Source organism: Methylacidimicrobium sp. B4 (assembly GCF_017310545.1).
Taxonomy (GTDB): domain Bacteria; phylum Verrucomicrobiota; class Verrucomicrobiia; order Methylacidiphilales; family Methylacidiphilaceae; genus Methylacidimicrobium.
Window position 1 is genome coordinate 337772 of the sequence record NZ_CP066203.1, and the last position, 112401, is coordinate 450172.

The 112401-nt window shown below is 62.2% G+C and carries 111 protein-coding genes, 1 tRNA gene, 1 other RNA gene and 1 pseudogene (2 of these 114 only partly in view); 63 read left to right on the forward strand and 51 right to left on the reverse strand.

The features are described from left to right. From MacB4_RS01630 to MacB4_RS01645, 4 genes are all read right to left on the reverse strand, one after another. On the reverse strand, positions 1–550 hold the 5' portion of the coding sequence (locus MacB4_RS01630; protein WP_206864149.1) for a hypothetical protein. The gene continues 17 nt to the left of window position 1, outside the view; 550 of the gene's 567 nt are visible here — the first part of the coding sequence; its start codon is at positions 548–550; its stop codon lies beyond the left edge, outside the window. A 90-nt stretch (positions 551–640) separates the two neighbouring features. Next, positions 641–1210, reverse strand: coding sequence for a hypothetical protein (locus tag MacB4_RS01635; protein ID WP_206864150.1), 570 nt, complete (start codon positions 1208–1210; stop codon positions 641–643). Further along, entirely contained in the window at positions 1207–2205 is a 999-nt protein-coding gene (locus MacB4_RS01640; RefSeq protein WP_206864151.1) for a hypothetical protein, read from the reverse strand. The genes MacB4_RS01635 and MacB4_RS01640 overlap by 4 nt, the downstream gene beginning before the upstream one ends. Positions 2206–2213: 8 nt before the next feature. Then, positions 2214–2633: a hypothetical protein gene (locus MacB4_RS01645; RefSeq protein WP_206864152.1), complete on the reverse strand. Its 420-nt coding sequence runs from the start codon at positions 2631–2633 to the stop codon at positions 2214–2216. A gap of 140 nt (positions 2634–2773) precedes the next feature. Here MacB4_RS01645 and MacB4_RS01650 point away from each other — a divergent pair, with 140 nt between their 5' ends. Further along, positions 2774–3130, forward strand: coding sequence for a hypothetical protein (locus MacB4_RS01650; RefSeq protein ID WP_206864153.1), 357 nt, complete (start codon positions 2774–2776; stop codon positions 3128–3130). A 41-nt stretch (positions 3131–3171) separates the two neighbouring features. Here the strand turns inward: MacB4_RS01650 and MacB4_RS01655 are convergent, their stop codons facing one another. After that, the gene (locus MacB4_RS01655; RefSeq protein ID WP_206864154.1) at positions 3172–4056 is read right to left on the reverse strand and encodes a hypothetical protein; all 885 of its coding nucleotides are present in this window, start codon (positions 4054–4056) and stop codon (positions 3172–3174) included. Between the two features lie 171 nt (positions 4057–4227). On the opposite strand from MacB4_RS01655, the gene MacB4_RS01660 reads away from it, so the two are divergent. Beyond that, positions 4228–4407 (forward strand): hypothetical protein, encoded by a 180-nt coding sequence (locus MacB4_RS01660; RefSeq protein WP_024807294.1) that lies wholly within the window; start codon positions 4228–4230, stop codon positions 4405–4407. A gap of 9 nt (positions 4408–4416) precedes the next feature. On the opposite strand, the gene MacB4_RS01665 is transcribed toward MacB4_RS01660, so the two are convergent. Then, entirely contained in the window at positions 4417–5466 is a 1050-nt protein-coding gene (locus tag MacB4_RS01665; protein ID WP_206864155.1) for a sigma factor, read from the reverse strand. Between the two features lie 38 nt (positions 5467–5504). Next, complete coding sequence (locus tag MacB4_RS01670) at positions 5505–6698, reverse strand: hypothetical protein (RefSeq protein WP_206864156.1); 1194 nt, start codon at positions 6696–6698, stop codon at positions 5505–5507. Positions 6699–6965: 267 nt separating this feature from the next. On the opposite strand from MacB4_RS01670, the gene MacB4_RS01675 reads away from it, so the two are divergent. Both MacB4_RS01675 and MacB4_RS01680 read left to right on the forward strand, forming a co-directional pair. Further along, positions 6966–8012, forward strand: a complete 1047-nt coding sequence (locus tag MacB4_RS01675; RefSeq protein ID WP_206864157.1) for a MoxR family ATPase — start codon at positions 6966–6968, stop codon at positions 8010–8012. Positions 8013–8295: 283 nt separating this feature from the next. After that, the gene (locus MacB4_RS01680; RefSeq protein WP_206864158.1) at positions 8296–9147 is read left to right on the forward strand and encodes a hypothetical protein; all 852 of its coding nucleotides are present in this window, start codon (positions 8296–8298) and stop codon (positions 9145–9147) included. 176 nt (positions 9148–9323) lie between these two features. On the opposite strand, the gene MacB4_RS01685 is transcribed toward MacB4_RS01680, so the two are convergent. Further along, entirely contained in the window at positions 9324–9743 is a 420-nt protein-coding gene (locus MacB4_RS01685) for a putative toxin-antitoxin system toxin component, PIN family (protein ID WP_206864159.1), read from the reverse strand. Continuing rightward, positions 9734–9982, reverse strand: coding sequence for a ribbon-helix-helix domain-containing protein (locus MacB4_RS01690; protein WP_206864160.1), 249 nt, complete (start codon positions 9980–9982; stop codon positions 9734–9736). The genes MacB4_RS01685 and MacB4_RS01690 overlap by 10 nt, the downstream gene beginning before the upstream one ends. A 625-nt stretch (positions 9983–10607) precedes the next feature. On the opposite strand from MacB4_RS01690, the gene MacB4_RS01695 reads away from it, so the two are divergent. Together MacB4_RS01695 and MacB4_RS01700 are read left to right on the forward strand one after the other, a co-directional pair. After that, positions 10608–10865, forward strand: coding sequence for a hypothetical protein (locus MacB4_RS01695; protein WP_206864161.1), 258 nt, complete (start codon positions 10608–10610; stop codon positions 10863–10865). A 481-nt stretch (positions 10866–11346) separates the two neighbouring features. Continuing rightward, a pseudogene (locus MacB4_RS01700) lies at positions 11347–12240 on the forward strand (ISL3 family transposase). A 41-nt stretch (positions 12241–12281) separates the two neighbouring features. Here the strand turns inward: MacB4_RS01700 and MacB4_RS01705 are convergent. Further along, positions 12282–13322 carry an IS200/IS605 family accessory protein TnpB-related protein gene (locus MacB4_RS01705; protein ID WP_206864162.1) on the reverse strand — a complete coding sequence of 347 codons (1041 nt, stop codon included), beginning with the start codon at positions 13320–13322 and terminating at the stop codon, positions 12282–12284. Positions 13323–13494: 172 nt separating this feature from the next. Here MacB4_RS01705 and MacB4_RS01710 point away from each other — a divergent pair, with 172 nt between their 5' ends. Then, entirely contained in the window at positions 13495–14784 is a 1290-nt protein-coding gene (locus tag MacB4_RS01710) for a transposase (protein ID WP_242529280.1), read from the forward strand. A 416-nt stretch (positions 14785–15200) separates the two neighbouring features. Here MacB4_RS01710 and MacB4_RS01715 read toward each other — a convergent pair whose 3' ends face one another. The 9 genes from MacB4_RS01715 to MacB4_RS01755 all read right to left on the reverse strand — a co-directional run bounded on the left by MacB4_RS01715 (position 15201) and on the right by MacB4_RS01755 (position 26511). Continuing rightward, positions 15201–16610: an ATP-binding protein gene (locus tag MacB4_RS01715; RefSeq protein ID WP_206864163.1), complete on the reverse strand. Its 1410-nt coding sequence runs from the start codon at positions 16608–16610 to the stop codon at positions 15201–15203. Then, complete coding sequence (locus MacB4_RS01720; protein WP_206864164.1) at positions 16610–17356, reverse strand: restriction endonuclease subunit S; 747 nt, start codon at positions 17354–17356, stop codon at positions 16610–16612. Before MacB4_RS01720 ends, MacB4_RS01715 begins: the two co-directional genes overlap by 1 nt. Positions 17357–17392: 36 nt before the next feature. Beyond that, the gene (locus MacB4_RS01725) at positions 17393–18430 is read right to left on the reverse strand and encodes an ISL3 family transposase (protein ID WP_242529368.1); all 1038 of its coding nucleotides are present in this window, start codon (positions 18428–18430) and stop codon (positions 17393–17395) included. Positions 18431–19639: 1209 nt separating this feature from the next. Next, complete coding sequence (locus MacB4_RS11155) at positions 19640–21226, reverse strand: hypothetical protein (protein WP_242529281.1); 1587 nt, start codon at positions 21224–21226, stop codon at positions 19640–19642. An 8-nt stretch (positions 21227–21234) separates the two neighbouring features. Next, the gene (locus tag MacB4_RS01735) at positions 21235–22905 is read right to left on the reverse strand and encodes a hypothetical protein (protein ID WP_206864165.1); all 1671 of its coding nucleotides are present in this window, start codon (positions 22903–22905) and stop codon (positions 21235–21237) included. Between the two features lie 40 nt (positions 22906–22945). Further along, positions 22946–23560 carry a hypothetical protein gene (locus MacB4_RS01740; protein ID WP_206864166.1) on the reverse strand — a complete coding sequence of 205 codons (615 nt, stop codon included), beginning with the start codon at positions 23558–23560 and terminating at the stop codon, positions 22946–22948. A 15-nt stretch (positions 23561–23575) separates the two neighbouring features. Then, a complete protein-coding gene (locus MacB4_RS01745; protein WP_206864167.1) occupies positions 23576–23869 on the reverse strand; it encodes a hypothetical protein in 294 nt (97 codons plus the stop codon). Positions 23870–23903: 34 nt separating this feature from the next. Further along, complete coding sequence (locus MacB4_RS01750) at positions 23904–24296, reverse strand: hypothetical protein (RefSeq protein ID WP_206864168.1); 393 nt, start codon at positions 24294–24296, stop codon at positions 23904–23906. 58 nt (positions 24297–24354) lie between these two features. Beyond that, complete coding sequence (locus MacB4_RS01755; protein WP_206864169.1) at positions 24355–26511, reverse strand: TraM recognition domain-containing protein; 2157 nt, start codon at positions 26509–26511, stop codon at positions 24355–24357. Between the two features lie 40 nt (positions 26512–26551). Here MacB4_RS01755 and MacB4_RS01760 point away from each other — a divergent pair, with 40 nt between their 5' ends. Continuing rightward, positions 26552–27250 carry a hypothetical protein gene (locus tag MacB4_RS01760; RefSeq protein WP_206864170.1) on the forward strand — a complete coding sequence of 233 codons (699 nt, stop codon included), beginning with the start codon at positions 26552–26554 and terminating at the stop codon, positions 27248–27250. A gap of 140 nt (positions 27251–27390) precedes the next feature. Here the strand turns inward: MacB4_RS01760 and MacB4_RS01765 are convergent, their stop codons facing one another. Next, a complete protein-coding gene (locus MacB4_RS01765; protein WP_206864171.1) occupies positions 27391–28038 on the reverse strand; it encodes a hypothetical protein in 648 nt (215 codons plus the stop codon). Positions 28039–28055: 17 nt separating this feature from the next. On the opposite strand from MacB4_RS01765, the gene MacB4_RS01770 reads away from it, so the two are divergent. Next, positions 28056–28757: a hypothetical protein gene (locus MacB4_RS01770; protein WP_206864172.1), complete on the forward strand. Its 702-nt coding sequence runs from the start codon at positions 28056–28058 to the stop codon at positions 28755–28757. 237 nt (positions 28758–28994) lie between these two features. Here MacB4_RS01770 and MacB4_RS01775 read toward each other — a convergent pair whose 3' ends face one another. After that, on the reverse strand, positions 28995–29654 hold the full coding sequence (locus MacB4_RS01775) for a hypothetical protein (protein WP_206864173.1): 660 nt from the start codon (positions 29652–29654) through the stop codon (positions 28995–28997). Positions 29655–30152: 498 nt separating this feature from the next. On the opposite strand from MacB4_RS01775, the gene MacB4_RS01780 reads away from it, so the two are divergent. Next, positions 30153–30377: a hypothetical protein gene (locus MacB4_RS01780; protein ID WP_206864174.1), complete on the forward strand. Its 225-nt coding sequence runs from the start codon at positions 30153–30155 to the stop codon at positions 30375–30377. 102 nt (positions 30378–30479) lie between these two features. On the opposite strand, the gene MacB4_RS01785 is transcribed toward MacB4_RS01780, so the two are convergent. Continuing rightward, a complete protein-coding gene (locus tag MacB4_RS01785; protein WP_206864175.1) occupies positions 30480–31427 on the reverse strand; it encodes a hypothetical protein in 948 nt (315 codons plus the stop codon). 84 nt (positions 31428–31511) lie between these two features. After that, positions 31512–33530 (reverse strand): GspE/PulE family protein, encoded by a 2019-nt coding sequence (locus MacB4_RS01790; protein ID WP_242529282.1) that lies wholly within the window; start codon positions 33528–33530, stop codon positions 31512–31514. Between the two features lie 240 nt (positions 33531–33770). Between MacB4_RS01790 and MacB4_RS01795 the strand changes: the two genes are divergently transcribed. The 4 genes from MacB4_RS01795 to MacB4_RS01810 are packed head-to-tail and all read left to right on the forward strand — an operon-like array spanning position 33771 to position 37769. Further along, positions 33771–34547 (forward strand): hypothetical protein, encoded by a 777-nt coding sequence (locus MacB4_RS01795; protein ID WP_206864177.1) that lies wholly within the window; start codon positions 33771–33773, stop codon positions 34545–34547. Continuing rightward, a complete protein-coding gene (locus tag MacB4_RS01800) occupies positions 34544–35539 on the forward strand; it encodes a hypothetical protein (protein ID WP_206864178.1) in 996 nt (331 codons plus the stop codon). Before MacB4_RS01795 ends, MacB4_RS01800 begins: the two co-directional genes overlap by 4 nt. A gap of 33 nt (positions 35540–35572) precedes the next feature. Beyond that, complete coding sequence (locus tag MacB4_RS01805; RefSeq protein WP_206864179.1) at positions 35573–36865, forward strand: TrbI/VirB10 family protein; 1293 nt, start codon at positions 35573–35575, stop codon at positions 36863–36865. Between the two features lie 28 nt (positions 36866–36893). Beyond that, positions 36894–37769, forward strand: a complete 876-nt coding sequence (locus MacB4_RS01810; protein WP_206864180.1) for a hypothetical protein — start codon at positions 36894–36896, stop codon at positions 37767–37769. Positions 37770–37794: 25 nt separating this feature from the next. Here the strand turns inward: MacB4_RS01810 and MacB4_RS01815 are convergent, their stop codons facing one another. Both MacB4_RS01815 and MacB4_RS01820 read right to left on the reverse strand, forming a co-directional pair. Further along, positions 37795–39375 (reverse strand): ParB/RepB/Spo0J family partition protein, encoded by a 1581-nt coding sequence (locus tag MacB4_RS01815; protein ID WP_206864181.1) that lies wholly within the window; start codon positions 39373–39375, stop codon positions 37795–37797. Then, positions 39372–40292, reverse strand: a complete 921-nt coding sequence (locus MacB4_RS01820) for a sigma factor-like helix-turn-helix DNA-binding protein (RefSeq protein WP_206864182.1) — start codon at positions 40290–40292, stop codon at positions 39372–39374. Before MacB4_RS01820 ends, MacB4_RS01815 begins: the two co-directional genes overlap by 4 nt. Before the next feature lie 431 nt (positions 40293–40723). Between MacB4_RS01820 and MacB4_RS01825 the strand changes: the two genes are divergently transcribed. The 10 genes from MacB4_RS01825 (at position 40724) to MacB4_RS01870 (ending at position 51181) form a co-directional block, all read left to right on the forward strand. Beyond that, a complete protein-coding gene (locus tag MacB4_RS01825; RefSeq protein WP_206864183.1) occupies positions 40724–42166 on the forward strand; it encodes a hypothetical protein in 1443 nt (480 codons plus the stop codon). A 131-nt stretch (positions 42167–42297) separates the two neighbouring features. Next, entirely contained in the window at positions 42298–43023 is a 726-nt protein-coding gene (locus tag MacB4_RS01830) for a hypothetical protein (protein WP_206864184.1), read from the forward strand. Between the two features lies 1 nt (position 43024). Then, the gene (locus MacB4_RS01835) at positions 43025–43777 is read left to right on the forward strand and encodes a hypothetical protein (protein ID WP_206864185.1); all 753 of its coding nucleotides are present in this window, start codon (positions 43025–43027) and stop codon (positions 43775–43777) included. Positions 43778–43865: 88 nt separating this feature from the next. Continuing rightward, positions 43866–44210 carry a hypothetical protein gene (locus MacB4_RS01840; protein ID WP_206864186.1) on the forward strand — a complete coding sequence of 115 codons (345 nt, stop codon included), beginning with the start codon at positions 43866–43868 and terminating at the stop codon, positions 44208–44210. Positions 44211–44304: 94 nt separating this feature from the next. Further along, complete coding sequence (locus MacB4_RS01845) at positions 44305–44568, forward strand: hypothetical protein (RefSeq protein WP_206864187.1); 264 nt, start codon at positions 44305–44307, stop codon at positions 44566–44568. A gap of 100 nt (positions 44569–44668) precedes the next feature. Beyond that, entirely contained in the window at positions 44669–45061 is a 393-nt protein-coding gene (locus MacB4_RS01850; protein WP_206864188.1) for a hypothetical protein, read from the forward strand. Continuing rightward, entirely contained in the window at positions 45058–47724 is a 2667-nt protein-coding gene (locus tag MacB4_RS01855) for a VirB4 family type IV secretion system protein (RefSeq protein WP_206864189.1), read from the forward strand. The genes MacB4_RS01850 and MacB4_RS01855 overlap by 4 nt, the downstream gene beginning before the upstream one ends. Beyond that, positions 47721–50204: a hypothetical protein gene (locus tag MacB4_RS01860; RefSeq protein ID WP_206864190.1), complete on the forward strand. Its 2484-nt coding sequence runs from the start codon at positions 47721–47723 to the stop codon at positions 50202–50204. The genes MacB4_RS01855 and MacB4_RS01860 overlap by 4 nt, the downstream gene beginning before the upstream one ends. Continuing rightward, positions 50176–50682 carry a hypothetical protein gene (locus MacB4_RS01865; protein ID WP_206864191.1) on the forward strand — a complete coding sequence of 169 codons (507 nt, stop codon included), beginning with the start codon at positions 50176–50178 and terminating at the stop codon, positions 50680–50682. Before MacB4_RS01860 ends, MacB4_RS01865 begins: the two co-directional genes overlap by 29 nt. A gap of 22 nt (positions 50683–50704) precedes the next feature. After that, positions 50705–51181, forward strand: a complete 477-nt coding sequence (locus MacB4_RS01870) for a hypothetical protein (RefSeq protein ID WP_206864192.1) — start codon at positions 50705–50707, stop codon at positions 51179–51181. Positions 51182–51319: 138 nt separating this feature from the next. Here MacB4_RS01870 and MacB4_RS01875 read toward each other — a convergent pair whose 3' ends face one another. The 3 genes from MacB4_RS01875 to MacB4_RS01885 all read right to left on the reverse strand — a co-directional run bounded on the left by MacB4_RS01875 (position 51320) and on the right by MacB4_RS01885 (position 53799). Beyond that, positions 51320–51997, reverse strand: coding sequence for a hypothetical protein (locus MacB4_RS01875; protein ID WP_206864193.1), 678 nt, complete (start codon positions 51995–51997; stop codon positions 51320–51322). A 44-nt stretch (positions 51998–52041) separates the two neighbouring features. Continuing rightward, positions 52042–53208, reverse strand: a complete 1167-nt coding sequence (locus tag MacB4_RS01880) for an IS256 family transposase (RefSeq protein ID WP_206863067.1) — start codon at positions 53206–53208, stop codon at positions 52042–52044. 78 nt (positions 53209–53286) lie between these two features. Beyond that, a complete protein-coding gene (locus MacB4_RS01885; RefSeq protein ID WP_206864194.1) occupies positions 53287–53799 on the reverse strand; it encodes a hypothetical protein in 513 nt (170 codons plus the stop codon). A gap of 333 nt (positions 53800–54132) precedes the next feature. Between MacB4_RS01885 and MacB4_RS01890 the strand changes: the two genes are divergently transcribed. Next, a complete protein-coding gene (locus MacB4_RS01890; protein WP_206864195.1) occupies positions 54133–54939 on the forward strand; it encodes a tetratricopeptide repeat protein in 807 nt (268 codons plus the stop codon). A 291-nt stretch (positions 54940–55230) separates the two neighbouring features. Here the strand turns inward: MacB4_RS01890 and MacB4_RS01895 are convergent, their stop codons facing one another. Then, positions 55231–55959 carry a hypothetical protein gene (locus MacB4_RS01895; RefSeq protein ID WP_206864196.1) on the reverse strand — a complete coding sequence of 243 codons (729 nt, stop codon included), beginning with the start codon at positions 55957–55959 and terminating at the stop codon, positions 55231–55233. A gap of 336 nt (positions 55960–56295) precedes the next feature. Further along, entirely contained in the window at positions 56296–57315 is a 1020-nt protein-coding gene (locus MacB4_RS01900; RefSeq protein ID WP_206864197.1) for a hypothetical protein, read from the reverse strand. Between the two features lie 413 nt (positions 57316–57728). Here MacB4_RS01900 and MacB4_RS01905 point away from each other — a divergent pair, with 413 nt between their 5' ends. The 7 genes from MacB4_RS01905 (at position 57729) to MacB4_RS01935 (ending at position 64385) form a co-directional block, all read left to right on the forward strand. Further along, a complete protein-coding gene (locus tag MacB4_RS01905) occupies positions 57729–58664 on the forward strand; it encodes a hypothetical protein (protein ID WP_206864198.1) in 936 nt (311 codons plus the stop codon). A 91-nt stretch (positions 58665–58755) separates the two neighbouring features. Next, on the forward strand, positions 58756–59706 hold the full coding sequence (locus MacB4_RS01910; RefSeq protein ID WP_206864199.1) for a glycosyltransferase family 2 protein: 951 nt from the start codon (positions 58756–58758) through the stop codon (positions 59704–59706). Then, entirely contained in the window at positions 59703–60491 is a 789-nt protein-coding gene (locus MacB4_RS01915) for a hypothetical protein (RefSeq protein WP_206864200.1), read from the forward strand. Before MacB4_RS01910 ends, MacB4_RS01915 begins: the two co-directional genes overlap by 4 nt. Next, positions 60491–61492: a glycosyltransferase family A protein gene (locus MacB4_RS01920; RefSeq protein WP_206864201.1), complete on the forward strand. Its 1002-nt coding sequence runs from the start codon at positions 60491–60493 to the stop codon at positions 61490–61492. The genes MacB4_RS01915 and MacB4_RS01920 overlap by 1 nt, the downstream gene beginning before the upstream one ends. Positions 61493–61605: 113 nt before the next feature. Then, positions 61606–62385, forward strand: coding sequence for a hypothetical protein (locus MacB4_RS01925; protein ID WP_206864202.1), 780 nt, complete (start codon positions 61606–61608; stop codon positions 62383–62385). A 24-nt stretch (positions 62386–62409) separates the two neighbouring features. Beyond that, the gene (locus MacB4_RS01930) at positions 62410–63615 is read left to right on the forward strand and encodes a cysteine desulfurase family protein (protein WP_206864203.1); all 1206 of its coding nucleotides are present in this window, start codon (positions 62410–62412) and stop codon (positions 63613–63615) included. Further along, complete coding sequence (locus MacB4_RS01935) at positions 63612–64385, forward strand: phosphatase PAP2 family protein (protein WP_206864204.1); 774 nt, start codon at positions 63612–63614, stop codon at positions 64383–64385. The genes MacB4_RS01930 and MacB4_RS01935 overlap by 4 nt, the downstream gene beginning before the upstream one ends. Before the next feature lie 179 nt (positions 64386–64564). Here MacB4_RS01935 and glnA read toward each other — a convergent pair whose 3' ends face one another. From glnA to nrdR, 4 genes are all read right to left on the reverse strand, one after another. Then, positions 64565–65998 (reverse strand): type I glutamate--ammonia ligase, encoded by a 1434-nt coding sequence (glnA, locus tag MacB4_RS01940; RefSeq protein WP_206864205.1) that lies wholly within the window; start codon positions 65996–65998, stop codon positions 64565–64567. 323 nt (positions 65999–66321) lie between these two features. Further along, the gene (locus tag MacB4_RS01945) at positions 66322–66660 is read right to left on the reverse strand and encodes a P-II family nitrogen regulator (RefSeq protein ID WP_206864900.1); all 339 of its coding nucleotides are present in this window, start codon (positions 66658–66660) and stop codon (positions 66322–66324) included. A gap of 418 nt (positions 66661–67078) precedes the next feature. After that, entirely contained in the window at positions 67079–67429 is a 351-nt protein-coding gene (locus tag MacB4_RS01950; protein ID WP_206864206.1) for a histidine triad nucleotide-binding protein, read from the reverse strand. Positions 67430–67451: 22 nt separating this feature from the next. Next, positions 67452–67934 (reverse strand): transcriptional regulator NrdR, encoded by a 483-nt coding sequence (gene nrdR / locus MacB4_RS01955; RefSeq protein ID WP_206864207.1) that lies wholly within the window; start codon positions 67932–67934, stop codon positions 67452–67454. Between the two features lie 287 nt (positions 67935–68221). On the opposite strand from nrdR, the gene MacB4_RS01960 reads away from it, so the two are divergent. The 4 genes from MacB4_RS01960 (at position 68222) to MacB4_RS01975 (ending at position 70981) form a co-directional block, all read left to right on the forward strand. Beyond that, on the forward strand, positions 68222–68683 hold the full coding sequence (locus tag MacB4_RS01960) for a DUF177 domain-containing protein (RefSeq protein ID WP_206864208.1): 462 nt from the start codon (positions 68222–68224) through the stop codon (positions 68681–68683). An 85-nt stretch (positions 68684–68768) separates the two neighbouring features. Beyond that, positions 68769–68954, forward strand: a complete 186-nt coding sequence (rpmF, locus tag MacB4_RS01965) for a 50S ribosomal protein L32 (RefSeq protein ID WP_206864209.1) — start codon at positions 68769–68771, stop codon at positions 68952–68954. Positions 68955–68970: 16 nt separating this feature from the next. Then, on the forward strand, positions 68971–70008 hold the full coding sequence (gene plsX / locus MacB4_RS01970) for a phosphate acyltransferase PlsX (RefSeq protein ID WP_206864210.1): 1038 nt from the start codon (positions 68971–68973) through the stop codon (positions 70006–70008). Continuing rightward, on the forward strand, positions 69986–70981 hold the full coding sequence (locus MacB4_RS01975) for a beta-ketoacyl-ACP synthase III (RefSeq protein WP_206864211.1): 996 nt from the start codon (positions 69986–69988) through the stop codon (positions 70979–70981). Before plsX ends, MacB4_RS01975 begins: the two co-directional genes overlap by 23 nt. A gap of 51 nt (positions 70982–71032) precedes the next feature. On the opposite strand, the gene MacB4_RS01980 is transcribed toward MacB4_RS01975, so the two are convergent. Further along, entirely contained in the window at positions 71033–71743 is a 711-nt protein-coding gene (locus MacB4_RS01980; RefSeq protein WP_206864212.1) for an ArsA-related P-loop ATPase, read from the reverse strand. A gap of 21 nt (positions 71744–71764) precedes the next feature. After that, a complete protein-coding gene (locus MacB4_RS01985; RefSeq protein ID WP_206864213.1) occupies positions 71765–72325 on the reverse strand; it encodes a hypothetical protein in 561 nt (186 codons plus the stop codon). 90 nt (positions 72326–72415) lie between these two features. Between MacB4_RS01985 and purF the strand changes: the two genes are divergently transcribed. After that, positions 72416–73957: an amidophosphoribosyltransferase gene (purF, locus tag MacB4_RS01990; RefSeq protein WP_206864214.1), complete on the forward strand. Its 1542-nt coding sequence runs from the start codon at positions 72416–72418 to the stop codon at positions 73955–73957. 25 nt (positions 73958–73982) lie between these two features. Continuing rightward, a complete protein-coding gene (purM, locus tag MacB4_RS01995) occupies positions 73983–74996 on the forward strand; it encodes a phosphoribosylformylglycinamidine cyclo-ligase (protein ID WP_206864215.1) in 1014 nt (337 codons plus the stop codon). Positions 74997–75030: 34 nt separating this feature from the next. On the opposite strand, the gene ssrA is transcribed toward purM, so the two are convergent. Further along, positions 75031–75416, reverse strand: a transfer-messenger RNA (tmRNA) gene (gene ssrA, locus MacB4_RS02000). Positions 75417–75556: 140 nt separating this feature from the next. On the opposite strand from ssrA, the gene MacB4_RS02005 reads away from it, so the two are divergent. Beyond that, a complete protein-coding gene (locus MacB4_RS02005) occupies positions 75557–75712 on the forward strand; it encodes a hypothetical protein (RefSeq protein ID WP_206864216.1) in 156 nt (51 codons plus the stop codon). Here the strand turns inward: MacB4_RS02005 and smpB are convergent. From smpB to MacB4_RS02030, 5 genes are all read right to left on the reverse strand, one after another. Continuing rightward, the gene (gene smpB / locus MacB4_RS02010) at positions 75709–76173 is read right to left on the reverse strand and encodes an SsrA-binding protein SmpB (RefSeq protein WP_206864217.1); all 465 of its coding nucleotides are present in this window, start codon (positions 76171–76173) and stop codon (positions 75709–75711) included. The genes MacB4_RS02005 and smpB overlap by 4 nt on opposite strands. Positions 76174–76259: 86 nt before the next feature. Continuing rightward, the gene (locus tag MacB4_RS02015) at positions 76260–76514 is read right to left on the reverse strand and encodes a DNA-directed RNA polymerase subunit omega (protein WP_242529283.1); all 255 of its coding nucleotides are present in this window, start codon (positions 76512–76514) and stop codon (positions 76260–76262) included. 133 nt (positions 76515–76647) lie between these two features. Next, positions 76648–77352: a zinc ribbon domain-containing protein gene (locus MacB4_RS02020; protein WP_206864218.1), complete on the reverse strand. Its 705-nt coding sequence runs from the start codon at positions 77350–77352 to the stop codon at positions 76648–76650. A gap of 72 nt (positions 77353–77424) precedes the next feature. Then, positions 77425–78189 carry an SIMPL domain-containing protein gene (locus MacB4_RS02025; RefSeq protein ID WP_206864219.1) on the reverse strand — a complete coding sequence of 255 codons (765 nt, stop codon included), beginning with the start codon at positions 78187–78189 and terminating at the stop codon, positions 77425–77427. A 225-nt stretch (positions 78190–78414) separates the two neighbouring features. After that, positions 78415–78486, reverse strand: a tRNA-Val gene (locus MacB4_RS02030). A 126-nt stretch (positions 78487–78612) separates the two neighbouring features. Between MacB4_RS02030 and MacB4_RS02035 the strand changes: the two genes are divergently transcribed. From MacB4_RS02035 to rnc, 4 genes are all read left to right on the forward strand, one after another. After that, complete coding sequence (locus MacB4_RS02035) at positions 78613–79209, forward strand: non-canonical purine NTP pyrophosphatase (protein ID WP_206864220.1); 597 nt, start codon at positions 78613–78615, stop codon at positions 79207–79209. Between the two features lie 67 nt (positions 79210–79276). Beyond that, positions 79277–79984, forward strand: coding sequence for a sugar phosphate nucleotidyltransferase (locus MacB4_RS02040; protein WP_206864221.1), 708 nt, complete (start codon positions 79277–79279; stop codon positions 79982–79984). 13 nt (positions 79985–79997) lie between these two features. After that, entirely contained in the window at positions 79998–80921 is a 924-nt protein-coding gene (locus MacB4_RS02045) for a tyrosine recombinase (protein WP_206864222.1), read from the forward strand. Between the two features lie 200 nt (positions 80922–81121). Further along, the gene (rnc, locus tag MacB4_RS02050) at positions 81122–81856 is read left to right on the forward strand and encodes a ribonuclease III (protein ID WP_206864223.1); all 735 of its coding nucleotides are present in this window, start codon (positions 81122–81124) and stop codon (positions 81854–81856) included. Here rnc and MacB4_RS02055 read toward each other — a convergent pair. After that, positions 81771–84368 carry a glutamine-synthetase adenylyltransferase gene (locus MacB4_RS02055; protein ID WP_206864224.1) on the reverse strand — a complete coding sequence of 866 codons (2598 nt, stop codon included), beginning with the start codon at positions 84366–84368 and terminating at the stop codon, positions 81771–81773. The genes rnc and MacB4_RS02055 overlap by 86 nt on opposite strands. Before the next feature lie 117 nt (positions 84369–84485). Next, positions 84486–85487, reverse strand: coding sequence for a porphobilinogen synthase (gene hemB / locus MacB4_RS02060; RefSeq protein ID WP_206864225.1), 1002 nt, complete (start codon positions 85485–85487; stop codon positions 84486–84488). A 259-nt stretch (positions 85488–85746) separates the two neighbouring features. Between hemB and upp the strand changes: the two genes are divergently transcribed. The 5 genes from upp to MacB4_RS02085 all read left to right on the forward strand — a co-directional run bounded on the left by upp (position 85747) and on the right by MacB4_RS02085 (position 89649). Continuing rightward, on the forward strand, positions 85747–86406 hold the full coding sequence (upp, locus tag MacB4_RS02065; protein ID WP_206864226.1) for a uracil phosphoribosyltransferase: 660 nt from the start codon (positions 85747–85749) through the stop codon (positions 86404–86406). Positions 86407–86594: 188 nt separating this feature from the next. After that, on the forward strand, positions 86595–87557 hold the full coding sequence (gene bioB / locus MacB4_RS02070; protein WP_206864227.1) for a biotin synthase BioB: 963 nt from the start codon (positions 86595–86597) through the stop codon (positions 87555–87557). A gap of 80 nt (positions 87558–87637) precedes the next feature. After that, positions 87638–88489: a sulfurtransferase gene (locus MacB4_RS02075; protein WP_206864228.1), complete on the forward strand. Its 852-nt coding sequence runs from the start codon at positions 87638–87640 to the stop codon at positions 88487–88489. A gap of 45 nt (positions 88490–88534) precedes the next feature. Next, positions 88535–89020 carry a SufE family protein gene (locus MacB4_RS02080; RefSeq protein ID WP_206864229.1) on the forward strand — a complete coding sequence of 162 codons (486 nt, stop codon included), beginning with the start codon at positions 88535–88537 and terminating at the stop codon, positions 89018–89020. After that, on the forward strand, positions 89017–89649 hold the full coding sequence (locus MacB4_RS02085) for a hypothetical protein (protein WP_206864230.1): 633 nt from the start codon (positions 89017–89019) through the stop codon (positions 89647–89649). The genes MacB4_RS02080 and MacB4_RS02085 overlap by 4 nt, the downstream gene beginning before the upstream one ends. A 32-nt stretch (positions 89650–89681) precedes the next feature. Here MacB4_RS02085 and sucD read toward each other — a convergent pair whose 3' ends face one another. From sucD to MacB4_RS02100, 3 genes are read right to left on the reverse strand one after another with little or no spacing between them, the layout of a single operon-like run. Beyond that, positions 89682–90554, reverse strand: coding sequence for a succinate--CoA ligase subunit alpha (gene sucD, locus MacB4_RS02090; RefSeq protein ID WP_206864231.1), 873 nt, complete (start codon positions 90552–90554; stop codon positions 89682–89684). Continuing rightward, positions 90555–91745: an ADP-forming succinate--CoA ligase subunit beta gene (gene sucC, locus MacB4_RS02095; RefSeq protein ID WP_206864232.1), complete on the reverse strand. Its 1191-nt coding sequence runs from the start codon at positions 91743–91745 to the stop codon at positions 90555–90557. After that, positions 91742–93022 carry a hypothetical protein gene (locus MacB4_RS02100; RefSeq protein WP_206864233.1) on the reverse strand — a complete coding sequence of 427 codons (1281 nt, stop codon included), beginning with the start codon at positions 93020–93022 and terminating at the stop codon, positions 91742–91744. Before MacB4_RS02100 ends, sucC begins: the two co-directional genes overlap by 4 nt. 446 nt (positions 93023–93468) lie before the next feature. On the opposite strand from MacB4_RS02100, the gene trxB reads away from it, so the two are divergent. The 6 genes from trxB to cutA all read left to right on the forward strand — a co-directional run bounded on the left by trxB (position 93469) and on the right by cutA (position 99191). Continuing rightward, positions 93469–94413: a thioredoxin-disulfide reductase gene (gene trxB, locus MacB4_RS02105; RefSeq protein WP_206864234.1), complete on the forward strand. Its 945-nt coding sequence runs from the start codon at positions 93469–93471 to the stop codon at positions 94411–94413. Positions 94414–94462: 49 nt separating this feature from the next. After that, positions 94463–95764 carry a trigger factor gene (gene tig, locus MacB4_RS02110; protein ID WP_206864235.1) on the forward strand — a complete coding sequence of 434 codons (1302 nt, stop codon included), beginning with the start codon at positions 94463–94465 and terminating at the stop codon, positions 95762–95764. Continuing rightward, complete coding sequence (gene clpP / locus MacB4_RS02115; RefSeq protein ID WP_206864236.1) at positions 95761–96399, forward strand: ATP-dependent Clp endopeptidase proteolytic subunit ClpP; 639 nt, start codon at positions 95761–95763, stop codon at positions 96397–96399. Before tig ends, clpP begins: the two co-directional genes overlap by 4 nt. A 7-nt stretch (positions 96400–96406) precedes the next feature. Continuing rightward, positions 96407–97669, forward strand: a complete 1263-nt coding sequence (gene clpX, locus MacB4_RS02120) for an ATP-dependent Clp protease ATP-binding subunit ClpX (protein WP_206864237.1) — start codon at positions 96407–96409, stop codon at positions 97667–97669. An 83-nt stretch (positions 97670–97752) separates the two neighbouring features. Continuing rightward, complete coding sequence (gene mnmA, locus MacB4_RS02125; protein ID WP_206864238.1) at positions 97753–98862, forward strand: tRNA 2-thiouridine(34) synthase MnmA; 1110 nt, start codon at positions 97753–97755, stop codon at positions 98860–98862. Continuing rightward, on the forward strand, positions 98859–99191 hold the full coding sequence (gene cutA, locus MacB4_RS02130; RefSeq protein WP_206864239.1) for a divalent-cation tolerance protein CutA: 333 nt from the start codon (positions 98859–98861) through the stop codon (positions 99189–99191). The genes mnmA and cutA overlap by 4 nt, the downstream gene beginning before the upstream one ends. Here the strand turns inward: cutA and MacB4_RS02135 are convergent. Together MacB4_RS02135 and MacB4_RS02140 are read right to left on the reverse strand one after the other, a co-directional pair. Next, positions 99177–100655 (reverse strand): Ppx/GppA phosphatase family protein, encoded by a 1479-nt coding sequence (locus MacB4_RS02135; RefSeq protein WP_206864240.1) that lies wholly within the window; start codon positions 100653–100655, stop codon positions 99177–99179. The genes cutA and MacB4_RS02135 overlap by 15 nt on opposite strands. A 93-nt stretch (positions 100656–100748) precedes the next feature. After that, positions 100749–101702 (reverse strand): bifunctional methionine sulfoxide reductase B/A protein, encoded by a 954-nt coding sequence (locus MacB4_RS02140; protein WP_242529284.1) that lies wholly within the window; start codon positions 101700–101702, stop codon positions 100749–100751. 310 nt (positions 101703–102012) lie between these two features. Between MacB4_RS02140 and gap the strand changes: the two genes are divergently transcribed. The 9 genes from gap to MacB4_RS02185 all read left to right on the forward strand — a co-directional run bounded on the left by gap (position 102013) and on the right by MacB4_RS02185 (position 111363). Further along, positions 102013–103059 carry a type I glyceraldehyde-3-phosphate dehydrogenase gene (gene gap, locus MacB4_RS02145; RefSeq protein ID WP_206864241.1) on the forward strand — a complete coding sequence of 349 codons (1047 nt, stop codon included), beginning with the start codon at positions 102013–102015 and terminating at the stop codon, positions 103057–103059. 68 nt (positions 103060–103127) lie between these two features. After that, positions 103128–104414 (forward strand): phosphoglycerate kinase, encoded by a 1287-nt coding sequence (pgk, locus tag MacB4_RS02150; protein WP_206864242.1) that lies wholly within the window; start codon positions 103128–103130, stop codon positions 104412–104414. Beyond that, the gene (tpiA, locus tag MacB4_RS02155) at positions 104411–105175 is read left to right on the forward strand and encodes a triose-phosphate isomerase (RefSeq protein ID WP_305063688.1); all 765 of its coding nucleotides are present in this window, start codon (positions 104411–104413) and stop codon (positions 105173–105175) included. Before pgk ends, tpiA begins: the two co-directional genes overlap by 4 nt. A gap of 7 nt (positions 105176–105182) precedes the next feature. Beyond that, the gene (gene secG, locus MacB4_RS02160) at positions 105183–105524 is read left to right on the forward strand and encodes a preprotein translocase subunit SecG (RefSeq protein ID WP_206864244.1); all 342 of its coding nucleotides are present in this window, start codon (positions 105183–105185) and stop codon (positions 105522–105524) included. 71 nt (positions 105525–105595) lie between these two features. Then, positions 105596–106156 (forward strand): IS607 family transposase, encoded by a 561-nt coding sequence (locus tag MacB4_RS02165; RefSeq protein WP_206864245.1) that lies wholly within the window; start codon positions 105596–105598, stop codon positions 106154–106156. Then, a complete protein-coding gene (locus MacB4_RS02170) occupies positions 106149–107777 on the forward strand; it encodes an IS200/IS605 family accessory protein TnpB-related protein (RefSeq protein WP_206864246.1) in 1629 nt (542 codons plus the stop codon). Before MacB4_RS02165 ends, MacB4_RS02170 begins: the two co-directional genes overlap by 8 nt. 4 nt (positions 107778–107781) lie before the next feature. Further along, on the forward strand, positions 107782–109410 hold the full coding sequence (locus MacB4_RS02175; protein WP_206864247.1) for a peptide ABC transporter substrate-binding protein: 1629 nt from the start codon (positions 107782–107784) through the stop codon (positions 109408–109410). A gap of 145 nt (positions 109411–109555) precedes the next feature. After that, positions 109556–110473, forward strand: coding sequence for an ABC transporter permease (locus MacB4_RS02180; RefSeq protein ID WP_206864248.1), 918 nt, complete (start codon positions 109556–109558; stop codon positions 110471–110473). Beyond that, positions 110470–111363, forward strand: a complete 894-nt coding sequence (locus tag MacB4_RS02185; protein ID WP_242529285.1) for an ABC transporter permease — start codon at positions 110470–110472, stop codon at positions 111361–111363. The genes MacB4_RS02180 and MacB4_RS02185 overlap by 4 nt, the downstream gene beginning before the upstream one ends. Positions 111364–111369: 6 nt before the next feature. Here MacB4_RS02185 and MacB4_RS02190 read toward each other — a convergent pair whose 3' ends face one another. Further along, positions 111370–111963, reverse strand: coding sequence for a hypothetical protein (locus tag MacB4_RS02190; protein ID WP_206864250.1), 594 nt, complete (start codon positions 111961–111963; stop codon positions 111370–111372). Further along, a protein-coding gene (locus MacB4_RS02195) for an aconitate hydratase (RefSeq protein ID WP_206864251.1) crosses the window boundary here: on the reverse strand, positions 111960–112401 show its end. The gene runs 2405 nt beyond the window's last position; only the last 442 of its 2847 coding nucleotides appear in the window; the start codon falls outside the window, past its right edge; its stop codon occupies positions 111960–111962. The genes MacB4_RS02190 and MacB4_RS02195 overlap by 4 nt, the downstream gene beginning before the upstream one ends.

Consider the following 112401-nt stretch of genomic DNA (forward strand, 5'->3'; position numbering starts at 1 on the left):
AAGGATCGACAAAGACCTCGTTGGGCGGCATTCCCGATCCGCTGTTCGCGCGGGGCCATGGGACGCGGACCTCCGTCCGTTCCTCGTCTCGAAGCACGAGGCAGTGGCGATCGATCTGCGCGACTTGCGCCTTGCAGAGGCCCGATGGCGTTCGAATGACCAGCTGGTCGCCGGGATGGTAGACTCGGCCTCCCACGATGACCTCTTGGCCCTCCAGGTATCCCCAGATCGGCAAGTAGGGAGCGAGGCTCGCGAGGGAGAGGGCATGGTCTCCGCTCCGCGCCGATCCGGTTTCGAAGGCACCGCTCGCCGGGAGCCCGAACGCGTCGACCCCCCCGGGAGGGGGGAGCGGAACCTGGTTCACCGGCTTTGGCGCAGGGTCCAGAGGGTGGCTTCGCGGGACCGCCGCACGCTCGCCAGGAAGGACGCTCGCCGGCTCCGCTTGCGCTGCCGCATGGGTAACCCTTCCGATTTCCCGGCCGCTTCTTCGACTGGGGAGGAAAAGAAGGAGGAGCAGCACGCCGATGAAGGCCAAGAGAACGAGGGTCATCCGCGAAGGCGGCGCTCTTTTGACGGTGGGCCGATCGACACTGGGCTCGTTCGCTGGAGCGCTCTGGTTCATGGCGGAATGGGGGGTCTCTTAGGGTCTCACACGGAGGTCGGACGGCCGGACGTGGAGCGTCGTGAGCGGAGGAGGCGCTTCCGGAGCGGGGAGAGCCGAGGAGAGGGGGAGTCCTTCCGTTTGCGTCCACGGGCGAAAGGAGATTTCCGCACGCAAGCTTCCCACTCGGGTTCCCGGCGGACATCCAAGGAAGAAGCGAGCCGGCACCAGATCGGGAAGCTCGCGGTCGCAAAAGAGAAGAAATTCGACCGCAGCCTGCGAACGGCACTCCGCCTCCATGAGGATCCCTTCCGGGGCCTGGATCAAGCCGACCAGCCGAAAATCATCCCTCCGCCGTTGGAAGCGGGTTACCGTATCGACGAGGCGGGTTTCGACCGATCCACCGGTGCGCTGCTCCCACTGCGCAAGGCGCCATCGTGCTCCTTCGATCTCCTGGGAGTGAAGGTGAAGAAAGGCTTTGGCCTCTTCGCCCTGCCGAGAGTGGGCCGCGCGCCGAGTCGCCTCTTCCGGGATCCATCGGACCAGCCCGAGAAACAACAGGCTGAGCGCAAGGGAGGAGACAAGAAAGAGGAGTGGGCGGAGGGTCATCGCAGATCCTCCCAGCGCAAGGGCGCGATCAGGGTCGCCCGAATCGGCTCCGCCGCTTGGCTGCCCCCCCCATCCAGTGAATCGGGAATCTTGAGCCCGGTCGGATTGAGCCGGATCTTCCGTCCCGTGCCCCGCTCGAGGGCTAGGCCGACCATGGCGCCGAAGGTCGCCAGCGCCCCCATGCCGTCGGAATCATAGCTGCGGATCCTGATCTGAATGCGGCCGGCCTGCGTTGCCGTTGGGGCGATCACCTCCATCTCATCGACAAGAAGCGCCGGCACGGAGGAAAAGGCGACCGCCGCCACGATCGGCCCAAGCCGGGTCCGCGCCGCCAGCTGGTTGTCGAGAGCGTGGGCCCCTTCGAGAAGCCTTTCGCTCTCTTGGCGCAAACGGATCGCCTGGCTCGCCTCGGCTCCGGCTTGCCACCACGAGGAGGTCGCAAGCGCCGGCAATGCCTTGGCCGCCAGATAGCAGAAGCTCGCCCCGAGCAAGGTCCAGCCGGCCAGCCAACCCAACCGGTCAACCGAAAAGCCCCTCAAATCCACGAGAGGGCGAGCAGGGGCTTCCGCCTTGGCTTGCCCATTTTTCCCGGCCGAAAACCCTCCCAACGTCCCGAAAAGAAGCGGGGGCCTTCTCTTTTCAGTCCGAAGGGAGGGTCCGATCGGCAGAGGGGAGCTGCTCTTCTGGGTGCGAACGAAACAGGAAGCGGGAGGGTCCGGCGCAGACGGGTGCACCGGGGCGCGGGTCTCGTCGGTTTTCGGAGAGCCCTCCCGGGAATCCGGATGATGCGCCGATGCCTCCCCCGAAGGGGGGAGGCTGCTGACCGGAGCTTCTTGCGGAAGGGGAGAGCGTTCGCCCGAGTCCCCACTCGCCCTTTCCGCCGCAAAGGCGGGGGTCAGGCGCCGCGCGCTCCCGGCACCGGGTGTCACTGCATCGGCTTCGGCGGCTGCTGCCGGAAGGGTCCCGTCTTGGCTCATCATTCCGTTATTCTTCATAGGACGCCCTAACGCTTCGGCGCGGGAGCCTCCCGGGGAATGCGCGCGTTGCTCAGCGTTGCCCAATAGACTCCGTCGTCCTCGATCACGTTGCCGGTTGCCGGGACAAAGAGCGCCTTAGGATCGACTCGCAGCCCGTCGACGACGTAGCGGGGAGGAAGCGATTGGACGAAGACCCGCTCGGAATGGAGCTCGGTTCCCGCCGGCAAGACGCAGCGGCCATGCAGGCGAAGCGGTTCGGTGAGGACGAAGCCATAGCGGGAAGGACGGACCCGGACCGGCTGGGAGGAGAGCATCGGATCGCTGGGTCGGCAGGGGAGGTCGACGGGGCAGGCGGGCGCAAAGGCTACCTGGGGGCCAGTACGACATCCGGCCGAGGCGAACGCTGCGCCCGCGACGCAGACGAGAGCGATCGGGATCCTTCTCATACTCCTCTTTGCGCTTGGTCCGTTCACTCCATCCCCTAGGACATCGGGACCGCGAGTCGGCTGCCCTATGAACAAGGAAGATGGCCAAGGGCAAACGAAGCGCTGCCAAGTCACTCCGCCCCGCACTTTGGGAGCGGGGGATGGCGAGCCTATCCGAAGTTATGATCCTGCTGGCCCTTTCCCTCGCGCTTGCCGGACGCGCGGGCGACCTCCTCTTCCTGCTTCTCTATCCGGCCTGGTGCGCCTTTTGGGAGTCGAAGATCCGTTCCCGGCCCATTCACTGGCTCCTGCGGTGGAGGCTTGAGCCCTTCGGCCGATTTACGTTCGTGCGGTCGCTGGCGCGCGGACTTCTCCGCCCGCTTTTCCCTTTCCTTCACCTGGGGTGGCGCCGGGTCACCCTCTTCGACTTCTGCACCCGCTGTCGCTGGGCCGTCTGCGCCGGTTGCGGCCAAGCCTCTCCTCCCGTCGCCGCACCGAATCCGGCAGGGCACCGGTAGCGCGCCAGCGGCGAAAGAAGCCTCTCGCTTGACCGGATCGCCTAGCCCACCGGCTCTGCCTCGGCCACGCCCGCCTTCTGTCGCACCTCGAGGATCTGCTCGATCAAGAAGAGCTCTTGTTTCCGGAGCTCGCGCGCCTGGTTCAACTCCGCCTCGGAGAGACGATAGAATTCGGATTGGCTTCCGAGGCGGCTCTCCGCCCGCATCCGGGCGACATCCTTGACGAGCTGATCGCGTATCCGCTCCAAATCGCCGAGCTTCGTTTCGAGCGCCAGCAGCGCCTCAGCGGCCTGGTTCCTCTCCATGGCGAGAGCGAGCGCCCGTTCCTCGGTCTGCGCAAGCTTATCCTGGACGGCCCGCAACGCGGCCTCGACGGCATCCGCCTCCGGCGGCCATGGCGCCAAGCTCAAGACCCGATCCTTCTCGAGGAGTGCGGCCGCTTCGCCCGGCATCACGTAGAGCTTGGGAGCCAACCGGCGAACCGCCTGCGCCGCATAGCCGGGCAGGCGTACCATGCCCTCATCCTCGCGAAGCGCCACGAGCGCCCGGGGAGCCGGGGGATCCTCCCGCTTCTGGGAGGTAGCCAACTCGGCACTCCGCCGTAGCAGGAACGCCTCCATCCCGAAGCCGGCAAGGAGGCAGAGTCCAGCGGCCAAGCCGCCAAGCTGGTCCAACGAATAGGCGAGGGGGGAGTGGGAAGCAAAGAAGCTCGCCCGGCCGAGCAGAAAGCTTCCCGCAATCCAGCCGCCCGCAACCCATTTTGCCTTCGGCGTTCGATGGAGGAGAGCCCCATGGGGCCACCAGCCTGCGGCGACCAGGCGCCAGAGGAAGGCGGCGAACCGGCCGGAGGGAGGAGGAGGAGGAGGAACCCCGCGCTGCGCAAAAAGCAGTCCGGCGTAGAGAATGAGAAGCAGGCTCGCATCCATCGCTCTTTCCTTGTGGTCTCCTCGCGCTTATGGCAAACCCAGTGCGCTTCTTCGGGTCCGCTCGCGAACCTGGGTGACGAGGGCACCCGCCCAGGAAACCAGCAGCCCGGGCCGAAATGGCGAGCAAACCGGGCTACTCACAGAACGTACTATTGGAGAAGGATATAGCACATGCGCCAAAAGATTGGACACTACATCGTTGACGTCGCCCTTGCGCTGCTGGTGGCGATCGCGCTCGATCGCTTTGCCCCCGATCCGATCCATTCGTGGCTGCTGAACGGCTGGAACATGACGGGAGACGCGATGGTGGCCGTGGTCCAGTGGGTCGGTCGCCTCTTTCATTCGCGGTAAGGAGGGGGGTTACCGCTTGCGTTTCGCGCTCTCCCTCGGGAGGCGGACAACGCCAGAACCCAACCCTTCCCGGAGAGCGGTGCCCGCAATCAGCCTTTCCCGCGCCATGGGCGCAAGGGCCTCGAACGCGTCGTCGCCGCAAACCACGCAAGCGGCCTCGACCTCCCAGGCGGGATAGTAGTAGCGGAGGGCGACGAAGGGACGCAAGGAAATGGGGCAGTCGCGAAGAATCTCGAGCCACTCCCCCACGAGCTCTTTCCCCTCGACGAGCCGAGGTTCGCTCTTGCGGTCGGGCAGCACCTCGTGGAGGGTACCCACCTCTTCCTCCGCACCGGGCGCCAATCCGGAGGCATCCAGGCTGAGCAGATGTGGGCCAGGGCAGGGCGGATCGCCCTCCACGTCGGAGAGGCGAGCCGCATCCCTCCGAACCTTCCGCTGGCTATGGCCGGTGAGGGAGACGACGCGTGCCCGGAGCGCGCCCGCGGCGATCTCGTTGCGCACCCAGTAGGCGGCATATTGGGGGAAGGAGCTGTTGCGGGTCGGATCGAACCGCTCCAGAGCGCGGTAGATCCCGATGATTCCGTCGCTGCGGATCGCCTCTTGGATCTCCGGTCGTTGCTGCTCGGTGACGAAGCGGCGCACGATGCGCAAGCCCGCGATCACGAGAGGCTCCGCCACCGCGGCGACATGCATGCGACACCGCCGCCACTCCACCGCGGCGAAGGAGCCGTCGCCTTCGGCTACCTCACGCAGGTCATTCCACCAAAATGTATTGAGCTTCAACCGATCGAGAAGGGCGAGCACTCCATCGAGCGCAAGGGAGCGATGGGAACGGAGCAGCGAGATCAGCGCGATCACCTCGGCCGCGTTGACCCGACGTTGCCGACTCGGCTCGTGGAGCAGCAGAAGCCGCTCGGCCAAGGACTCCCGAGCGGCGGGAACCGCCAAGAGCGCAAGCTTCTCCTGGCGTAAGGCCTCTTGATATGCACCGACCCCCTTCACCCAGTCGATGGGAGTGCTGCTTTGCTCGTCGCAACCCGGCTCCTCCGCAAGCTTCACGCTTCCTCTTTTAGGACAGGAGCGTTAGGACAGGAGCGCTATCCGCTCCGGTCGCATCCCCGAGTAACGGGCGCTCCATGCGCCATTCTCCGTTCCGCGGAGCTCCACCCGTTTCGCAAGAGAGTCGCCTCGATTTGGCGCTCCTGCGCGCCAGCCTGGCGCTCGGCTCTCCCCAGCGCCTCCTCGACGATCGCCCGCTCCTGCGGCAGAGCGAGCAATGCAGCGGCCTTTCCGGCCGATTCGCGGATGGCGGTGCCGCTCGCCACATCGGGGTAGAGACCGCTCCGACTATCAAAGAAATCCTTCACCGACCAGAAGACGATGGCGAAGGCCCGCGCATAGGGATCGGTTACCTTCTTGCTGGCAAGAAAGTGGAAGAAATGAGACGCCGCGTTCTCTGCCCCGGCACGAAGCTCCCCGCTGACAATGTCGAAAAAGCGGAAGCGCTCCGCAAAGTGATCGGCGTTCTCAGCCTTGCTTCCGCAAGCGAGGGCGACCCGCTTTGCGGCCTTTCGCGCCCAGCGGGTGGGAGCCGCCGGGCTGACATGCTCGAAGAAGATCCGCCCCTGGGCGTCGGCGAGCACCCGCTCGCGTCCATCCCGCATCGGACGATAGTATCCCTTCGCCTCCCATGGCCCAGGTTGCTGCAACGCCTCCTCCGCTCCGGAGAGCAGCCCATTGTCCCGCAGCAGCGCGTCGCTGCGGCTCTGGTAGGCGGAGGCCAGCTTATCGTAGACATCGGCCAAGAGGCGCCGCTGATCGCTCGGCAGAGACCGGTGGACGCTCGAAACGAACTCTTCGAAGGAAGGAATCTGCTCCCCGTCGAGAGCCTTCTCCGCCCGGTCGTCCGGCTCCGAGAGGGATGCGCAGGGTCTTCCCCTCCGATCGGTCACGTGCGCCAGCTCCCGCAGCACGGCTGGATTGCTTTGCCACCGAGGGTCGCGCAGCGCGAGAGCCGTCGCCCGGCACGCGGCACTGTCGCTCCGGGCTTCCTGGGCCCTTTGCGTCTGCTCGAGCCTCTGGGCAAGCAGGGTCCCCAAGTCGGGAGCCTGCGCGAGCGGTTGCACCCGATCGGGAAGAGAGTCGGCTTCCCGGCAGAGGGCGGCCAAGCCAGAGCGGCTGAACGATGGGGCGGCGATCCGGATGACCTTTGCCCCTCCTTCGCCGCTCGGGCCAAGCACCAGAGCGGCCTCCGCCTCGTTGAGGATCGCAAATCCGTTGACCTCGTGCATCGTTCTTCTCGGGGGAGAATCGGGTCGGCTCTGACAGGACGGGGATCAGCCGCTCCGTTCCGGTCTCCGCAGATCCCTCTGCTTGGGGGGGGCGGCTCGCAGGACAACGTTCTCCTTTTGAGCGGGGAGAGAGCCTAAGCCGGGATCCTTCCCCTGTTGGAGCCAGGGCCCGAGGTCCTGTCCGTTCCGGGCCTGGCAGACCCGGCTCTCCTTGGGAAAGGGGACGACAGAAAAATGAATCGGTTCCATATCCTATGGAGTAGGTCGATGGAGCATCCGTCGGCAACCGAAGCGGCAGAGCCCGATCCGGCGAGCTCGGGTTCGGCGCCCCGGCTCGCCTTTCCCCCCGACTACATCTTGACGGATCCTGCAGCGATCTTGGCGGTGGAGTGCGCCGTCCATTCGATGGGGCTCGACGAATCGATTGCGGCGGTCCTCCTCGATGGACCCCCCGGATGCGGCAAGACCTTTCTTGGGAAGTCCCTCGCCCGGGCGTTGGGAGCGAGACGTTATCTCTTTCAGTTCTTCCCGGGCTGCGGAAAGGAAGAGATCCTTCGCGACCGCTCCCTGGACGGGCAGGGGCTCGTCCCGGGCCTCTTCCCTCAAGCGATTGCCTCCTCCCGGGAGCAGAAGACGGTCCTCATCCTCAACGAGCTCGACAAGGCCGACGTATCGGTCGACAGCTTCCTCCTGGACTTTCTCAACGAAGGAGCGATCACCATCCCTCAGCTGGGCGGAGAGCTGCGCGCCGATCCCAACCATCTCTTTGTGACGATCACCAAGAACGATCTCCGGGATGCGACCGAGGCGCTGATCCGCCGCTGCCGCTGCGTCTACATGGGCTGGCCCAGCCTCGAAACCGAAGTCCGGCTGATCCAGAGCGTCTGGCCCTGGGCGACGAAGCCGCTTTGCGAGCCTCTGATCTCCGCCGCCAATCAGCTCCGCCAGCACCCGGGAGTGAAGAAAAAACCCTCTCCGCCCGAAATCACCCGGCTGCTGGGCGACTGCTGGCGCATCCGCCGGCGCAACCTGACCCTCTTGGAGTGGAGCCGCTTTCTGGTGGCCGGCCTGGTCCCTCTCCCGCAGGACCGCAAGTACCTCGAGGAAAACCCGATGGCTCTGGCCGCGCGCGTCCGCTCCCTGATTCTTGCCGCGGACCGGCGGGCGGAAGCGCCAACGGGCGGGCCAGCGACGCGGGCGAACGGAAGCGGCAATGGATCCACGCGCATCCCGCCGTTCAGCGAAGAGATCCACTCCCAGGGGCCATCGGAGCCCGCCCGACCCGAGCCTCACGGTCCGGGCTCGCCGGGATGAGTGCGCAGAGAGCCGATCGCCGTCGCTTCCCTGCCGCTCTGCACGCGAGCTGCGCGGCATTGGCTGCCCGCACGGATCGCAAGCCAAACGCTTCGGAAGTGCCGCCTCGGTGGCTCTCGCACCATTGCCAACGGAACGGATGGCCCCGCTCGGAGCATAGGCACAACGCTCCCGTTGCCGGGAAAGCCCGCGGTGGGCAGGGTGAGTGGAGGAAGAGGACTGCCGTGGCTGCGAGAGGAAGATGCCCCGAGGCGAGGAGTGGCGGTAACCTATCGTTAGATCCATGGCGCATGACTGGAAATCCTCCCCTTCGTTGTCGCAGCAGATCTGGGTCCTGCTTTGGTCCGCTCTTCTCCTCCTCTGGATACCGCTCGACCTCCGCGCATACTGCCGACCATACCATCTTCAGCTCGTCTCCGTACGGCGTTACTACACGCTCTTCCTCTCTTCGGGGCAGGAGGGGGTTGGGGTAGGGCAGCCGCTGCTGCGGGAGACTGGGCTCCACCGGTTCCGCAACTTCGACTCCCGCTGCAGGAACCCCGTCTTCTGGCGGGAGCTCCCCGAGCGGCCCTATCTCGAGTTCCGCGCCTCCGTCGATGAGAGGCCGGTTCTGGTAGAAAAGGATGGCAGCACCTACACCATTCGCGTGACCTATCCCGGCTACGAGGAAATCGAGGTCCGTACCGATACCCTCCAACGGGTCGTTCCTCAAGGTTTCCTAGGGAAGGTCGATTTCTTCGAGGATCGGATCATGTGGGGCGGATGGCGGCCGCCGATCGAGGACTACTGGATCGTTGTCGACCTGGGCAAAATGTATGCCGCCTACCAGCAAAAGCCCCTCGTGGGCTCCCCTCCGCCTGGCCAGGCTCCTGCCTTTGACCAGGCTCCCCCGACCCCGCGCCCGACCCCCGCCTTTGGGTTGAGCAGCGGCTCTCTGCCCAATCTACCTCCCCCCTCTGTCCCAAGGAGCGCTCCTCCGCCCACGTTCCAGCAGTTTCTTACGAGCCAGGTGATCCAGCTCCTTCCCGCCGGGTATCGGATCGAGGGGAACAGGGTCTGGTGGCACTGGAAGCAGATCTACGACTCCGACTGGGATAAGCGGCTCCATGTCGAATGGAGGGCCTGGTATCGGTAGGAAGGTTTCCCGCGAGGAATGCGGGTTCTATGGTTTTAGCGGGAGAGGCCGCCTCAGGGCAAAGAAAGGAGGGGAGCCTATTTTGCAGCTGGCAGCGCCTAGCAGGGAATATCCTCCTTGGTTGCCGCAACGAGCGTGGGCCTTGCTCCGGTCTAGAGGAAGTTGACCGGCGGGCATCAGAGCGCTTGCGAGCAGAAAGTCGCCGGAGTCACAATGCGTGAACGGCCGATGCTTTCTCGTTCCAGCAATCCGGCTCGACGGTCACCAGTCACCAAGTAGTCGGCGTCACCCGCCAGTGCCATCGCCAGGAGGAACTCGTCGTTCGAATCCGTCGCTTCGACGCCTTCTGGCAGAGGCGGTAGCGCGTTCAACACGATGACACGCTGCATGTTGTTGACCATCGTGCCGACACGGTGAGCGGGCAAGATGGCTTTGAGCTTCGGATAACGGCTCGCACGGCGCAGCTCATCGAGCTGCGCTGCCGACGTCACTAGCTTAAACCTGCCCTCCCGCCAAGCGCGGTAGATCCTGTCCGGCGGACCATGCGGAGAGATCAGCGCGCCGAGCAACACATTGGTATCCAGGACTACTCGCATTGACGCTCACGAGCCCATTGCACCGCCTCCACGATGAGGTCATTCAATTCCGTTTCCCGTACGCCAGCCGCAGCGGCCTTGGCTTGAGCGACCGCAGTTTCCAACAGCGATGAGCGCACAGCTTCCTCAACGAAACGGGACAGGTCGCCTTTGCGTCCGCCGCCCTGGGCTGCCAGGAACATGCGTAGAGACTGATCTACGTCTGACGAGACGACGATGTTCCAACGAACAGTATTCATGGAGCTCCCTCCAAGTAAGCGTTTGGATGTGTAGATGCTTATACATCTTTTCGCTACTTCTTGCAAGAGATCGATGCATCGCCGATGAGGCGCGCGCCGAGACGGAGAGATTGGGCACGTTGGCTCCCCTCGGAATTGAGTCGGCAAGCAGAGCGGATTTTGCGCTCAGGGGTGGCAAGAAGCGGAGGAGGCGGATCGACTTGTGGCACTCCCGGACCGAGTGGGTCGCTCGGGTTCCTTGGGCCGACCGCCCGAGGATGGGGTTCGGCTGGCAGCTCCCATGGGCTAGCCGCGGGCGGCTCGCCCCCTTCCGGGAATGTCCCAAGACGATCCAGGAGCACGTGCGGGAATCATCGCCTTTCCCCAGGGCCGGATCGCCAACGAAACCATCGATGAGAGCCACGGGCGGATCGAGATGGCGGGATGGCCAGGAGCTTCGGCGCCCTGGGCATTGCCGCGTCCCGTGAAGCAGGAAGGTTGGGGCTCGCTCTTCCAGGGCTACCCGCTGGAAAGGGGGAAGGGGGGTCCAGCGCGGCCGAACGCCTCATCCTGGCTGAGAATCAAATTGACGGGCAGAGGCCGACGTAAGTTCAATTTGTCCTAGTAAGTAAGAAAGCAGACCACCATGCGAATCCTACTCCTCCCCCTCCTCCTCGCCGTTGGCCTTCCGACCTGCTCTTTACCCTGGGGCGGATCCGGCAATCCTCCCCAGCAACAGCAACAGGGAGGGCCTCCGGCCGGGGCCGCCAGGATGGGCTTCTTCGGCTTCCTCCCCGGCGGCTGTCCGCCAGTCACCGAGCAGACGCGGATGGAGGTCAACAACATGATCTACACGGCGATGGGACACAATGACATCTGGCTCCTCGCTGAATTGAGTGGGTAAGGGGGGGAGCGGATTTCGGTTAAGGGATGGCAAGAAGCGGGGTTCTTGCCCTCCGTCTTCGACGGATTTTTGGGGAGAGAGGAAGCCGTCAAGGACACTTCGACTTCGTCGATCCTCCTTGACGGCGGATTGCCAGACCGGGCTGCCTGGTGGATGCTTGCGGGATGGCTGCGAACAAGCTTTTTTGCTGCGGCGCTGCAACTAGGTTCGGAAGGGAAGGTGAGCCGGAGTGAGCTCTCCGCGAAGGAGCACACTCTGAAGATCTGGCTCGGGTTTGGAGCAAGGTCATCGGTTCACCTCTCCGGAATGTCGAAGAGCTTCCCCCGTACACGACACGGTGGAGAAGCGGTGGAGGCAGATGCACTTCGAGCAGTACCGGACCGAGTGGATCGCTCGGGTTCCTCGGATCAACTGTCCGGAGCAGGGAGTTCGGCTGGTGGAGGTTCCTTGGGCCAGGGCGGGGAGCGGGTTTACTCTCATGATGGAGGCGGTCATTTGGATGCTTTCCCGGGAGATGTCGGTTTCCGCGATGGCGGAGATGCTCAAGGAGCAAGATACCCGGCTCTGGCGGGTCTTGGGGCATTCCGTGGAAAAGGCCTACCGACGCGAGGACTGGAGCGGGGTCAAGAAGATCCTGGTGGATGAGACCAGGAGCAAGCGGGGCCACCGTTCCGTGACGGTCGTTACCGATGCGGAGAGCCGGAAGCTGCTCTTCCTTGCCGAGGGGAGAGGAAAGGAGGCTCTGGAGGCCTTCGCCAAGGAGAGGAAGGAACAGAATGCCGATCCGGGGCAGATCGAAGCGATCTGCATGGAGATGAGCCCCTCCTCCATCTCTGGAGCCCGGGAGGTTTTTCCGAAGGCGGAGAGGATTTTCGATCCTTTCCCGCTCATGCCGATGGCGGGAGACGCGGTCGACCAGGTGCGCAAGGAGTTCGGGCGTCAAGGGTTGCTGCCGAAAGGAAGCCTCTGGGCGCTCCGAGGCAACGAATGGACGCAAAGCTAGGAGCAGAAGGGTCTGCGGAGTTCCCTTTGCGCCGCCTATCCTCGATTGGGAAGAGCCATTGGGTTGCGGGAGGCTCTCCAAAAGATCCTCTCCCAGGAGGATCCCCAAGAGCTCCGCTGGTGGTTCCGGTGGGCGGATCGCAGTCGGCTTGCTCCCTTCCGAAGACTCTCGAAAACCATCCAAGAGCATCTGGGGGGAATCATCGCCTTTCTCCAGAGCCGGATCACCAACGGAACCATCGAAGCGATCAACGGGCTGATCCAGCTGGCCAAAAGGATGGCCAGAGGCTTTCGGAGCTTCCGCTACCTAAGAATTGCCGCGTTCCTCAAAGCCGGAAAGTTGCGGCTCGATCTTCCCGCTCTACCCACTTGAAACAGCGAAGAGGCCCCTTGATCAAGGCTCCTTGTCGTGCATCATCGCCTCTTCCTTCGCTGCTTCTTCGGCGTGTGCCTGGGCGTTCTTGCTATGCCGTTCCTAAAAACATAGACAAACATTCCACTACCAGGGAAGGTCGTCGATGACGTCGGCCGAACCGTTCTGCCGACGGTTCGCGTGCCGGGATTGCGCCGGCAATGCCCAGGTTGCGCCCAATGCCCGCGTTTCCGGGAGCAAAGGCGCGGGCGGCTCTCGCAAGCCTCCCGACCGGGCATGCGCTGCCTGCGCCGCTTTGAGCCTCCTCCGAACCTCCGACCAGAACGACCACACAGGCTTCGCCCGATTCCTCGCGGGTAGGGCAAAGGTGAGGTGGCTGCCATTGCGGGCCGGCGCGGGCGGCCTCCCGCACGGTCGGACGCTTGGGAGAGGCCCAAGCCTCTCCTGGCCACGGCATAGGCCGCGCCCTGGTGAGAACCGATGCCGTGACGACGCGCGTGGTTCATGGCACCCATCATGGAAGTATAGGCCGGATCGACTTCGATCCCCTCGACTCCGGCTCGAAAACACCCCACCTTGAGCAGGGAAATGGTCTTGGAGTAGCCAAACGACGAGATCTTCCTGGCGGCGGATGGACTCGCCACCTCAAGCTCAGCCCTTCTTTTCTTGAGATCCAGCCGCTCAAGGACCAGGGGAAGACCACGCTCCCGGGCCATCTCCACAATCATCCTCGCCGCGTCGCCGATGATCGCCTTGGCTTGATCTTCGGTCTTGCCGTAGAGGTTGAGATCCACCCGAAGGGCCCGCCGCAGGTTGCCGAACCGTTCCGTCTCCGCCACGGCCAGATGGTCGTGGTTGATGTCGATCCCAACCGCTCCCGCCAGACGGCTTGTCGCAACGGGAACGGGCCTGGCCGGGACGCTCGCGAAGACCCGCCAGCCCTTCCGGTCCCTTAAAAAGCGGTAGCTTACCGCCACTCCCTCCCGCTTCCGGACAGGCTTGCCCGTCTTGGTCTGCGACAGAACGATCCGGCTCGCGGCAAGCCCCTGAAGGATCTCCTCCTGGCCGTAGGCGAATCGCACGCCGGGAATGACCGGGTGCGCGACAAGCCCCGTCCTTCAGGGCGGGGAAGGATAGCGCGGTCGTCCTTAGCTTTGGCTGGGTGTCTGTTGCTGGATGGACTCGTCACTGGACATTCCACGGAGACCAAGGAACGTTTGCATCCATCATGATACGCCCGTATGATTGAGCGCAATGCGGCGGCTGCAAGCCTTCCAGTACCAACTGCGGCCAGACGGCCAGCAAGAGAGGCAAATGCGCCGCTTCGCTGGCTCGTGCCGGGTTGTGTTCAACGAGGCGTTGCACTTGCAGATGGCGCGTTACGATGCCGGGGAGAAAAAGCTCAGTTACGCCGGGCTGTGCAAGGAGCTTACGAAATGGCGTAACGGCGAGCCCATGCCTTCCGGGCGTGTCGCGGCATGGCTGGCCGATGCGCCTGTTCATCCCTTGCCACAGGCGCTCAAGGATTTGGAGCGGGCCTACAGTAACTTCTTTGCCCAGCGGGCCGACTTCCCGCGCTTCAAGAGGAAGGGCCAGTCGGATCGCTTCCGTTACCCCGACCCGAAACAGATCAAGCTCGACCAGGCAAATAGCCGCCTGTTCCTGCCCAAGCTGGGCTGGCTGCGGGTCCGCCTCAGCCGGCAGGCGCTTGGGACGGTGAAGAACGTCACCGTCAGCCAGTCCTGCGGCAAGTGGTACGTGAGCATCCAGACCGAGCGCGAAGTCGAGCAACCCATCCCGAAGGGCGGCGCGGTCGGCATCGACATGGGTGTGGCACGGTTTGCCACCCTCTCGGATGGCACGTTCTATGCGCCACTCAAGAGCTTCAAGCGGCATGAAACCGCCCTGTGCAAGGCGCAGCAGGCCATGAGCCGCAAGATCAAGTGCAGCAACAACTGGAAGAAGGCCAAGGCCCGAATCCAGAAGATTCATTCCCGCATCGGCAATGCCCGCCGCGACTCCCTGCACAAAGTCACGACCACGATCAGCAAAAACCACGCGATGGTGTGCATCGAGGAGTTGCAGGTGCGGAACGTGTCCAAGTCGGCTTCGGGCACGGCGGATGCGCCGGGAAGAAACGTTCGGGCCAAGCCTGGACTGAACAAGTCCATCCTCGACCAAGGCTGGTTCGAGTTCCGGCGGCAGCTGGAGCACAAGATGGAGTGGAGAGGCGGCTGGCTCCTTGTCGTGCCGCCGCAGAACACGAGCCGGACCTGTCCGTGTTGCGGCCATGTGTCGGCGGACAACCGTCGGACGCAAGCCCGGTTCGAGTGCGTGGAGTGCGGTTTTGAGGAAAACGCCGATCTGGTCGGCGCGATCCATGTTCTAAGGGCGGGACACGCCCGGATCGCCTGTGAAGTGAGCGGCATCGAGTCGCCAGCAGCAGGAACCCGCCGAAGCGGCTCATTCCGGTTCAAGCCCGGATTGAGCGCCGTAGGAATCTCCGGGCTTTGGGCCGGGGAGGATGTCAAAGAAACGGGATGAATGGCGCGGAGAAAGTGCGCATCGCCTTCGTAGGCAAGTCCGCGCCGAATCGCAAGGATGCCGTTATTCACGCTGCCGCGCCTTCAGTGTGCTCCAGTGTTTCGAGAAACCACAACCGCCTTGCGAGCACAGTGCTGCCATAGTCGTGGTGCCCGGCGTTCGGTCGCAGGGATGTCGGGGCTTTGGGCGATGCGCCAGTGGATGATGTCCAGTCGAGCAACGGCGGTCTGCCACACCTGGGATTCGGGAAAGCCGCCCATCCGACCACCAAATGGCATTCCCCAAGCAATTCCAAGGCATTGGGCGTTTTCACCGGCGGCCTCCGTTCGGGGAAAGCCTTAAATAAGCAAGACGTTGATTGGCAATGGTATTGAGTCGGCATCGGCTGCATGGCCCTGTTCGCTATTAAATAAGCATTAGGCCCAGGACGGCAGATACCGGGCGAACTTCCTGGAACCGCCGACGCTCTCGTCAGCTTTGATTAGGCGGGCCTCGATCGTGGCTGCGATCACCTGAGAGGCAATGGTCGCCTTGTCTTCGCCCAGGTGAAATCGTTCGCGCAACGACTGGTTGGTCATGCGCTCCGACCGCACCCACTTCAGGACGCAGTGCTGGTAGCAGGCACGCACCCGGTCATTGCGATCCATCGCCTCGAATGGGCGCGGTCCGTAGATCGTCACCGACGTGCGCCGGAAACCCGAGCGGAAGTCCGGCGCTGGCAACTGGTAGAACTCGGCCGCTTGTACGACCCGGTCGATGCCGCTGCTCTTTTCCTCGCAAACGCCCATACGGCGCATCAGATCCGCCAGGCGTTCATTGCGCGATTGGTAGCCGTCGATGAAGCGCTCTACAGGCACCAGTGGTTCGCCGGGATTCGATATTTCCACGCGATTGCTATAGATCTCGACCATTACTGCCGCACCGCTCACCAGGAAGTCCTGGTGGATCAGCGCATTGGCAACCAGCTCGCGGATCACGACGTCCGGCACCAGCTTGACCTCTTTGCGCAGCGCGTCCTCGATCACTTCGTTTTGCGGAAGCTGTGTCATCACGAAGCGCACCAATCCCTGGAAGCCTACTGCGTAGCCACGGGTGCCCGCCCAGTCCAGGCGGGTCTCTAGTTTCGACGAGCCAGCATAGACAACTACACGGGGCACCTTGCGTGACACGTCCGGAAACTGTTTCAGGTCACGTGCCAGCAGTAGCGCACCCAGTCTACGGATCGTGTACGTGCCGTCGGCTTTGTCTACCAGCCGTTCGCACACGAGCCGATCGAGCACGCCGATTCGGTCGGTCGGGTACGGCAGCTTGAGCAGCTCGAAGAAGGTTTGCGTGTCGAGCAGATCCACGACCTGCTGCGCATCAAGGCCGGTGCGCGACGGCTCTTCGAGCCAGTCTGGCTGCCCCTCGGCGAATATGCGCCGCAGTTGATCTTCGCTCATAGGCACCAAGGCTTCGCCAGCGCGCATGAGGTATTTGCCATCGTGGTGGTAGGCCGTGCCGCGCGGTCGCGAAGGAATGTGAAAGACGAGCACGCGCCCTTCTGGATGTTCTACCGCCTCAATGTCTACGCGGAAGCCGACTGACTGGAAGAGCTTTTCGGCCGTTCGGATGGTGTCTGGGAATGCCTGCGTGCCGACTACTGGGCGCGGCGGCTTATCGGCTACACCGAGCAGCAGCACTCCGCCCCCTTCGTTAGCTAGCGCGACGCAGTACTCGCTGAGCTTGCGGGTGTCAATCTGGTTCTTCGCTTCTTTAAACTCGAGATGCTGGTGCTCTGACGCAGCCTGCCGCCACAGGTCGATCTGTTCGGGGTTCGTGGACATCAGACGATTTCCTCGACGAACTTTCCGGCGTCCTTCGCGCGTAGCTCGCCAGAGATCAGCTTGGGCGGCAGGGTGTCGCGCAGGGTGGCGAAGGTACAGGACGGATGGATTGTCGCTGACATACTGTCGACCAACGATCGGACAATCTCTCCGAATGCAGCGGCAACGGGCTCGGAAGGACGCGTGATGGCGTAGTGTGCCATATCTGCCCATCTCGTGCGCGGCATTTTCGTCCCGCTGGACCCTGCGTTCCTATATTCGACGAAATCGACACTCGAAACGTGGCCCAGCACGAACCCAAACCATTTTTGGCTTTTGGGTGCAATCACAAGTATGTCCGTGGAGCACACGCCATCCAGGGGCGCTACCCCCACTTTATGGAAGTAGGGGCGCAGCTTTCCAAACAGGATTTCACCTTTGTTGAATGCGAACTTATTGCTTTCCAATCCGTCCGCGAACCCCCAGTCGGATAAAGCGATGTGACGCCTTGGCATGTGCTCCAACGCGATATAGGCCGTGTCTGGCTCAATGCTCTCTGGTTGTACGCTCCGACGAAGATGTTCCGCCTCGTCACCAAGCGTGCAAACCCGCCACCCCTTCGGAATCAACCCCAACTCCAACACCTCGAACTTGTCGGGAAATAGGGCTGCGGTAGCTGCACCCATGCCCTCGGGCGTGCGGCCTTCCATCTTGGAGCGCACGGGTTCAAAGTCCACAAACCACGCCTTGAACAAGGCGCGGGCCATCGCCTCCAGCGTTTCGTTCTGCGCCTCTTCGCTGCTTCAAGCGGGTAGAGCGGGAAGATCGAGCCGCAACTTTCCGGCTTTGAGGAACGCGGCAATTCTCAGGTAGCGGAAGCTCCGAAAGCCTCTGGCCATCCTTTTGGCCAGCTGGATCAGCCCGTTGATCGCTTCGATGGTTCCGTTGGTGATCCGGCTCTGGAGAAAGGCGATGATTCCCCCCAGATGCTCTTGGATGGTTTTCGAGAGTCTTCGGAAGGGAGCAAGCCGACTGCGATCCGCCCACCGGAACCACCAGCGGAGCTCTTGGGGATCCTCCTGGGAGAGGATCTCTTGGAGAGCCTCTCGCAACCCAATGGCTCTTCCCAATCGAGGATAGGCGGCGCAAAGGGAACTCCGCAGACCCTTCTGCTCCTCGCTTCGCGTCCATTCGTTACCTCGGAGCGCCCAGAGGCTTCCTTTCGGCAGCAACCCTTGACGCCCGAACTCCTTGCGCACCTGGTCGACCGCGTCTCCCGCCATCGGCATGAGCGGGAAAGGATCGAAAATCCTCTCCGCCTTCGGAAAAACCTCCCGGGCTCCAGAGATGGAGGAGGGGCTCATCTCCATGCAGATCGCTTCGATCTGCCCCGGATCGGCATTCTGTTCCTTCCTCTCCTTGGCGAAGGCCTCCAGAGCCTCCTTTCCTCTCCCCTCGGCAAGGAAGAGCAGCTTCCGGCTCTCCGCATCGGTAACGACCGTCACGGAACGGTGGCCCCGCTTGCTCCTGGTCTCATCCACCAGGATCTTCTTGACCCCGCTCCAGTCCTCGCGTCGGTAGGCCTTTTCCACGGAATGCCCCAAGACCCGCCAGAGCCGGGTATCTTGCTCCTTGAGCATCTCCGCCATCGCGGAAACCGACATCTCCCGGGAAAGCATCCAAATGACCGCCTCCATCATGAGAGTAAACCCGCTCCCCGCCCTGGCCCAAGGAACCTCCACCAGCCGAACTCCCTGCTCCGGACAGTTGATCCGAGGAACCCGAGCGATCCACTCGGTCCGGTACTGCTCGAAGTGCATCTGCCTCCACCGCTTCTCCACCGTGTCGTGTACGGGGGAAGCTCTTCGACATTCCGGAGAGGTGAACCGATGACCTTGCTCCAAACCCGAGCCAGATCTTCAGAGTGTGCTCCTTCGCGGAGAGCTCACTCCGGCTCACCTTCCCTTCCGAACCCAGTGGCAGCGCCGCAGCAAAAAGCTTGTTCGCGTCCATCCCGCCAGCATTAAGCAAGCAGCCCGGTCTGGCCATCCGCCGTCAAGGAGGATCGACGAAATCGAAGTCTCCTTGACGGCTTCCTCTCTCCCCAAAAATCCGTCGAAGACGGAGGGCAAGAACCCCGCTTCTTGCCATCCCTTAACGGAAAATCCGCTCCCCCCCTTACCCACTCAATTCAGCGAGGAGCCTGACATCTTTTATCCTGGAACGGATTCTTTCCTGCGTAGGGCGCCGAAGGCCTGTGTCATGGCGCTTACATCGCTATCTGTAGCGCCAAGTCGGATGATTCCCTGCGGGGTGAGCGCTCAATGGACGGCTTCATACCGGTGTTGGGTGTTGGACTGGGTGTTGCCCTCGCCCGGACAAAAACCTTCCAGAACGATCAGCAGAACGATACCTGGGTCGGCCACTTTGCCGAGGACAGATAGCGGCACCATTGATCCAAGCGCACTGCGCGTACTCGACGCGTGGGCCAAAATGGTTGTTAGCACTTATTACGAGAGAGATCTCGCCACTCTGTACAGTGAGAGCCTGGCGAACCGCCCCCGGAATTGAGTGGGCAAGCAGAGCAGATTTTTGCGCTCAGGGGTGGCAAGAAGCGCAGGAGGCGGATCTACTTCTGGCACTCCCGGACCAAGTAGATTGCTCGGGTTCCTCGGGTCGACCGCCCGAGGATGGGGTTCGGCTGCCGGCTCCCGTGGGCTAGCCGCAGCCAGCTCGCCCCTTCCAGAGATGCCCCAAGGCGATCCAAGAGCACCTGCGGGAACCACCGCCTTTCCCCAGGGCCGGATCACCAACGAAACCATCGAAGCGATCCACGGGCGGATCGAGCTGGCATTGCTTCATAAGCCAGATCGTCCAGCTCCTTCCTGTCGGCTATCCCATCCAAGGCCATACCCGCTGGCGGCACTGGAAGCAGATCTCCGACCCCGGCTGGGCCGACCGGGATAGGCTCCACGTCGAATGGAGGGCTTGGTACCGGTAGGGCGATTGGGACGAGGCGGGCGGCGCTTGGAGCGGATCCGAGCCACCGGCTATTTTCGACTCGCCACCCCCTGGACCCAGCTCGTAACCCGGCCAATGGCATCTTGCCCGGCGCTGCGCATTCCCTCGGTGACCGCTCCGTGGATCCGGCTATAGCTCTGGGTAAAGCCTTCGAGAAGGGCGCCGCCCATGTCGGCAAAGGCGGAAGACCAGCCAAAGGCGATCCGCGCCGCCACAAAGGGAAACATCGAGCCCGCGTGGATGAACGCCGCGACGATGTTGACGCCGAGGCTGTAGAAGGCCCAGGCAGCCGCCACCTCGACCAAGCCATAGAGGGCTAAGATCAAGTTCTGAACCATACCGCTAGAGACGGAGGCCATAAGAACCTTCTGAATCACGTTAATAATGGCGGATAAGATGCTGGGGCTGCTTGGAGGGGAAGGGGTACCTGTGGAGCTCCCCGGAAAGGGCCATCCGACCATCGCGTGCAAGACGCTCGGGATGGCCTGCCCGAAGACCGAATTCTCCGCCTGGCCGAACATGTAATGGAAGATCGTCTTGGAAAGCGCAAAGCCCGCACCCGCAAAGACAAAGTAGAGGGTGGGAACCAGGGACGTGGCGGCCAAGGCTTGCAACATTGGCCGCCAGATGCCTCGAAAGCTCGTAAAGAAGATGAAGGGGAGCATCGCAAGCCCAAAGGCCAGCAGCGCTTGATAGGCGAGCTCGCTTCCCGCCAAAATCAAGATCTGGGTGAAGAGGAGCGTGAAGACGGCCGTGATCGCAAGAATCGCCGCCGTCACGATAAGCCCGATCACCATTCCGAGCGAGGTGATCAAGGGGATCCCAAGGAGGAGGATGGTGTTTAGTTGGGAAGGTTGAGGCTGGCCAGGCTGTGGGACAGTGGGCTCTAACGCACCCATTACAGCCTTCAATGCGTCTGTCAGTTGTTTATACAAATTCGGATTGCCAAACGGGCCGGCGAGGCTATCTCCTCCGAATGGGCCCAGGACATTCCGGAACATCACGGTGCCGATGTAGTAGGGCCCGAACTTGAATGTCTGCGGCGAGGGTTGGCCGTTTGTAGTCGGCATTCCCATCCAGCTAAACCACCAGTCGGCGGGATCCTGGGTAGTCGGGCTGCCGTCTCCCTGGCCCATCTGGGCGATCTGCCGGCCGATCTGCTGGCCGCCGCTAATCATCGCCTGGCGGTACTGGTCGATCAAGAGCTGCGGCGCCTGGGCGTAGATGAGGAGCCAGGCGAGGAAGGCGATGAGCGTATAGTCGAGGAGCTCATCGAGGATCGGCCGGCCGAAGATGATCCGCCATCCGGCAAAGATGGCGGCCGAGAAGAGGACCGTGGGCATCACCCCCTGAGCGATCGCCACCGAGTTCTGCCGGAGAAGGCTGCCGATCTGGTAGGCCAGCTGCATCATCGCCTGCATGAGGGCGGAGATGTTGCCCAGGATCTGATTCTGCTGGTAGCCCGAGCCCGCAGCATAGGCGCCCTCGGGGAGGAGGCCGAGGAAGAGGAGAACCAGGAGTGGCCCGATCGCGCAGGCAAGCCAGGGGCGGCGGTGGCGCATGAGTCGGCCTTGGTCCAGTTGGCAGGGTTGCCGCAATCCTTCCTGCTTGGGCACGGAGATCCTCAGGCGCCGTTGCTCCCCGCGGGGACCTGCGCATTGATCTGGTTCATCAGCATGCCCGCGCTCCCGCCTCCATCGAGGATCGTCCGCTGGATCATCCCTTGGCGGATATGCTCGTGGTCCTGGAGGAGCCCATACCGGGTCTGCCGATGGTGCTCGATCTGCTGCTGGAGGGTGTTCAGGTGCTGGTTCTTCGCGTTGATCTCGCTGTTCACCAGCATGCGGAACTGGGCGACCTGGGCGATCGGAAGATTGGGGTTGCCCTGGAAGCTTGCGGCGAGCTGCTGCGCGGCCGACTGGAGGCCTTGCAAGCTTGTGATCACGCCCTGGGTGTGAGTGTAGAGCTGCCGGTTGATCTGCTCGCTCGCATAGTTCTGCTGAATCCGCTGGAGGTTGGCCGCCATCTGGTTGAGGAAGATCTGCATCGCGTTCGCCCCCATCCCGGTGACGAGGGTGCCCGAGGCGCCCATGAGGCTTGAGGCATTGAACTGGACGGGGATGAGCTCCAGGGTGGCTCGCGATGGGGAGCAGGCCTGGCTCTGGCTGACGGTCACGGGCTCTCCGGGCACGGTGTGGAGCAGAGCCGCTTGAATCGCCGCGGCGTTCTGCTGGGCATAGGGGTCCAGGGGATTGACGATCGGCGTTGCCCCTCCACTGCCCTGGGATTGGTTCACCTGGTAGCGCTGGACCGCTCCCCAAGCCCCGTTGGTGTAGATGTCCGGTGCGACCGGGCTCAACCCGTAGGCGGCATTCGGGTTGTTCCCGGTGACCGGATGGTAGAGGCCGCCCGTGGCTCCCGATCCGTTCGGGAGGCCCGCCTGGGTGGTCCAGAATGCCGCCTGCTGGGGACCGGTGCCCTGCCAGATGGCCGTCTGGTAGGCGGCGTCGGTGGGATTGGCCGAACGAACGAAGGCTCCGTTGCCGATCATCATGGCGCCACCGAGGACCGAGGGGAGGATGGCCGAGAGCGTTGCCGGGAGAGCCGCGCCGTTCAAGCCGCCGGCCGCTCCCATGGAGGCGAGCGAGCCCAGGCTGCCGAGGGTCCCCATGCCCATCATCGCCAGAGGATTGGAGCCCCCCAGGAACATCGGCGCAAAGGCGGTCGCCATCATCGCGAGGTTCCCCAGGGTGCCGCCGAGGAAGGGGCTTCCGCTCCCCATGAACTGGCTGCCGAGCGACTGTGCCGCAGCGTATTGGGGGGCAGAGAGCCCGGTGAGGAGGAAAGGCGGCATCCAGGACATGCCCAGCGGCATGCCCGAGAGCCCCATCAGGTTGCCAACATAGCCGAGGCCGGAACCGACCAGGCCGGTGCCGTTGAAGGCCATCCCGAGGGGGCTGGTGGTTCCCGCCCCAAGCAGGTTTGCCGTTGCCAGGGGGCTCTGGTTGATCTGCCCCTCGTAGGCGGCCCATTGACCGAGGTTTGCCAGTTGGGAGGCACTCTGCTTGGTCCCCTGCTCCATCTGCTGGAGAAGGAGGGTCTGCTGCTGGATCTGCTGGTTGGTCTGCTGAATGCAGGAGATCTGCTGCTCGATCTGCTGCATCAGCGCCCCCGCCTCGGCCGTGAATGAGGTGACCGTAACCGGATATTGCGCAGCGGCAGGGGGAGTTCGGGAGAGGGAGAGGCCCAGGACCGCCGTCAGGAGGACGAGGGAATAGGAAAGGGTTCGATTCATGGTTTGAGTAATAGGACACCGGCAGCGACCGGGGCGCGCCTTAAGACCCGTTCGCGGGTGATCGAGCGACCAGTTCCTGAAGCTGGAGGAGGCGGGTCCGTCGATTGACAAACTCCTCCAGGTGCTGGTCAAAGCGGACGAAGGGGAGGGGACGGGCTCTCCAGCGACGGTGGAGCGCCTGGCAGGCGGAGGCCAGCTCCCGGCAGACGGGGATCAGCATCCGACCCTGCGGATGGTCCGAAAACCGAGTGAGAAAGCCGAGCGACTGCTCGCCGACGGCCGGATCCTCGATCGGCATCGAGAGGAGCACGGAGGCGGGATCTTCCGCCGAGTCGATGACAAACCATTCGGTCCAGGCGTCGGGCGACTCGTCGAGCATTCTTGCCCAGATGGGATACTCGCCCTCGAGCAGCTCGCGAAAGAGCTGCCGATCGATCCGGATTGCCGGAAAGGCGGGCTCCGATCGGCTCGTTCGGGGCAGGTCCTTTCCGAGGCGTTGGGTGAAGTAGGCTTCGAAGAGAAGCGCCCGCTGGCGCAGCGAGATGGATGGCAAGGCGCCATCGAAGAGATCGAGGGCAAGATCCTCGGGATAGACGACCCGTTCCGGCCGCTCCGCGACTTCGCCCTTCTCTCCACTCTCCGGCTCACGCGCCACGATCGCCTCTCCGGTTCACCGCAAAGGGGGAAAGGGGCCGCTTCTCCGGTGTCCCCCGATCTCGTGCATGCCTCCCTCGAGCATGGCTCCCAACTCCAGGACCCAGTGCTCGAGGCCCTGACCCGTCTTTCCCCATCCGGCTGCAGCGATCTGAGCGACGCCTTGCCAGACGAAGCGGCTCGCGTCGCGCCGGGAACGGGAAAAGAGCGTGGCGACGCTCTGCACCGCCGGGAAGGCGATGAAGGCAAAGAAAAGAAGGCGGGAGAAGCCAGTCCGGGAGGGGGAGGGGAGAGAGGATCTTGTCGACATGGCTCCTATGGTGGGGTGATCCGGGATCTCGGCGCTACTGCCCCTTTCGGGCGCGAACCGCATCGGTGTACTGCTGCTTGAGCTCCGCCTGGTACTCCCCTTCCTCGACCATCATCCGGATCCTCTGCGGCGTGCCGATGTAGCGCGCGTAGAGATGGGTGGTGGTGAGGAGGATGACCGCAAAGACGACCGTGTAGAAGCAGAAGACCCCAAGGTCCGCCGCGGAGCGGGAGCCGGCGAGGAGATAGGCGATCGCGACGGGGAGAGCGAGCCAGAGCTCCGGGCCCGAGGAGACCGTGCTCGAGAAGAACAAGCGGTCGCCGTTGACGGTCAGCACACCGGCGATCAGCGCCAGGAAGATCAGGCCAACCATCTGGAGGTTCTGCTGGTTCACCCCCGCATTCGGATTTTGAATCTGCTCAAACATCTTGCCGCTTCCTTTCTTCGGTATGGGTATGGCTGGCGCGAACGACTCCTTCCGCTTCCTACCGCGGAATCAGATGGAGGAGAAATTGCACCCGCTTGAAGCTTCGTCGGCCGAAACGAGGATGGAGCTTCACGATCGCCTCCCCATCCTTGAGCTTGGGAAAGACGTAGGGTGGATAGAGGAGGTCCTTCCGGAAGTTGATTTGAAAATCCTGAGCGGCGATCGGCTTGTTGAGATCGAAGAGAAGCTCCTGCGTTCCGCGGGAGAGGTAGCCCTCGCTCCGATCGACCTCTCCAAAGAGCCGGGAGGCGAATTCGTTGGTCGCCGTGTGCGGATTTCGGAGAAAGATCATGGTGGCCGTATTGGTGAGGATGGCGTCGATCTCGGGCTTCGGGAGCCGGCCCTCCAGGACCGCCAAGGACTGGAAGGCGACGATGCAGGCGCAGCGGTATTCGCGGGCCTTGTCGAAGAAGCCGCGCTCCCCCGTCCAGTCGCCCGTGGTGGCGACCGTGGCAAACTCGTCGCAAAGATAGACGACCGGCCGCTCCTGGTTGATCGGCGCTCCCCCGTCCTTTTTCAAGGTCTTGCGCGCCAGCACGGTCCGAAAGAAGTCGAGCTTGAGCAAGAGGCTCGCCACCTTGGCCGCGTTCCGCCAGCGGGCGAAGTTCATGTCGAGCACGACGATCTTCCCCTGGTCGATGACCTCGCGGAAGGAGAGCTTCCCGCCAGGACGGACCATCTGGCTGAACGGAGGTTGCGTCATGAGCGAGGTGAGGGTGGAGACGGTCATGCCGATCGACCCGGAGGTGCGCTCGTTGGCGATGTTGAGGTATTCTCCTCGAAAGTAGAGGTAGATCTCGTCGGAATTGGGTTCCTTCCCCTCGTACCGCAGGAGGCGCTCGTACTGGTCGAGCCACCGCTGGAGCGGCCCATGCTCGGGTTCCGGGATTGCCGTGCGGTGGAGCTGCGAGAGCAGGGCCATCCCCTGGTCGGCTTCGCTCAGGAAGTCGAGAAAGAGCTCGCGAAGCTCCCCGCCCCGCTCCTCGAGCAATCCGCAGCGGGCCATGAGCCCGCGGAATCGATTGGCGACCTCCTCGATGACGCCCGCCGTCCGTCCATAGAGGTTCTCGTCGAGCCGGTGGGAGTAGAGCATCGACCGCAGGGCGCGAACCTGCGGGAGGTAGCCGAGCAGGGAGTAGGCAGCGGGGGCGCCACGCAGCTTCGGCTGGAGGTCTCCCTCAATCCATTTGACCGCGCTTTCGAGGCCGTTCCGTTCGAGGAGCCACGCCTCCCTTTCATCATCGCCGGGAGGAACGGTGCCCTCCCGGTACGATTGAAGGCTCTTCTTGATCCGGATCAGCAGGAGGGGAATCTCGGGCTCGACCCGGTTGGTGATCCGCGAGAGCTTCTCAAAGCTGGCGAAGACCTTGTCGCGCAGCTCCTTGATCACGCTCTCCGCCTGCGTGATGAGCCCCTGGTTTGCCGGCTGCCCCCGGTCCATCACCAGCAGGTTCAAGAGGGAAAAGGACATGGGCGGGGGCCCCGGGTCGACCAGCCCCTTGTTGCTCGCGTCGACGAGCGCGCGGTGGAGCTGGAAGAGGGAGGTAAAGAGCTTGCGGCCCGCCGCATCCCAAAACGGGTCTTGCGCGGTCTTCCCATCGTCGACCGCCTGCTTGAGCGTGATCATCAGGTCGCCCAGCTCCGAGGGGAGGGCATTCGGATCGTTGAAAGGGTCGATCGCTAGATCGTGGTCGGGCCCGAAGAGGAGGAGATCGCCGGTTCGGTCGTACCTCCCCGCCAGCCAGCGGAGGATCTCGGTGAGCTCGCACTTTCCGTCCAGGAAGAAGCCCCCCATCTTGCACTCCTGGAGCGCTTCGGGGTTGCGCAGGTCGGTCGCCCGAAAGAGGCTCTCCAGGATCTGGGTGAGAACGTAGCGCGTCTTTCCCGCTCCAGAACCCCCGACGATGCTCACATGGGAGTAGAGGTCCCGGATCGTCAGCGGCTTTCCCCACTCGTCGAGCAGCTCTTGGGGTTCGGTCGCCACCCGAAACCGGAGGGCTCCCCATTCCCCTTCCGCAATCGGGGCGCGTTTCCAGTAGCCGAGTCCGCCGGTCCGAGCCGCTGCCGTCGCCTTCGGCGCCTTCGGATCGACGGAGAGCGGGGCGAGGAGCCGCTTGCCAAGAGCCTGGCCCAGAGTCTGCAATTTTTCGAGCATCGCAGAGGGAGTAATAGGGCAACGGGGATTTGCCCGACCGGTGGAGCGCCTGTTCTATTCTTTCCTCCATCCCGTCATGAACGAAGAGGAGACCGGATGGCCCGCCCATTGGCGGACGTGGGTGCGTGGGGTCGGCGAAGGCAAGGTGGATGGCTTTGTTCTTCGCTCGGAGCCCGCGGATTGGCCGGAAAAGTGGCCGGATGGGTCGGCGATCGTCTCCTTCCCTGCGGGGGGCGGGCGGAGCCTGCTCGTCCGGGAAGGTGCCTGGCGGGCCTACGGGATTGCGAGCCCCGAAGAGTTCCGGCAGAAGTGCCAGCGCCGGGCGATCCCCGCCAAAACGGCGGCGGGCATCCTCTCGCTCGGGGTCTGTCGGAAGACGACCGTCCGCTCTTTTTCGGGCTATCTCTATCTTCCCGAATGCCCGGAGCCCCTGGTCGTCCGGCTGGAGAACGGGCAAGAGCTCGCCGAGGTCGAGGCGCTGGCCAAGGAGATCGAGCCCCAAGCGATCCTCCAAAAAGGGATCCAGTTTGTCGACATGTTCCGCGATCTGCCAACCCTCTGGCGCGCCGTCCCTCCCTCCCGTCGCAAGCCAGCCCGGCTGGGTGCGGCATTGGCGGCGATCGCCTTCCTCTGCGCCACGGCCGGCTTCTTCTGGAGTCGCGCCACGCTCCTGGCGGTGGCCGCCGAAGGCCTCGCGCTGCTCGTCTTTTGGCGCCTCCATCGCCGGAGCGGGAGCTGAGCCCCAAACGCGATCGTGGCGCAGGGCAAGAACGGCTCAGGAGCGGAAGGAGACGAGGGAAAGGACGGCCCGACGCTGGCGCCCTTCCCGCGAAAGGGGGAATGGGCCGCGTAAGCCGGCGGGTCGAGCGGAAAGAACGTTCACTCCCGTGAGGGGAAAGTTTCCTTCTCCGCGTGCGCGGGGGGACAGAGCTCGCCAAAGCCTCGCTTGGTCCGCAGCTCCTTTTCAAGGAAGGCTTGGGCTTGGGCCAGGTACTTCGAGGCGCGCTGCCGGCTGATGCCCATGTAGTAGCCAACGCTCGTCAGGCTCAAGGCGGGATCCGGCTCATCGGCGCGCCGCTGGAGCGTGCCGAGGCCACAGATTCCCCGGCAGTAGAAGGGACAGCTCCTCTCCTCCAGCCGGAATCCTTTCCGGGAGCAGCGCAAGATGGCCAGGCAGAGAACCACTTCGTCCAGCCCCGATGTTGCGCGCTTCCTCTGGGCCGGGAAAACGGCGAGGAGATCCTGCCGGTAGGTCTCCCGCAATTCCCCCGGCCACCTCTCGAGGGGGGACCAGAGATGGAGCCAGCCCGGCCGGACCCGGCTCACATCGATCGCCCCCGCTTGGATCTCGCTCTCGAGCGTAAGGAGGGAAGGGGGGATGGGAGGAAGGGAAGAGCTCTCCCGCAAGCTTCTCAGAAAGCGGAGCTCTCGAGCGAGCTCCTCCGGGCTCGCCGCATGGCCGTTGCGGGCGCCCTCGCGGCCTTCGATCGAAGAGAGCGCGCCTTCCGGGGCTGAGCGCGTCGCCATAACCTATGGATTAGGTCATGGACACGTTGAACGCAAAGAATGGCGACCAAGGACCGACGAAGTATAGCCCGCTCTTTCCGATCCCGAACGAGATGGGCAACCTGGCCTTTTTCAGCCTGATGGACGACCCGGCGCTGCGCACAGCGGTCGACTTGCGGTTTGCACCCGAAAAGGCCCACCACCTTGCACTCTGGTTGACCAGCTATCCGGCCGTTGTCGCCTACTTCGGCCAATCACGAACGGTCGAACGCCTCTGCGAGGAGCACATCGGCCTCTATGGAAACCTCTCGACAAGCTGGAAGGAGTCGCTCAAGGCGAGCGCGCTCATCCATCATGCGATCTTCTCGGCGGCAAGCGACTACCTCTTCCGCTACACGACCTGGTGTGCCGATAGCTACCCGGGAGACCTCGCTCTTCCGGTCTCGGTCATGATCGGATGGATGCTGCACGAAGGCGCCACCTTCTTCTTGAAAGACTATGTCCCCCTGTTCAGTCATGCGAGCAGCGCTCTCATCGACGATCTGCCGGCGGTGGTAGAGGCGGCTCAAGTCGTGCAGGAGCATTTGTCTCCTCTGGCAGACGGCTTTTCCGAAGCCGAGAACCCCTACCGGCACATTGCCGATGTCCATTCGAGCCTCCAGCTCAACCAAGAGGCAGAAGAGTGGTTCCTCCGCAGTGGCCTCTCTTCTCCGTCCCCCGGCCAGTCTCGCCTCGGATAAGAGGCGAGATTGGGCTTGGCCGGGCGGTCGTCGATCCCCCAGCTTGGGGAAAGCGGCGATCGGAGAGCTCCTTGCCATCCAGGGTATGGGACAGAGCACAGGCTTGGCGCGCTTGGTCCAGAAGTCCTGGCGGCCGCCGGCCTCCGCCCGCCAGGCTCCCCTCGACCGACAGGGGGAGATCGCCACCGTATCGTAACGTCTGCCCTTGGTTATCTCTCTTGCTGCGCCCCCGCAAAGTTATCGCGTCCGATCGTGCTCTTTCTGGCGCTTCTGCTCTTGGGAGCGGTCGGGACTCCCGACGAAAGGCTGCGGGACCAGATCCTTGGTTTCCAGAGGCGGCGGCGCATTCTCCGGCCCTGCGGGGCTCTTTGCTGGTGCCTTCGACGCACTTTCCTGGACTTTCGCCCAAGCCTTCTCCTGGCCCGCCCGCTGCACCTCGGCTTCCGGCCCGCTGGGCCGATAGTGGGTGGTGAAGTTGTCGAGCAGATGCTGCTTGAGCTGGGAAAGACCCCGGCCCGCAGCCTCTTGCAGATCCTGCTCCACCGTCTGTGCTGCCGCCCCAAGGGAGCGCAACCCCTCCGCCGCCTTTTCCGTTACCCCCTGCGCCACCGCCCTCAGTTGAGCGATCGGACCTGGATGCTTGAGCGGAGGCAGAACGCACAGGGGTTTCGGCATCGGGCTGGATTCAGGAGCTGGTGTGGGGCCGGGCTGATCGTGGGTCGGAGGCCGATCCTGCGGTTTCATCGAGACGCGCGCCTGCGCCAGAGCCGCGCCCAAGGCTTGCCCCGCGTAGTCGGAACCATCGCTCGGAGTGGAGAGCGGAGCCACCTCCGGAGGCCGGACCTGCTGTCCTTCGCCTCCTTTGCCTGCTTCGACTGGACGAACATATTCTCCCATATCGTGATCTTCTCCCTTCTTCTTGCGGCTGCCCGGATGCGCCTCGCATCGGGGGAGCCATTGGATTTACCCTCCCTGGCCTCCTCGCTCCTCTCTGGAGCACTCGCGCACCCGCTCTTTTCCGGGGCCGGCACCTCCAGGGACCGGAAGAGGGACGAGGTCGTCGGTTCGCAAAGGCGGCGGCGCGTTCTCCGGAGGCGTGCGGCTGCCAATGGCTCGGCCCTGATCGAAGGTGAGCTGTCCCGGAGCGGCCAGGCTCTCCTCCGGCTCTGCGGAGCTCTTCTCCAGCGCCTTCGACCCTGCTGAGCGGGGGTCATTCGCGTCCTGAGCTTGAGAGCCAGCTTGAGTGTCAAGGTCCATCCTTACGAAGGCTGGGCCCCGGACCCCGGGCTTCGACTCCTGCGAGGGGGAGGGAGCTGCGCCAACGGCGGAACCCGGCTCGCCAATGGCTAGAGCGGGAGGAGCGGAAGCGCGCTCCGGCTGCGCAGGAGACAAGGCTTGATAATCCTTCTCGGTCATTTCCTCCTCCGGGGAGTGAACCCGACCCTGGTCCGACGCTCGGACGAACACTGGGATGACTCGCCAATGTCTCCCCTGCTCATCCGTTCTCACCCGGACCGGGTTCCCATCCGGATCGATCATTTGCTCCAGCGGCGAACCGCCTTCTCGATCCGGAGCAGGAAGGCCTTCGACCTGAGCCTGGCTGGCGGCTGGATCTGGTGACGGCGGCTCATCTCCCCCTTCTTCCGAAACCAATAGTTGCATGTTTTCTCCTTTTTCCTTGGGCCGCCGGAATGGCTGATCGCGCACGGACGGCCACCTTGCTTATCGGTCCCGGCCCCCGCGCCCGGGGGGACGGGGTCCATAATTCGGGCTCGCGGGACCGGCGGCCGGTCCCTCCGGCTGAATCCCCGGGGGAATCGCCGACCCGCGCTCGCTCCCTTTGAGATCAGGGATGGGGATACTCGCCCGGGATGCTTCGGGGGAGCGCCCGACCGAGGAGGCCTCCCGACCGGGGGAGGTGGCGAGCTTTCCCATCGCCTCGAGGGCACCATTCCCCAGCCGCTCGCCGAGCGCCGATCCGACGACCCAGCCCAACCATTGACCGACAGGCCTTCCTCCGGGAAGCCAGCCCATCGCCCATCCTCCCGCTTCCTTTCCCGCCTGGGCGGCGGCCATGGTCGCCGCCGTCTTGACGAAGGCACGGGCAAACGCGCCGCTGGCGTGAACCATATCCCCCTGAGCGAGCAGCTGGGTCCCCCGGATGATGTCCGGGCCGGCTTCTTCCATCGCAAGAGCCGCCCCGGCACTGGGGCCCGAGTAGCGAGTCACCGTCCGGAGAAGCCGCAAGGGAAAGGGATCGGAAGGCTTCCGCTTTTCCGGGTCTTGGATCGCGGCCGCGGCCATCGAGACCACCCCCAGAGCCGCTTCGCGCAATCCCGCGATGGGACCAGCGGAAGCGGGAGAGCGGGACGGCTCTGGCGACGGGCTTTGCCGGGAAGCGGCCTCGGCCGCGAGCTCCTGCGGCGTCTTCGCCTGACTCGGGTGCGAGAAGGACTCCCAAATCTTGTAGGCGCCAAAAGCGCCCACAATCCAGGGGAGGGATTTTCGAACCATGCTCCAGAGGTTCTTCGCGGCTCGAGCGAGATCTCCGCCAGAAAGGTGGCTCTCGCTTGCCAGGTCGACATTTTCGCTGTGCAAGGGAGAGAGCATCGGCCCCGCGCTCGCTCCTGCGCCGCTCGCGTTTCCCAAATTCACTTGGACGGGTTGCATAAGTTGGATTTCCTACCCTTCTTGTTAGGCGATCGGGGGCGCGTGCGCACCCCCCCCCGGCGCGAACGCCCCTCCCGTTGGCGGCTAACGAGTGTTGGAAAAGGAGCGGGAAGAGAGGAGCAGCATCGCTTCCTCCTTGGCAATCATCCCGGTCATGAAGAGCTCCGCCGCCTGCCCGGCAAGGGACTTGAAGCCGCGTGCCTCGTTGTGGCGGCGGATCTCGTTCGGGGCCGCTCCGGCTTCGAACATCGCCAGGATCTCTCCATCGACGGGCAGAAGCTCCATCACGGGCATTCGGCCCGCCATCCCCGTTCCTCGGCAGGCGGGGCAGCCCGGAGCTTCGGCGACGACCGGCTCCGGGATGGCAACATCGGGAAAGGGGGCGATCTCCTCCGGCTCCGCCGGGCGTGTTCTCTTGCAAAAGGGGCAGAGCTTACTGACCAGCCGTTGGGCGATCGAAAGCCGAAGCGCATAGCCGATGACGAGCCGATCGATCCCAAAGCTCTGCACCATCCGCTCCACCACGCCGACCGCATCGTTCGCGTGGGTCGAGGTGAAGACCTGATGGCCGGTCAGAGCGGCGTCGATGGCGATTTGGGCGCTCTCCCGGTCACGGACTTCCCCCACCATGAGCACATCCGGGTCCTGCCGGACGACTCCCCGGAGCGCGGAGGCGAAGGTGATCCCGGCCTTCTCCCTCACCTCGATCTGTACGGCGTCCGGGAAATGCTTCTCGACCGGATCCTCGATGCTCATGATCTTGCGCCGGGCTGTGCTGACCGCGCGCAGCATCGCATAGAGCGTGGTCGTCTTTCCGCTCCCGGTGGGTCCCGTGGAGACGAAGAGCCCCTCCCCCTGCTTGAGGAACCAGAGGAGCGTCTGAAGCTCCACGGGCGCGAGCCGCAGGTCGGCCAAGTTCGGGATCCGGGAGGAGAGAAGCCGCACGGCCGTCACCTCCGCCATTCCCTTGGCAACCACAATGCTGTACCGCTGGTCATAACGGATTCCGCGGTGGAGATGGGTTCCGCTGCCATCCTGGAAGATCCCCTTGGCATCGGCGGCCATGTTCCCGTAGAGCTTCATCCGATCGAGCATGGCCGCATACTGGGAGCGAGTCAGCGGCGCCTGCTCGTAGTAGTCTCCGTCGACCCGGAATCGGACGCGAACATGGCTCTCCTTTGGCTCCAATGAGATATCACTCGCCCCCATATCGAGCGCCGAGCTGAGGATCGCATCGAAGAGGACAATTCCGGAGCGGTTGAGGTTGAGCACCTCCGTCGCGGGCCAGCTCCGCACATGGAGGGGATCGCCGGAGAGAATTCCCGAGCTCTCCTTCCCTTTCTCGACCTTGGCCTGGAGCTGCGCAAAGTGCCTTGGGCCGCAGGCAACCGGATGGATCTTGGCCCGGAGGGTCTCGATCAGGCGGTCGGTCAAGGACGAGGAGAAGACCTCGGGGGTGAGCACCCAGGCGTGGGTTTGTGAGCGGCGCCACAGGAGCGCATGGTCGCATCCCGGGATCGGGCTCGCCTGGGCAGCCGCCCCGGCGGGGACGACCGGATGCGGCTCTCGGCCGAAGAGGATTTCTTCCAAGAGCGCGCCAAGCGATGGATAGAGGGCGGGGTCGAGGCCGAGCCGCTTGGCCCACGCCTCGCGCTCCTCCTCTTGCCAGTCGGGAAAGCCCGCCGTCTCCTGCTCGATCCGGACCGCCAATGCGCCATAGTCGCCGGGAGCGAGAAGAAAGAAGGCTCGCCGCTTGTTGGGAAGCGCGCCGGCGGCAAAGGATTCCAGCTCCTCGAGCCGAAAGGGGTTGAGGATTCCGATGCACCAGACCGGCTCCTCCCAGAGAAGGATGCCATGCAGCTCTCGCTGCAGCCGTCTGCCGACGGCCGAAAAAGCGACCTCGGGCAACGGGTGCCCCGGATCGGCGGGATAGAGAGGGGGCCAGCCGGGCTGCCCGGCACAGGCCTCCGCCCACCGCTCCCACGGAAGAGCGCGACTGTGACGCACCAGCGCCTCTTCCAAATCGAAGGAGGCCCTTTCCGCGTGCCAGGCCTTGAGGACATCCACCAGAACGAGTCGACTCCGGATGAGAAAGGACTCCAAGCGGGCAGCCGCTGGCGCTGCATTTCGAGAAGGAGAGGAGAGGGGCCGAGAAGTCGGGGCAAGCGTCAAGTGCGTCTTCCTTTTGTTCAGGCAATAGGACTGCGGCGTCATGAGCGCGGACGATCGGCGGCGGCCACTCTGTGGCGCAGCGCAAGGAGAGGCGTGCAAAACCGATGGGAGCCCATGGCGGCCCCACTCCAAAGCGCCGGACCCGGTGTCCTATTAGGGGAGCAGCCATCCATGAATTTGAGAGCCACGACCGCACACGAAGTTCGTCCGCCGGAGCGCGAACGGGATGTCCACTATCCGGCAAGGAAGCTGCGGCTTCCCGCCTTCCTCCGCCCTGTCTGGGAATGGAAGGAAGATCTCGCCATCGTCAACACCTGGCTCCTCATCATCAGCAGCCTCGAAGGAGTCGCCCTGATCGTTCTCGGCTTCGCGCTCTGGGCCAAGGTGCACGAGCCCACTCGGGTGATTGTCGATCTCCCGGGCTACGTAGTTTGGCCGAAGGTCGAAGTGCTCGAGTTGCGGGAAGAGCTCCTCCGCACCTTTCTCAATCAAGTCGGAAAGGTGCTCTACGAGGTGAGTCCCGGCTCATACGAGATTCAGCAGGTCGTCGACAAGATCTCTCCCGGGATCGCCCAGGTCTTCCGCGACTACTACGGACCGATCGCGACCGGCCGCAACGCGGAGCGGATCGTCTGGAACCTCCGGGAGATCCGACGCTACGAGGACCCGAAGCGTCCCGGATATCTGACGGTGGCGGGCAAGTGCGACCGCGCCCGATACCGGATCGAAAACGGCGTCCACGATATCGTCAGCGAGCAGATCGTGATCCTCTTCTATTTGAGCCAAGTTCACAACACTCCGACGAACCCGCTCGGGTTGCGGCTCGAAGGGGTGGAGGAGATCAAGGGAGCGGAAGCCGATAAGGCCTGGGCGATGACGGCACCCTTCATCAATCCCGACCTGATCAAGCAGGAGCCGCTCCCCGGAGCCCGGGAAAAGAAGCCATGAACGCTAAGCGCGCCCTTTCGCTCGCCTTTCTCTTTCTTTCCCTTCCTTGGGGAAGCACCCTCTCCGCCGATCCCCTCCCAGCGGCACTTCCGTCGGGCACGATCCCGCAGCCGAACCTGCCCTCGGGTGTCAACGAGGCGCTGGCGAACCAGAACGGGCAGAACAAGCAGGTCGTCGAGGAAGAGGCTCCTCCTGTTCTGATCGACGGGAGACGGGCGGACGAGCTGAGTGAGGACGAGCTGCTTGGCTTTCTTCAGGGGAAGGTCCGAACGATCCAGCAAGGGGACGGGCAGGTGGAGATGCTGCGAATCGCTCCCGGATACCCGCTCGTCCTCGAATTCTCCGATCCGGTTTCCGGCTGGGAACTCGGTGATGGCAAGCTCGTTTCGGTCAAGCGCGCCTACCAATCCCTGATCCTTCGGGCCACCGAAGAGGGCGGGGACACCTCGCTCATCGTCTTTTTCGGCGGTGGGAAGACCAGACCCTACCATGTCTTCGTCGAGCAGTCCTTCGCGAAGGCGCAAACCATCGTTCGAGTCTCTCCCTTTGCCAAGCGGGATGGATTGCTGCAAAAGGCCTCGTGGAGCGGTGGCGCACAGCCCGGGCAATACGCGGATGTCGCCGAGGTCGCGCGAGTCGTGGAAAATTACGAGCTCCTCCTGCGCGAGGGCTCGATCACCCCGCGCGATATCCAGCGGCTCATCCTCTTTCACCGTTCCCAACTGACCGGCTTCGACTACTACTACCTCTACCGGTTCGCGTCCGGGCCCTTGGCCATCACCTTCTCCTGGCGGAATCCCTTTCCCTATCCGGTGCGCCTCGATGAATCGACGCTTCGGGTCGCGATCGGGCAGAGCCGGTTCATCCCCGACTTCGTCTCCCTGAACAAGGACAGGCTTCCGCCGAAGGCGGCCACCTCCGGATTTCTCATCCTCTTCGATCCGCCCTTTGCGCCCGAGCAGCCCTTTACCTTGGTCTGGAAACCGAAATGAGACGCGAAGCCGATCTGTAGGAGACTGTTCGCCATGCACCGAATCCGACCTCTTCTGAGCAAAGCCCGCGACTGGTTCCGGCAGCATCGGGAGCTGAGCCTCTTTGGGGCGATCGGCCTCCTGGTCCTGCTCCTCTTGGTTGGTGCCGATTATGGCGTGAACGCGCTCGCCCATCAACTGGTCGAGCATGCGCGGAGCGTCTATCGGCAACGGCAAGTGCCTACGCGCTTGGCGACGATTCCACAGAGCCGAGTCCTTGCCCGCAAGGAGCAGCCTCCCGCCCGCAAGGAGCCGGTTCTCGTCGTGCAAAAGAACCCTGCGGGTCCGGCTCCGTCGGTTGTGCCCCTCGACGTGGCCAAGGCGCATGAAAAGCCGCCGGAGAGCCCAACCGCCCCGATTCAGATCAACCCGCCTCCCAAGGAAAAGGAGAGAAACTCCCTGGGGCCACTCGAAGGGGCCCCGCCCAATCGCCAAGCACCGGTCCCCACTGGGCTGGTCAACCAGCATGCCCTTGTCGACGGCTCCGGGGAGAGCACTCCTGTCTTCACCCGGGTGGCCAAGAAGCGCTACCTCTTCCGCAACCTGACGGACTCGGCCGTGGAGACGAGCGCAGGGGGCAAGGGAGAGGAAGATGAGCGCTCGAAGATCAATCTCGATACCTTTGCCCCGCGCGGTGAGATCATCGAAGCGGCAGCCACCATGTCCGCCTTCAGCTCCAACACCGACATCGACGTCGTGGCCGCCGTCTGGCTCCCCTTTTACTTTCAAGGGAACCTGCTCTTGGAGCCGGGCGATCGTCTCCTGGGTGCATCCAAAGGGAACTCCGCCTTCCGGGATCGCATGCCCGTCAAGTTCGACCGCGTCGTGCTCAAGGATGGACGGACGTTGCCGATCGACGGCGTCGCCCTCCACACCGACGGCACCGAAGGGATCAAAGGATATCGGATCAGCGAGCTCGGGAAGCAGATGGTTGGTCCCCTGCTCGGCGCTCTCACCCAGGGAGTGCTCTACTCCCTCATGATGCAGGCATCGCTCTTCACGATGAATCCCTACCTGGGGAGCGGCTATTCCCCCTACGGGATGATGGGCGGGCTTCCCTACAGTGGCATGATGCCCAATAGCGGGATCAACGGAAACCAGATGATGCAGCAGGGGTTGATGATGGGAGGCATGATGGGCGGATCGCAAGCGGTCAACCAGATCATGCAGATCGTCAATCAGGATGTCGGCCAGTATAAGCCCTATACCTTTGTTCCCGCAGGAACCCGCTTCCGCGTCTACCTCAAGAACTACGTCGATGTTTCCCAGGCCGACTATGGGAAATGATCTTTTCCATTCCACCGCAAGGAGAAACATGCCAATCAGACCCCTACTGATCTCTGGAGGCGTCGGGCTCTGCTCCCTGACGCTGATCGGATGCGCCTCCCATGAGCGAACGGCCGCCGTTCCGGTCGACCCCGCGCTGATCCAAAACAGCTACGACTATACCAAGCCACGCGATGTGCACGACAAGACCAAGCCCGTCTACATGCTCCCCGTGATCAACACGGGTTGGGTGAAGGCCGAGGTCGATGCGAAGACCGGCCAGTGGCTCGGCGGGCACTATGTGGGAACGGTCGTCGACCAAGGGCACTGGGCGACGCTGGAAGAGGCGGAGCTCTCCGGAAGGCCCTACATGAGGGCTGACAACGGCCAGATGATCGTTCCCAATCCGACAGAGGCCAATCCCGGTACGGGAGATAATGGGATGGAGATCGATCTGACGACCATGCGCAACCGGCTCGATAAGCTGGAAAGCACGATGGCGGACGCCGTTCCGAGCAATCCCGTCAGGGAGTCGATTGCCGCCAATGCCGCACAGCGAAAAAAAGGCGGTTCGCCCGCGAAGAGCTTTCCCTCCATTCAGGTCGGGGAGCCAGAGATGGAGGGGGCAACCGGGAAGTCATCCGCTGGGCTAAGGCGCACCAAGCCTTCCGCAATCCTGGTGGGAGAAGAAGAGCCGAAGCAGGCGGCCTCCTCATCGGAAGGGCAGGGGAGCCGGGTCAGCACCGTCCTCGAAGTCCCCATCGGCAAAGCGGGTCAAGCCATGGCGGTCAAGGCGCCTCAGGGCGACTATGTCGTGCTTGAGTTTCTGCCCAACCGCGCTGTCAAGGCGGTCTATCGCGGCCAGACGATCCGCAGGCTTGCTCCCGAAGGCAAGGATGTGGTGCAGCTGACCCTTCCGCAATGAGGTTGCCGGGTCCGGGATCCGGCGGTCAGCCGGTTGCCGCAATGCGTTTTGCCGTCCTGCCGGACCGCAGACGCATCCGGCTTGCCTCGAGGTCGAGGACTGGCTGCACCTCTCGGGAGACGGCCTCCACATCGATCTCGAGCCGTGCGCAGAGCTCCCGGAGAAGATCCGGAACCTTGAGAAGGCGCTCCGCCTCCAGCTCGGCACTAAAGAGCAGATCCACGAGGAGAGCTCGTCGCTTGGAAGGATCGAGCGAGAGACCGAGCGCCACGGTCTCTTCGTGCGTCCCGAGCTTGGTCTGCTGCCGCTCAAAGACGGCAGCGACAACCAGCCGCGGTACGAGTCGGAGAATGCAGCCCAGAAAGAGATCATCGAAGCAGACGTCGGTTCGTAGCGCGGCCTTTTGACTCGCTTGCGAGACGAGAGAACGGCAGCTCAACCGGATGAATTCTGCTCGCTGCCTTTCGTTCTGCTTCCGTAGATTTTCTTCGGTGAGCGAGGCATAGGCCTTCCGAGCGAAAGTGTGACCTCGCCGTTTCAGCATCGAGAGCGCTTCTTCCTTCTTCACAAGCTCATGGATCGTCCCCACCGGGCTCCGGGCAAGAATGAGGCGCAATCTCGAGTCGGGGTCACGATGCTGCAACTCCTCCGCGAGGAGAGAGCTCCACCGGCGACCCGCCGGATCCCATGGGCACTTGGCTTCGAGATCGACATATCGCGACCCCTCGTTTAGTTGCGAGGTCCCCAAGATAAACTCGTCCACCGCCTCGGGATCGGGCAGGACCCCTTTGCCCTCTGCTTGGGCCCGTTGACAGCGGCGCGTCCAGTCCGCCTCCCGCTTGCGCGCAAAGCAGTCAGGATCGGTACAGATCATAGGATCGGAAATGTCCGAATAGAGGTCTTTGGCATTCCCTGTGCGCCTGGGGCATTCGAGGCAGCTGGAGACTTCGGGAAGAAGGTCCGCGGCGTGGAGGGAAAACTCTGCCTTCCGCAAATCCAGGAGGTAATGCTCGAGCACGAGCTTGGCTACCTCTGCCGTGGAAAGCCGATTGGCCAATGTTTCTGACGTCACGAGCGACCGAAGCGCGGGGAGAGGGATGCGGGCAATGTACCAGCCGGTCCGTCGCCCCAGCCGGCCAGCACGGATCGCCTCCTTGGCGGCCTCCGGGAGGCGATTGAGCAGGAGCATCCGCGCGATGTAATCCCGTCCCTTGCCCACCACGGAGGCCGCCTCTCGCAGGCTCATTTTACCCACATCGATCATCGCCTGCAGGCCGGCCGCCTCTTCGATGGGATTGAGACCCGAGCGCTGCACATTCTCCATCACGGCGATACAGATCGCGGTCTTTTCGTCGAGCTCTCGGATGAAGCATTCGATCGTGGCCCGACCGAGGCGTCGACAGGCGCGCCAGCGTCTCTCCCCGGCGACGATTTGATAGCGACGATCGCCGCGCGGCGTCACGAGGATTGGATGGAGCAGTCCATGGGATTCGATCGATTGTGCCAGCTCGGCCAACCCTTCGTCAGAAAAGCTCCTTCTCGGGTTGTGCGGCGAAGCAACAATTTGATCCAAGGGAAGCAGCTTGATCTCGGAGTCATTCTTCATTCCACCTCCTCCATGCTCTCCTCCTCCCGGGAGGCAACCTGGTTGAGCTGATGCGCACCTATTCCAACCGGAAGAGGATGGAGCGCATAGCAGCGCTCTTGGCGCAGAAGCCCGAGCCGCATCGCCTCGAGAGATCGCCTCAAGATGGATTCGACCTGGCTTGCGGAGAGACCCAGCCGCTTGGCAATCTCCCGTGAGCTCAACGGGCGGCGCTCCTCCTCGTCGAGCCCAAAGGAGAGGCGGACGATGCGCCGTGCCTGCAGATCTATCCCCGAAAGAAGCATCTTGAGGATGAGCAGACGATCTTCTTGTCTCCACTCTTCCTGCTGATCCGCTTCCTCGGGGGCGGGCAAGAGATCGAGGGAAGTCCGATCATCGTCTTCTCCAGGGCGCCCGACCCGAGCGTGAAGGCTCGCATCTCCGCGATAGACTCCGACGATCGAGGCGATGGTCGATTCCGAGCAGCCCCACCGTTGCCCGATTTCCTCCCAATCGAGCCCTTCCTCGAGCAAGCGCTCCATCTTCCGATAGGCTCGAAAGATCCATGCGGGCCGGCGGACCGGGCTGCGGTGGCTTTGTGCAAATTCCCGGACGCGATTCCCGATGTGATGGACGGCGTAGTCGAGGAAACAGACACCAGCAGAGGCCTTCCATCGCTGGAGCGCGTCCATGACTCCGATCCAGCCGACGTTTTCCGCATCCGGCCACAAATCGGCTCTTCCCGGCAAATAGAATCGAGCCGCCTCCTTGCGAGCCAGCTCCGTATGCGCGCAAAGCCATCGCAAGTCGGCGGGATCGCCCGCCTGGGCGGCCAAGACCCGGGGCTGCTCCTCATCCAACCGGCCTTCGTATCCCTTTGTGCGCTCCCGAGCGCGCACGCCCCACCTCACTCCCTTTCTTTTCCGTAGAGCTTTCATCCTTCCACCTCCTCTTTTGTGCGCTTCTTGAAGAAACGGCAATGTGGCGGACAAGAGCATAAAGAGAAATTCAGGAGGTTCTATGTTACGTTTCGGTGATTTTTTTATCGCAACTGCCTAAACGAAGATCCGCATGCTTTTTGCCAATACCCACTGATGCAGACCACGAGGTACCGCGGATTCTCACCGGGAATGGAGCGAGTGCACCAGAGGAGCGTAGCGAAGCAAGCCCGATCCAGATGGCGAACGGCCGGCACCGCCGAAAAGGAAGGAATTCCTTAGGAAATAGCCGTCCGCATCGCTTGGAAGCCACTCTAAGAGCGTTGCGGCAGCGAAGCCTGTCCGTGTAAAGAAATCGCATCTATTAAGGCCGCGCTTCGCAAGGGAAACTGCGAGTAGCATCGCGAGATCGATCGACCCACGGGAGAGTCATGAACAACCGCTTGGCCGCTCTCCTTGGCGTCACCCTTTTGTGGATCAGCACCGCTTCCGGCTTTGCCGAGGTTTCTTCGAGGCCCCAACGGGGCGACCCTCTGGATCGTGGGATCGAGAACCTCACTCTTCACGCGGAAGAAGCTGGGCGCTGGCTTTCCCGTGGAGCCCGGAAATGGAACCGAGCGATCACGCCCGCATGCCTCGCCCTGGCCATCGGCATCGCCGCGTGGCGCGTGCTCCACGGGCGTTCCAACGGCGGCACCGCATCCCAGATCACTCTCTATCTCCTGCTCTCGCTTCTTCTCGCTTTCCGAGCGCCCGAGATCTTCTTCCACCCCTCCAAGGGTCTCCTGCCGAAGGCGGCACGGTATACCGCTCTTCACCTCGCCCGGCTTTCTCCCGAGCGGGCACAGGGAACGAATCTTCGACAATGGTGGAGAGGTTGGATTGGCAACCTCGATGATCCGAGCGCCTGCAAGCTTTCCCCGGTTTACGCCCAGGAGAGAGTCCTGGGCTTTCCGGAAGGAGGATCTCAGGCACGCCGCTTTCTCGTCAATCAGGCGCGCCATGCGCTCATCGCCATGACAAAACAGGATCCGCTTCCGGGAAGGAAGCTCGACAATGCGATCCACGCTCTCCTTCTCCTGGCCGAAAGGAAGTTGCTCCGCTTCCTCTTGGTTCTCTGCCTCGTGCTTCTGGGTGTCTCCTTCTTTCTCTTCTCGCTGCTTCATCTTCTCTGCTGGGGGGGGAGCACGTTTCTTTGGGAGCTGATCATGGCCACGGCGCTCATGGCGCTTCCTCTGATTCTGGTGACCTCTCCTCCGCGCTGCGGGAGGTTCTGGCTTCGGCTCTTTCTTGCAGCTTCGCTCCTCCCGATCGCCTGGCATCTCCTCGCCGCCACCTCCTATCTCGGCCTGACAACGCTCTTTGCTTCGGTTCTCGGGGAACGAGGCCTCTTGGGAGAGCTTCGAGAGACGGGAGGGGAGCTGCTCAAGGGGATGATCAGCAAAAGATCGCTTCTTTTCTCGTTCTGGTCGCTCACCCCGGAACTTCCTCGAACGATCCTCCTCGGCCTTTATGAGCTGATGGCGGGATTGATCAGCTTCTGCAGCGTAGCGGTCGCCGTCTGCTCTACCGTGTTTCTGGGAGCGGTCCTTCCGCTGGTTGGTGTCGGGTGGCTCCTGCGCCGAACGGGAGCCATGGCGGATTCCCTGATTGCCGGATGGGGAGAGCTGCGCCGGGAAATTGCCCTCGCCGCAACCGCCCTCGAGAGCTTCCTGGCAGCACAGCTCGCGCGGCTCAACGCCGAGGAGCCAGCGATCGCGATCCTCAAGGGTCTCTCCGATGGGGAAGTGGCCTCCTCCCACGCGAGTTCCGGGATGGACCCCCACGCGGCGCGGCTGCAGAAGCGGGAGGTTCCAGGCAGAGCAGCGAGCTGACCGCTATCCTATTGGCATTCGAAGATGCTTTGAACCGGATCTGGAAGAGGCGATCCGTTCTCCACGGCTTCGGCTGAGAGATCAGGGACGCGAAGGCCGCTGAGCAGCCTCAAGGAAGGAGAGAGCGCGTGATGAAAAGATTATGGGCCATTTCGATCGCTGTCCTTTGGGGGGCGACTGGCTGGGCGGATCCTCCACCGATCCTGCCAGGGTTTCCGGCAGATACGAGCCCGGCCTCGTCCGCGCACAAGAAGGAGAAGATGCGGAGCGCAACGGAGGCAGACAATGCAAGTGCGCCACGAGCGCCAGCGACAGCGCCACCGGCGTCGGCGGAGCCGCAGCCGGCAAGCGGCACCAATCCGGCAGCGGAGGAGGCAACCGGATCGGACGAGCCAGCCAGCCGGGAGACGCAGCCTCCGGAGCCGGGAGCTTCCGGCGTCGTCCTCGACTTTCGAACCCGTGAGTTGATGGAGCTCAAGAGAATCGCCCGAGAGCTGGGAGGCAATCTCGTCATCACGATCGAGCCCCGCGGGATCTCTCCTGCCGATCTGATCATCCCGCTCAAGAGCTCGGGCCTCTTCGAGGTTTCCTCCAAGGACGGAAAAACCTTTTTGGTTACTTCGAACGGCGAGGGCCAGAAGCGCGAGATGGAACGCGAGATCGGAGCTCTGGCACGAAGGCAGGCGGCTCTTTTGCGTAATATCGAGGTGCTGGAAGCGATGCGGGCGGAGGGGAGGATTCCCGACCCGACAGGCGGGCAAGGGCAGGGGGACAAGAGCAGCGTCGCGGAGCAGGAGAGCCCTCCCAGCACGCCTCCCCAGGCCGGCGGCTCTGAATACGCTCTTCCGACGAGGTGAGATGCGCCAACTGCGCCTCGCGATCTTCGCTTGCCTCCTAGCTGCATGGGGCGCAAGCGTCCTCCGCGCACGGGAAATTCCCGACCTGCTCGGCAGGCCGAAAGTCACGACGGCGCCCAAGCCGGAAGCAACGAGAGAGGGCCGACTTCCTTCGAAGGAAGCCCGCGGGGATGCGCCGCAGCCGCAACCACAGATCACCCGGCCCGGAGCGGCGCCGCTGCGGTGGCTCTTGCCCGGTGCGATGCGGAAGAGCCTCGCCCTTCCAGAGGAGAATGGATATTGGGTCGCCCGATGGATCCATCCCGATGGTCAAGAGAGTGAACCGATTCCGCTCTGGATCGACCGGGAGGGGAACGGCCATCTCTTCCTTCAGGCCACGATGGTCTTGGGAGAAGAACAACCACCGCGGATCCGGGCGCCGCGTGTCTCTGCTTGCCAGGTATTGAGCTTCTTCCAAGAGCCGGGAGGGGGCTTCCGTCCCGTCGCCTCGGATGTTTGGATTGAATGGTCGGGAGCGGAGGGAGGGGCGGGATATCGCCGGACGGGGAAGGGGCGGTGGAGCGGCGCCGGGAAGCTCGTTGCGGCCCGGAATGTCTTTTCTCCCTTCTTATCGGCGCTTCGGGAAGCTGCCGATCCCGAAGTCCACCGACTCGCGAGCTTTCGTTGGCCCGATCTTGCCCTCGTCCATCACCGCGGGAATCCACCGCCTTTTGAGGAGTCAGAGGATGCGCCAGGAAACGCGACGGCAGAATAGTCGGGAGGAGCCGCCGTCCGCATGGCGAAGGCAGAAAAAAAGTTCGAGCCGACCCGCAATCGCATCGGGCTGTCCTATTAGATCCCCCATGAAAACAAATCTTCCATCCGTTGGTTATCGCGCGTTCTTGGGAATCCTGCTGGTGCTCGTCGTGCTCCTCTCTGCCGATCCGCTTTGGGCCCAAACTTCGGTGATGCCGTCGCTGCAGGGATCGAGCGGGTATTCGGCACCGATTGTCGCAGCTCGCCAGATCCTGACCGATTACGCGTTTCAAATTGCCATGGCGATGCTGGTCTTTGGAGGCGTGATGTGGTTCTTCAATCGACCCGCGTTCACGATCGGGGCGATCGTGGCCGCCGCCGTGATCTATGGAGGGCCCTGGCTCGCCCAAGGCGTTGCGACTATGGCAAGTTCTGCCGCAGGGGGGCATTAGGCTGTCGGCAATCCCAGTCCCATCGGGCTTACGATACCGGAGAGGAGAGGATTCAGAAAAAGACTTCGCAGGAGGGCGAGGATCTATGGATCCGATGCCGACCATTCCCTGGATCCTCGCTCAATCCCTCTCTCAGCCGGTGATCTCGGTGGTTCAGACGGCCTATGCGCAGATCCTGGCTCCCGTTAGCCTCGAGCTTCTCTCTCTCTACACGATCTACCTCGGGCTTTCGCATTCGATTCATACTGTGGAGATGGAACGCTGGTTTGCCTTCTTTGCGGGAGCTCTGGTGATCGTGAGCGCAACCGGACTCGGGCAGATCTTCCTGCAAGCTTTCTCCGGGGGAGGGGGTCCGTGAGACATATTCGCGGAGAGCGGAGCGGACGAGCCCCGATGGACGCAGCAGAGGCCGCCATCGGCTTCCGGCGAGGGAAACGGCCTCCCACGGAGAAAAGCCCATGATCGATCCCACTCGAGGAGTCGGTCTTCAGCCGGCCCACCCGGTTTCCAGCCGTCAGAGCGGTCCGGAAAAGCGGGGCGGCCTACCGGTGACCCGCTCGGTCGTGCTCGCCAACGAAAAGGAGACCTTCCTCGGCCTTGAAGGGCCACTCATCTTCGTACCCTCCTTCGCCTTCATTATCCTTCACAAGATGACGAAGAACTTCCCGCTCTGCCTCCTCGTCTTCGTCGTTGTCTACCTTTTCCTCCGCATCTACTTGAGTGACAAGCCAAAGGACTTCCTGAAGCTGATGGCGGACTATCACCAGATCCCAAAGCGATATGAGCATCGCTTCCGTAACGTCCTGGCTCCCTACGATCCCTCTACCCTCTTTGTCCGGCGCGTCTCATGAACGGCTCCTTCTTTGCCCCTCCCCAGCGGCTCTGGGAAAAGGGTCAGTTCTTTCACGCCAAGAAGGCGCCTATCTTCCGCGACTGGAGCGATGCCTGTCCCTATGTTGGACTCTACGATCGCTTCCTGATCGACAAGTTTGGAGGCGTCCACGCTTTCTATCGGACCTATTTTCCGCAGGCAGACATTGCAAGCCCGGAACGGCTTTCTGAGCTTCAGGAGCAGCTCCGGCTGATCTTGATTCAGCTCCCTCCCGAGATCGCCCAGACCCAACACCTCTTTACCTGCAATGGAGATTATGGCCCGGTCCTGGAAGAGTTTACCCGGATCGCCTCCCACCCCGCGGTGGCCCCGATGCGGGCGAACAAGGCCCAGCGGCTCACCGAGCGGATGCTCCGCCGCAAGCTTGTCTGGATCGAAACCCACACGATCCTGACTGCGGTCCCGTCCGGTTCCGCCGTGGGAGGAGGGAGCGAGTGGAACCAACGCATCAGCGGCCAGGGCGCTCCTTCCATTCAACGGCGACGGCTCACTCGGGAGGAGTTCGATGCAGCGGTCCATAGCCTTGAAACGGCAGAATCGGTCCTTGCCGACACCGCCCGTCGCGCGGGAGCACAAATCCACCCTCTCGAGGCGCACGGAATCGCCGACTACTTCTTCCGCCTCTGGAATCCCGGCTTGGCCGTCGAAAATGGCACCCGCCTCAACTACGACTACAACTCGATGCCCTTCGTCGACTCCTGGATGCTCCAGGAAATGCGCGTGGAGAGGGATTACCTCCAGATTGGAGACTATGCGCATGGCCTGGTCTCGATGGTCGGCCTGCCATTGGAGACACGGCCCAGGGATATGGAGCGGATGACGGTCGGACTCCCGTTTCGGGATGTCCGCGTCAGCCTGATCGTCCGGCGCACCGACAAGCTGGCCGAAATGGAGAGGCTGCGAAAGCGAATCGACTGGGCGGACCAGCGGATGCGGATGGGGTTGAACCTGATCGACATGCTTCACAAGCCACACGACGACCGGCGCGATTCGGGCGTTCAGAATATCGAAGCCTGGATGCAGATCGAGGAGGCCCAGTCGCTCCTGAGCGACGTCCGCTCCGGAGCCGACGATCTGGTCCAGGTTCAGCTGACCGTTCACTCGTGGCACAGGGAGCCCAATGAGGTGCGCCGCCGGGCCAAGCTGCTTCTCAACCGCTTTGGGGATCTCGCCCGGGCGCGAGGATGGATCGAGCGGTCAAGCCTCTTGCCCGTGCTCATGACCGAGATGCCGGGAGTCTACGCTCCGCTGCTTCGGCCGCTGCTGGTGCGCGCGCGAATGGCCGCCGATCTCCTGCCGATCTTCCGCGGCTTGGAGAGCGAGGAGAAGCCGGTCCACCTTTTTGGAAACACGACCGGAGGCTTGGTCGCGCTCAACCTGGAGGACAAGCGGAACGAAGGGGCGAGCATGCTCTACATCAGCGGGGTCAAAGGGTCGGGAAAGAGCGTGCTCGCCCAGCTCATCCTCCTCCGGCATCTCGGTCCTGAGGCGATCCTTCTCATCATCGACAAGGGATCGAGCTACGATCGGCTAGTCGAGCTCCTCGGGGGGACGACCGTCCGGCTCGAGGCCGACCGGCCGATCTGCTTCAATCCCTTTCAAGTCTATGTCGGTGCGACCGAATCGGGAGAGCTGCGGGAGCCTGAGCCCGGAGAGCTCGCGAAGGTGATCCACTGCCTGGAGATCCTTGCGAACGCCGGCCAGGAGGAGCTTTCGACCGAGGAGCGGAACATCCTCGAGGCGATCGCCCGGCAGACCTTTTCGAACGCCGTCAAGAATCGGGAACGCCTGGTGACGCTGAGCGACTTTTCCCTTCAGCTCGCCTACCGATCGGACGCCCGCTTCCTGGCGGAACGGCTGAAGCCGTTCGTCGAGGGGCGCTACCGCTCCTGGTTCAACGGGGAGACGCAATTTCACCTCAAAAGCCGGGTCGTCCATTTCGACTTCGAGCATATCTCCCAAGACGAGAGCCTGGCGGCCGCCCTCATTCCGATGTCGACCCTCTTCGTGAGCGATATGATCCTCTCGCATCCCGAGGCATTCAAGATCCTCGTCTTTGGAGAGATGTGGCAGCACATCAACAATCCGACGACTGCGAACCTGATCGTCGACGCCTTCAAGACCTACCGCAAGAAGCGGTGCGCGATTATCGGCGAGTCCCAGGCAATCCTCGACCTGACCGACAGCTCCAAGGTGGCAAAGGCGGTCATTCAAAACGTCGATACCTGGATCCTGCTGCCGCAAGGAAGCGAGCAGCATGTGGAATTTGCCGTCCACGAGCTCGAGCTCACCAAGGGGCAACGCGACTGCCTGCTCAACCTCAGGAACGCCGCCCGTCTCCATCCCGATGGGGAGGCCGAGCTCTGGCGGGAGGCTTTCTACCTGCGGGGCAGGGGCGTCGATGCGCTCTCCGGGATCGTGCGGGTCGAGATCGAGCCGGAAGAGTATTGGCTCACGACGACCACGCCAGCGGATCTGCCCGCTTGGAAGGCGGCGCGGGAAGCGTTTGGAAACGACCTTTCCCAAGCTCTCGCGGCTCTGGCGCGCCAGTTCCCGACCGGCGTTCGGGAAGAGGTGGCGGGTGCAACGAAAATGCCCGAGCAGCCGATCGCAATCCGATGAAGCGCCTCCTACAAGCCTCGTTGCCGGCATCGGTGGCTCTTCTGCTGGGCCTCTCGGTTGGAGGAGGGGCGGTGCTCCGTGCGGGAACGCTTCCCGAAGCGGTCGATTCCGACCCGGTGCTCGCCCAGAGCGGGGGGAAGGATCGGACCTTGAAATGGCTGATCGCCTCAGGAAATTCCCGCGACTTTCTGCGAGCCGACTGGCTCGACGCGATTTTACTTCAGTTCTTCCGGAAGGAGGAGGCCCGAGCTCTTATCCAGCGGGACCTGTTGCGTGGAGACGGCCTCCTGGCCAATGCGCTGACGCTAGCCTTCCAGATCCTTCGGGTCGGGAGCCAGACGGCCCGAGAGCAGGTCGGGGAGCTGGCGCGGGAAGGGCGTTGCCGCCTCTGGACGAGCCTTTCCGGGAGCCCTCGAGCCCTGGGGGCCATCCGCGATTACCTGCTTTCCCTTCCCTCCGGTTACCCGGCCGCGCTCTTTGCCCTGGAAGCATGGGAGCACGACGATCGCGACGCCTTCCCCTCCTCGGTCATGGAGACGGCGATGCGCTCCCTTCTCCTGCCGCCCAAGAAGCCGGAGGGCCTGGAACCGAGCTGGGAGGTGGGGACGCGGCTGGGGCCTCTGATCGGGGAAGGGGGTGGGGCTCTCCTGCTCCTGACGACCTTTCCCAAGAAGGAGGCGACCTTTTATGACACCGTCTGGCAGCTCGCCTGGCGAGCCATGGTCGAAGATCCTCCCCTTGTCAAGGAGTATCGCGATCGCGTCCTCTCTTGCTCCACGAGCCGTCGCTGGCTCGTACAGACCTTGCAGAGCTCTCTTGATTCCATGGAGGGAGACCGCTTCCTCCGCCACTATTTCGCCCTGGACTTCCTTCATCCCACCCCGGTCGGCCGGGCGAAGTGGCTCTGGGAAGCGCTGGTGGGGCCGCGGGCGGGAGGAGGCCTCCTGCCGCTCGCCAAAAAGAAGCTCGCTACCCTTTTGCTGAGTGATGACCGCTATGCCGACTTTCTCCTCTGGCATCTGACGCGGCCGGCTGAAGCAGCCGCCCAAGCGACCCGAGAGGCGCTCACCCACGCGCTCCGGCGGGAAGAGGGGGTGGTCCGCAAGGCCCTGCAGACGATTTGGGAAGGGCAGACGGAGCTCGCGGGCCGACTCGAGGAATCTCCCTGGTGGACACTCTGCGAGGTGACGCGGGGAAAGAGCGCAGCGGACCTCCGCCGGAGCTGCTCCCGCGGCGAGCTCGATCGGACCTCGCTCCTTGCGGTCGGCGGAGTCATCGCCTCTCTGCTGGAACGGAGCGACTCCGCATGGAGCTCCCTCTTCCTCAACAAGGCAGAGGGTACGGCTCAAGGCTCACCCTTCTTTCTTTCGGTCTTTCCCACCCTGGTACAGATCACCCCGGAATGCGCGCTAGCCTGGATCGATACGCTGCTCCACAACGACCAGGAGGCCTTCGTCGCCTTCGGCCGCTGGATCTCTTCGCGTCCCCAAGCGCGGGTGACGGTTCAGGAATATGCCCCCTGGCTCCAAGGAGCGGGCGACCAGATGCGGCAAGCCCTGGAGAAGAATAGCCCGATCCTCGGGGAGGAGGCCCAGCTCTTCGTGGAAGCGTTTTCCCAGTGGACGAGCGAGACGGGCTGGGAGCGCGTGCTCCATCGGCTGCAGCGGGAGATCGGCGTTGCCGAGGAGCTTCGCGAGATCTTCCTGGGAAGCTGGCGGGCCAATCCCGAGGAATTTTGGCGTGTCTATGGCGGGCTCGCCTACCTGCCGGGCGCCAAGAGCGCCTGCGAGCGGGCGGCGGACACCTTGGTCACCTTCGGAGGTCCCGAAAACGCTCTCCGCGCCATCGCCGGATGGGATTATGCGGTTGGCGACGCCTGCGGTCGCGTCTGGGATGTACTCTGGGAGTCATCTCCGGATCGGGAGCGTCTGCTCCAAGCGGTCCTCCATTCCGACGGGCTCAGCGACCTCAACAGCGTGCTCGTGATGGCCACCAAGAACGTCTTGGAGCGGCCGGGGGCGCGAACGCTTGCGGAAAAGATCTCCCGATCGCTCGGCAAGACCGCCGACCTCCTCCAGATCCTGGCCGAAGATCCAACCACGACGCGAGAGATCCTCGCTGGCTGCCTTCCCGACCCCTCGTTCCGGGAGAGTTGGGAGAGATCGGTCTTCCTTGTTGCCAAGTTCGGCGACCAGTCGCCCGTAATCGCCCAGTGGATCCTCTCACGAAAGGAGGCGCTCGATGGATGGAAGAATGCCTTTGCCATCGCTTTGAAAGACCACCCGCTCTTCCTTCGTGCTGTCGTCGTCCGGATGGCGAAGGCGAAGGGAGGAGAGCTCACCTGGGCGTTCGAGATGCGGAAGCTCGAGGAGGCGATCATGATGGCCGTTCTCACCGACCGCCTTCTTTGGGAAGACCTAATAGAAGATAAGACGGGAGGAATCGCGAGCTATGTACGAAAGAACGTTTCGATTCCCTAAAAGGGCGAGAAGCGCGGTCGTCTGCCTGGCCGCCGCTACCCTCCTCGCCGGCTGCGCCAGCCAACCCTATACCCAAGGGGATTCGACGGGCCAGCAAGTGGCCGACAACGCCGTCCGTTATGGCTCGATGGCCGCCGCAGGCGCGGGCGGCTATTTCGCGGGCAAGGCGATCGGAGGCTCGCCCACCGCGGGCGCCGTGGGCGCCGGTGTCGGGGTATTGGGGCAGTGGGCGGTCAACAAGTTCAACGATAAAAAGCGGAAGGACGCATTCGAGCAGGGTGTGGCCGATGGAAAAGCTCAAGTAACAGCCAACATTTTAAACGAAAAATGGAAGAAAGAGGCGGAGTATGGCATTCCCCCCGAAGGGAAAAAGGCGGGGGTCCCCAACTACCGGACGGCATACATTCCCTCCCGCAAGGACGAGAGCTCGGGAGTTACCTATCCTGGGACCTACCAGACGGTCCCGGTCTACCGCTGACCCTCCAGATGGAGAACCCTTGATGAAGAAGATCCCCCTCCCCAGCGCTCTCCTCTTGATCCTGTTTGCTGCCGGTTGTTCGCATGAGGTCTACAACCAGTACGACAGCCCGACCCGCTCCATGACCGACGGAGCCGTCCGCTATGGAAGCATCGGCGGAGCGGGAGCCCTCGGCTATTTTGCCGGTCGGGGGGTGGGGGGCAGCGGAGCCGCTGGAGCTGCCGGAGCGGGCGTGGGGGCGGTCGGAGAGTACGGGGTGCAGAAGTACAACGACAAGCGGCGGATGGACGCCTACAACAAAGGGATCCCCGTCGGGAAAGCCCAGGCCCTGGCCGAGCTCGCCCAAAACGAAGCCGAGCTCAAGAAGTACGAGGTCTATCCCTACAACCAGCGAGCCAATGCCCCGAGCTACCGGAGCACCTATGTCCCCTCCCGGAAGGATACCGCCAGCGACGTCACCTACCCCGGAACGTACCAGACCGTTCCGGTATACCGGTAGTAATGCCGCGGCAGGCAAATCGCTTTCGCGCTGCTCCGGCGAATCGGAGGGATTGGCGCCAAGTGCTGGGTGACTTGCCGGAACTACCGGCAGCATGAGGATGGTCGCGGAAGAGGCAGCTCCCACTCCGAGCAGCCCTCAGGGCTTCTCTCGCTCCGAGGAAGCCTTTGGCTCCGAAGGCTTGGGGCGCATGATCTCGCTGAGCTCGCGGCTCGCCTTTTCCGCTGCCGCTTTATCCCCTTGGGCATTGGCGCGGACGAGCTCCGAAAGCTTCTCGGTAATCGCCCGGTTTTGCTCCGGGGTAAACTGAGGCTTGGGCTCTTCTTCCCTGAGCATGATCCGCAAAGACCGCTGGCGGGGCGGCGAAAGAGGAGGCGGAACAAAATCCTTGGGCAAGAGACCAAGCTCCTTTTGGGCTTCGATCACCTCGGGGTAGTAGTCATCGATAGTATGCCGAACCCCTTTCTGCATGTAGCTATGAAGGGATCCCTTTCGCGCCTCTTCGAATCCCCAGAGCTGGATCAGCTTTTCGTAAACCTGCTTTTCCATCGCCACCGCTTCGGCGAAGGTAAGTCCCAGCCGAACCCACGGAGGGGCATCGTCGCCAAACCACTGGAAGCGCCAGGGCACCAGAACCTGTCCGTCTTCCGCAAGAACATAGGTAGCTGTTCCGCCGATGCCTCGACGAAGCGGATCGGGATCCCAATTCCGAAACTCGTAGTAGGTGATCCCATTGGCCGCCTTGAGCCGGGCAACGATGACCTGCGCTTCTCCCCCAAAGATCTTCTGCCAATCTTCGGTGGAAAGATTGTGCAACCCCTTTTCTGTAAATTTCGGTGTCGGCGCTCATCCGCGTAGGGCTACGGGTTGAGGGTGAGGTAAACCTTGCTGGTCATCCACTCGTCGTCGAGTTCGGCAAGGAGAGCCGAGACGAGCCGTAGGCAGGATTCGGGATTGGGGAAGATGCTGGCCACACGGGTGCGGCGTCTCAGTTCCCGGTTGATACGCTCCAAGCCGTTGGTGGTGCGCAGCCGCAGGTGGTGCTCGGGCGGGAAGTCGAAGACCGTCAGACCCTCAGCAATGGCCTCCTCGGCCCAGCGTGCGAGCTTGGGGTGTTCCTTATGCCAAAGCGCAAGGGTGATCTTCAACAGCCGCTCGGCTTCGGCCCGGTCGGGGGCATTGAAGATGGCGCGCAACTGAGCGGCAACCGTCATTCTCGCCTCGACGCGGGTGACGAACTGACGGGCGTTTTGTTGCAGGTGGAACTGGCAGCGTTGCCAGGGAACCGCAGGCAACACCGCTCGGCGGGCGGCCTTGAGCCCCGCGTGGTCGTCGGCAACGATGAGCCTCACCCCCTTGAGCCCTCGACGCATGAGGCCCTCCAGACAGTGCCGCCAATGGATCTCGGCTTCCGAAGTGGCCACCTCACAGCCCAGCACCCGGCGCTTGCCCGAAGCCTCGACGCCGACCGCGACCAAGACGGCGCAATCGACGATTCTTCCCTCCAGGCGGACTTTCTCGTAGCGGGCATCGAGAAAGAGGTAGGGCACTTCGCCCAAGGGACGCTCACGCCAGGCGGAAAGCCCCTCATCGAGCTTGGCGGCGGCGCGACTGACCTGGGCCGAAGAAAGCTTGATTTCTGGCCCCAAGAGCCGCTGCAACACATCGATCACGCGCCGGGTCGACACACCCTGGACATACATCTCGGCCAGAGCGAGATGGACGGCTTGATCGGTGCGCGTTCCCTTTTCCAGAGCGGAGGGATAAAAGTCACCCGAGCGCACTTGCGGTACCTCGAAGGTAATCTCGCCCAGCTTGGTCAGAACCGTCTTGGGTTTGAAGCCGTTGGCATAATCGCGCCGGTTTACGCTGCGCTCGTAGGGCAGGGCGCCCAGAAAGTGCGAACGCTCCATCCTGGCGGCCTCGTTGACGAGGATGCGCAAGGCTTCGCCAGCGCCCTCCAGGCCGTGCTCCAGCAGTACCGCATAGGCTGCCTCTAGTGGATTGGGTTCGATTCGCATTGCCATGAGCACATACTCCTTTCTCAAAGCCTTGGCACCATGACCGCTGCCCGGCGAGCTTTCAGCCTACTGCTGAAAAGGAATTTACAGAAAGAACGATACGCAACTGATGTACTTTTCGAAAACCTGCTTTTCCATGGCAACCGCTTCGGGAAAGCTCAGTCCCAGCCGAACCCACGGGGGAGCATCGTCGCCAAATACCGCAATGCGCCAGGGAACACGGACTTCCCTGTTTTCTACGAGGACATAGGTGCGGGCGCCGCCGATACCTCGGTGAAGCGGATCCCAATTCCGAAACTCGTAGTAGGTGATCCCATTGGCCGCCTTGAGCTGCGCAGCGATCACCTGCGCTTCTCCCCCAAAGATCTTCTGCCAATCTTCGGTGGAAATCTCTGGAGGACGCGGGGAGGGCGGAAGCGACGGCTCGGTCGCGGGAGGAGAGGGGGCGCTTGGCCCCTGGCCGGGAAACGCCTCGTTTTGGACGCCTTCTATCACTTGGCCGAGAGATGAAGCCAAGAGGAAGAGCCAGAGGGTGGCTGAAAGGAGCGGCGCAAGAAGCGAGGCAGGGGTGCGCGATCGAGCGAGAACAAGCTCCATCGTGCTTCTCCATAGGACAAGCCCGAAGGCACGGGGTGAGCCGCAGGGGAAGCTCGACTCGCCCGGAAGCCAAAAAGCCGCTGCCAACTACAAGAGAGGGGGACAAGCAAGTGATGGCGCGACCCTGGCAAGGAGGATGGCTGTCCACTCTTGCCCAATCCGAGGTGCGAGTCCGCACGGCTGGAAGGGAGGCCACTCCCTTGGGGAAAGAAGGGGGACGGGTTGCGGTTGACGGCCGGCAAGCCACCCTATTGAATAGTAAGCCAGTAGACCAAAAGGATCGACTGGCAAACCAAAAAGCGGAGGCTACCCAAAAGCCCGTTGGGAGATACCATGAGGATCTTACTTCTTCTCGCCGTAGCGATCTTGAGTCCACTCGTCGCGAACATCCCCGCAAGGGCCACGAGCGTGGCTCAACTCGAGCAAGCCGCCAAGGAGGGGGACATCAAGGCGGAAACCAACCTGGGCCTTGCCTACTACTACGGCCAAGGCGTGCCGCAGGATTACACCCAAGCGGTCTATTGGTTCCGAAAAGCCGCGGAGAAGGGCTATGCCGTGGCGGAGGACCGTCTGGGGGTTGCCTATTACTACGGCCTAGGCGTTTCAAAGGACTACACCCAAGCGGTCTATTGGTTCCGAAAAGCCGCTGAACAGGGATACGCGTCGGCGGAAGCAAACCTGGGCGCTGTTTATTCCGAAGGAGAAGGCGGGACTCACGATTACACCCAAGCGGTCTATTGGTACCGCAAGGCCGCCGCCCAGGGTAATGTCGATGCGGAAGGCGGCCTGGGCCTTGCCTATTTCAAGGGTCAAGGCGTCCCTCAGGATTACACCCAAGCCGCCTTTTGGTACTGGAGAGCCGCGAATCATGGCGATGCCGTCGCAGCAAGCATCCTGGGTCATGCCTATTTCCGTGGCCTAGGCGTGACCCCGGATTATACTCAGGGGGTCCATTGGCTCCGAAAGGCCGCGGAGAAGGGAGTCCCTGAGGCGCAGCATGCGCTGGGCGTTGCCTATGAGTACGGCCGTGGGGTGACGCGCGATTCGAGCGAGGCGATCTCCTGGTACAGGAAAGCCGCCGCGCAGGGCGATGCCGATGCGAAGAAACGGCTTGCTCGCCTCGAAGGCGGAGGAAATTAGGCGCAATCGGAGGCCATCTGCCTTCACCCGCCACATCCGCAGCCCCCTCTTTTGCGCTGCCGGTCTCATGACCCTGGTGGCCTCTCCCGGGCTCCCAGCCTTTCCTGGGTTTTCCAGCGGCATCAGGAAATAATCCCTCGGCCAGGACGGGAATGAGACCTGCTGATGGCTTGCTCGCGTCCTGGATCGCTGCCCTGTGGCGCGCGGGCGAGCCAGCCTTGCTACCCAGGCTCGAGCCGAGGCAAGGAGGACGGTCGGGCCTGCTTCTGTCGGCTCGGAGGCCTGCCCGGATCATTTCGGAGAGCTCTTTTGTGCCGCTTGATTGCAGGCTTCCTCGGCGCGAGTGGGTGGCTTGGCCTTCTCAATGCCGAGCCTGGCATTGAGGATGTGCTGATCCTCGGGGGCAAGAGCAGGTAGGATGAAATCCTTTGGAAGAAGGCCCAGCTCCCTGGCCGCTTCCAGATGCTCTGGATAGTAATAGGAAGCATAGACTTCGAAGTCTCGAATGGGCGTTCCCGGCTTCCGGTCATACCTTTTGCGCCAGCACTCAGCAACCGCCTCCCGTCCCTCCTTTTGAATGGCATCTCCTACGTACTTCCGGATCAGTTGCTTCTCCATCTCCACCGCTTCCGGAAACGTGAGCCCAGCAGCGGTCCATGGGGGCTGGGGCGGACCATCGATTACATCATTAGTCCAGAGCACGATCGCCTTGCCGGCCTTCACGCGCACATAGCTTCCAATGGGACCGGCCCCATCCTCGTCCTCTGGATTCCAATGGATGATGCTGTAGTAGGTAGCACCGTCGGCCGCATGGACCTGTGCTTCGATGACCTGCGGCCTTCCTCCAAAGAGTCGCTGCCACTCTTCCGGGGGAATTTCCGCCGGCCGCGCAGAGGGCTCTCGGAATAGAGGCTCGGCAGCGAAGAGGACGGTGGGGATCAGCGGGAGAAGGCAGAGGATCCAAGGGAGCCGGTACTTCCCGCGACAGGCGCGGATCCAGAATCCTGTTAAGAGAGGCACGCGGTCTTGCAATCTGGGGTTTCTTTTCATGGCTTTGGTTTTGCAGAAGTCAGGTCTTCGCAACGGCAGGGATGGATTCCCAATCCCAACACCCATGAGCCAGGGAGAGCGGCGGTTTCCGGACCCTTTCGGTAGAAGGAAGCCGAGCCGCTCTCCGAGAGATGCTCGCGTAGGCAATCAGGCGGGAATCGGCTGCATCTAGCCATTCAAGAGGAAGAGGAGACGCCGAGAGCCACAGTTCGAAAGCAGCGGGGGAGCTCAAGCTCCTCTTTTTTCCTTCGCTCACGGCTCTGACCTCCGCAGAGGCAGGCAAGCTCGGGCTTTTCCATGAGGGCCTTAGCGCTCTCGACCTCCGCCTCGATCCCGACGAACCGAAGGGGAGTATTGTTGAGCCTCCCGGTATTCGGCCTGAACTTCCTGGTTGAGTTGCCGAGCGGTCTTGCGGAGCGAGGGGTCCTCCTTGCCCATTTCTTGCGCAAGGCGGCTGATCGCCTGGGCTTCCTTCCCAACAAGCCGCTCCTTCTTGTTGATCTCCGCTTGGTCCTGAGCAACCGTCCTGCGATCTTCCCACATGCGCTTGATGTCTTTCGGATTGTCTATTGCATCTTTTTGGGCACGAAGCAGGTCCTCAGCGTACCGATTTTTTCGGGCGATCAGCTCCTGAGAGCTCTTTTCAAAGATTTCCACCTCTCCGCGGGCCTTGGTGACGATCTTGCGGGTGGGAGAAGAGTGTTCGCCTGCTTCCTTGCGAAGCATCTCCATCATCTGCTGGGCATGCCCCTGCGGATGAGGGGCTTGGCCGTGATGTGACGGCCTGTCGGGAACGACTGGGTGGTGGAGAATCCCGCTTTCGCGCCTGGCCTCCACGACAAGGGTGTGCGTGGCCCAGGCCATCTCAGGATTCGCCCTTCCAAAGGCGGTCGCATCCTTCTCCAGGGAGCGGGCAGCCTGTTGGCCCTCTGCCTCGATTTGCTGAAGCCGTTTCTCAGCTTTGCTGAGCTTCTCTTGATCCGCTGTCACCCTCTTCGGGTCGTGAAGCCGGTCGTTCTCAAGCTTCTTCTCGGCTTTGAGAACTTCTCCTTCCTGCGTGCGAAAAGCCTTCTCGTCAGCCTGGAGCGCTTTGAGCTCCCCCGCCAGCCGCTTGGCTTCCGCAGGAGCTCGGCCGCCAACTTCCCGGCTACCCCGCTCAACCTCGCGGAGAGCTCTGCGCGCCTCAGCGGGAGTGGTGAGCTCTTGTGCCCCGAAGTCGCGGAGCCCCTTGTTTTGGTGTTGGAGGGCCTGGTCTCGTTGTTCGAGCCCAGCGATTCTTTTTTGGGCGTTATGCCACAAGTTCCCGAGAGCTTCGTTTTCTCCCAAGAGATGTTGGTTTTGCTGCGTTAGGTCTTCGTTTTCTTGCTTGGCCTGATCGAATCGTGCACCGAGTTGGCTTTTCTCGTTGCTGAGAGCCTGGATTGCCTTGTCTTGATCCTGGATTCTTGCGTCGCGCTTTGTAAGTTCGCCTTTCAACACGGCGTTCTCTTGTTCGGATCGTGTGTTTGCCTTTCGCAGTTGCGCGAGCTCAAATTCGAGCTGTTGTATCTTTCTCTTGTTCTCAAGTTCTTCCTGTGTGGGTTCTCCCATGGTTGCCTCCGGATTTTTCGAGAGCGAGGGCTCCTTTCTTCTATTGTTAGGCGATCGAGCCTCTCCGCGCACCCGGTCCGGGAAGAATTTCGTCCCTCGGTTGACACAATTCTTACGTTTCGCAATGATCCGGGGCCGTCCTCCTTCCCATGGCAGCCCCACCAAAGAGCCCGCCCGCGTCGTGTCCTAGGCTCTGGAAGGAGTCAAGGCGAGGGCGGGTCGCGATCGGCCTGCTCTTCCTGGTCGTTGCGGCCCCCTTGCCGTCGATTGCCGGACCAGTCGCCTCCGAGGAGCTTTCCGTCGACGAGCCCTCCCTGGAGAAGGCGAAACGGCGGCTCGAGCTGCTCCGCCCTCCGGAGCCCGAGCCGGGCTGGACCAAGGGGCTCGTCGTTGGCGGCTTCTTTGGTGGGGCATGGCCCACGGCGCAGCGGGTTTCGGGGATCGCGCAGACCCCGGAAGGCCCGCAAAGCTCTCATGGCTACTCGCAGGCGCATACCGGAATCTTCGCTGGCCCCTATCTCGGCTACAATTTCGTGGACGATGGGCTGCCGCTGACCCGGGATGGAAGCTGGAAGGCGATCCCCGGAGTCCTTCTGATCCTCAACTATGCGGAACTGAGCTCCTCCGCCCTCTCTTACGGCCCCCATCCTGGACCACCTTCGGTCTCCACGGGCTCGAGCCGTACTTTTCTTCCGGAGATTGGTGGGGTGGTACTCTTCTCCAACCCCTCCCGTTTCGTCCCCTTCCTGGGTGCGACCGCCGGGGTGGCGCTCTCCTGGACGAGCGGAAATTCCGTGGTGAACGCCTCGGGCATCGAGCTGGTTGCTCCCGGACAAACGGCCTTCGCCTACGCCCCCTCGACCAAGGTGCTGGCGGGGGTGGCGATCCGCATCGTCCCTCATTGGAACTGGATCCTGGGATATGCGACCCGCTTCATCGCTCCAACCAGCTCGACCGTCGAAGGGCTCCATCCGGATCTGGTCTCCTCGATCCGTTCCGAGACCGGCTGGTACCAGGATTTCGAAGGGTGGGTCGCCCTCCAGTATGACTTCGGCACGATTCGCCAGGCGGTTCCCATGCCCTAGCCGGTCCTTCCTTTCCGGCCGGCAACGAAACCGCCTCCCCCGCTTTGGCTTTGACAGACCTTCTTTCCCGTTTCACGCTACGGGGCTACCGGTGAGGGAGTCGATCGAGGTATCCGCCATCCTTGTGACCTACAACAGCCGTCCGGTGCTGGACGGCTGCCTCCGTTCGCTTCAGGCCCAAGAGGGGATTGGGCTCGAGATTCTCGTGGTCGACAACGCCTCCAAGGACGGGACGGGGGATTGGCTCGCCGAGCGCTTCCCCGAGATCCGGCTCTGGCGAAATCGCGAAAACGTGGGTTTTGGAAGGGCCTGCAACCAGGGGATGCGAGAGGCAAGGGGAGAGGTGCTCCTTTTTGTGAACCCGGACCTCCGGTTCCCCGAGCCCGATGCGGTGGCGCAGCTGGCTGGCGCCTTGCGCGCCGACCCGTCTTTGGGCGCGGTGGGGCCGACCCTCTACGGGGAGGATGGCTTGCGGCAGCCGAGCACGGCCCGGGGGTATCCCAACGAGCGGTGGACCAGGGGCGAGCTTGGGTCTTTGCCCGGCGAGCTTGCCGCTCTCTTGGGCGCCTGCCTGGCATTACCTGCGGAGACCGCAAAGGCGGTCGGGGGGTTCGACGAGGATTTCTTTCTCTATGGGGAGGACCAGGATCTCTGCCTGCGCCTGCGGCGGAAGGGGTTGAGGCTCGCCTGCCTTTCCGAGGTGCGGGCCCGGCATATCGGCCGGCATAGCGAGGAAGGGACGAGCCCGCGGGAGTATTGGCGCAAGAAGCTGCAAGGGGAATATCTCTTCTACCGCAAGCACTATGCGGCCCATTCTCTCCGCCGGATTCGGATCCGCCAATGGGTGAAGAGCTCGTGGGAGCTTCTCCTGCTCGCGCTCTGTTGGCCGATTGCCGGGAGGGCGAGCGGCTGGAAGGAGCGATGGGGCAAGTATGCGGCCATTCGGGAGGCGGCGGAGGGCAGGGAAGGGAATAACGGAAAGGCGGAGATCGCTCCGGTCAGGCATTCGGAAGCGGCCCTCCTGGGAGCAGATCGAGAATGACCCAGGACTTCCGGAAGGATTTCGACGAGCTTCTGGATCTCTTCGATTCCGGAAAGCCATTCGCCTTTGCCCGCTACAACGATGGGGAGGCGAGCATCCTGGCCAACCAGCCGATCGGATGCAGGCACGAGTGGCAATACCGGCCCGGAAAGGACCTCCATTTTCGCTCGTCGCTCCGGGAATCGCTCCGCGTGCGGGACGATCGCTATTTTTACGGCCTTCCCTCCTGGGACATGAGCCCATGGATGCACGACCTGGTTCGCGGCCTCACGATCGCGGAGCTCGACCGCCTGACCTTTGCCGCCCTCTTCGCCAACGGAAATCACGATCGATTCCTGGAGGAGTTCGTTCCCCGACTCCGCCGCCGGGACCGGCCGATCCTCTTCGTGGGTAACGCCCGCCTCAGCCGCCGGCGGCTCGAGGAGACCCTCGGCATCTCGGATTTTCTCCCTCTTTTGGGAGATTGCGTCCAGCTCTGGAAGAGAAGGGAGCGAGAGCTTCTCGATCTGCTCGACCTCAAGGCTTCGCTCGCCCGGGGGGCGCTTTTCCTGGTTGCTGGAGGTCCCCTCGGGAAGATCCTGATCCATGCTCTGTGGAAGGTTTCGACCGAAAATGTCTACCTCGATGTCGGGTCCGCCCTCGATCCGCTGCTTTTCGAAAAGCCGACGCGAGCCTATCATCGAGATCCCGCCAACCGGGCCGTGATCCCGTGCTGGAAGCCGGATGGAGAATCGGCGGCGGCGACCCAGACGGCGGAACCCCATCCGAAGGAGCAACCAAGCTGATGCCCGATCCCCAAAAGCCACGGGTCACGGTAGGAATCCCGGTCTTCAATGGCGCCCGGTTTGTCGCGCAGGCGATCGAGAGCGCTCTAGCCCAAAGCTGGCCACCGGAGGAAGTGATCGTCGTGGACGACGGCTCCAAGGATGAGACGCCGGAAGTCCTGGAGAGGTATCGCGGCCGGGTCACGATCCTGCGCCAAAGCAACCAGGGCGCCCCCGCGGCGAGAAACCGGATCCTCTTGGAGGCCCAAGGGGAGTGGATCCAGTACCTGGATGCCGACGACTACCTGGAGCCCGGGAAGATCGAGCGCCAGTGGTCCGAATGCCCCAATCGGGAGGCGGATGCGATCCTTTCTCCCCTGCTCGAGGAGCGGTGGGAGGGGGGGAGACCCTTGCCGGTCCGACAACCGCCGGACGAGGGGGATCCGGATCCCATCGTCCGCTGGTTTCAACGCAAGAACCCGCAAGTAGCCGCCGGGCTGTGGCGGAAAAAGTCGCTCCTCCGCATCGGAGGATGGAACCGCTCGATTCGCTGCGCCACCGAGGACAACGATCTCTACCTCCGATCCCTGCAGGCGGATTTCCGCTTCGCTTGGACGCCGACAGCCGGGGCGGTCTATCGGGCCGACTGGTCGCTCGGGTCGTTCTGCCATCGGAACCATGCGGAGCTTTTCCAGACCGAGCTTACCCTCCTCGACCGGATGGCCGGATGGCTCCACGAGCGGGGGCAATGGACGGATGCACGCAGGGAAGCTGCGGCACGGGCCTACTTCCAGACGCTCCGGGAGATTGCGAAGGATGACCTGAGAGAGGCGACACGGCTCTACGAGGAGCGGAAAAAAAGCGGCCTTGTCTACCCTTGTGGTCCGAAGGCGTCGCCAACCTATCGCACGATCTTCGGCCTGCTCGGCTTCGAGGGAACCGAACGGATCTGCCGGGTGGCGGACCAGCTGCGGCCGCTGGAGCAGCGTTTTCGGAAGCGGAGGAGAGAGCATGCGATATGAGGAGGCTCCCCACCTCGAGCGCGCCCACCGCATTCGCGGCTTCGACGAACGGCTTGACGGTGCGCGTGATTTGGCACCTATCTATCCATTACTCTTTTTGAAAGGAGGGCCTCATGCATCGTGCCGTTGATCCATCACCGGTGTCCGGCGAGAGGGTTTATTTTTCCGATATCCGGGCCGGATTCGCGAAGCTCCTTGCCGATCGCTTCTGGTTTCCCAAGATTTTTCTCGGCGGCTTCCTCCTGATCAATCCGGTTCTCTTGTCGCTCGCCCCGAAGTGGGCGGGCGAGCTCGCCCAGCACAAAACGCTGCTCTTCTCCCTGCTCGCCGTCAACGTCTCCAGCTTCTGGTTCTCCTTGGGCTTTACCTACGAGGTTCTCCGCCGGGCACGCTTCGGCGGCCAGCAGCTACCCGGATGGAGCGTGCGCGTTCTTGGCCAATATGTGCGCGAAGGGGCGGTGAAGTTCGCCATCTCCCTCACGACGTTGCTCTTGCCGCTCTTGGCTTGGGTCGCCTTCTGCTACGGCCTCTTCATCCGGCTCCTCGGGCTTCCTTCAACCTTGCTCTCGCTCTTCGTCCCTCTCGGCAGCTGGCTCGTGGTTCCGTTCTGCGCCGTGGCCTGTTGCCGCTGGCTCGATGGCGCCCCGGTAGCCGCTTGCGCGCTTGACTACCGGGAAAATCTACGGATTTTGTGGAGAAAGCGAGGGGACTTCCTCATCGCTTCTGCTTTCCTGGGCGGGCTCAACGCCATCCTCATCTCTTGCTTTTATACGCTCCCGTTCGCGCTCTTTTTCGGGCTCTGCCTGGTCGATACCTGGTTTGGTCCCATTTATGCTTCTGCGGTAGAAAACCAGCCCCGCTCGTTCGCCTCCACGGGCTCACGAACTCCCTAGGCTCCAGCCACTCGGCAACACTCCGTGATCTTCTTGGACTCGGCAGCGGCGAACCCGGTCCTTCCGGCGGTGCTGGAAGCGATGCTTCCCTTTTTCCGGGAGCCGGGCAATTCCGCTAGCCTCCACAGCGCCGGTGTGCGGGCGAGGGAAGCCTTGGAGCGGGCGCGGGAGGCGGTTGCAGCCTTCCTGGGGGCCGCTCCCACCGAGATCTTCTTCACCTCCGGTGGCACCGAATCGATCAATCTCGCCATCAAAGGGTTCTACGAAGCCAACCGCAAACGGGGCGGCCGCATCCTCTGCTCTCCTCTCGAATCGGCCGCGGTGTTGCGCTCGCTCGACTGGCTGCGCGGGCAGGGCGCGGAGATCGTATCGGTCCCGATCGACCGGGAAGGGCGCGTCGATCCCTCCGCCATCGCCGCGACGCTCAACCCCGAGACCATCCTGGTCTGCGTCCAGTGGGCCAATGGCGAAACGGGCACGATGCAACCGATCCGGGAAATCGGGGAGATCTGCGAGGGGGCGGGGGTGGCTCTCTTCTGCGACGCGACGGCAGCCACGGGCTGGACGCCGGTCGATTTCCACGACGTCCCGGTCGCTCTCTCCGCGGTACACTTCCGCGGGTGCGGAGGTCCCGTGGGGGTTGGTGCCCTCTACAAACGAGAGGGAGTCGCTCTCCAGGCGCAGATTCATGGGGGTCCGCAAGAGAAGGGAGTGCGCGCGGGAACAGAGAATCTTCCGGGAATCGTCGGGACGGGCAAGGCGGCGGAGCTGGCCACGGGGACTGTGGCTGCCACGGAGGTTCGCCTGCGCTCCCTTTCGGACAAGCTCTGGACGGCGCTCCGCAACGAGGTTCCCGAGCTCCATTGGCACGGTCCTCCTCCCGGGGAGGGGCGTCTGCCCCATCATCTGGCTTGGAGTGCTGAAGGAATCGAAGGAGAGGCGCAGGTGCTCGCCTGCGATCTCCAGGGAGCGGCAATCGCCGCAGGTCCGAGCTGCATGAGCCAGTCGCTCCGGGGCAGCCCTGTTCTTCGGGCGATCGGCGTTCCAGCGCGGCTGATTTTCTCAGCCATCCAGGTCACGCTCCACCGGGGGATCACCGAAACGGATCTCGACTCGTTCCGCCGAATCTATTCCAAGGTTGTCGAAAGGTTGCGATCGCTCTCGCCCGCCTGGCAGATCGCGAAGGAGCGACTAGCTTCGTCCCCCTCTGCGGACGGGGGGGGCCGGTGAGCGATTCACGGAGCTCAGCGACAGATCAGCCGGACGGAGGGGTCGAGCCGGAGAAAAAGCGCTGGCTCCACCGGCTTGCGCTTTCCATAGGCCTTTTGGCCGCGGGACTCTTCCTCACGTTCCCGCTCGATTTTCGCACCTATCACACTCTGGAGCGGATCGACCGGCCCGTCTTTCAACACCTGGCACAGCAGTTGAGTCTCTGGGGAGACTACTTTCCCGGAAGCATTCTCGTGTCGGTTCTCTTGTTTGCTGGAGGCTGGGTGGCCAGGAGCCGGCGGGCCCGCTTGGCCGCCCTGGCAAGTTTGCTGGCGGCCACCGCCTCCGGCCTGACCGTCGACGCCGGCCGCTTCTCCTTGGGCCGGCCTCGGCCCTACGCCACGGCAGCGGAGGCTCTGACGATCGGGTACCGGCCGGTGCCGAGGGTCTCCTTCGGAAGGATCCGTCCGGACAATGACCTTCTCGACGGGTTCTACGGCCCGGTCGGCATCCACATGTTTCAGGGATTTCCCTCGGGCCATGCCGCCTCGTCGATGGCGAGCGCCATCGCCATCGTCCCACTGGTTCCGGAACTCGGCCTTCCCTTGAGCCTTCTTTCCGCAGGAGTCTGCTGGTCGCGAATGGAGCTCCGGCAGCACTACCTCTCGGATGTCACCGTCGGGGCAACTTGGGGCGCATTGTGGGGGATTTATCTCGGTGGACTCTTCTCTCGACGCATCACCCATCGGCCGAGACCGGCTCCCGCCTCGCCGCCCAAAAGGGAGATTTGAACGAAAGCGGAAGAGGCTGCGTCGAACTTATCAGAAACCTCGAAAGAATCGTTTTCCTCCTCTAACGATTCCCCGAAGAGCGGCACGGTCGCCCGTGCCGCTCTTCTTTTGCCTTGGCAGAAAGAAGGCCACGCCTCTCGACGCAGCCTTCCTTGCTCCTGCGATCCAAGGCGGATAGGTCAGATGTCGTAATACATCTGGTATTCGATCGGGTGCGGACGGAGTCGCAACGTGTCGTAATCCTTCTTCCGCAACTCGAGGATCGTCTCGATCACATCCTTGGTGAAGACGTCGCCCTTGAGGAGGAACTCGTGATCTTTCTCCAGCGCCTCGACGGCTCCCCGCAGCGAGTCGGGGACGGTCGGAACCTTCTTGAGCTCCTCGGGCGGAAGCTCGTAGATGTTCTTCTCGAGCGGCTCGCCCGGGTCGATTCGATTCTGGATCCCGTCCAAGCCCGCCATCATCATCGCCGCACACGCCAAATAGATGTTCGCCGCTGGATCCGGGGTGCGGAACTCGATGCGCTTGGCCTTCGGACTCGGAGAGTAGATGGGAATGCGAACCGAAGCACTCCGGTTCCGAGCCGAGTAGGCGAGGTTGACCGGAGCCTCGAACCCGGGGACGAGGCGCTTGTAGCTGTTCGTCGTCGGATTGGTGATGGCCGTCAACGCGGGTGCATGCCTGAGGATTCCGCCGATGTAGTGGAGGGCGAGCTCACTCAATCCCGCATAGCGATTGCCCGCGAAGAGCGGCTTCCCGTCCTTCCAGAGAGACTGATGGGTATGCATCCCCGAGCCGTTATCGCCGAAGAGCGGCTTCGGCATGAACGTCACGGTCTTGCCGAATCGGCGGGCGACGTTCTTGATGACATACTTGTACGTCATCATGTCATCCCCGGTCCGGAGCAGGGTGTTGAAGCGGATGTCGATCTCGGCCTGTCCCGCCGTGGCGACCTCGTGATGCTGCCTTTCGACGGGGACCCCCAGGCTTTCCAGCCCCAAGACCATCTGATCCCGCACGTCCTGGAGCGTATCGGCCGGGGGCACGGGAAAATACCCTTCCTTGTGACGAATCTTATGCCCGAGATTCGGCTCCTCATCGCGGCCCGTATTCCAGATGCCCTCGACCGAGTCGACCTCGTAGAACGATCCGTTCGGCTGATTCTCATAGCGGACGTCATCGAAGATGAAGAACTCGGCTTCCGGACCAAAGTAGGCGGTGTCCGCGATCCCGGTGCTCTTCAAATAGGCCTCCGCACGGATCGCAATGCTCCGCGGGTCCCGGACGTAGGTCTGCCGGGTGATCGGATCCGAAATCGCGCAGATGAAGCTCAAGGTCGGCTCGGCGATGAACGGATCGATGAACGCCGTGTAGGGATCGGGCATGACCAGCATGTCCGATTCCTGGATGCCTCGCCATCCCCGGATCGAGGAACCGTCGAAGCCGAGCCCCTCGACGAAGGCTTCGGCAGGCACCTCGTTGATCCCCATCGTGAAGTGTTGCCAAGTTCCGAGAAGATCGGAGAACTTCAAATCCACCAGGCGCACATTGTGTTCACGCCCGAATGCCAGCGCCTCTTCTCCCGAACCGCATCGTTTGTACTTTTCCGCCATATACGACTCCCTGTTCCTCCTGTGATTGAATCCCACCCCTTTTTGGGAGGTCCTGAACGGTATCCGGCGATAGCGCCGGCCCTTCCGTCCGATTTTTTTGCGCTCGGATCATCCGGATCGAACTCGGATCCGTTGCCCTAGCGCAAAATAGACGCAAAATGGTTCTGGCCCATCCTGAATGCCCGTCCTGCAGGTGCAGCCCATGGGTTCTTCTTCTTCCACCGACTTAGAGGGAAGGAAGAAAAGCCGACGACCATGCGGCCGCGGCGGTGCCACGACGGGGTGTCGTCTTCCGCCATGGCGAAAGAGCAGGGGGCCAAGCCCTAGATCGCATGCTCGTTGCGTTCCCCAGTTCGAATCCGAATCGCCTCGGAGACCGGGACTACAAAGATCTTTCCATCGCCGATCTTTCCCGTCCGCGCGGCCTTGATAATCGCCTCGGTCGCCTTAGGGAGCAGCTCCTCCTCCAGGACCACCTCGATCTTCACCTTCGGCAGAAAGTCGACCGTGTACTCGCTGCCTCGATAAATTTCGGTATGCCCTTTTTGGCGGCCGAACCCCTTGACTTCCGCCACGGTCAAACCGGCGATGCCGATTTCCGTGAGCGCCTCCTTCACTTCTTCCAGCTTAAAGGGCTTAATCACCGCCTCGATCTTGCACAGAGCCATGTTTTCCTCTCCGATTCCTTTTCCCCGGGATTCTCAAAACTTCCGGGACCACTTCTGCCTTTTTGCTAGCCGTCTTTCCTCACGACTGCAACACGAAAAGCATCTTTTATGCCAGCGGACGCTTCAGATTTGCTTCGGGAGCCGCCGCGATTCGAGAACGAGTCGGGCCAGTCCCGGGCGTTTTCCTGCCGGCGACGCCGCAGGCGGTGACCTTTTGCCACCCCGAGTCGCTTCCCTGGTGATTTAACATAACAATTATTGTGCGCACTAATTAAAACGGCTTTATGTCGGTGCGAAAGACGCTAGCCGATGGGACCTCGCCTGCTCGCGGCGGCTTGGCAACCGCAAGCAGATTCCTGGCGGCAAGACCGGGCGGATGGAAGCAAGTGCGGAGCCACAAGGCTCTCCGCCGTCAGTTCGACCCGCCGTGCTTCCAACCCAAGGGTTCGCCGCCCAGCAGGTGGAGGTGCAGATGCGGGACGCTTTCGCCCGCATCTTTCCCGTTGTTGATGATCATCCGGAAGCCGGTGTCCGCGATCCCGAGCTGCGCGGCAACCTTCGTTGCGACGAGGAGCAGATATCCCAGGAGGTCTTGGTCTCCCGACTCGGCTTCGGAAAGACGTGGGATCGGCTTTTTGGGAATCAGCAGCGCGTGAACTCGGGCGACCGGATGGATGTCGTGAATCGCAATGCAGCGCTCGTCCTCGTAGACGACTTGCGCCGGAAGCTCTCGATCGATGATTCGGCTGAACAGGCTTTTCATAGAGAGTTCAGAATAGATGGGCTTACAGGAGGGGCAGCGTCTCCGATTTCGGAGGAGTTCGGTTCAACTTTTTTACTGCGTGGACGAAGTCGCTCGCGTCTCGAAACTTTCGGTAGACGGAAGCGAAGCGGACGTAGGCGACTTCATCGAGCGTTCGCAGGCGCTCGATGATCCCTTCTCCAATGGCGCTCGAAGGGATCTCTTGGCCATGGGCCTGCACAAGCTCGGCGATCACGCGGTCGACGAGATCCTCGATCGTCTTGAGGCTGATCGGTCGCTTTTCGCACGCTTTCTCTATGCCCAGGATCGTCTTCTGGCGATCGAAGAGCTCGAAGCTGCCATCGCGCTTTTGGACTCGAAGGGCAACTCGCTCAATCTCCTCGTAGGTGGTGAAACGAGCCCCGCACTTGACGCATTCCCGACGTCGGCGGACAACCGTCCCATTCTGCAGCGGCCGTGAATCAATCACTCGATCCCGCAGTTCCCCGCATTTTGGGCATTTCATCGTGACTCGACTGCGACCCCAGGCCTCTGCATCCTTCCGGAAAAGAATAGCCCTACTCCTCGCAAAGGTATAGTCGACACCGCTCACAAATTGCGCACGCATGGCTCGGCTGGAGAGAGGCACCCTCGGGAAGAGTCATCTCACCGGCCTGCCCCCCCTGCTCCAAGGAACCAGGGGGAAGACGATGGCAGAGGTCATCCCGGAACGCCTTCCCCCTCTCCTTTTCCGCCGGCGCACTTTTTCGCCTTTTTAGTGGAAAAGCGCGCTTTCGTGGGCTTACTTGGGCCATGAAAATCAAGACGGCCAGTCTTTCGGCGGAACCGCTTCGCGTGCAAGCGCTCCTGCAACCGGCGATTCTCGGGTTGGATGAGCCGGCCGCTCGGGGAAAAGATCCGATCTCGATCGACCTCTCCCTCTTTCTGATCGACGATCTGGTCCTCGGCAGAGGGCGGGTTGAGACCACCGTCGAGTTGCAATGTGGCCGATGCTGCCGCTGGATGCCCTGGCCGATTCGCCTGCCGGATTTTCAAGTTCGCCTCCGGCCCCCTTTGCCCTTGTGGATCGACTTGACACCCTTTGTCCGAGAGGACATCCTGTTGGCCCTTCCGATGGTAGCCGTGTGCGACGAGCGGGCGGCGGGAGGCTGTTCCCCCGAAGGGATTCGAACACTGAACGAAACCGAAGTACAACAGTCGATTCACGGAACGGATATTTGGGGAATCCTGGAACGGTTCCAGAGGAATCGCTGATCCCGCTTTCTGAACGACGCCGGAACAAGGGCGGAAAAATCAATGGATTGCGGATTTCCCGCAGAGCACTAAAAAAGGAGATATCATGGGAGTTCCCAAGCGCAAGACGTCAAAGGCCCGCCTTCGTTCTCGAAAAGCGGCGAACCGCTGGAAGCCTCCGGGTCTTTTCAAAGACCCGAAGACCGGTAACCTCCACCTCCCCCATTGCGTCGATCCCGCAACTGGCAGCTATCGCGATCGCCAAGTCCTGACCCAGACGACCGAGGAATGAGAGACAGCTAGAGCGGATGAAGATCGCTTTAGATGTGATGGGTGGCGATTTTGCGCCGCAAAACCCTCTCTTGGGGGCCGTGGAAGCCCTTCAAGCCTATCCCGACGCTTTCCTCTTCCTCGTCGGAGATCAAGATCAGGTCGCCAAGGAATTCTGGCGGCACGGAGGCCGTCCTTTCTCCAAGCGTGTCGAGTTCGTCCATGCCACGCAAGTCGTCGCAATGGACGCGCAGGCCATCGAGAGCGTCAGGCAGAAGCGAGACTCCTCGATCAGTCGCTGCGTCCGGCTGGTGAAGGAAGGCAAAGCCGATGCCATGGTTTCCGCCGGGCATACGGGAGCGGTGGTCGCAGCGGCCACGATCCTATTGCGAACGCTTCCCGGGATCCCGCGAGCCGGCATTGCCACGGTGATCCCGACCGAGCAGAAGCCGTTTGTGCTCATTGACTCCGGGGCCAACATCGATTCTGATCCCACGCACCTTCTCGGCTACGCGATCATGGGCAGCATCTATTCGCGCGAGGTGCTTCATGTCGCCAATCCGCGAGTTGGCCTCTTGAGCATCGGGACCGAAGACCTCAAAGGAAACGAACTGACCAAGCAAGCCTTCAAGCTGCTGACACAGGCGGGCATCGACTTCAGTGGCAATGTGGAGGGTCATGACCTATTCGAAAACCCCGTGGATGTGGTCGTCTGCGACGGATTCGTCGGCAATGTGGTTCTGAAAACGGCCGAGAGCATCGCGAAGGCCGTCATGCACTGGTTGCGTTCCGAGCTCGGCCGGAATCCCCTTCGAATGCTCGGCGCCTATCTTGCTCGGGGAGCTTTCTTGTCGGTGAAGCGGAAATCGAGCTACGAGGAATATGGAGGAGCCCTGCTCCTTGGGATCAACGGGACATGCATCATCGCCCATGGAGCTTCGACTCCGAAAGCCATTCGCAATGCGATTCGCATCGCGCGGGAAGCCGTGACGCAGAACGTGAACAACCGGATCGTCCAGGAGATGAAACGTCATTGTGAGGCGGAATCCGAAAATGCAACGGCTTCGAGAGCCTAAACCCGCGATCGTGGGCACAGGTGCCTACGTGCCCGCAAAGATTCTCCGCAACAGCGACCTCGAGCGGATGGTGGAAACGAGCGACCACTGGATCGTCGAGAGAACGGGCATCCGGGAACGGAGGATCGCCGGGGAAAAGGAGTGTCCGTCCGACATGGGGGCCGCAGCGGCCATGATGGCACTGGAGCGAGCCGACCTGCAACCTTACGATCTCGATTTGATTATCGTTGCGACGACGACCTCGGACACCCTCTTTCCCTCGACGGCTTGCCAGATTCAGCAAAAGATCGGAGCCCGCAAGATTCCCGCCTTCGACCTGCAAGCAGCCTGTTCCGGCTTTCTCTACGGCCTCGTGATGGCCCATCACCTGGTTGCCCAGGAAACCTATCGAACCATTCTTGTGATCGGTGCGGAAAAGCTCTCTTCCATCGTAAACTGGACCGATCGGAATACCTGCGTCCTCTTCGGCGACGGCGCGGGTGCCGTGATCGTCCGAAAGTCCACCGAGGGCGGACAGATGATCTCGCACGATTTGGGATCGGACGGATCCCAAGGTCAGGTGCTCACTGTTCCGGCGGGCGGCTCACGGATGCCTCTCACCGCAGAAAACATCGGAGAAGGCTTGCAGTATATCCAGATGGTGGGCAAGAAGGTCTTCCGTCTCGCCGTCGATGCCATGGAATCCACCGCGAGAACCTGTCTGAAAAAGGCGGGCCTCCCCACCGAAGAGGTGAGCTACGTCATCCCCCATCAAGCCAACCTGCGGATCATTGAGCTGCTTGCCGAGCGCCTGAACCTGCCGCTCGAGCGCTTCTTCACCCACTTGGAACGTTACGGCAACACCTCAGCCGCCTGCATCCCGATCGCCCTCCACGAAGCCCTGACCGCAGGGGAAATTCGGCCGGAAGAAAAGGTCCTCCTGATCGCTTTCGGCGGCGGACTCACCTGGGCCAGCAGCCTCCTCGAGTGGTGACGGACCATAGGCCCACCCTCCCCCTATACCCAGGGACTCGCCTCCGCCGGCTCAGGGAAAAATGACTTCCGCGAGCCGGTCGAATTGATCGAAGATGCCGCGCTGATACCGCCGGAAACGGCTTCTCATCATCGTATCGGTGAGCCCCGGAATTTTTTCCTTCAGGGCTAGGGCGCTCCCCAGAGAGAGGTTGTTCTTGTTGAGTTCGGCAACGGCCGAGGAAGGTGCAAGCAAAGGGATCCGAACCTCTTCCGGACGCCGCTTTTTCAGGAATTCCGCCCCCTCCTTCGTCTGCTCCAGCGCAGCCATCTCCTTCCCGTCCTTCTCGTTCTTGACGACAACGTACTGAAGCCGATCCCCCAAGGAGCTTGCCCATCGCAACAGCACGACGACGGAATCCGGATCGGTGGTCACGCAACCCCAGCCGACGAAGCGCACCGCGTCTCGCAACTCATCGAAAGGCACGTCCTCGAACCACTGCAACATCTCCTCGCCGCTACCCGCACGCAAATCGACAAGCACGATGCGATGGTCGCCGCTCTCCGCCATTGCGACGACCGAGTCGACGCTACGGACGTTTCGAGGATTCACCAGCACGGATTCAGGAAAAAACCGGTGAAACGAATGGTTTTCATCATCCGCATCCACAAGCAGGTGCGGGACGTGCTGCCCTGCGAGATAATCCGCCAAGTGGCAGGCTAAGGTTGTTTTTCCTACCCCGCCCTTCGTGCCGAGGACGATATGGATGACGCTTTTGGACATTGCCAGTAACTCCGAGTGTCTTTACGCCGTGGATGATTTGCGAGAAGAGGGGCCACGGCGTCGGCCCTTTTCCGTCGTCGGCTCCTTTTCCTCCGACTCCTGCTCTCGCCGGGAAGGAAGGAATGTAAGCCCTTCGATCCGCTCGACGGATTCCGCTGTCGTTCTGTGAGCCGCGCGCCCCTTGGCCGCGGCTTTGGCCGCGGCGATTGCGCCTTCCAAGCTGATCTCCTTCGAGGCGATCGGGCGTTCCTGCGGCCGCTCTTCCGGGAGATGGAACGCGGGAGGCTTCGTCTTCTTCACCCCTGCCTTGGCCTCGGACTTCGGCTCGGGCCCGACCGCCTCACGGTCCTCCCCCCCCTCTCCCGTTCCAATGGAGCTCGAGTGGGGAAGCTCGCTGAATTTTCCTTCTCGAGCCCATTTCCTACGCACCTGCACAAAGTTGTACAATGCATGCTGGCTCACGTCTACGCCGCGCCCGCGCAGAATTTCGGTGATTTCGCGCCAACTTTTTCGTCGCTGACGCAATTCGCGGATCGTATCCCAGTGAGCCTCCAGCTTGCTCCGGTAGGGCTTCCCGGCCATGATCGCTTTTGTAGGCGCCCCTATTCCTCTCGTCAAAGCAAAAATGCGTCTTATGCCAGAAAGCATCCTGCCTTCCTGATTGACCATTGAATGAGTATCCTTATTACATCGTTTAGTCATTGTTCAGCGGTCCCGGGACTCACGGCTTCTTTATCCATTCTTGCCCTTGTGCACTCGCCCGCGGTGCGTTATCAATCGGTAGTGCGCATTTATCCCGGGGAAGAGTGCGGGGTCGTCGCCGTATACGGCCATCCTAACGCAGCCACCCTTGCTACCTATGGCCTTTACGCGTTGCAGCATCGCGGAGAAGAAAGCGCCGGGATCGCCACGTCGGATGGAAAGCATCCCTTTCGGATCCACAGGGGAATGGGGCTGGTCTCGCAGGTGTTCGACTCATCCTCCCTGGCCGCACTTCCCGGGCAGATGGCGGTCGGGCATGTCCGCTATTCGACCACGGGCTCGAGCAACCTCACGAATGCGCAGCCGATCGCGGTCGTCTGCTCCCAAGGGGAGTTGGCTCTGGCGCATAACGGGGATATTGTCAACGCATCCCATCTTCGCGCCCGCCTGGAGGGACGCGGCTCGATTTTTCAGACGACCACGGATAGCGAGGTGATCCTTCATCTCATGGCCCAGCAGGTCGGAAAGTCGGTAGAAGAGGCATTTGTCTGGGCTGTCGATCAAGCGGAAGGCGCTTATTCCCTGGTTCTCATGGCCAAGGACCGGATCCTCGCGGCGAGAGACCCTCACGGTTTTCGCCCCTTGTCACTCGGGCGGCTGGACGACGGTTACTTCTTGGCGAGCGAAACGTGCGCGTTCGATCTGCTCCATGCGGAGTTCCTCCGGGATATTGCTCCGGGAGAGGTGATTGCCATCGACGCAGACGGAGTGCGCACGTTGCGGCCGCCGAAGCCGATCGAAACGTCGGCCTTCTGCATCTTCGAATACGTCTACTTTGCGCGGCCGGATAGCACGATCCATGGCATCAACGTCAGTCAGGCCCGGATGCAAATGGGGCGCGAATTAGCTCGGCTCCATCCCGTCGAGGCGGATCTTGTCATCCCGGTGCCGGACTCGGGGAACTATGCCGCGCTCGGCTTCGCGGAAGAGGCGGGCGTTGCGTTCGACTTGGCGTTCGTACGCAACCACTATATCGGCCGTACGTTTCTCCAGCCCACGCAGCTCATCCGGGACTTCAACGTCCGGATCAAGCTGAATCTGGTCCAAGAGTCGGTTCGCGGGAAGCGCGTGGTCGTGGTGGACGACTCGATCGTTCGAGGCACCACGGCTCGTGCCCGGGTCGCCAACCTCAGGGAAGCGGGCGCCTCCGAAGTGCATATCCGCGTGAGCTGTCCGCCTCACCGCTTCGCCTGTCATTACGGGATCGATTTTCCCGACCCGAGCTCTCTCTTGGCCAATCAATTGCCAGTCGAGCGCATCCAATCCTACCTCAATGCCGATTCGATCGGATATCTCGACATCGCTGGCCTGCTCCGAGCGTGTGGATCGAGGCAGCCCAGCATGGGCTTCTGCACCGCTTGCTTCACCGGAAATTATCCCGTTGCCTTCCACCGAGGGCTCTACAAGGAGATCCTGGAGAACGGGCAAACGGCTCGGCTAGCCACCAAATAGAGAGCGGCGCTCCGGTATTCTGCTTATGGATCGATACAGCCAAGCCGGAGTCGACCTCGATCTGGCAGCCTCGGTGAAGGCCGGCCTGCGGGGCATCGCTCGAAAAAGCGCGCGCCCCGAGGTTCTTGGGGCGATCGGCGGTTTCGGCGGCCTGTTTCGCCCAGTCCTTTCTGCCTTTCGGGAACCTGTCCTCGTGGCAAGCATCGACGGAGTCGGCACGAAGCTCAAGGTCGCCGCCCTGGCTCACCGCCACCAGGGTGTAGGAGAAGACCTGGTCCATCATTGCGTCAATGATATCGCCACTACGGGCGCGGAACCTCTTTTTTTTCTGGATTACGTCGGAACCTCTCGCCTGGATCCGTCCTGCTTTCATTCCATCCTGCGGGGAATGGCTCGCGCCTGCCGGAGGACCGGCTGCGCTCTCCTGGGAGGAGAGACGGCCCAGATGCCGGGGATGTACCGGGACGACGAATATGATCTGGTGGGGGCGATCGTCGGCATTGTGGATCGTCAGGCGCTGCTCCCCAGCGTCGGGATGCGGGTGGGGGATCTCCTCATTGGCCTTCGTTCCTGCGGCCTTCACACCAACGGGTACTCCCTGGCGAGAAAAATCCTGTTCGAGGAACAGAACCTTTCGCTCGATGCCCGCATTCCCGGCTGCCCCCTCCCCCTGGGCGAAGAGCTCCTCCGCGTGCATCGCTCGTACCTGCCTGAGCTTCGCCGACTGCGCCGTCTCGAACTTCCGGTCAAGGGAATCGCTCATATCACCGGAGGCGGGCTTCTGGAGAATCTCCCGCGCATTCTCCCGAAACGGCTCGACGCCCAGATCGATGTTGGAAGTTGGCGAGTTCCGCCTCTGTTCCGCTTTCTGACAAAGGTGGGGAAGCTCTCGCCGGAAGAAAGCTATCGCGTGTTCAACATGGGGATCGGAATGGTCCTGATCGCCTCGGCCGATTGCGGCGAGCGCATCGCTCAAGCGACTGACGGACGAATCATCGGGAAGCTTGTCTCGGGCGAAGGACGCGTTCTCTTCCGCTGAGCGAGCTTTTTCCCGTCTTTGGAGAAAAACAGCAAGATGGAGGCGGAGGGAGTCGAACCCTCGTCTTCTCGTGGAACTACGTTCGCTTCTACAAGTTTAGTAGCTCGATTGACAGACCGCGCACCGCCGCTTGCCGAGCTACCCGCGACGCAGGCGATACGCCGGCTTTTCCTTGCAACTCGCTCCTGGAGCCCGCAACCATGAGCGCGTCGTCCGGTAATAAAACACGCTTGTCTCGCTCCTACCGGCGCGAGTCGAAACAAACGCTTGCTGTTCAGCGGTTCGCTTAGGCAGCAAGAGCCAACTCGTGGTCGGCAGTTATCTTCTTCGAGCAGGTTTTTTTACGAGGCCAACCTACTCGTGAGCCCTCGACTTGCCACGAACGGAGATGCACGAGAATCGATTACCGTTTGCGCCCCCGTGAATTTCAATTCAAGCTTACGAAGAGAACCGTCCCTTGTCAAATGGTGCCGCCGCGTTTTCTTAGGGAGGCGAAGAAAGAGGACCTCATGTAAAACCCCGGCCCGATTCGGACCGGAAAGCGGAGATCGCGGATCGTGGTGGGAAATCCCAAGTGGCCTCCGGACGGCGAGGGAGACGAACGGCGGATCCTGCGCACCTTTCTGCTTTGCATCCTCTTGCTCTTCGCGCTGTCCGTCATTCAATTCGCGATCGGGCTTCTCGTCGCCCTCGGCTTGCGGATCTACCCCGGCTAGCGCCGCCGATGCACCGCGCTACGGATGTCCTTTTTTGCTTCCGCGGCCCGAAGCGCTTCCCTTTTGTCATGCTCCGCCTTCCCGACCCCGAGCCCGAGAAGGACCTTGATCGTACCGTTTTTCCAATAGAGCTTCAGTGGAATCAGGGCACGCCCCTTGAGAGAGGTCGCTCCGAAAAGCTTCCGAATCTCTCCCTTGTGGAGCAACAACTTCCTACGTGCTTTCGGGTCTCGGGTAGTAAAGCCGACCGCATTCTCGTAGAGAGGAATGTTTGCTTGGTAGAGCCAAGCTTCTCCCTCTTCGATCTGGGCATAGGCTCCATCGATTTGCCCTCTCCCCTGACGGAGAGATTTTACCTCGGAACCGAGGAGCACCAGGCCCGCTTCGTAGGTGTCGAGAAAAGAGTAATCCCGACGGGCGCGGCGGTTCACCACCAGATCGACGACAGCTCTTTCACTCACGATCTGTCTAACGGATAGTTACGCCCTTATGAGGTACAGCGCGAGGGAGCTCGCTTCGGGAGCCCTCCCCGTCGTGCCAGGCGGGGTTAGACCGTCGGTTCTTCCGAAACCAGCGAGGTGAATGCTGTGGGAGCCTCTTCCCCGGGAGCCACCGTCAGCTTCCCGTCCGCAATCTCCTTCAGGGCCACGTGGAGAAAGCTCCATTGAGGATGAACTTCCACCAGGGGTCTCGCACCCTTCGCGAGCAACCGAACCCGCCCCGACACGGCATTGATCAATACCTCGGGAGAGCCCATTTTGCCGAGAGCCGCGGAAAGAAGTGCGTTAATCGTATCGCTCACTGTTCGACCCAATTCTCAGGTTAAGGGATTAAGTTTATGAACATCCGCCAGAAAAAGCAACTCTTTCTACAAGAAACTGATTGCGGCAGGAATTGCGCAATCAAGCTCGGTCCAGGGGAGAACACGGGTCGCGCTACCCTGCAACGAACAAGATGCGCCCGCAGTTTTCGCAAAAAGCCAGTTCCGCCGCAGCCCCTGCCCGCAAGAGCGTCTGTCGAGTCAGCTTCATGTGGCAACCCCCGCAGCCCCCGTGCACGACCGGGACGACGGCATTTTCTCGGTGGCCTTGCACGAGCATTTGATACCGAGCCAACAGTGTCGTCTCCACGACCCTCTTTTTCCTTTCGCGCTCCTCTTCGGCCTGGGCCAGCTGGCTCATCAGTCGCGATTCCTTCTCCGCCAGCTCCTTCCTCTTTCGTCGGGCATCCTCTTCTGCCTCCTCCGCTTTCCGCTCCTCCCGCTTCACGCCGATTTGCAAGTCATCGGCCTTCTCGAGTAGCAGTAAGACCTCGTCCTCTTCCCGCTCCACCTCGCCCTTGACCTGAAGAATCTCATGGGAGAGTGCTTGATATTCCTCGTTTTTCCGCGCCTGCATCTGTTGGGCTTGATAGCGGGTCAGCCGGCGCCGCAACTCCTCGATCTCCCCTTCCATTTGCCGCCGAAGAAGCTCGGTGGACTGCTGTGCCTGCTTGGCCTCCTGCAGCTTCCGCTTTGCTTCTTCGGACGCCGCTTCTACCCGTCTCTTGGCAACAGGCAGTTGGGCGAGCTCCGACCGAAGTCGGACAATCTTCTGATCGAGCTCTTGCAGCTCAATTAACAAGGGAAGGTCTGGATGCATCCTTCCTTCCCATACAACCCCCAAGGAGCAAAGGCAAGGAGTGCCCGCCTCCTTTCACGCTGCGCAACCGCTTCACCGCAAGCGATAGACCGCGTGCACGGAGGCGCGGACTTTCATCTCTCCGCCACTGACAGGAACGGAGGGCAGCCCACCCAGCACTCCGCCCAAAGAGGCACCGGCGGCACCCATGATCGGTACGCTCCGATACATCTGATAGGGCTCCTCGCCCCCTTCCACGATGCTCCAGACCGGTCCCAGTTGAGCACCGGCCGCCTTAGCCAAAAGCTCCGCCTTCTCCCTCGCCTTCTCCATCGCCTCTGCCAGTACTCGTCGGTAGAGAGCCTCCCGGCGATCCGAGAGCCACTCGACTTCCTTTACCTCGTCGACTGCCGCCTCAAAGAGAGCGGCAAGCAACCCACCCAACCGCAAAAACTCCGCCAGTTCAATCGCTTCCCTCCGGGTCACCCGATACCCGACACGCTGCTCCTTGCTGACCTTCTTCCCCTTTTCCTTCTCCTCCACCTCCACCGTCACGGGCTGCAACCGAATTTCCCACGTACGCCAACTCCCCTTCCCGCCCCATTCGCGATCGACCCGCTTCCGCACCTCGCCCACGCGGGCCTCATCCTTTTGTTCCGCCTCCCGCGGTGTCTTCCCCTCGCTCACCAACACAAACTCGACAACGGCTCGATCAATCGGCACCGACTCCTCTGCCTCTGCGCTGACCCGGACCGACTCCACGCTCACCGCCTCTGCGCGGGCGGCGCCCATCCCCGCCCAGCCAATCCACAATAGCGCCACGAAAACCGCGCCCGCTCGGGAAGCACGACTGCACATCGCGAACCGCCTCCCCCGAGTGGTTCTCTGCACACGCCAGCCCACTACCTTCGCCTCCTGCGTAAGAAACGGGCAAGGATCACCCGTGTTTTTTACGCTCACCCGTGAAAACCCTCCCGTTGCTCGCTTCCAAGAGAGGCTTGTCAACTCAGGAAAGATTCGAGTCGACCGGATCCTCCACGAGCGGCTCTGTTGCCTCCACGACAACCTCCCAGGGAATCTGACTGCGCGGTACAGGGATTGAACCTGTGACCCCTACCGTGTCAAGGTAGTGCTCTCCCGCTGAGCTAACCGCGCTCGTCAGCCTTAGCGTAGTGGAAACCCCAGCGCGGGGGCAAGGAAAGAAAGCATCGACCGCAAGCGCCCCCGGGGTGTCCTCGTCCTCCGTGTTTGTCATCCATCCTCGCCATGCTACACTCCTCCATGCAGACGGTACACCTCGCCTCCACCAATCCGCACAAGCTGGCGGAGTTTCAGCGTCTTGTCGGGCGGTACTTTCGACTCCAACCCTCCTCATTTCCTTCCAGCTACCATCCATGGAAAGAAGATGGTTTGTCCTTTATGGATAATGCCATTAAAAAAGCTGTACTTTATAGCCTTGGCTGTTCCGGCTGGGTCCTCGCCGATGATTCCGGTCTTTCCGTCGCCGCGCTTGGAGGGGAGCCCGGCGTCTACTCCGCCCGCTATGCCGGGTCCCAGGCGACCGATGCGGACAATCGCCGCCTGCTCCTTGACCGTCTCGCGAATACGCCAGAAGAAGGGCGGACCGCCGCCTTTCACTGTGCGCTGGCCGTCGCTTGCCAGGGCAAGCTCATGGCCATTGCGGAAGCGAGCTGTCCCGGCACGATCACCCACTTGCCCAGAGGAGCAAAAGGCTTCGGCTATGATCCGATCTTCCTTCCCCACGGCGCCAGCTCTACCTTCGCGGAGATGGCACCGGAGGAAAAGGACGATCACAGTCATCGGGCCCGCGCAGTCGCTCGGCTCCTGGCTTCCCTTCCCGCTGAGGCTTGGAGCTGATTTTCCCGTACCACTTTGTCTTCCATTCCGCTCGACCTTTCCGGAGCGCTTCGACCACAATTCGCCCATGAAAGCGTTGATCCTGGCGGCAGGTAAGGGCACTCGCATGGGTTCGCTGACTTCCGAGACCCCAAAGCCGATGCTGGGCGTCGGCGGACGCCCTGTCCTCGAATGGATCGTTTCCGGACTGCGCGACTCCGCAGACGTGACCGAGTTCTGCCTCGTCATCGGCCATCAAAAGGAACGCATCCTCTCTCATTTCCAGGACGGCACCGCATTGGGAGTCTCCATCACCTACCGAGAGCAGAAGGTCCTCGACGGGACGGGCCGCGCACCGCTTCTTGCTCGTGACTGGATCCGGGATGAGCCGTTCCTTCTTTCCTACGGAGACATCCTGGTCAACCCGCACGAATACCGCCGTTTGGTCGCTGCCTATCGCGACGATGGTGTGATTGCCGTCTGCTCCAGCCAGGACATCCGGCTGGGCGGAGCCGTGCTACTCGATTCTGCTGGCCTAGTGCACGATATTATTGAAAAACCGGAAAATCCGGAGCTTCTTCCGGGCAGCTATTATAATGCGGGGATCTACGCTTTTTCCCCACGCGTTTTTCTTTTTATGGATGAGCTAAAAAAATCCGCAAGGGGCGAGTACGAGCTGACGGACGCCGTCCGCCAGCTCGCCCGGAGCGGCAAGGTCCATGGCCTCGTCTTGAACGGCGATTGGGCTGACGTACGAGATCCTCAAATCTTGGCGAAGCTCAACCGGGAACGCTAGGAGGCGCTGTCTTGTGAACCAGATCGATGGAGCCGCTTGGACGGGAGCAATCGAATCCACGTTACGCTATCTCGCCACCGAAAGGGATCACTCGGCTAACACCCAACTGACCAACCGGCTCCTCCTCGAAGCGTTTGGACGATGGGCGATCGAGCAGCGACTCTCCAATCCTGCCGAGATGACGCTGGCTCACGTCCAGAGGTATCTGGCTAGCGAGCGGGGAAGAGGACTGGCTCCGAGCTCCCTGAAGGCGCTCATCGTGGCCCTGCGCCATCTTTTTACGCACTTGCGACGAGACGGAACAATCCCCGTGGATCTTTGCCAGGAACTGGATTTGCCTAAAGTCGGCCTGCGGATTCCTCGGATCTTATCCGAAAAGGATGTAAACCATCTGATGACCATTGAATATCCAGCTACGCCGGAAGGCCTGCGCAACCGCGCGATCGTCGAGATGCTCTACGGCTGCGGGCTGCGGGCAAGCGAGCTGATCGATCTCCGGCTCACCTCTTTCTTGTCGGATGAACGGATGTTGCGCGTCTTCGGAAAGGGACGAAAAGAGCGGATCGTTCCCTTAGGCACTCCCGCCATTCGTGCGCTTGAGGCCTATCTCGCAGAAAGTCGCCCTCGCCTTCTCGGCTCGCGAAGAAGCGATATACTCTTCTTGAAGCGAGGCGGCAACCCGCTCAGCCGCTTCGCCTTGAACCAGCTCCTTTCTCGTCTGGCCCGAAGAATCGGGCTCCGACATGGGATTCCCCCCCATCTTTTGCGCCATTCGTTCGCCACCCATCTTCTTCACCACGGCGCAGACCTCCGCTCCTTGCAGCTTTTGCTCGGCCACGCCGATCTTTCGACCACCCAGATCTATACCCATGTCGATGCAGACCGACTACGGGAGGTTCATCGTCGATTTCACCCTAGAGGGCAACGTCTTGCATAGCGAACAAACCGTTTTTACTTGTTCGGAGCGAAAGTCCGGTTGTCCCGTGCCCCTCTTGCATGCCGGGACCAGGAAATTCCCGGAATCCATATCTGTTCTCGGGACCCGCTCGATTCCTCAGGAGTGCGCTCGAACCAGCACGCCGGTCGCGCAAGCCAATGGGTGCTTTCCTTTTTACGTAGCATAGAAAGAACGTGCCGATGAAGGGGAAGCGCTTCCAGGAAGCCATTGGGCATGAATTCCGCGACCCGCTATTGCTGCGTGAGGCGCTCACCCATCCTTCCTACACGGCGGAAGCTCAATCCGACGGGCCGAACTATCAGCGATTGGAGTTTCTGGGCGACGCCGTGCTTCAGCTTGCCATTACCGACTGCCTCTACTCCCTTTTCCCGCGGTATAAGGAGGGCTTGCTGACGAAGACGCGTTCCTTTCTTGTCAATCGCTCCAGCCTTGGAGCGATTGCCAGGGATCTCGGCCTGGGGACCCATCTCCGATTGGGCAAAGGGGAAGAGCGAAGCGGCGGTCGGGAAAAGGAGTCGAATCTTGCCGACTCCTTCGAAGCCCTGATCGGCGCCGTTTATCAAGATGGTGGGTGGCGCAAAGCCAAGACGGTCATCCGCAAGCTTTTTTCCAAAGCCCTCAGGCAGGTCGCTTCTTCGCCAGAAGCCCTCCCAGGCAATCCGAAGGGGTTGTTGCAGGAATTGCTGCAAAAGCGAGGGGGCGAGCCCCCCCGTTATCGATGTATTGGACAATCCGGGGCGGCGCACCGGAAATCGTACAATGTCATCGTCGAATGGGGCGAGCTGCGCCTCGGCGAAGGGTGTGGCAGCAGCAAAAAGGAAGCAGAGCTCAACGCGGCGAGCGCTGCGCTCGCTCGCATAGCTCCGAATAGCCCGCACGGATCGCCTTTCGCTGCGCTTCGTAAGCCTCGATGAACCCCTCGAGAGTGGGGTATCCCAAGCGCCGGCCAAGCTGTTTCCAGGCCGCGGGCCCTTCCGGCAGCACCTCTTGCTGCTGATTCCGTTCTCTGCGAAGCACAGCCTCCATGCGTCGCAGGAATCGATAGCCCTCCTCGAAAACTCGGGCCAGCTCGGGTCCGGTGGAGCGAAATGCGACGAGCGCGTTCCAGAAGTTGGGCTCCCTCATCCCTTCTCCCATCAACCAGAGTGTGATCCCGAATTCGATGTCGAGAATCCCCCCCACCCCGGTCTTGAACCGTCGGAAGGCAGCAATGTCCCCATGTCGCTCCTGTTCGAGGCGCTCCCGCATGGCGACGACTTCGGCCACCGGGCAGGACGCGCTTCGATCGCGCCAGATCCGCTCCACCATCGCCATCCATCTTTCCCCCATCCTCCTGTTGCCGGCGACGAAGCGGGCGCGGGTCAGTGCCTGGATCTCCCAGAACTGCGCCGCGTCCCGGTAATAGCTCTCGTAAGCTTCGAACGGAAGAGCAAGCGGGCCTTCCCCGTGAGGCCGGAGCCGGTAATCCATGGGGAAAAGAATGCCGGCCGGAAGCGATTCCCCGAGGAATCGATGCACGGCTAATGCCGCTTCCTCCCGGGAACCGATACAGAGGCAATCGAGATCAGATCCGTACGCCAGCTCCCCGCCTCCGAATCGTCCAAGCGCCACGTAGGCCAAGTCCTCCGCACCCAAGCTTTGGCAAGCGAGCTCAAGGCAGGCTTCCGCAAGCGCCGTATATTCCTGCTGGATCGCGGGGAGATCCGCCAGCTTCAGAATATCCCGAAGGAGGATGCGCAAGAGCTCGCCGCGACGGTAGATTCGCGCGGCGAGCGCCACCTCCCCCGACAGGCCGCTCATCTCGGCGAGATAGTCCGCCTTCCTCTTCTGCTCCCCTAACGACCGGCTCTGCGTGATCTCTTCGAAGAGCTCTGGCTGGGCAAAGAGGATTTCGCTAAAAAAGGAGCTGGCATCAAAAAGCTGGATCAAAAGCTCGAGCGCCTTCGGGCTCGATGCGAGCGTCTCAAAGAGGAACGATCGCGCCCCATATTTGGAGACAAAGGAGACGAGGCGGCGGAGAACGGCGTCCGGATCGACGGCCATGGCAAGCGCTTTGCCCAGGAATGGAGCCAAGCGTCGGAAGGCACGTGCCGCCCGTGGTGCGCTCAGGAGGGAGTCCCGTGCCTGTAGCGCTTCGAGGTTCCGTTTCGCCTCTTCCGGAACGGCGAAGAGACTAATGGGAATGTCAATGCCATTAACATTGTTTTTGATGAAATATTGCTGGAATAGTTCATGAACGAGCGAACGGTGGGCTCGCAACGTCGACTCAAAATCCGGCGGTGACAATCCCAGCGACTCCGCGATCTGTGCACGCGCCTCGTCCCCAATCGGAAGCAAGTGAGTCTGGATCTCTTCTACCATTTGTAGCCGGTGCTCGAGGTTCCGCAGAAAGCCGTACGCACCCCAGAGCGCCTCCACTCGGCCCTGCGGCAAGATCCCCACCGTCGCCAGGGCCCGTAGCGCGGCACAGGTGGAACGGACCTGAACGATCGGTTGCCGCGCTCCATAAAAGAGTTGTAGCGCCTGCGCGAGAAATTCGATCTCCCGTATGCCTCCGGAACCAAGCTTCACGTCTCTGAGCCTCCGGTCTCCCAGCAAGATTTCCGCATCGATCCGAGCCTTCATCTGGGCGATCTCCTCGAAGACCTCCTCCGTGAGATGACGCGGAAAGCAGAACTGCTGTCGCAGCACCTCGAACTCGTACCCGAGATCGGGATCCCCCGCGACGAACCGCGCTTTGATTAGCGCCATTCTCTCCCAGGTTTCGCCCGACGCGGCGTAATACCGCTCGCACTCGGAAAAGGAAGGAACGAGCGCACCGGAGTTCCCGTCGGGGCGCAGGCGCAAATCCACCCGAAAAAGCGCACCGACGCCGCTCGAACCCGAGAGCGCGGACACGACGCGTTGAGCAATGGTCGTGCGGAGGGGCTGCGCAAAAGGGGTCTCTTCGTCACCGGCGATGAACATGATGTCGATGTCGGAGCTATAGTTGAGCTCTTGTCCGCCCAGCTTCCCGAGCGCCAGGACGGCAAGAGGGCCCTGCTCCACGCGAAGCTCTTCGGCAACGGCTTGAAGGACGCAACCGATCGAAAAATCGGCGAGCCGGGAAAGGGCCAGGACCGTTTCTTCCCAGGAATGACGACCTGCAAAATCGAGGAAACCGATCCCCAGCTGCTCTCGCTGCTTCAGGATCCGCAGCGCGTCGAGCTTCCGCGAAGGATCCGCGCCCGCCCCGCAAAGCTCTCGCCAGTCCACCCCCCACCGGCCGGGGCCCCGATTTCGCGTCGAGGCCGTAGCTGCAACCCCAGCAAGCCATTCCAGCCAATCGGGATGAGAAGCCAGGCGACTGCGCGACACCGGGGAAAAGCGCAAGAACGCAGACAAGGCGGCTTCAAAATTCGGAAAGCGCCCGAACCCCTCGTCCATCGATCCTCCTCCTTGTCGTCCGTCGCCTAGGAAGCGGAGGGCTTTGCTCCAGGACCCGCCCGGCTCTTCGGTCAACCATGCGCCGATGGATTCCCTGCGCTGCCGATCGGGTGCTGATCATGCAACCCCCACGAAGGAAGGGGCGAAATAGGTAAAAATCAGATCCGCCCCCGCGCGCTTGATGGCAAGCAGGGATTCCCGATACGCCGCTTCCCAATCGATCCAGCCGTTTTTTGCCGCAGCCACAATTTGCGCATACTCGCCACTGACCTGGTATGCGGCAACAGGCAGCAAGGTTTGGTCACGAACCTTGGCAATCACGTCGAGGTAGGGTCCCGCCGGCTTGACCATGAGAATATCGGCTCCTTCCTCCTCGTCCAGCTGAGCTTCCCGCAAGCCTTCGCGAAGGTTGGCCGGATTGAGCTGATAGGTCCTCTTGTCCAAGTATCCCTTCCCCCTCCGACTTCCGATCGCATCACGAAAGGGTCCATAAAAAGCAGAGGCAAACTTTACGGCGTAGGCAAGGACGCCCACCCGCTCCAGCTCCGCCGCGTCCAGGCTTGCCCGGATCGCCCCGACTCTTCCATCCATCATGTCGGACGGAGCGACGAAATCGACCCCTGCTTCCCCAAGAACCCGCGCCATCTCGCAGAGAAGGAAGACGGTGGGATCATTCTCAATCTCCCCACTCTCCGGATTCCAAACCCCGTCATGGCCATGGTTCGTATAGGGATCGAGCGCGACGTCGGCGATTACCAGGAGGCCGGGCGCCCGCTCCTTGATCTCCCGCACCACGTGGGGAACCAGGCCCGTGGGGTCCAACCCGGCCGACCCCTTCGCGTCCTTTTTCCCTTCCGGAAGGCACGGAAAGAGAGCGATGGCAGGGATCCCCGCGTCATGAAGGTCGAGCGCGAACCGGGCGGCATCATCGGGATTATGGCGAAACACTCCGGGCATCGACTCGATCCCCTCCCGCGGACCGCTTTCCTTGCAAAACACCGGAGCCACCAGATCGTTGGCGCTCAAGCTACATTCCTCGATCAGCCGCCGGACCCCTTCCGTGGCCCGGAGCCTCCGAGGGCGCCGCCGCAAGACAAGCTTTTCGGAAGACTTTGCCATGCCCCAAGCTACGTCTTCCTCTTTTCCCTTTCCAAGGGCTTTCTACAGGGGAGTGGCCGCGCGACTCATCCTGAAGCGGAGAGGCCATTACGGGTTTGACCGCTTCGTCCTCATCTAGGACAGGCCTCTGGGGTGCGCTTGATCGGACATCGCCGGATCTGGCCAACTCGACGAGCCAAAAGGCGCCTTTAGCAACCTACTCCTTGCTTTTCAACAGCTTTTTGCCTCTTTAGAGCAGACTCATACAAGGTCCTGGATCATGCCGTGCCTGCATCACGTTCAGCATCCCATTCTTCTCGATCGAATTACCCGGATGCGCGATCGGCGCACCGACCAGCGGCTCTTCGTTCGTCTCCTGGAGGAAGCCTCTCTCGTTCTCGCTCTGGAAGCGACGCGGGACCTGGCGCTGCGGCCGACTCCCGTCGTCACTCCCTTGGAAGAAACGCAGGGTGTGGTGCTCGCAGATGCGGTCGTTCTGGTGCCGATCCTGCGCTCTGGCCTCGGCATGCTCCCGCCCTTTCGCACCCTTCTGCCGCAAGCTGCCGTCTCCTTCGTCGGCGCACTGCGCAACGAGGAGACCCTCGAACCGTCCGTCTATCTCGACCGCGTTGCCTCGGTGACTCCCGACGCCTGCATCTTTCTCTTGGACCCGATGCTCGCAACCGGCGGCACCGCCGCCACCATCCTTACCCTGCTCAAGGAACGAGGAGCCAATCGGCTCCGGCTCGTCTGCTGTCTGGCCTCGCCGGAGGGAATCCGCAGGGTGCGGGAAGCCCATCCGGATACGGTCATCTACACTGGGGCAATCGATCGCGGGCTCGATGCGCGTGGCTTCCTTCTTCCCGGCCTGGGGGACGCCGGCGATCGCCAATTCGGAGCCTGCCCGAGTTGGCGACACGCCCCGGAACAGGAGCGATGAGGACGCTTAGGTTTTCTTTGTCTATCTATGTTCGGATCATTGCGGAGTGACCCAAGAAAGTTCCCGCTCTCTCCACTCCCTCTGGCCTCTCGAGCTTCGTGCTCGCCTCAGCTTGGCGATCGCCTCTTGCGCTGACTCTGGGGAAAAAGAGCCTTGCCTTCCCACGGCAAGCCAATAACGTTGCCGCAATGGAGACCCTGGAGAGTCTTCGGGCGCTTTACGATCAGCCCTTCCTTCCCCTGGTGACCCGAGCACGCGCCACTCATATAGCCCACCATCCGGAGTCTGAAGTCCAGCGCTGCGAGCTTGTGAACATCAAAGGCGGCAGCTGCCCGGAAGACTGCCGCTACTGCGCGCAGAGCGCGCGGTATACCACGGGGCTGGTGCCGCATGGGCTTCTTGACATCCCTTCCCTTCGCCGGGCGGCAGAGGAGGCGCGCGCCCACGGAGCCACCCGTCTCTGTCTTGGAGCCGCCTGGCGCGGCCTCAAGGAGCGAGACGGCCGGCTCGAGGAAGTCTGCCGGCTCGTGGAAGCGATCCGCGGGGAGGGCTTGGAGATTTGCGTCACCTTGGGACTGCTCGGGCCCACGGCGGCGCGTCGTCTCCGCGAGGCGGGGGTCACGATCTACAATCACAACCTCAACTCCGGACCCAGCTTCTATCGCCAGGTTGCAACGACGCATACCTTCGCGGACCGGCTCTCCACCCTCCGTGTCGCGCAAGAAGCCGGCTTGCGCCTCTGCAGCGGGGGCATTCTCGGCATGGGGGAGAGCGTGGATGACCGCCTGGAGATGGTGCTGGCACTTCTTGAGCTCGATCCCGCGCCGGAAAGCGTCCCGCTCAACCTTCTCGTTCCCATTCCAGGCACTCCGCTCGCCTCACAGCCGCCAGTCAATCCGTTCGACCTGATTCGACTGATCAGCGTGACCCGCATCGTCCTGCCCCGCTCCCGCATCCGGTTGGCGGCTGGTCGTCGCAGCTTGTCGCCCGAGGCCCAGATGCTCTGCTTCCTGGCCGGGGCTAACTCCCTTTTCGTCGGCGAGCGACTGCTGACCACGCCCAACGCCTCCTTCGACGCGGATCACGCGCTTTTCGAAACGTTAGGGATCGAGCCATCCGCTGCCAAATCCTGCACGAGCTCCCCGATTTAAAGGTTTTCCCCGGGTCAGCAGGCCAAGTCGGAAGGGAACTTCCTGGACAATCCAACCCTAATCCTTTTAGTCTATAGTGTATGAAGGAATATGCGCATCCCGACGCTCTGGTGGAGACAGCATGGCTTGCCGAGCATCTGCAGGACCCCGGAGTTCGCATCATCGAGAGCAACGAGGACGTTCTACTCTATGATACCGGCCATATTCCCGGAGCAGTGCACATCGACTGGCGGGCAGATCTCAACGATCCCCTGGTCCGGGACTACATCGCCCCAGACCGGTTCGCCGCTCTTTGCCGCAAGAACGGCATCAGCGAGACGACCACCTGCCTGTTTTACGGGGACAAGTCCAACTGGTGGGCCTGCTACGCCCTCTGGGCTTTTCGCCTGTACGGCCATGAGCGCGTAAAGATTCTCAACGGCGGCCGCGATAAATGGATTCGGGAGGGACGTCCACTCGTTCGCGAAAAGCCGGTCTACCCGGAAGCGTCCTACGCCGTGCCGGCCGAACGCCACGACAAGGAGATCCGGGCGTTTTACGAGGACGTGCGGGCCTTTTTGCCGACCGGCGGCCCCTTGATCGATGTCCGCAGCCCGGGCGAGTACACGGGCGAGCTTCTCCATATGCCCGAATACCCACAAGAGGGAGCCCTTCGGGGAGGACATATTCCGGGTGCCAGGAGCGTCCCATGGAAGACGGCGGTCCGCGAGGACGGAAGCTTCAAATCGGCCGATGAGCTCTCCCAGATTTACGAGGAGGGCTGCGGGCTCTCCGCAGACCGAGAAGCGATCGTCTACTGCCGCATCGGGGAGCGCTCGAGCCATACTTGGTTCGTTCTGAGCTACTTGCTCGGTCACAGGAAGGTGAGAAACTACGACGGCTCGTGGACCGAATGGGGCAACAAGGTAGGAGCCCCGATTCAACGCCCGTAGAGCAACGGTTGACGTTCGCGCCAATTGAGATTTGATTGATGCTCGATGCAAAACGTCGATTCGTCATTGCCCGTCAACCTGCAAGAGATCGTCGATCTCTTTGTACATCTCCCCGAGCAGGAAAGGAGAGAGCTGCTCATCGCCTATAGCGATCGTTCCGTCGAATGTTCGCCAAGGGAAGGGGAGAGCTTCACTCTCTCGGATGTCCGCAAGGACGAGGAGTGCACCGATTCGGTCGGGGTGTTTTTGAAGGCTGATTCGCAAGATCGCCTTCTTTTTCGAATGACCCTTGGTCCTCATGTGCAGACGCTCACGCGCGCCATGGCCTCCATCCTCTGTCAGGGATTGGCCGGCTCGACCGCCGAGGAAGTGATGGCGGTCCCAAGCAACTTTGTTCCCAAGATCGTGGGCACGGAGCTCGTGCGTCAGCGGAGCCAAACCGTCTACTACATCCTCGCACGCATGAAGGGCGCTTGCCGCCAGCTCCTTGCGGAACGGCGACAGGCGAATTTGGCGAGCTCGGCCCCGTGAGCACCTCCTCGCAAGACGACGAGGATACGTACCGCTCGCTGGGACTAGGCCGAGCCCCATTGCGCCTGGATGGCGCATCGGGCTTTCGGGAAAGGGCGGTCGCTCTCGGGGGAGAGGCGCCGGAGTATCCTCGCATTCTCATCGGGCGAAGCCGCTATGAAGAGGTGCTGAACCGGCTTGTCGCCGCCCGTCTCCTTCGGTCTCCAGGAGACCCCTCCCTCTTTTCGGAAGGCTTTCTGGCGACCTATTTCCGGCAACGATTGCGATTTGCTACCTATGACGAGATCCTGCAAGGGTACGGCCCCCGAGCAGATCTCGCATCCAACGGAAAGCCGGCAGAGCGGCGCGCCAACCTCTACCGACGCACCCTCGTGCAGCGGCTCCTCACCCACATCGAAGGGCGACGGATGAGCAGTCGTCCCTGGCTCGATCTGGTTTGGCAGAAGATCGTCGGTCCGCGCATCGCCGCGGAATCGCAACTCGTTCGCGTTGACCGAGACGCGCAGCGCGCGATCCTCCGGTCGCTCAATGCGTCGCTTGCTTTTGCGCTACGGCGGCGCGCCGATCTGCCTTCGCAGCTTTCCGACGCCCTGGGCATTCCGATTCGCGAGATCCGTGTGATCACCTGAAGAACGAAGCGGCGAGGCAGCAGCCGGTCCGCTCACGCCATCGCCCGGGCCATGCCGCTTCCGATCTCGGCAGGAGAGAGGATCACAGGAATTCCCGCCGCCTCGAAGGCCTCGATTTTCGCCTTCACCGTTCCGCTGGCTCCGGTAATGACTGCACCCGCGTGCCCCATCCGCCTTCCGGGCGGTGCGGTGGCTCCGGCAAAGAACGCGGCGATCGGCTTTCGGGAAGAAGTCTTCCAAAACGCGGCCGCTTCCTGCTCCTCGCATCCACCGATCTCTCCGATGATCAAAATCGCCTCCGTCGCGGGATCCCGGTCGAGCATCTCCACGACCTGCCTCAGCCCCAGCCCATGAACCGGATCTCCGCCAATTCCGACGCAGCTGCTCTGGCCGATGCCCCGCTGCGAGAGCTGCCAAACCGCCTCGTAGGTGAGAGTCCCGCTGCGGGAGACGATGCCGACGGGGCCAGGCTTGTGGATGTAGCCCGGCATGATTCCGATCTTGCACTCTCCGGGCGTAATCACTCCCGGACAGTTGGGACCGATCAGGTGGGTGTTCTTTCCTTCCAAGCCGGCGAGGACCCGAACCATGTCGAGGATCGGGATCCCTTCGGTAATGCAGACAATCAACCCGATCCCGGCGGCAGCCGCCTCGAGCATGGCATCCGCAGCTCCAGGCGCGGGTACGAAGATTAAGCTCGCATTGCACCCGGTTGCCTCCTTCGCTTCGGCAACCGAGTCAAAGATGGGCACCCGCTCGTCGAGCTTCTGCCCGCCCCTCCCCGGCGTCACTCCCGCCACGACCCTCGTCCCGTAATCGAGACAGGCGCGGGAATGAAAGCTTCCGGCTTTCCCGGTGATCCCCTGCACGACGACCCGGGTGGAACGATCCGCCAGGATCGACATCTACCTGGCCTCCCGAGCTGCCGCCACCGCTTGCTCTGCCGCATCTGCCAGATCGTCCGCAATCCGGATCGGGAGTCCCGACCGCTCCAAGATCTCCTTGCCCTCTCCGAAGTTCGTCCCCTGCAGCCGCACGACGATCGGCACCTTGGGTTTCACCTGAGAAAGCGCCTCCACCATCCCCCGAGCAATCAGGTCGCACCGCATGATGCCTCCGAAGATATGAACCAGAATCGACCGCACCTTGGGATCTGTCACCAGGATGCCGAACGCCTTGGCTACCTGGTCCTGGTCGGCACCCCCGCCAACGTCGAGAAAGTTGGCCGGCTCAGCCCCGCACCGCTGGAGCATATCCATTGTGGCCATCGCCAGCCCGGCCCCATTGACCATGCAGCCGATCTCTCCGGAGAGTCCCACATAATTGAGCCGGGCCTTCACGGCCTCCGCCTCGCGGCTGTCCTCAATCAGCTCCTCCCGGTAACCGGCGATCTCGGGGTGGCGAAACAGCGCGTTTTCGTCAAAGCCGACCTTGGCGTCGATCACGGCGATCTCCTCATCCTCGACAACAGCGAGCGGGTTGATCTCCGCAAGGCTCGCATCATTCTCGTAAAAGAAACGATAGAGCCGAACCACCACGTCGGAAGCCCGGTTCAATAAAGCGCCGCGCAAGCCAAGGCGAGCGACAAACCCGCGCGCCTGGTAGGGCCAAAGCCCGGATTGCGGATCGATCCACATCCGATGGATCTCTTCAGGATCCTTTCGGGCAACCTCCTCGATGTCGACTCCGCCCCGAGAGCTTCCAACGAGCACCGGGCATCGATGTTCGCGATCGATGAGGATCGCCAGGTAGAGCTCGCCAACGATCTGAGGAGCCTCGGCGACCAGGACCCGATGGACCGGGCGCCCTTCCGGGCCGGTCTGCGCCGTGACCAAGGTCCCTCCCAGCATCGCCCGCGCGACTCCTTCCACTTGCGCCGGATCTCCGCAAAGCCGCACACCCCCGGCGAACCCACTCAAAAAGTGCCCTTTCCCCCTACCCCCGGCGAGAATCTGCGCCTTTACGACAAGGGGGCGCTTGGTCAGCCTCTCCGCCACTTGCCGAGCCTCCTCGGGGCTCGAGGCCACGCGGCCGGCAGGGATGGGCAAGCCATATCGAGCCAGAAGATCTCGTGCTTGATATTCGAAAACGTTCATAGAGGCGCGTCGATCCTCTGCCCCCGCCCATCGGCACTCAAGGGTGCACGCGTTCCCCTCGCACGGGAGGCCGGCACCAGAATCGCATCGCGCATGCCATGAACCAGCTTCTTGTCCGCCGGACAAATCGTGGCCAAAACCCCGCGAAGCTCAGGCTTCCCATTGAGGACGAAATAGTAGGGCGAGATTCGGACGCGGCCCGCCATCCGTTCCTCCGCTCCGCTCGATGTAAAAAAGCGATGCTCGGCGAGCGAACCCTTGGCGAAGCGCTGCAGAACCCAAGGATGTGACTCGAAATCGTCTAGGGAATGCTCAATGCGCTTTTGCCACTCGGCTTGCGCCAGATCGGATCCCACCAGGACCCCCCGAGAACCCCAAGCCAGAGGAGAAAACCCCGAGATCTTGAGGACGAGATCCCGTTCCGTTTGGCTGAAATGGCCGAGTTCTCTCCAATCATTGATCTCCAATCCAGGATAGACCGCCTGTGGAGGAAGGGGAGCGGGATCGAGAACCCAGCTCTCTGGGATGATTTCTCTCAGGAGCCGAAACCCTTTTTCCGTGAGTTGGCGTCTCCAGAAATCCCGAAGCGGCCGGAGCCAAAAGAGCGCAAGCCAAAGCTTCTCCTCCAGATAGGGCTTTGGCGGAGGCGTCATGACGGTCCGGTCCGGAGCGAAGCTCTCCCGGATCGAGCGGAGCTTCTCCCAGTCAAAGCACTCGAAAAAGCGGTAGATCGGCTGGTCCCCGCAGCGATAATCTTCCGCCCAGCGGACGCGCTCCGGTCCGACCAGGTACTCCATCTCGGGCCGGTAGGAAGAGGCCTCCTCGGAAACCACGACATCCCCGCTCGGAAAAATCTGGGAGAAGCCCTCCCTCATTCCACCCGGTCCGCCAAGCAGAGCCGAATCCCAGTGGGAGAATCGCTCCTGCAGCCAGGCCGTCACTCCGATACCCCCGGGCACGCTGTCGAGCTCGCAAAGCGCGAAGCCCGACTCGGTCCAGAGAAGATCGGGTCGAAGCAGACGAGGAAGCTGGCCCGCCAAGGAGGCGTCACGGGCAAGGCATACCAGCTCCCTGGGCTTGCCCCGATCGAGCAGCTCGGCGATCCAGGCCGGGGCCTTTCCTTGCACGCTCCATCGATAGAGGAGATTGCAGCCCTGCACAAAGTGCTGCAGGACCGGACCCAGCCGTTCTAGCAGTGCCACATGCCGCTCGCTCAGGGAAAACGCGGCATCGCTGATGCGCCATTCCTTTTCGGCAAGCAGCCCGGAATCCGGCATCCCGCTCTGCAGCAACGATAATCGATCGTGAGCGTTCAAAAACCAATCCGTTCCCAGACGACCGGGCCTAGGCTGCCTTCGTCCCCAAGAACTCGCCTGTTCAGATTTGCTCTGCGGCACCCTCTCGACAAAAACGGCGCGTGCGTTCTCGTTCCCACCGCCGAGGCCTCAAGCGCAGGTGGAACGCCTGGGGCCCGCCTTTGGAAGGCGGATTCCAGCCAGGCTCTTCTATTAGCTCTCCCCCGTTACCTCGTCAACCTCTTCTCCGTCAAGCGAGAGCCGGCGCACCCTTGTCACGATCGCGGGGAAGGCGGGGATCCTCCGTGCGCCATCCGCTCTGCTCGATGGCCCAGTGCACTTGAACTTTCGCTGGAAGAAGCCCTCGGCCGAGAAAGCTTCCCGAGGGCTTGCGCCTTCTCCCGTTGGCCGCTTATATGGGCTTCTCTATGGAAGAACTCATCATCATTGGTTCCGGTTGCGCTGGCTGGACCGCGGCTATCTACGCCGCGCGCGCCAACCTCCGTCCGCTCGTCATCACGGGAACCGAGCCCGGCGGCCTGTTGACGACAACCACCCTGGTGGAGAATTTTCCCGGCTTTCCCAGCGGAATCCAGGGGCCTGACTTGATGGCGGCCATGGAAGAGCAGGCCAAGCGGTTCGGGACGCGCATCCTCTCCATGGAGACCGTGATCCGGACCGAGCTTTCCGAGGGTTCCAAGCGGATCGTCCTCGAAGACAAGACCCTGGAGGCGAAGGCCGTGATCCTTGCCGTAGGCGCTCGCCCCAGGCATCTCGATGCGCCGGGAGAGGCGGAGCTCGAGACACGGGGAGTCAGCTATTGCGCCACCTGCGATGGTGCCCTTCCCCTGTTTCGCAACCGAACCCTGGCGGTCATCGGTGGCGGCGACACCGCCTGCGAGGAGGCCCTCTATCTGACCCGCTTTGCCTCGGAGGTATGCCTCATCCACCGGCGTGACCAGTTGCGCGCCTCCCCCATCATGGCAGAGAGGGTCCTCGGCAACCCAAGGATCCGGCCAATCTGGAACACCGTGGTGACCGAGGTGATGGGGCGCGAAGAGGGCAAGCTCACCGGCCTGACCCTTCGGGAACTTCCCACGGGCAAGACCACCACCCTCGCCTGTGCGGGACTGTTCGTCGCCATTGGCCATCAACCGAGCACAGAGCCGTTTCGGGGCCAGATCGCTCTCGACGAACGAGGATACATCCAGGTCCACCACGGCTCTCTCACCAGCCAACCTGGGGTATTTGCCGCAGGGGATTGCGTCGATTTTACCTATCGGCAAGCCGTGACCGCGGCGGGAATGGGCTGCATGGCCGCCCTCGATGCGGAACGGTATCTCTCCTCGCTGGGTGCGGCTTCCCGCACTTGATTCCCGGAAAACCGGGGATTATGGTGGCCTTTTTCACGAGAAAGCAAACATGGTGACTGTTCAAACCGAGGAGCTCGGCCCTTGCCGGAAACGACTCCGCATCGAGGTTTCCGCCGATCAGGTAGCCCAAGTCCGGAAGGAAGTGGTGCAGCATTTTTCCCAAATGGCGCGGCTACCGGGCTTTCGCCCAGGAAAGGCACCTACGCCCTTGGTGGAAAGACAGTTTCAGAAGGACATCCATGACGAGCTGCAGAAGATGTTGATTAGCCAGGGCTTTCGCGAGGCGCTCCAAAGACAGCAGATCGATGCGGTCCGCGGGCTGGGAACCGAGGATGTCCGCTACCTCGAGGGCCTTTCCTTTTCCTTCGCGGCCCTGGTCGATTGCGCTCCCGCCTTTTCTCTGCCGGATTACTCGTCGATGACCATTCCTCAGGCGGAGACGGGGGTGAGCAAGGAAGATGTCGATCAGGCACTGGGCAAGCTCCTGGAAACCCGCGCTACGTTTGCTGACGCTCCCGACCGTCCCTTGGCGGAGGGAGACTATGCGGTCCTTCGGTACGAAGGCACGATCGATGGGCAACCGGTGAAATCGCTTTTCCCCATGGCCGGAGTTCTTGCCGGGAGCGAGGACCAGTGGCTCCTCGTAAAGCCGGGGGTCTTCGTTCCCGGATTTACGGAAGGCATCCTCGGAATGGAGATCGGGCAGACCCGCTCGCTCGCCCTCTCCTTCCCGGAGGATTGGTTCTTTGAGCCTCTCCGCGGAAAAACGGTCGACTATTCGGTCACCCTCTCGGCCATCAAGGAACGCCACCTTCCATCGCTTTCCGATGATCTGGCCAAAGAGATTGCCGGAACCGACGAGTCGGGGCTCCGCACCATGCTGCAAACCGCAGTGGAGGCCGAGAAAAAACGGGCCGTGCACCGGGAGCAAGCCAACCACGTCCTGAAGACGCTCCTCGGCTCGGTCGAGTTCCCCCTTCCGGAGTCACTCGTGGAAGAGGAGACGGCAAACGCTGTTCGTGAGATCGTCGCGGAAAATCAAGAACGCGGAGTGCCCCTGGCGGTCCTCGAGGAGAAGAGGGGTGAAATCTTCTCGAATGCGAGAAGGCTGGCCGCCCAGCGGGTAAAGCTCCGTTTCGTTATCGAACGGATCGCGAAGAACGAGTCGGTGGAGGTCACCGAGGACGAGCTTTCCCGCGCGGTGGCTTCGCTCGCCCACCGGCAGAACCTTTCTCCCCGACAATGGGTCCAGCGTCTTCCGCGAGAGAGCTTCGAGGCTTTGAAAAGACAGATATTGATGGAGAAAGTAATGGACTTCCTCATCGAAAAAGCCAAGGTTGCGTCCGTATGACAGAGCAACGGTTCACCGCACAGATCATTCCGTCCGTCATTGAGCAGATCGGCCGAGAAGAACGTCGGTACGATGTCTATTCTCGCCTCCTCAAAGACCGCATTATTTTCCTGGGCGTTCCGATCGACGACATGATCGCCAACGTCGTGATCGCCCAGCTGCTTTTCCTCCAGATGGAAGACCCCAAGAAGGACGTGAGCATCTACATCCACTCCCCCGGCGGCTATGTCACGGCCGGCATGGCGATCTACGACACCCTCCAGTTCATCAGTTGCGACGTCGCGACCTATTGCATCGGGCAAGCGGCGAGCATGGCCGCCGTTCTGCTGGCCGCTGGCAGCAAGGGCAAGCGCTTTGCGTTACCCAACGCCCGCATCATGATCCATCAACCTCTGGGAGGAGCCCAAGGCCAAGCCTCGGACATCAGCATTCAGGCCAAGGAGATTCTGCGGACGAAGCGCCAGCTCAATCAGATCCTGGCGATGCACACCGGCCAGCCGCTCGACCGGCTGGAAAAGGACACCGATCGGGATTTCTTCATGTCCGCCGACGAGGCGAAGGAGTATGGGATCGTGGACGAGGTCGTGAAAACGAAGGTCGTCATCCCGCAGGTGCCGGAGCCAACGATCACGTAGGAGCCCCATGGCGCGGCCCGTTCAGGTGACCATGTGCTCCTTTTGCGGAAGGAGCCACGCAGAGGTCCGCAAGTTGATTTCGGGGCCGGGCGTCTACATCTGCGATAGCTGCATCAACGTCTGCAAGGACATTCTCGAGCGCGAGGGCAAAGGAGAAGTGCCCGCGGTCGGAGCCCCGGCGATCCCGAAGCCGACCGAGATCCATCGGTTCCTCGATCAATATGTGATCGGCCAAGCGCGGGCGAAGAAGGTGCTCTCCGTCGCCGTCCACAATCACTACAAGCGCGTGACGACCCAGGGAGTCGGCTCCGGGACGGGGAGTCGTCTGGATAAGCATCCCGACGTCGAAATCGAAAAGAGCAATATCCTCCTCGTCGGACCGACCGGCTCGGGCAAGACCTTGCTGGCTCGTACCCTCGCCCGAATGCTCGACGTTCCCTTTTGCCTCGCGGATGCCACCTCGCTCACCGAGGCCGGCTATGTCGGCGAAGATGTCGAAAGCGTCCTCCTCCGATTGCTCCAGAACGCCAACTTCGATGTGAAGCGAGCGGAGATGGGCATCATCTACATCGACGAGATCGACAAGATCGCTCGAAAAGGCGAGAGCCCCTCGATCACGCGAGACGTGTCCGGAGAGGGCGTCCAACAGGCTCTGCTCAAGATGCTGGAAGGGACGATCTGTCATGTGCCTCCCCAAGGGGGGCGAAAGCATCCCCATCAGGAGTGCATCCGCGTCAACACGCAGCATATCCTCTTCATTTGCGGCGGCGCCTTCGTGGGTCTCGACAAGATGGTCGCTCGACGTCGCGGAAAGGGACGCCTCGGCTTTGCTGCTCCTGCGGAGAGCGAACCGGTAGCTGGGGGACCCATCGAGATCGAGCCAGAGGACCTGGTCCAATACGGGATGATCCCGGAGTTCGTCGGCCGGCTTCCGATCGTCTCCTGGCTCGAAGCGTTAACCGAGGAGGAGCTCACCACCGTTCTGACGGAACCAAAGAACGCACTGGTCAAGCAGTATGCGAAGCTGCTGGCGATGGACCAAGCGAAGCTCTCCTTCACCAAGGACGCCCTGCGGCTGCTGGCGCAGGAGGCGATCCGCAAGGGGACAGGCGCGCGCGGACTTCGCGCCGCCCTCGAGAAGATCATGCTCGAGGTCATGTATGACCTTCCTTCCCGGGCCGATCTGGAAGAAGTCATCATCAGTCGTCCTGTTGTCGAGGGGAAGCGCCCGCCGATCCTCCGTCGCCGCCAGGAACGAGAAGCGGCCTAAGGGGGGAGAGCCATCCGCCGAGGCGCGGAGCGCAACGTCTCTCCACCCGATTTTCGTTCGGCCGCGGACACGGAAAAGGTAAGATGGCTGCCAGACAGCGAGTGGTCGTAGGGATGAGCGGAGGAGTCGACTCCTCGGTGGCCGCCTACCTGCTCCAGCAGCAAGGGTTTGAGGTCATTGGCGTCACCCTCAAGGTCTGGTCCGACTCCTGCCTCTCCCGTTCCCAGGAAAAATGTTGCGGCCCTCAGTCGATCTCCGATGCCCGGCTAGTCGCCCATCGGCTGGGAATCCCCCACTTCGTGCTCGACGAAGCGGAGGCCTTCGAAGAGGAAGTCATCGCTCCCTTTGTCCGAGAATATCGCCAAGGGCGCACTCCCAACCCGTGCGTACTCTGCAACGAGAAGATGAAATTCGGCCGGCTCCCACAAAAGGCTCGAGCATGGGGCGCGGAATATGTCGCCACTGGCCACTATGCCCGAATCGAGCGCGATGAGAGCGGGGGTGTGCGCCTCAGCAGGGCCAAGGACCAACGAAAGGATCAATCCTATTTCCTCTTCCGGCTCGAGCCGCGCGCACTCGAACGGATGTTGACCCCGCTCGGAGACTACGAAAAGGAGGAGGTGCGGCAGATCGCGAAGCAAGCGGGACTTTCCGTCTGGGATAAAGAAGAGAGTCAGGGAATCTGCTTTGTTCCGGGCAACCAGTACGATGCATTTTTGGCCGAGCGGCCCGGCAAGGGAAAGGACGCCTCGGGCGAGATCGTCGATCTGTCCGGCAAGCCGCTCGGCTGCCACCAGGGAATCGAATCGTATACCGTCGGCCAGCGCCGTCGACTCCCCGGAGGACAAGGGAAACCGCTCTACGTGGTCGATATCGATCCCGGGAAGCAACGAATCGTCGTCGGCCCTTGGGAAGCCCTCCATCAGGCCCACTGCTTCCTGAGCCAGGCGAACTGGCAGCAGCCGATGCCCCCGAGCCCCCTGCCCGTGACCGTGAAGGTTCGATACAACTACCCGGCGGTTACTGCCCGGCTCACGCTGCTTTCGGATCAGCGGGCGCGAATCGATTTTGATTCTCCTCAAGCCGGCGTGGCTCCCGGGCAAGCGGCCGTCTGCTATGCAGGCGACCTGTTGTTGGGTGGCGGCTGGATCGAGCGAATCGCAGAGCGAGACCCGGCGAAGACCATCCCATGAAGCCGCTTCTGGTCCTCATCACCGCCTCTTCCTCGGAAGAGGGAGCAGGGCTCGCACGAGCTCTTTTGGAAGCCCGGCTCGCTTCCTGTGTCAACCTCTTGCCGGGAGTTCGCTCGTTCTACTGGTGGCAGGGCAAGCGCGAAGAAGCCAGCGAGGTCCTTTTGCTGGTCAAGAGTGCCCACGAGCAGTGGGATGAGCTGCAAGCCGCTGTACGGCGGCATCATAGCTACGAGTGCCCGGAAATCATCGCCCTTGCTCCAGAAAGGGTCGGAGAGCGCTATCTCTCCTGGTGGAAGGGAGAGCTTTCCCGATCCTCACTCGAAGCGTAACCGAAATTCCATCGGCTCCAGATACGCCGTCTCCGCTTCCAGATCGGCCTTCGTGAGCGGATGCTCATCCAACCAGTTCGCCGGGAACCGGAGCTTCCAGCGGCGTTCCCCGGCATCGACCTCAATCGGGGGGAGCGGGGAATCTTGTCGGCTGCGCTGCAAAACGAACGCGATCCGCAACAGGAGGCTCAACGAAAAGGTGGCGTCCCGGTCCTCTTCCCGGAGCAGGAGCAGTTCGTCTCCCGGATACTTTCGACGATGGCTTCGCACCAGGAACGCCAGCCGCTGCTGATCCCGCAGCGAGAAGCCCGGCATGTCGATGTGATGCAGAATGTAAGAGCCGTGCTTATGGTACTGCGTATAGGAGATCAAGAGTCCAATCTCATGGAGATGAGCGGCCCAGGATACGAGGTGGCGATCCTCGTCCGCGAGGCGGCAGTGCGCGGCTACCTGCTCCAAGAGCTGCAAAGCCTGCCTTTGCACCCGCTGGGCCTGATGCCCATCGATGTGGAACTGCTCCGCCAGATTCTGCACCGTCTTCTCTCGCGAATCGGCCGCCGAATTCCTGCCGAGCAGGTCATAGATCAGTCCTTCCCGCAGAGCACTATGAGAAATCTCCAGCATCTCGATGCCGAGCGACTGGAAGATCGCGGAAAGAATGGCCACCCCTCCGGGAAAGACGAGCCTTCGGTCTTCATCGAGCTCGCGAAACGGCAGCTTTTCCACCCTGCCCGTGTCCAGGAGCCCCTTCACGATCTTCCTGAGTGCGCCAGCCGTAATGTGATTGGTCGACCAGCCCTCGGCTTGAGCGACACCGAGTACGGCCAGAACCGTTCCGGAGGAACCGATGGCTTGTTGCCACCCCGCCGACCGGTAGGTCGCCGCGATCGGCTCCAGTTCTCGAAGCGCCTCAAGCTCCGCCCGACGCAGGCGGGAGGGGGTGATCGTACCGTCGGCGAAGTAGGTGGTGCTCATGCTCACGCAGCCCATGAACAGGCTCTCCATCCGTTCCGGCGTAAGCCCCCTCCCCAGGATGAGCTCGGTACTTCCCCCTCCGATATCGACCACCAGCCGCAGCCGCCCATCATCGTCGGCGCCATGCGCTACACCTAGGTAGATCAGGCGTGCTTCCTCATGTCCGGAGATCACGTCGATCGAATGACCCAGTGCCTTCTCGGCCTTTCGAATCCACTCCGCGGTATTGCGCGCCTTCCGCAGAGTATTTGTCCCGGCCACCCGGACCCGCGATCGAGGAATCGGCTTCAATCGCTGTCCAAACCGCTCCAGGCAGCGCAATGCCCGTTCCATCGCCTCCCGGGACAACGTTCCATCGGCGGCAAGGCCCGCCGCCAAGCGGACGGGTTCCTTGAGCCGGTCGATCGGTCGAATCTTCCCGTTCTCCTCCTGCACGACCAGCAGGTGGAAGCTATTCGAACCCAAGTCAGCGGCAGCAGCCAGTGGCACAGGACCCCCTTTCCGATTCCCGCTGGTCGACGCGCAGCCAGCGCGCAGCCGCTTCTTCCCTCTCCGCGGCCTTCGACTCCCGAAGAAGGGAATTCAATTGGGGCGCCCGCAGCTTCCGGAGACCCCGTGCTTTTCGTTGTATCTCTGGTGGTACTCTTCGGCGAAGAAGAACCCGTCGGCGGGCACAATCTCCGTGACGATCGGGTTGCGAAACCTCCCGCTCTCGCTCAGGCCCCGGCGCGAACGCTCGGCGGCCTTCCGCTGCTCCTCGTCGTAGACAAAGATTGCCGAGCGATACTGTGAGCCGACATCCGGGCCTTGCTGATTCCGGGTTGTCGGGTCGTGAACGTCCCAAAACTTGCCCAAGAGCTCTTCGTAGGAAATCTTTCGGGGATCGAAGAGCACGAGCACGGCCTCCGCGTGGCCTGTGCGGCCCGTGCAGACCTCTTCATAAGTCGGGAAGGGAACCGAGCCTCCGGAGTAGCCGGAGAAAGCCGCCTCCACTCCCTTCTCCTTCTCGAATGCCTGCTCGATCCCCCAGAAGCAGCCGCCGGCGAAGACTGCCCGCTCCAGCGGCTCTCCCTCTTTGCCTCTCCCTTGGAGGAGACGTTGCGGAAGGAAGACAAGCGCTCCGGAATTAATGCAATAGCGAAGCCCGGTCGGAGGAGGGCCGTCAGGAAAGACGTGGCCCAAATGAGCCCCACAACGGGCGCAGAGGATCTCTTCGCGAACCATTCCATGACTCCGATCCTCCGCCTGCCGAAGGTTCTGAGGGGCAAAGGGTGTGAAAAAGCTAGGCCAACCCGTCCCCGAAACATACTTCGCCCTCGAGGAAAAGAGAGGCAAGCCACAGTCGGCGCAGAGGTAAAACCCCTCTTCCTTGCTGGCATGAAAGCGGCCGCAGAACGCAGGCTCCGTCGCGCCTTCCCGGGTGATTGCATAGGTCGAATCGCCCAGCAGGTAGCGCCACTGCTCCTTCCTCTTCTGAACATACGCCCCCTTGGTCGGCGCGCTCGGCCGGCCCCACTCGTCCAAGAACACAAACATCCCAGATCCCATCGGACTATCTCCCGGCATGGCTTCGCATGCCATTCCGCTCCATAGCAAGAAGAGCGCCCCACCCAGAAGCAGAGCCTGGCCGACACCCCGCCCCTTGGCTTTCTTTCGGAGACCCGCTGCCATTTTCCTGTTGCATTTTCCTCGATTCTCCCCAAGAAAGGCAACCCCGAACCGGAGCGAGGGCGATTTAGTGGAGCGGTTACGTCTTTTGCCGTTGACGCCAGCGTGTTCGGCTTTTAGGTTCGATGACAAACAATCGCGCGAGCGCAGCAATAGAATTTTTGGGAGAGGAAACGCCGTGACAAGAATTGCCATTAACGGGTTTGGGCGGATCGGGCGGCTCATCTTACGCATCATCGCGGAGCGACAGCTGTTGGGGCAGATCCCGATTGTCGCCGTCAACGACCTGGTTCCGGCGGACAACCTCGCCTATCTGCTTCGTTACGACAGCAACTATGGTCGATTCTCCCTTCCCATCCAATCCGCAAAATCGAGTCCCGGCCTCGACAAGGACGACCTCTTGCGGATCGACGGGCATGAGATTCGCTGCCTGGAAGTCAAGGAAGGGCCGGCAGCGATGCCCTGGGCCGATCTGGGCGTCAGTCTCGTCCTCGAATCGACCGGCCTCTTTACGAGCGCCGACAAAGCCCGAGGGCACCTCAAGGCTGGCGCAGAAGCCGTGGTCATCACTGCTCCCGGCAAGGATGCCGACATCACGGTGGTTTACGGCGTCAACCACCAGCAGATCGACCGGAGCAAGCACTCGATCATTTCGAATGCGAGCTGCACGACCAATGGTCTGACGCCCATGGTTCATGTCCTGCTCAAGGAAGGATTCGGCATCGAGGAAGGCCTCATGACTACGGTGCACAGTGCCACCGCGACCCAGAAGGTCCAGGACGGTCCTTCCCGCAAGGATTGGCGCGGGGGCCGCTCGGTCGACGGCAACATCATTCCGGCGAGCACGGGCGCGGCCAAGGCAACGGCGCTCGTCTTGCCGGAAGTCAAAGGGAAGCTTACGGGAATGTCCTTCCGAGTCCCCACCCCGACCGTGTCCGTGGTCGACTTGACCGTGCGGACGACGAAGGCGACGAGCTACGCGGAAATTTGCATGGCGATGAAGCAAGCGAGCGAGAGCTATCTCGACGGAGTCCTTGGCTACACGGAGGACCCGGTCGTTTCGCGCGACTTTCTCAAGGATTCGCACTCTAGCATCTTCGATGCCAGCGCGGGCATTGGCCTCAACCCTCACTTCTTCAAGCTGATCGCTTGGTACGACAACGAGTGGGGCTACGCGAACCGGTGCGTGGACCTCGTACACTATCTCTTGCAGTCGAAGAAGTAAGCCGCAATCCGGACAACAGAAGGGGACGGAAACAAGAGCGGTTCACCATCAACGGAGGCGAGAACGATATGGCAAAGCGGACCATTCTCGATGTAGACGTGCGCGGGAAACGAGTGCTCATGCGAGTCGATTTCAATGTCCCGGTCGAGTACGTCGACGGCGACGCGCGAATCACCGACGATACGCGGATACGGGCGAGCCTCCCAACCGTTCAGAACCTCGTAAAGCGGGGCGCTCGTCTCGTTCTGATGAGTCACTTGGGTCGCCCCAAGGGAAAGGCGGATCCCAAGTTGAGCTTGCGTCCTGTGGCCGATCGCCTGGGCTATTTGCTGCAAAAGCCGGTTTCCTTCTCAAACGACTGCATCGGTTCCGGAGCGGAAAACTCGGTCAAGGCGCTTCAGGATGGAGCGGTCCTCCTGCTCGAGAACCTCCGTTTTCATCCCGAGGAGGAAAAGAACGACCCAGCTTTCAGCCGGCAGCTTGCCAGCCTGGGGGAGATCTACGTCAACGATGCGTTCGGAACGGCCCACCGTGCGCACGCCTCGACCGAAGGGGTAGCCCACTTTCTCCCGGAGCGGGTCATTGGCTTCCTCATGGAGAAGGAGCTCCACTTTCTCGGAGAGGAGTTGGAGAACCCGGCTCGCCCCTTTGTCGTAATCCTGGGCGGAGCCAAAGTTTCCGACAAGATCCGCGTGATCGACCGGCTCCTCAGCAAGGCCGATGCCCTCATCATCGGGGGAGCGATGGCGTACACGTTTTATCTGGCACAGGGCAAGGCGGTAGGAAAATCGCTCGTCGAGCCCGATCGGGTGGAGATGGCCCGTCGGGCTCTCGACAAGGCGGCGAGCCGCGGGATCGAGCTGCTGCTGCCGATCGACAGCTACATCGTCGAGGAGATCGATTTCGAGCACCGTCAAACCTCTCCGGGGCGTTACACGCAGCCCGGGGAGGAGATTCCCGGAGAGTGGCGAGGAGTTGATATCGGCCCCGCGACGATTGCCGCCATGCGGCGCCTGCTCGCAGGAGCACGGACGATTTTCTGGAACGGCCCGATGGGAGTCTTTGAGATTCGCGGTTGCGACAAGGGGACCTTTTCCGTTGCGGAGATGGTCGCCGAGAACCGGGATGCCGTGAGCATCGTGGGCGGGGGTGATTCTGTGAAGGCTCTCCACCGCTCCGGGCTTTCCGACCGCATCACCTTCATTTCCACGGGCGGCGGAGCGTCGCTCGAGTTTCTGGAAGGAGTACCGTTACCGGGAGTGTCGGTGATCCCCGACAAGACCGAGAAGGAAGAAAGCCAGGCGGCCGTCCCATCTTCGAGCGAAGGACCAACCAAGGCGTTTCTTCCGGTGTGAGGGCGCGTACCAAAATCGTCGCCGGCAACTGGAAGATGAACAAGACGGTTGCCGAGGCGGCTTCTCTGGTCGAGAAGCTCCAGAAGCAGCTGGCTTCCTTCTCCGGTTGCGAAGTGGTTCTCTGCCCTCCTTTCACGGCTCTGGCGAGCGTCGCGAAGCTCCTGAAGTCCACTCCTCAGATCCGGCTTGGGGCGCAGAATCTTCATCCCGCGCCCAAAGGAGCGTTTACGGGGGAAATTTCGGCCTCGATGCTCCGCGAAGTCGGTTGCCAGTTCGTCATCGTCGGCCACTCCGAACGCCGCCGCTACTTCGGCGAAACCGACGCCTTCCTCCGCGAGAAGCTCCTTGCCGCCGTTTCAGCGGGCTTGCACCCGATCTTCTGTGTGGGAGAGGATCTTCCAGATCGGGAAGCGGGCCGGTGGCCAGATCATCTGCGCTCTCAGCTTCAAGGGGTGCTTCATGCGCTGCCCCTCCCAGTTCTTTCGGAAATCGTGCTCGCCTACGAGCCTGTCTGGGCGATCGGCACTGGACGCAACGCCACCCCGGAGCAGGCGCAGGAAGCTCACGCCTTGCTTCGACAGGAGTTGGAGAGGCTTCATGGGCAGTCCATCGCTTCTCGACTGACGCTCCAGTATGGGGGAAGCGTCACTCCGCAGAATGCCCGTGAGCTTTTGGCTCAGCCAGACGTAGATGGACTCCTCGTGGGAGGGGCGAGCTTGGAGGCCGAAAGCTTTACCTCCATTCTCCTTTCCGTAGAATAGGGCGGCAATGATACGGATCCTCTTCGATATTCTCGTCGTCGGATATGCGCTGGTGGCGCTCTTGCTCGTTCTGGTCATCCTCATGCAGCGAAGCAAGCAGGAAGGGTTGGGAGCCACGTTCGGCAGCGGGGTCACCGATGCCCTCTTTGGAGCGCAAACCTCGAGCATCCTCGTCAAAGGCACATCCTGGCTGGCGGCGGTCTTTTTCAGCTTGGCGGTCATCCTCTCCTTCCTCTCCGGCCGGATCGCCGCCGATCACGGAACGATCCAGGAGAAGCTGCACCATCCCACGACCTCTTCCCCTGCGAGCCGAACCTTCCCGGCAACGACGCCGAAGCCAGCGAAATGACCTGGAGCGATGGGTTGCCAACAGTTGACTAATCAATAGACACAACTCACGTTGCATGGCATTCTTTTCCCATGAAGCTGAGCGTCTGGGCAAGGCGGCAGGGGATTGGCTACAAGACGGCTTGGCGGATGGGGAAGGACGGGAAGATGCCGGTGGCGGTCGAGCAGCTGCCGACCGGGACGGCGATCGTGCATGCGGAGGAGAGGCAGCCCGGCGGAGTTGCCCTCTATGCGCCCGTCTCCAGCGCCGACCGGAAGGCCGATCTGGACAGGCAGCTGGCGCGGCTGACGGAGTGGGCGCTCGCCAAGCGGTTGCCGATTGTCGATGCGGTCAAGGGGGTTGGCTCCGGGATGAACGGCCATCGCAAGGGGCTCTTGCGGCTCTTGCGCGATCCGAAGGTCGGCGTCATTCTGGTCGAGCATCGGGACCGGCGGATGCGCTTTGGATTCGAGCATGTGGAGGCGGCCTTGGCTGCGCATGGCAGATCCCTGCTGGTTATCGATCCCGAGGAGATGACCGACGACATCGTCCGCGATCTGCACGAGGACATCGAGTCGATGTGCGCGAGGCTCTACGGCAAGCGGTCCGCCAGGAACCGGGCGAAAAAGGCGCTCGAGGCTTTCCATGAGTGATCGTCCGGTCTTCACCTACCAGACGCGCTTGAGGCTGGCGGCGGAGCAGGTCGCGGCTCTGGACGCCTATGCGGATCTCTACGGGCAAGCCGAGCGGGCCCTCTTTGCCAGGATGCGGGTGGGGATTCCGATGGGCGATCTCAAGCGCGAGTTCCTGCGGCGCTTTGGGATCACCGCCCGGCAGTTCAACGCGATTCGCGTCGGCCTCGAGGGCAAGATCGCCTCGATCCGGGAGCGGCTTCCGGAGTGGATCGCCGAGGCCGAATCCCGCATCCAGAGAGCCGAAAGGGTCATCGGCATCCTCTCGGCGAGGGAGCCAGGCTCGGAGAAGCTTCATCAGAAGAAGCGGCGGCTTGGGAACCTTCGCGCCAGGCTCGCGGCGCGGATCGCCGACCGGGACTCGGGTCGCGTCCGCCTCTGCTTCGGCTCCCGCCGCCTCTTCCGCAAGCAGTTTGCCCTCGAGGAGAACGGCTATGCCAGCCATGCGGAGTGGAAAGAGGATTGGCAGGCGGCGCGGAGCGACCAGTTCTTCGTGATCGGCTCGAAGGACGAGACCGCGGGCAACCAGTCCTGCCGGGCTTCGATCGAGGACGACGGCAGCCTGACCCTGCGTCTGCGTCTTCCCGATGCGCTGGCCTCGGATGGCAAGCTTCTGGTCATTCCCGGCGTGCGATTCGCCTATGGCCAGGAGGAGATCCTTCAGGCGCTTGCCGCGAGCCGGGTTGTCTTCTCGCAAACCAAGACGGGCAAGCCTGTCCGGAAGCGGGAGGGAGTGGCGGTAAGCTACCGCTTTTTAAGGGATCGGAAGGGCTGGCGGGTCTTCGCGAGCGTCGAGGCCAGGCCGGTTCCCATTGCGACGAGCCGTCTGGCGGGAGCGGTTGGGATCGACATCAACCACGACCATCTGGCCGTGGCGGAGACGGACCGGTTCGGCAACCTGCGGCGGGCCCTTCGGGTGGATCTCAACCTCTACGGCAAGACCGAAGATCAAGCCAAGGCGATCATCGGCGACGCGGCGAGGATGATTGTGGAGATGGCACGGGAGCGTGGTCTTCCCCTGGTCCTTGAGCGGCTGGATCTCAAGAAAAGGAGGGCTGAGCTTGAGGTGGCGAGTCCATCCGCCGCCAGGAAGATCTCGTCGTTTTGCTACTCCAAGACCATCGCCATGCTCAAGGCGGCCTGTTTTCGAGCCGGAGTCGAGGGGATCGAAGTCGATCCGGCCTATACTTCCGTGATCGGCGCGGTGAATCACGCGCGTCGTCACGGCATCGGTTCTCACCAGGGCGCGGCCTATGCCGTGGCCAGGAGAGGCTTGGGCCTCTCCGAGCGTCCGACCGTGCGGGAGGCCATTGCGCCAGCCCGCAATGGCGGCCACCTCACCTTTGCCCTACCCGTGAGGAATCGGGCGAAGCATGTGTGGTCGTTCTGGTCGGAGGTTCGGAGGAGGCTCAAAGCGGCGCATGCAGCGCATGCCCGGTCGGGAGGCTTGCGAGAGCCGCCCGCGCCTTTGCTCCCGGAAACGCGGGCATTGGGCGCAACCTGGGCATTGCCGGCGCAATCCCGGCACGCGAACCGTCGGCAGAACTGTTCGGCCGACGTCATCGACGACCTTCCCTGGTAGTGGAATGTTTGTCTATGGTTTTAGGAACGGTTCGCTCAGCCTTCGCACCGTCGTTTGCGGCATCCTCCTGGTCGCTCTGGCGAATTGCCGCCATTCCCCTCCCTCCGATCGGCTGGTCGTCATTAACGGCCCTGAGCCGGAGAGCCTCGACCCCCAGGTGATCACGGGGCAGCCCGAGGGGCGCATCTGCAAAGCCCTCTTCGAAGGCCTCACCGCAGAGGACAAGGAGGGAAACGTCGTTCCCGGCATCGCGCGAGAGTGGTCCGTCTCTCCGGATGGACGGACCTACCGGTTTCTCCTCCGTGAGAGCTGCTGGAGCGACGGGAGCCCACTCACCGCTCAGGATTTCGCTGCATCCTGGCAGCGTGCTCTCGAGCCCCGGATAGCGGCCAAGTATGCAGATCTGCTCTATTGTATCGAAAACGCCGAAGCCTATAACCGAGGCCGGCTCCGCGACTTTTCCCAAGTGGGCGTCCGAGCGATCGATTCCCGCACGCTCGAAGTCCATCTGATCGGTCCGACCCCATTCTTTCCCTCGCTCTGCGCTCAATCCATCTTTTCTCCAGTTCCACTCGCGGTCGTGCGAAGACATGGCGACGATTGGATCAAGCCCGGGAAGCTCATCGGCAACGGCCCCTACCTTCTCGATTCGTGGCAGATCAATGATCGGATCGTCCTTCGCAAGAACCCTCGATACTGGCGGCAGGAGACCGTTCGCATCCCTTGGATCGAAGCACTGGCCGTAACGCGAGCATCCGCTGCGTTCAACCTTTTTGCGAGCGGCAAGGCCGATCTCATCCTCGACAAGGGACTCATTCCGACCTTCTTTCTTTCCGAGCTGCGGAAGCAGCCCTACTTCCATTCCGCCCCGTTCCTGGCCACCTACTTTTATCGGTTCAACGTAACTACGCCCCCCCTGAACGATCCGCGTGTCCGCAAAGCGCTCGCCTTGTCGGTCGACCGGGAGCGACTGATCCGCACGGTCACTCGTGGCGGAGAGCGTCCGGCCCATTCCTTGACGCCTCCCGGAATTCCCGGATATACGCCGCCGACCGGCCTGGGATTCGATCCCGATCGGGCCAGAGCCCTTCTCGCCGAGGCGGGCTTTCCGGGCGGCCGAGGTTTCCCCCCCCTGACCCTGCTTTATAATTCGAGCGAGCAGAACGAGCAGATCGCCACCGAGATCCAGGCGATTTGGCGGCAGATTCTAGGAATTTCGGTGAGCCTGCGCAATCAGGAGTGGAAGGTCTATCTCAATTCCGTACAGTCACTCTCCTACCAGATCGCGCGTTCGAGCTGGGTGGGAGATTACGAAGATCCCTTCACCTTCCTTGGATGCTTCCTGCGCAACAGCGGGAACAACAATACCGGCTGGTCGAACGACCGGTACGAGAAGCTCCTGACCGAAGCGACGGTGACCGTGGCTCCGAAGGAGCGCCTTGCCCTGCTGCACGAAGCCGAGTCCATTCTCGTCAAAGAGGAGCTTCCCATCCTTCCCATCTACTTTTACTCTGGAATCATGCTCTACCACGAAACCCGCCTGGGAGGCATCAGCGCCAACCTGCTCGACGAGCACCCGTTCCGAGAGATCTACTTTCGCACTCGGTCGGCAGCGGATTCGGCCGACCCCTAATCCCGCACGCAAACACGACGAAGAGGAACTCCTTATTCTCTATCCATCCATGGACCATTCTCTCCGCGGCATCAGGATTACCCCCGGGCACGCAGTGGCCAAGGCGCCCGACGCGGAAAGAAGACCGTCCGGATGAGAACCCCCAATGCTCGCCTTTCTTCTCCGCCGCTTGACGGGAGCCGTCCCCGTGCTTCTGGGGGTGATCACGATCACCTTCTTTCTCGTTCGCCTGGCTCCCGGCAGCCCATTTGCCGGGGAACGGGCTATCCCGCCCGCGATCCTGCAGGAGCTGGAAGCCCGCTACAAGCTGAACGGTTCCCTGTGGGAGCAATATACGAGCTACGTGTCCGACGTCCTCCACGGCGATCTCCGTCTGTCGACCCGATACCGGAATCGCACCGTCAATGAGATTATCGGCCAGACGCTTCCCGTATCCCTGACGCTCGGGGGTAGTGCATTCGCCCTCGCGCTCGGCTTCGGCATCGCCGCCGGAGTCTGGGCTGCGGTTCGGCACAATCGGACGGCCGACCGCCTCGTTCAAATCCTCTGCTTGGCCGGAATCTCGATTCCCAGCTTTGTGCTCGCCCCCCTCGCCGTCCTGCTCTTCTCGCTGCACTGGAGGCTGCTGCCTCCTGGCGGCTGGGGAAGCTTCCGCGAGCTCCTTCTCCCCGCAAGCTGCCTCGCCCTGCCCTATGCTGCGGTCGTGGCGAGGCTCACGCGCGCCAGCATGCTCGAGATCCTGCCGATGGACTATATCCGCACCGCTCGAGCGAAGGGGCTCCCCGCCGCGACGATCCTCTTCGTCCACGGGCTCAAGCCCGCCTCCCTTCCGATCGTGGCCTACGCGGCTCCCCTTGCCGCCAACCTCCTGACCGGCTCCCTCGTCATCGAGGAGATCTTCGGCATCCACGGAATGGGCTCTTTCTTCGTGGAGGGCGTCTTGAGTCGCGACGTTTTTCTGGTCGCCGGGGTGACTCTGGTCTATAGCGCACTTCTGATCGGCTTCAACCTGTTGGCCGATCTCACATCGGCATGGCTCGACAAGAGAGTTCAACTATCGTGAAGGCCAATGGCCAAAGGCCCAAGGCGAGGCTCGACCGGTGGACCGCCCTTGCGGCCGCCTCCCTCGCCTTCTTGCTGGTAGTGGCGATCTTCGGACCCCTGCTTTCTCGCTATTCGGCGGCGGAGATCAGCGAAGAGTCCTTGGCGTGCCCGAGCCTCAACCATTGGATGGGGACCGATATTCATGGGCGTGACCTTTTGACCCGTCTGCTCTGCGGCGCGCGAATCTCCTTCCTGGTCGGCTTCTTCGGCGCGTTCGTGAGCCTCGTGATCGGCTCAACCTACGGAGCGCTCGCGGGGTACGCGGGAGGAAAGGTCGATCGGCTCCTCATGCAGCTGGTCGATCTTCTCTACTCCCTCCCCACCCTCATCTTGGTGATCGTCCTGATCGCCTTGCTCGAAGCCCCCCTGAGGAAGGCGTTGATTGGCTGGCAGCTCACGATCCTGCTCCCCTACAGCCGCATCTTCCTCCTCTTCCTTGGCCTCGGGCTTGTCGAATGGCTCACGATGGCCCGCGTCGTCCGGAGTCGTGTCCTGGTGCTCAAAGCCGCGATCTTCGTCCAGGCGGCGCAGGTGATCGGAAGGTCACCCTTCGGCATTCTCCGTCACCATATCCTGCCCCACCTCTTGGGAATCGTGGCGGTCTACTTGACCTTGACCGTTCCCGCTGTGATCTTGGCCGAGTCGTTCCTGAGCTTCCTCGGCCTGGGAGTCGAGCCCCCCTCCGCAAGCTTGGGGACACTCTTGGCTGATGGAGCCCAGGCGATCAACCCGATGAAGATGGCCTGGTGGCTTCTGGTCTTCCCCGGCGGAATGCTCGCCTGGACCCTCTGGTCGCTCAACGCTCTCGGAGACAAGCTGCGAGATCTGCTCGACCCCTCCGGCCGGTAACGGAAGCTACGCATCGGTTGCGTGGGGGAAGCAGCCAAGAGTCAGTGCCGCATCGAGGCGAAGCCTCGCATGCTGCAAGGCATACCTCACCATGTCCTCGTGATAGACCGGGCGTCCGTCGGGAAAGCAGAGAGCCTCTTCCTCCTCCAACCCCGGCTCCGCCGGTCGGCCGCTCCTGCAGGGCGCTCCTCTGCCCAAGCGTCCAGGAAGGAGCCACAAGCGCGCTCCATTGCGCTGTCGGCAGCAGAACGTCCGCTCCACCGAGGCAGGGAGGGAAAGGGCGCCGCCTCGAATCACGACCGGGTCGATCAGGTAGAGCAGAGCCACCCGAATCCCCTCCTCGACGAAGAAGCGGGCGAGACGGACCGCGCTCACCCCTCCCCGGCTATAGCCGAAAAGAAAAACGGCTTCGGGTTTCCTCGAGAGCCGGGAAAAGAAGAGCGGAAGGATCCAGCCCACACCGGGAGGAAAGACGGTGGCGCCTGCCCGCCGGGCCGCCTCGACCAGCAAAAAATTGGCCCACCCGGGCCCGGCGGGACCGACCCCGTGAAAGACGATCCGGCAGATCGCTGGCCCGCCTTGGCGGACGCGCATCCTCACCCGACCTTTCCTTCACGAGCGAGGATTCGCCGCAACACGTAGGGCAGAATGCCGCCGTGTCGGAAATAGTCCGCCTCGGCGGGCGTATCGATCCGGCAAAGGATCGGCACCTCTCGGGTCTCCCCACCAGGCCGGCAGATCCTCAGCGAGAGCTCCTGGCCGGATCCGAGGTCCTGCTCGAAGCCCGGAATCTCGAAGGTCTCGCTTCCGTCGAGCGAGAGATCGGAAAGCCGGACGCCGCCCCCGAAGGTGCAGGGCAACACCCCCATGCCGACCAGGTTTCCCCGATGGATGCGTTCGAAGCTCTCCGCGACCACGGCCCGCACTCCCAAGAGCGCACTCCCCTTGGCGGCCCAGTCGCGAGAGCTCCCGGTCCCATACTCCCGTCCGGCCAAGACCAGCAGCGGGACTCCTTCCTGCCGATACTGCATGGCCGCG

Excerpts from the sequence above, each read along its gene's own strand:
- MacB4_RS01635 (WP_206864150.1), bottom strand. The coding sequence starts at position 1,210 with ATGACCCTCCGCCCACTCCTCTTTCTTGTCTCCTCCCTTGCGCTCAGC.
- MacB4_RS01640 (WP_206864151.1), bottom strand. The coding sequence starts at position 2,205 with ATGAAGAATAACGGAATGATGAGCCAAGACGGGACCCTTCCGGCAGCA.
- MacB4_RS01645 (WP_206864152.1), bottom strand. The coding sequence starts at position 2,633 with ATGAGAAGGATCCCGATCGCTCTCGTCTGCGTCGCGGGCGCAGCGTTC.
- MacB4_RS01650 (WP_206864153.1), top strand. The coding sequence starts at position 2,774 with ATGGCGAGCCTATCCGAAGTTATGATCCTGCTGGCCCTTTCCCTCGCG.
- MacB4_RS01655 (WP_206864154.1), bottom strand. The coding sequence starts at position 4,056 with ATGGATGCGAGCCTGCTTCTCATTCTCTACGCCGGACTGCTTTTTGCG.
- MacB4_RS01660 (WP_024807294.1), top strand. The coding sequence starts at position 4,228 with ATGCGCCAAAAGATTGGACACTACATCGTTGACGTCGCCCTTGCGCTG.
- MacB4_RS01670 (WP_206864156.1), bottom strand. The coding sequence starts at position 6,698 with ATGCACGAGGTCAACGGATTTGCGATCCTCAACGAGGCGGAGGCCGCT.
- MacB4_RS01675 (WP_206864157.1), top strand. The coding sequence starts at position 6,966 with ATGGAGCATCCGTCGGCAACCGAAGCGGCAGAGCCCGATCCGGCGAGC.
- MacB4_RS01680 (WP_206864158.1), top strand. The coding sequence starts at position 8,296 with ATGGCGCATGACTGGAAATCCTCCCCTTCGTTGTCGCAGCAGATCTGG.
- MacB4_RS01685 (WP_206864159.1), bottom strand. The coding sequence starts at position 9,743 with ATGCGAGTAGTCCTGGATACCAATGTGTTGCTCGGCGCGCTGATCTCT.
- MacB4_RS01690 (WP_206864160.1), bottom strand. The coding sequence starts at position 9,982 with ATGAATACTGTTCGTTGGAACATCGTCGTCTCGTCAGACGTAGATCAG.
- MacB4_RS01695 (WP_206864161.1), top strand. The coding sequence starts at position 10,608 with ATGCGAATCCTACTCCTCCCCCTCCTCCTCGCCGTTGGCCTTCCGACC.
- MacB4_RS01710 (WP_242529280.1), top strand. The coding sequence starts at position 13,495 with ATGCGGCGGCTGCAAGCCTTCCAGTACCAACTGCGGCCAGACGGCCAG.
- MacB4_RS01715 (WP_206864163.1), bottom strand. The coding sequence starts at position 16,610 with ATGTCCACGAACCCCGAACAGATCGACCTGTGGCGGCAGGCTGCGTCA.
- MacB4_RS01720 (WP_206864164.1), bottom strand. The coding sequence starts at position 17,356 with ATGGCCCGCGCCTTGTTCAAGGCGTGGTTTGTGGACTTTGAACCCGTG.
- MacB4_RS01735 (WP_206864165.1), bottom strand. The coding sequence starts at position 22,905 with ATGAATCGAACCCTTTCCTATTCCCTCGTCCTCCTGACGGCGGTCCTG.
- MacB4_RS01745 (WP_206864167.1), bottom strand. The coding sequence starts at position 23,869 with ATGTCGACAAGATCCTCTCTCCCCTCCCCCTCCCGGACTGGCTTCTCC.
- MacB4_RS01750 (WP_206864168.1), bottom strand. The coding sequence starts at position 24,296 with ATGTTTGAGCAGATTCAAAATCCGAATGCGGGGGTGAACCAGCAGAAC.
- MacB4_RS01755 (WP_206864169.1), bottom strand. The coding sequence starts at position 26,511 with ATGCTCGAAAAATTGCAGACTCTGGGCCAGGCTCTTGGCAAGCGGCTC.
- MacB4_RS01765 (WP_206864171.1), bottom strand. The coding sequence starts at position 28,038 with ATGGCGACGCGCTCAGCCCCGGAAGGCGCGCTCTCTTCGATCGAAGGC.
- MacB4_RS01770 (WP_206864172.1), top strand. The coding sequence starts at position 28,056 with ATGGACACGTTGAACGCAAAGAATGGCGACCAAGGACCGACGAAGTAT.
- MacB4_RS01775 (WP_206864173.1), bottom strand. The coding sequence starts at position 29,654 with ATGGGAGAATATGTTCGTCCAGTCGAAGCAGGCAAAGGAGGCGAAGGA.
- MacB4_RS01785 (WP_206864175.1), bottom strand. The coding sequence starts at position 31,427 with ATGCAACCCGTCCAAGTGAATTTGGGAAACGCGAGCGGCGCAGGAGCG.
- MacB4_RS01795 (WP_206864177.1), top strand. The coding sequence starts at position 33,771 with ATGAATTTGAGAGCCACGACCGCACACGAAGTTCGTCCGCCGGAGCGC.
- MacB4_RS01800 (WP_206864178.1), top strand. The coding sequence starts at position 34,544 with ATGAACGCTAAGCGCGCCCTTTCGCTCGCCTTTCTCTTTCTTTCCCTT.
- MacB4_RS01805 (WP_206864179.1), top strand. The coding sequence starts at position 35,573 with ATGCACCGAATCCGACCTCTTCTGAGCAAAGCCCGCGACTGGTTCCGG.
- MacB4_RS01810 (WP_206864180.1), top strand. The coding sequence starts at position 36,894 with ATGCCAATCAGACCCCTACTGATCTCTGGAGGCGTCGGGCTCTGCTCC.
- MacB4_RS01815 (WP_206864181.1), bottom strand. The coding sequence starts at position 39,375 with ATGAAGAATGACTCCGAGATCAAGCTGCTTCCCTTGGATCAAATTGTT.
- MacB4_RS01820 (WP_206864182.1), bottom strand. The coding sequence starts at position 40,292 with ATGAAAGCTCTACGGAAAAGAAAGGGAGTGAGGTGGGGCGTGCGCGCT.
- MacB4_RS01825 (WP_206864183.1), top strand. The coding sequence starts at position 40,724 with ATGAACAACCGCTTGGCCGCTCTCCTTGGCGTCACCCTTTTGTGGATC.
- MacB4_RS01830 (WP_206864184.1), top strand. The coding sequence starts at position 42,298 with ATGAAAAGATTATGGGCCATTTCGATCGCTGTCCTTTGGGGGGCGACT.
- MacB4_RS01835 (WP_206864185.1), top strand. The coding sequence starts at position 43,025 with ATGCGCCAACTGCGCCTCGCGATCTTCGCTTGCCTCCTAGCTGCATGG.
- MacB4_RS01840 (WP_206864186.1), top strand. The coding sequence starts at position 43,866 with ATGAAAACAAATCTTCCATCCGTTGGTTATCGCGCGTTCTTGGGAATC.
- MacB4_RS01845 (WP_206864187.1), top strand. The coding sequence starts at position 44,305 with ATGCCGACCATTCCCTGGATCCTCGCTCAATCCCTCTCTCAGCCGGTG.
- MacB4_RS01850 (WP_206864188.1), top strand. The coding sequence starts at position 44,669 with ATGATCGATCCCACTCGAGGAGTCGGTCTTCAGCCGGCCCACCCGGTT.
- MacB4_RS01855 (WP_206864189.1), top strand. The coding sequence starts at position 45,058 with ATGAACGGCTCCTTCTTTGCCCCTCCCCAGCGGCTCTGGGAAAAGGGT.
- MacB4_RS01860 (WP_206864190.1), top strand. The coding sequence starts at position 47,721 with ATGAAGCGCCTCCTACAAGCCTCGTTGCCGGCATCGGTGGCTCTTCTG.
- MacB4_RS01865 (WP_206864191.1), top strand. The coding sequence starts at position 50,176 with ATGTACGAAAGAACGTTTCGATTCCCTAAAAGGGCGAGAAGCGCGGTC.
- MacB4_RS01870 (WP_206864192.1), top strand. The coding sequence starts at position 50,705 with ATGAAGAAGATCCCCCTCCCCAGCGCTCTCCTCTTGATCCTGTTTGCT.
- MacB4_RS01880 (WP_206863067.1), bottom strand. The coding sequence starts at position 53,208 with ATGGCAATGCGAATCGAACCCAATCCACTAGAGGCAGCCTATGCGGTA.
- MacB4_RS01885 (WP_206864194.1), bottom strand. The coding sequence starts at position 53,799 with ATGGAGCTTGTTCTCGCTCGATCGCGCACCCCTGCCTCGCTTCTTGCG.
- MacB4_RS01890 (WP_206864195.1), top strand. The coding sequence starts at position 54,133 with ATGAGGATCTTACTTCTTCTCGCCGTAGCGATCTTGAGTCCACTCGTC.
- MacB4_RS01905 (WP_206864198.1), top strand. The coding sequence starts at position 57,729 with ATGGCAGCCCCACCAAAGAGCCCGCCCGCGTCGTGTCCTAGGCTCTGG.
- MacB4_RS01915 (WP_206864200.1), top strand. The coding sequence starts at position 59,703 with ATGACCCAGGACTTCCGGAAGGATTTCGACGAGCTTCTGGATCTCTTC.
- MacB4_RS01920 (WP_206864201.1), top strand. The coding sequence starts at position 60,491 with ATGCCCGATCCCCAAAAGCCACGGGTCACGGTAGGAATCCCGGTCTTC.
- MacB4_RS01925 (WP_206864202.1), top strand. The coding sequence starts at position 61,606 with ATGCATCGTGCCGTTGATCCATCACCGGTGTCCGGCGAGAGGGTTTAT.
- glnA (WP_206864205.1), bottom strand. The coding sequence starts at position 65,998 with ATGGCGGAAAAGTACAAACGATGCGGTTCGGGAGAAGAGGCGCTGGCA.
- MacB4_RS01950 (WP_206864206.1), bottom strand. The coding sequence starts at position 67,429 with ATGAAAAGCCTGTTCAGCCGAATCATCGATCGAGAGCTTCCGGCGCAA.
- nrdR (WP_206864207.1), bottom strand. The coding sequence starts at position 67,934 with ATGAAATGCCCAAAATGCGGGGAACTGCGGGATCGAGTGATTGATTCA.
- MacB4_RS01960 (WP_206864208.1), top strand. The coding sequence starts at position 68,222 with ATGAAAATCAAGACGGCCAGTCTTTCGGCGGAACCGCTTCGCGTGCAA.
- rpmF (WP_206864209.1), top strand. The coding sequence starts at position 68,769 with ATGGGAGTTCCCAAGCGCAAGACGTCAAAGGCCCGCCTTCGTTCTCGA.
- plsX (WP_206864210.1), top strand. The coding sequence starts at position 68,971 with ATGAAGATCGCTTTAGATGTGATGGGTGGCGATTTTGCGCCGCAAAAC.
- MacB4_RS01975 (WP_206864211.1), top strand. The coding sequence starts at position 69,986 with ATGCAACGGCTTCGAGAGCCTAAACCCGCGATCGTGGGCACAGGTGCC.
- MacB4_RS01980 (WP_206864212.1), bottom strand. The coding sequence starts at position 71,743 with ATGTCCAAAAGCGTCATCCATATCGTCCTCGGCACGAAGGGCGGGGTA.
- MacB4_RS01985 (WP_206864213.1), bottom strand. The coding sequence starts at position 72,325 with ATGGCCGGGAAGCCCTACCGGAGCAAGCTGGAGGCTCACTGGGATACG.
- purF (WP_206864214.1), top strand. The coding sequence starts at position 72,416 with ATGAGTATCCTTATTACATCGTTTAGTCATTGTTCAGCGGTCCCGGGA.
- purM (WP_206864215.1), top strand. The coding sequence starts at position 73,983 with ATGGATCGATACAGCCAAGCCGGAGTCGACCTCGATCTGGCAGCCTCG.
- MacB4_RS02020 (WP_206864218.1), bottom strand. The coding sequence starts at position 77,352 with ATGCATCCAGACCTTCCCTTGTTAATTGAGCTGCAAGAGCTCGATCAG.
- MacB4_RS02025 (WP_206864219.1), bottom strand. The coding sequence starts at position 78,189 with ATGTGCAGTCGTGCTTCCCGAGCGGGCGCGGTTTTCGTGGCGCTATTG.
- MacB4_RS02035 (WP_206864220.1), top strand. The coding sequence starts at position 78,613 with ATGCAGACGGTACACCTCGCCTCCACCAATCCGCACAAGCTGGCGGAG.
- MacB4_RS02040 (WP_206864221.1), top strand. The coding sequence starts at position 79,277 with ATGAAAGCGTTGATCCTGGCGGCAGGTAAGGGCACTCGCATGGGTTCG.
- rnc (WP_206864223.1), top strand. The coding sequence starts at position 81,122 with ATGAAGGGGAAGCGCTTCCAGGAAGCCATTGGGCATGAATTCCGCGAC.
- MacB4_RS02055 (WP_206864224.1), bottom strand. The coding sequence starts at position 84,368 with ATGGACGAGGGGTTCGGGCGCTTTCCGAATTTTGAAGCCGCCTTGTCT.
- hemB (WP_206864225.1), bottom strand. The coding sequence starts at position 85,487 with ATGGCAAAGTCTTCCGAAAAGCTTGTCTTGCGGCGGCGCCCTCGGAGG.
- upp (WP_206864226.1), top strand. The coding sequence starts at position 85,747 with ATGCCGTGCCTGCATCACGTTCAGCATCCCATTCTTCTCGATCGAATT.
- bioB (WP_206864227.1), top strand. The coding sequence starts at position 86,595 with ATGGAGACCCTGGAGAGTCTTCGGGCGCTTTACGATCAGCCCTTCCTT.
- MacB4_RS02075 (WP_206864228.1), top strand. The coding sequence starts at position 87,638 with ATGAAGGAATATGCGCATCCCGACGCTCTGGTGGAGACAGCATGGCTT.
- MacB4_RS02080 (WP_206864229.1), top strand. The coding sequence starts at position 88,535 with ATGCAAAACGTCGATTCGTCATTGCCCGTCAACCTGCAAGAGATCGTC.
- sucD (WP_206864231.1), bottom strand. The coding sequence starts at position 90,554 with ATGTCGATCCTGGCGGATCGTTCCACCCGGGTCGTCGTGCAGGGGATC.
- sucC (WP_206864232.1), bottom strand. The coding sequence starts at position 91,745 with ATGAACGTTTTCGAATATCAAGCACGAGATCTTCTGGCTCGATATGGC.
- MacB4_RS02100 (WP_206864233.1), bottom strand. The coding sequence starts at position 93,022 with ATGCCGGATTCCGGGCTGCTTGCCGAAAAGGAATGGCGCATCAGCGAT.
- trxB (WP_206864234.1), top strand. The coding sequence starts at position 93,469 with ATGGAAGAACTCATCATCATTGGTTCCGGTTGCGCTGGCTGGACCGCG.
- tig (WP_206864235.1), top strand. The coding sequence starts at position 94,463 with ATGGTGACTGTTCAAACCGAGGAGCTCGGCCCTTGCCGGAAACGACTC.
- clpP (WP_206864236.1), top strand. The coding sequence starts at position 95,761 with ATGACAGAGCAACGGTTCACCGCACAGATCATTCCGTCCGTCATTGAG.
- clpX (WP_206864237.1), top strand. The coding sequence starts at position 96,407 with ATGGCGCGGCCCGTTCAGGTGACCATGTGCTCCTTTTGCGGAAGGAGC.
- mnmA (WP_206864238.1), top strand. The coding sequence starts at position 97,753 with ATGGCTGCCAGACAGCGAGTGGTCGTAGGGATGAGCGGAGGAGTCGAC.
- cutA (WP_206864239.1), top strand. The coding sequence starts at position 98,859 with ATGAAGCCGCTTCTGGTCCTCATCACCGCCTCTTCCTCGGAAGAGGGA.
- MacB4_RS02140 (WP_242529284.1), bottom strand. The coding sequence starts at position 101,702 with ATGTTTGTGTTCTTGGACGAGTGGGGCCGGCCGAGCGCGCCGACCAAG.
- pgk (WP_206864242.1), top strand. The coding sequence starts at position 103,128 with ATGGCAAAGCGGACCATTCTCGATGTAGACGTGCGCGGGAAACGAGTG.
- secG (WP_206864244.1), top strand. The coding sequence starts at position 105,183 with ATGATACGGATCCTCTTCGATATTCTCGTCGTCGGATATGCGCTGGTG.
- MacB4_RS02165 (WP_206864245.1), top strand. The coding sequence starts at position 105,596 with ATGAAGCTGAGCGTCTGGGCAAGGCGGCAGGGGATTGGCTACAAGACG.
- MacB4_RS02170 (WP_206864246.1), top strand. The coding sequence starts at position 106,149 with ATGAGTGATCGTCCGGTCTTCACCTACCAGACGCGCTTGAGGCTGGCG.
- MacB4_RS02175 (WP_206864247.1), top strand. The coding sequence starts at position 107,782 with ATGTTTGTCTATGGTTTTAGGAACGGTTCGCTCAGCCTTCGCACCGTC.
- MacB4_RS02180 (WP_206864248.1), top strand. The coding sequence starts at position 109,556 with ATGCTCGCCTTTCTTCTCCGCCGCTTGACGGGAGCCGTCCCCGTGCTT.